Origin of the sequence: Rhodoplanes tepidamans, assembly GCF_030813915.1 — a bacterium.
Taxonomy (GTDB): Bacteria; Pseudomonadota; Alphaproteobacteria; order Rhizobiales; family Xanthobacteraceae; genus Rhodoplanes; species Rhodoplanes tepidamans.
In genome coordinates this window covers 1-114065 of record NZ_JAUSUJ010000016.1, presented here as the reverse complement: position 1 = coordinate 114065, position 114065 = coordinate 1, and the positions used below count along the sequence as shown (strand labels likewise).

The following is a 114065-nucleotide window of genomic DNA, read 5'->3' as shown; positions in this document are numbered from 1 at the left end:
GCCGACGAGGCCGGCGTCGGTCGTCACCCGGATCAGCACCGTGTCGAGCGTCTCGCGCGGCCGGCCGGCGAACTGCGGCTTCGGCGCCCAGTGGTCGAACGGGATGCGCAGCGGGACCGCCTCGATGCCCGTGATGGTCGGACCGGTCATGCTGTCCTTGCTCTCGGCAGGCCCGCGAAACGGGGGCGGTCGGACGAGCCCGCCGGGCGCGATATCGGCGGGGAAGAGAATGGTGCGCCCGACGGACCCGACCGCATTGTGGTCCCGTGTCTCATGTGCTCCAAATGCCGTTTGGTGCAGCAATCATGTTCTGGGGTTATGATGTTGTCGCTCCGCGAGCTCGACGTCTTTCGCCGGATCATGGCGCACGGCACCATCACGGCGGCGGCCGAGGCGTTGCACATCTCCCAGCCGGCGGTGAGCCGCATGCTGCAGCAGGCGGAGCAGCGGCTCGGCTTTCCGCTGTTCCTGCGGCACCGCAAGCGGCTGATCGCGACCTCCGAGGCGCAGGCGCTGTTTCCCGACACGGTCGCCGCCTTCGCGGCCCTCGACACGGTGCAGCGCCGTGCCGCCGACCTGAAGGCCGGCACGGCCGGCGTGCTGGAGATCGCGGCGATCTCCGCCTTCGCCAACGCGCTGCTGCCCGCCGCCATCGCGCGCTTCCGGGCGCCGCGGCCGGACGTCGTGGTCACGCTGCGGGCGACGAGCGCGCTCGATGTGGCGACCCGGGTGGCGAACCATCAGGCCGACATCGGCTTCATCATCGATTCGACCACGGTGCCGGGCGTCTCGGTCGGCGACCTGTGCGCCACCGCGTTCGGCGCCGTGCTGCCGGCCGGTCACCGGCTCGCCGGCGCGCCCTGGGTGGCGCCGGCCGATCTCGCCGAAGAGCCGCTGATCTGCCTCGGCCGCCACCTGCCGCTCGGGCTGCTCGCCATGCGGGCCTTCGCCGAGGCCGACGTGCCGTTCCGGGTCGCCATCGAGGTGACGCAGTCGACCGTGGCCTGCGCCATGGTGCGGGCCGGGGCCGGCGTCGCCCTCCTGGACGGCCTCGGCCTGATGGGGGCGCCGGGCGGCGACCTGGTGCTGCGGCCGTTCCGGCCCGCCGTCCAGGTGGCCGGCCGGCTGGTGCGGCCGCGTCACCGGCCGCCGTCGCGCCTCGCCGAGGACTTCGTCGCCGTCGTCCGCGCGGTCGTCGCGGCGAGCGATCCGGGCCTGGGCGTCCCCCGGCGTCCGGCCGGCGGCACCCGGAACGGCGGCTCGCGGCCGCCGCCGCAGGCGCCGGTTGATCCGCTCGCTTGACCGCGGCGGCGCGAGGCCGCTAGCTCGTCGGGCTCAACTTGCGAGGGAGGCAGCCGTGGCCGAGCAGACCCAGGCCGTTCAGGACGGCGACATCATCGCGCCGGGGGCCGCAGGCGCCGCAGCCGGCACCGTCGTCGCCAGCGCGCAGCTGCCGAACCTGCAGATCGAGGTCGTCCACAGCGCGGCGCCGGACGGCAGCAGCGAGCGCATCTCCATCAATCTCCAGGCGACGCCGTCCTTCGAGGCGTTCGGGCAGGTGCTCGAGGCGTCGAACCCGTTCGCCCTGTGGGCGCAGGCCGTCCAGCTGGCGTGGGCGCCGCTCCTCGCCGCCAACCCGTTCCTGGCGGCGAGCCCGCTGCTGCCGTTCGGCGCCTTCGGGGCGCTCGGCGGCATGCCGGTCTGCGGCTTCCCGCCCCGCAGGGGCCTGAAGGGCCCGGAGCAGGGCAACCAGGGCTGAACCGGCGGGCCGGAGCCGGCACGGGCTTACACGCCGCGGCCGGCTGCCTTGCCTTGGCCGAAAAAGCAGCACACAAGCCGTCGTCCGGCGTTGCTCCGGACGAGGCCGTGCCGCTGTCCGGCGTGGCACCCCCGGATCGAGCCGACGAGGCGTTCCCATGAGTCTCCGTTCCGACGCGATCGCCACCCCCGAGGCCGAGCGGGCCGAAGACCGCCGCTGGCCGGTCGTCGCGATCGCGGCCGCGCTGATCGCCGTCGGCTCGGCCGGGATTCTGCTCGGCGCCGCCTTCTTCCAGCACGTCGTCGGCATCCCGCCCTGTCCGCTGTGCCTCGAGCAGCGCATGCCGCACTACGTCGCGGCGCCGATCGCGCTGATAGTCGCGGTTCTGGCATGGCGGCAGGCGCCACGCGCCGTGGTGGCGGCGGGCTTCGTCGCGCTCGTGCTGGCGCTGCTGACGACCGTTGGAATCGGGGCCTATCACGCCGGGGTCGAGTGGGGATTCTGGGTCGGGCCCAGCGACTGCTCGGGCGAGATCCAGGGCTTCGGCCATGCCGGCAGCCTGCTGCAGCAGATGCAGAGCACCTCGGTGATTCGCTGCGACGAGGTGCAGTTCCGCGCGCTGGGCCTGTCGCTCGCCGGCTGGAACGTGGTGATGTCCGCGGCGCTGGCCGCTCTCGCCGCGTGGGGGCTCGCCAGGACGCTCCGCCGGCCGGCCTGAGCGGGCCGGCACGGATCATGTCCTTGCCTTGCTGAGAGAAATCAGCCGCGCGGAGCGTCGTCGCGGCCGCGGCCGCGGCCGCGCAGCAGGGTGCGGCGCCAGCGCTGGCGCAGCGCGAAGCGGCAGCGCTCGCTGTCCTCCGCCGTGAACTGGGCGGCGCGGTCGAGGCCGCGCAGCGCATCGACGATCTCCTCCACCGGCACGGGCCGCACCGGGCCGGCGCCGCCCGGCGCCTCGGCGGCGTCGGAGGCCCAGGCGATCAGGATCGCCCGCTTCTCGGCCAGGCTGAGATCCGGGTCGTCGACCACGGCGTCCGGATGCACGAACGCATGGGCCGGGTGCAGCATGGCGTCGAAATCGAAATCGGAGGCGGCCCGCCGCAGCGGTGCCGAAGGGATCGTCCTCATCGCGCGTTCTCCCAGGACCTCGTCGGTGTCGTGGCCGTCCGGGTGGCGCCCGCCACGCACCCCTGGCAGGGGCACGGGCTTGCAATACACTGGCTTGCGAAAGCGGGGCTCTGCACGCGAGCCCGGTCGACGAGCCGATTTAGAATCGATCTCGTCAGAGTCAATCCTTATTCTACATCGTGCCGAATTTATCGGCGGTAAAAGAAAGTTGCACTCGGTTTGCGCCGGCGTATACTTTGCGGCGCAAAGTCCGGGAGGGGGCGGATGACCGATCTCGAGAAGGCGCTCGCCGACATCGATGCGATCAAGGCGCAGCTCGCCCGCGACACCGAGTTCCGTGGCTGGGGCCCGGCGACCGTGGCGCTCACCGGCCTGATGGCCGGGGCGGCGGCCGCCGCCCAGGCCGCCTTCATGCCGGATCCGGTCGACGTGCCCAACTGGCTGGCCATCTGGGTGATCACCGCGGTGCTCGGAATCGTGCTGGTGGTGGCCGAGGCGATGACGCGGTCGCGCCGGCTGCACTCGCATCTGGCCGACGAGATGATCCATGCCGCCGCCGTGCAGTTCGTCCCCGCCGCCGTCGTCGGCGCGGCGCTGCCCGTCGTCGTCCTCGCCGTCGCCCCCGACGCCGCCTGGATGCTGCCCGGCCTGTGGCAGATCGTGTTCGGGCTCGGCATCTTCGCGGCGAGCCGGGCGCTGCCCCAGGCGATGGCGGTGACCGGGGCCTGGTACCTGGCCTGCGGCCTGGTGGTGCTGGCCGTCGCGGCCGGCGACCGCGGCCTGTCGCCCTGGGCAATGGGGCTGCCGTTCGGCATCGGCCAGCTGATGTTCGCCGCCGTCCTGCATCGTGCGCTGGGAGGCCGTCATGGCGTCTGACCCGACCCGTGCCGATCCGACCGTCGGCCGCTTCGCCTACGAGGGGCTCGACCGGGTGATGCACGAGAAGGCCCGGCTCGGGGTGCTGACCTCGCTGATCGCCCACCCCAGGGGGCTCGCCTTCGCCGACCTCAAGCGCCTGTGCGGCCTGACCGACGGCAACCTGTCGCGCCACCTGCAGGTGCTGGCCGAGGCCGGGCTGGTCGAGATCCTGAAGGGCTACGACCACAACCGCCCGCAGACCGTCTGCCGCATCACGGCCGACGGGCGCCGCCGCTTCCTCGACTATCTGGCGGTGCTGGAGCAGGTGGTCCGCGACGCCGCCGGCGCGGCCGGGCGCGCGCCCGCCACCCCGGCCGCCCCCACGGCCCGCAGCGGCCTCGCCGACGGCCCCGCGCCGGCCTGACGGATCGTCCGAGCTTCGCCCTTTTTCCGACCCCCTGATCTTCGCGAGCCGAGAGCCTCATGTCCAAGCCCTTTGCGATGCAGAGCGACGCCCCCCGCAACCCGCCGCGCCACGTCGCGATCGTCATGGACGGCAACGGCCGCTGGGCGACGGCGCGCGGCTTGCCGCGGCCGGCCGGCCACCAGGCCGGGGTCGAGACGGTGCGCCGCATCGTCGAGGCGGCACCGGGCCTCGGCGTCGAGACGCTCACGCTCTACGCGTTCTCGTCCGACAACTGGCGGCGGCCGACCGCCGAGGTCGCCGCCCTGATGCTGCTGCTGCGCCGCTTCGTCCGCGCCGAGACCGGGCGGCTCGCCGAGGCGGGCGCCCGCCTGACCATGCTGGGCCGGCGCGACCGGCTGCCCGGCGGCCTCGCCGAGGCGATCGCCGCCGCCGAGCAGGCGACCGCCCACGGCACCCGGCTGCATCTGCGGGTCGCCCTCGACTACTCGGCCCGCGACGCGATCCTCGATGCCGCGCGGCGCGCCGCCGCGCTGCCGGCCCTCACCCGCGACGTCTTCGCCCGCCTGCTGTCCGGCGGCGATCACGCGGCCGAGCCGGCGCCCGACGTCGACCTCCTGATCCGCACCGGCGGCGAGCAGCGCCTCTCCGACTTCCTGCTTTGGGAATGTGCCTATGCGGAGCTGCTGTTCGTGCCGCGCCTGTGGCCCGACTTCTCGGCCGCCGATCTGTCCGACGCGGTCGCCTGGTACGCGGCCCGCGAGCGCCGCTTCGGTGGGGTCGGCGCCGGCGCGCCGCAGCCGGCGCCGCCGCCCGCGACCCCGGTCCCCAGCGCCGCCTGACCGTTTCCGCCGCGTCGGCGGTTGCGGCCGGCCGGCACTCGCGCGATCCTCCCGGAATCGGCGGCCGGCGCGGCCGCGGGGGGCGAGGCATGCGATACACGCCGGTGCTGGTGGAGATGATCGCGGCGGGTGTCGTGATCGTGGCGACGCTGGTCTGGCATGTCGGCGCCGGCCGCCGGCGCGACGCGGAGCGCCTCGCCGCGCTGCGGGCCGCCCGTGCGGCCGGTCCGGCGCCGGCATCGTCGACTCCCCCGGCGCCTCCGGCGTCGGCGCCGCCGCGGGCGCGGCCGTCGCGGCATCGCTTCTGACCAACAGACAACAACGTGGCGGCGCGCGTCGTCGCCCATGGAGGAACGACATGGCCCTGAAGAACCTTCTCGTCCATCTCGACACCGGCCCGCGCACCGCCGAGCGGCTGGCGCTGGCGGTGCGGATCGCCGAGCGCAACCAGGCGCGGCTCACCGGCGTGTTCGGCCAGCTGGCCGAGGCGCATCGTGTCGGCGTCGTCGCCGAGTGGCCGCCCGCCGCCTACGCGGCCGCCGCGGTGGAGAGCCGCGAGAGCTTCTCGTCGGCCGCCGGCAGCCTGCGCGACGCCGAATGGATCGACCTCAACCGCGGCGGCGAGGACGAGATCCTGCACCGGCTCGGCCTGCTCGCCTGCTATTTCGATCTCACCGTGCTGGGCCAGCACGAGGAGGGCGGGCGCCGGCTGGTGCCGCCCGATCTCGCCGGCCATGTCTGCAGCGCCAGCGGCCGGCCCGTGCTGGTCGTCCCCTATGCGGGCCATTTCCCGGACGTCGGCCGGCGGCCGATGTTCGCCTGGAGCGAGACGCCCGGCGCGGCCCGCGCGCTGGCCGACGGGCTCGCGCTGACCAGCCCGGACGCCGAGGCGCTGGTGCTCTACGCGCACGAGCGCAACCAGCGCAGCGCCTTCGCCGAGCGCGCCGTGGCGCAGCTGGCGAGCCACGGCATCGCGGCGCAGTTCGAGCCGTTCGCGCTGGAGGACGAGACCATGATGGACGTGCTGCTCAACTTCGCGTCCGACCACGGCGCCGACCTGATGACGCTCGGCCTGAGCGGCCATGCCGGCCTTTCGCTGTTCGACCGCGGCCGGCCCAAGCCCACCCTGCGCGAGCTCACGGTGCCGGTGCTGTGCGCGTGCTAGATCGCGGGGCCGGCAAGATCCCGGAACGGATCGTGCATCGCGGTTCGCACCGGGAGCCGGGGGCGCGATCCGGGACGGGAGTGCCGATGGCGGGTGACGACGAGGGCGCGAAGACGGAGCCGGCGCACGACCGCTCGCTGCACCAGCGCATCCGCGCCGATCTCGAGGAGCGGATCCTGTCGGGCGCCTGGAGCCCGGGGCACCGCATTCCGTTCGAGCACGAGCTGATGGCGCAGTACGGCTGCGCCCGCATGACCGTGAACCGGGTGCTGTCGGGCCTGGTCGAGGCCGGCCTGATCGAGCGGCGGCGCCGCGCCGGCAGCTTCGTGCGGCGGCCGGCCGGCCAGTCGGCGGTGCTGCGCATCCCCGACGTCAAGGCCGAGGTCCTGTCGCGGGGCGAGACCTACGGATACGAGCTGATCTCCGGCACCCGCCGCAAGGCGACGCGCGACGACCGCGCCCGCATCGCGGTCGCGGCGGGGGCGCCCCTGCTGGCCCTCCTGTGCCGCCACGTCGCCGACGGGCGCCCCTACGCGCTCGAGGACCGGCTGATCGCGCTGGACAGCGTGCCGGAGGCGGCCGACGCCGACTTCGCGACCGAGCTGCCCGGCACCTGGCTGCTCGGCCACGTGCCGTGGCACGAGGCCGAGCACAACATCTCCGCCGCGCCGGCCGACGCCCGCACCGCGGCCCGGCTCGACGTCCCGGTCGGCACCGCCTGCCTGGTGATGGAGCGGCGCACCTGGCGCAGCGGCCAGCCGATCACGGCGGTGCGGCTGTGGTACCCGGGCGACCGCCAGAAGCTCGTCGCCCGCTTCACGCCGTCGACCGCGGCGGGGCGGTGACGGTGAGCGCGGCTTGACGGCAGGCACGTCGTGGCGCGCCCCCCACCCCCGACCCCTCCCCGCCACTCGCTTCGCGAGCGGGGGGAGGGGAGTCGCAGCGCTTCGGCTCCCCTCCTCCCACGCCCGCAGGGCGTGGCGGGGAGGGGTCGGGGGTGGGGGGAGCAGCGTCTGCCCGGCTTCGCAGCGCCGGCCGTCCTGATCTGATCACGTCGCTGCCGATCAGTTCGTAGGGTGGGCAAAGCGAAGCGGGCCCACCGGGATCTGATCACGACATCCGCGTGGGCGCGGCGCGCCTGCGGCGCACCTTCGCCCACCCTACCGGGGTGTCTCCAGCCCCGGCAGCATCACCGGGAGCACGGCCGAGGCGACGGCGCCGCTCCGCACCAGGTCGGCGGCGGCGAGGAGGTCGGGATGCAGGTGGCGGTCGTCGTCGAGCGGCGGCACCTTTTCACGCAGCGCCCGTCGTACCGCCTCGAGCGGTGCGCTCGAGGTGAGCGGCGCGTGGAAGCCGCAGCCCTGCGCGGCGGCGAGAAGCTCGATGGCGATCACGTTGACGGCGTTCTCGACCATGCCGAGAAGGCGGCGCGCGCCGTGCGCCGCCATCGAGACGTGATCCTCCTGGTTGGCCGAGGTCGGGATGGTGTCGACGCTCGCCGGATAGGCGCGTTGCTTGTTCTCGGAGACGAGGGCGGCCGCCGTCACCTGCGGGATCATGAAGCCCGAGTTCAGCCCCGGCTTCGGCGTGAGGAACGCCGGCATGCCGGACAGCGCCGGATCGACCAGCATGGCGATGCGGCGCTCGGCGAGCGAGCCGATCTCGCACACCGCGAGCGCGATCATGTCGGCCGCGAAGGCGACCGGCTCGGCGTGGAAGTTGCCGCCCGACAGCGCCTCGCCGGTGTCGGCGAAGATCAGCGGATTGTCGGAGACGCCGTTGGCCTCGGTCGCGAGCGTCGCGGCGGCCTGGCGCAGCACGTCGAGCGCCGCCCCCATCACCTGCGGCTGGCAGCGCAGGCAGTAGGGATCCTGGACGCGCGGGTCGTCGAGACGATGCGAGGCCCGGATGGCGCTGCCCTCCATCAGGGCCCGCAGCGCCGCCGCCGTCTCGATCTGGCCGCGATGGCCGCGCAGCGCATGGATGCGCGGATCGAACGGCGTGTCGGAGCCGCGCGCCGCGTCGGTCGCGAGCGCGCCGGTGACGAGCGCCGAGTGGAACAGCCGCTCCGCCTCGAACAGGCCGGCGAGCGCCTGCGCGGTGGAGAACTGGGTGCCGTTGAGCAGCGCCAGCCCCTCCTTGGCGTGCAGCGTCAGCGGCGCGAGGCCGGCGCGGGCGAGGGCGTCCGCGGCCGGCAGGCGGGCGTCGCCGACGAGAATCTCGCCGACCCCGATCATCGCCGCGGTCATGTGGGCGAGCGGCGCGAGATCGCCCGAGGCGCCGACCGAGCCCTGCGACGGCACCACCGGGATCAGGTCCCGCGCCACCATGGCGGCGAGGAGGTCGACGGTCTCGGGCCGCACGCCCGACGCGCCCTGGGCGAGGCTCGCGAGCTTGAGCACCATCATCAGCCGGGCGACCGGCTTCTCCATCGGGGCGCCGACGCCGGCGGCGTGGCTGAGCACGATGTTGCGCTGGAGCGTCTCCAGGTCGGCGTCGCCGATGCGCACGCTGGCGAGCTTTCCGAAGCCGGTGTTGATGCCGTAGACGGGCTCGCCCCGGGCCAGGATGCGGGCGACCGCCGCGGCGCCGGCAGCGATCGCCGGCCGGGTCGCAGGATCGAGCGCGATCGCGGCGCCGCGATAGATCGCCCGCCACTCGGACAGAAGGACCGCACTGGGCCTGATCAGGATGGTCATGGGTATTCCCGAAGATCAGCTCGCCGTCATTCCGGAGCGCGCCGCAGGCGCGAACCCGGAATCCAGCGGCAGACACGGTGCTCTGGGCTGGATTCCGGGTTCGGCGCTTCGCGCCGCCCCGGAATGACCATCCCTTCGATCATCGTCGGGCCAATCACCGCCCGTCTGACGCCGTCGATAAAATGTATAGACATATCGCCGCGCCGGACAAGCCGGCCTCTGCTGATGCCGGGCGTCGCGTCATGCCTAGAAACGCGCCACTCTGAATTATGTCTATACATTTGACACCTTTACGCCCTTCTGTTCAAATCCGCCGGAATTTTCAACGCGGGGAGATCCCATGCGGTTTTTCAAGCTATCCGCGATCGCTTGCGTCGCGGCGTTCGGCGTCGCGACGGCGGCGGAGGCGCAGGCCACCAAGGTCGGCATCGGCATCTCGGGCTGGACCGGCTTCGCGCCGCTGACGCTGGCGGCCAAGGCCGGCATCTTCGAGAAGAACGGCCTCGACGTCACCATCAAGAAGATCCCGCAGAAGGACCGGCATCTCGCCATCGCGGCGGGCGACATCCAGTGCGCGGCGACGACGGTCGAGACCTGGATCGTGTGGAACGCCGCCGGCATCGCCACCAAGCAGATCTTCCAGCTCGACAAGTCCTACGGCGCCGACGGCCTGGTGGTGCGCAACGACGTCAAGGCGATCGCCGACCTGAAGGGCAAGACCGTGGCGGCCTCGGCGCCCGGCACCGCGCCCTATTTCACGCTCGCCTGGTTCCTCAAGAAGAACGGCCTGACGCTCAAGGACGTGAAGATCGTCAACATGGAGCCGGGCCCGGCCGCGCAGGCCTTCCTGGCCGGCCAGAACGACGCCGCCGTGACCTACGAGCCGTATCTCTCCGCCGTGCGCGAGAAGCCGGAGGCCGGCAAGATCATCGCGACGACGCTCGACTATCCCATGATCCTCGACACCTTCGGCTGCACCCCGAAGTTCCTGGAGGAGAACCCGAAGGCCGCCAAGGCGCTCGCCGACAGCTACTTCCAGGCGCTGGAGATGATCGAGAAGGACAAGGACAAGTCCTTCGAGATCATGGGCGCCGACGTGAAGCAGTCGGGCGAGGCGTTCGGCAAGTCGGCCGCCTACATCCGCTGGCAGGACAAGGCGGCGAACCAGAAGTTCCTCTCCGACGAGATCTTCAGGTTCTCCGACGAGGCCGCCGCCATCCTGCTCGAGGCCGGCATCATCAAGCAGAAGCCCGACATCAAGGCGATCGTCGACGACCGCTTCGTGAAGTGAGCCTGGGGCCCGTCTCCGGATTCGCCTGAACTCCGCTCATCCCCGCGCAAGCGGGGATCCAGGGCCTCTTGCCGTGTCGCCCCGGGTCCCCGCCTTCGCGGGGACGAACGGCTCCCCGGGCCGAATCGTCGCCGCTCGGAATCGCGCCGCCCTGGCGAGCATCGCGAGCGTCGCCTCGGCCGCGAGCGACCGTCCGGGTTGCGTTTCGGGCCGTTGACTCCGCGCGTGGTGCGGGTTTTTTACCCGGGCCCCCGCGATCTCCTTTTCTTCGACCCGGTCCGATTCCAACGAGACGCGCCCATGAAACCGCTCGAGCCGGTCGGGAACACCGCCAAGATCGTCCTCGGCATCCTGTTCTTCGTGCTCCTGTTCGCCGGGTGGTCGTTCGCCACCTTCGGCGGCTTCGTCTCGAAGACCTTCCTGGCCGATCCGCTCACCATGCTGCACGACGGCTGGGAGCTGTTCGTCCGCTACGACTTCCTGCACGACATCGGCATGACGATCTGGCGCGTGGTCGGCGGCTTCGTGCTCGCCGCCCTGGTCGCGGTGCCGCTCGGCATCGCCATGGGCGCCTACAAGCCGATCGAGGCGTTCTTCGAGCCCTTCGTCTCCTTCGCGCGCTACCTGCCGGCCTCCGCCTTCATCCCGCTGCTGATCCTGTGGGCCGGCACCGGCGAGGTGCAGAAGCTGCTCGTCATCTTCATCGGCTCGGTGTTCCAGATCGTCCTGATGGTCGCGGTGTCGATCGGCGCGACGCGGCGCGACCTGGTCGAGGCCGCCTACACGCTCGGGGCCGGCGACCGCGGCATCGTCGCCCGGGTGATGCTGCCGGCCAACGCCCCGGAGATCGCCGAGATCCTGCGTCTCGTGCTCGGCTGGGCCTGGACCTACGTGATCGTCGCCGAGCTGATCGGCGCCTCGTCCGGCATCGGCCACATGATCGTCGACAGCCAGGCGCTGCTGGCGACCGGCCAGATCATCTTCGGCATCATCGTCATCGGTGTCATCGGGCTGGTCTCCGACTTCCTGTTCAAGGCCGCGAACCACCGCCTCTTTCCGTGGAAGTTCGCATGACCCAGCTCCTCGTCGACGGCGTCTCGCGCCAGTTCCCGGGCCGCCGCGGCGCCGGCCCGACCCGCGCCCTCGAGCCGACCACCATCGCGGTGGAGAAGAACGACTTCATCACGGTGCTCGGCCCGTCCGGCTGCGGGAAGTCGACGCTGCTGCGCATCGTCGCCGGCCTCGACCGGCCGACCACCGGACGGGTGATGCTGGACGGCCGCGAGGTGAAGGGCCCGGGCGCCGACCGCGGCATGGTGTTCCAGTCCTACACGCTGTTCCCGTGGCTCACCGTCGCCGAGAACATCGCCTTCGGGCTCGCCGAGCGCGGCATGCCGGAGAAGGAGCGGGCCGAGATCGTCGCCGACTACGTCCAGAAGGTCGGGCTGAAGGGCTTCGAGCACCACTGGCCGAAGCAGCTGTCGGGCGGCATGCAGCAGCGCACCGCGATCGCGCGCGCGCTCGCCAACGATCCCGAGATTCTGCTGCTCGACGAGCCGTTCGGCGCCCTCGACACCCAGACCCGCGGCCTGATGCAGGAGATGCTGCTCGCCATCTGGGAGCGCGAGAAGAAGACCGTGATGTTCGTCACCCACGACATCGAGGAGGCGATCTTCCTGGCCTCGCGCGTCGTGGTGATGACGGCGCGGCCGGGCCGGATCAAGACCGAGATCGCCGTGGACCTGCCGCATCCGCGCGACTATCACATGAAGACCACGGCGGCGTTCTCCGAGCTGAAGGCCCGCCTCACCGAGGAGATCCGCGCCGAGGCCGTGCTGGCCGCGACGGAGCATTAGGGCTCTCAGTTCGTCATGCCCGCGCTTGTCGCGGGCATCCACGATCTTGCGGCGTCGCAGACGAGGGAAGACGTGGATGGCCGGGACGAGCCCGGCCATGACGAGGGCGGGCGACAACGGCTGCGAGCCCGCGCGGGCTGGACGAACTGCAATGACCATCGTCAACATCGACGACATGCGCGAGGCCGCGAGACGGCGGCTGCCGAAGATCTTCTTCGACTACATCGACGGCGGCAGCTTCTCGGAAACGACGCTGCGGGCCAACCGGCGCGGCTTCGACGCCTGGGTGATCGAGCAGCGCGTGCTGGCGAGCGGCCGCGTGCCGGACCTCGCGACGACCTATCTGGGCCGGCGCCACGCGCTGCCCTTCATGCTGGGGCCGGTCGGCTTCCTCGGCCTCTACCGCGGCCGCGGCGAGCTGCTGGCGGCGCGCGCCGCGCGGGCGGCGGCGATTCCGTTCTGCCTGTCGACCTTCTCGATCGCCTCGATCGAGACGCTGGCCCGTGACGGCGCGGGCGCCGCGCCCGGCGACCTCCAGTTCCAGCTCTACATGCTGGACGACGAGGGCCTGAACCAGGAGCTGCTCGCGGCGGCGACGGCGGCCGGGGTCTCGACCCTTCATCTCACGGTCGACTGCACCGTCACGGCGATCCGCGAGCGCGACGTGCGCAACGCCTTCCGCTCGGCGCGGCGGCCGACGCCGGCCATGCTGGCCAGCATGCTGTCGCGCCCGGCGTGGCTGATCGATCTCCTGCGGCACGGCATGCCGGCCGTCGAGGCGCTCGAACGGCATCCCGAGTTCGGGCAGGGCGCGCTGGAGCAGGCCGTCAACCTGTCGCGCCGCATGGACCGCACGCTCAGCTGGGCCGAGGTCGACTGGCTGCGGACGCGCTGGCCGGGCCGGCTGGTGATCAAGGGCGTGCTGTCGACGGACGACGCGCTGCGGGCCCGCGACGCCGGCGCCGACGCGATCGTGATCTCCAACCACGGCGGCCGCCAGCTCGACGGGGTCGCCTCCACGATCTCGGTGCTGCCCCGCATCGTCGAGGCGGTCGGCGAGACCTTCGAGGTGCTGCTCGACGGCGGCATCCGGCGCGGCGCCGATATCGTCAAGGCGCTGGCGCTCGGCGCCTCCGGCGTGCTGCTCGGCCGCGCCTATGCATTCGCGCTCGCCGCCGGCGGCGAGGCCGGCGTCACGCGGGCGATCGACATCCTGCGGACCGAGCTGTCCGTCACCCTCGCCCTGATGGGCCTCGACTCGATCGACGCGCTGAAGGCGGCCGGCGGCGGCGTGGTGCGGCGGGCGGACGATCCCGGGACCGGCGGATGAGCGGTGGCGCCGCGGGTCGCACGGTCCTGATCGTCGAGCCCCACCTCGAAGGCCGGTTCGGCCACCCGTGGCGCTACACGCACGCGCTGACCAAGCGGTTCGCGGCCGCGGGCTGGCCGGTGCGGATCCTCGCCCATGCGATCTACGACGGCCCGGCCCGGATCGCGGGGGCCCCGGTCGAGCCGGTGTTTCCGCGCTCCTACTACGAGCGCGAGGACCGCGACGCCAAGGGCCTGCGCTGGCGGCTGAGGCGGTGGCGCAGCGAGCGGACGCAGAGCACGCTGTCGCCGTTCGCGGCGATCGTGCGGGACGCGATCGTCCGCGCGCGCCGCGGCGGCGGCGACGTCCGCCTGGTGGTGCCGACCGCGACGCCGGCGATCCTGTCCGAGCTCCTGTCGCTTTCGGTGCTGATCGACGGCGCGCTGCCGCCCGCCGCGCTGCTGTTCCACGAGGAGCCCGACCTCTACACCGACTGGTACCGGCCGCTGCGGCTCGAGGTGCTGCGCGAGCGCCTCGCCGGCTCCGGCTGGGGCGACGGGCTGCGCTGCTTCGCCACCAACGCGCCGCTCGCCCGGCACCTGGCCGACCTGCTCGGCGTGCCGGTCGAGGCGGCCGGCGACCTCGCCGACGAGGTCGAGATCGCGGTCCTGCGCGCCGCCGCGGCGCAGCCGCCGCGTCTCGCGCGGCCGGAGCCGGCCGCGGACGTGGTCGACCACCTGCTGCGCCTGAAGGCCGACGGCCGGCGCATCGCCTGGTGCCCCGGGCAGATGCGGCCGGACAAGGGCAGCGACCGGCTGCCCCTCCTGGTCGCCGCGATGGAGGCGCAGGCCGCGACGCCGGGCGCTCCGGCCTTCCACCTCGTCGTGCAGGTGCCGACCGCGCCGGACCGGCGGCTGCCCGCCGTCGAGGCGCTCGGCCGGCATCCCCGCGTCACGGTGATCCGCGGCGAGATCTCGGACGCCGCCTATTACGCGCTGCTCGGCCTCGCCGACGTCGTCGTGCTGCCCTACGACGCGCGGCTCTATGCCCGGCGGATCAGCCGGGTGCTGGTCGAGGCGTCGCATGCCGGCCGGCCGCTCCTCGCCTCCGCCGGCATGGCGGCCGAGGACGAAGAGGCCGGGCGCCGCTGCGTTGCGTTTCTGGACGACTGGGCCGCGTGGCCGGCGCATGCCGCGGCGCTGCTGGATCGGGCCGGCGCGGCCGCGGATCGTGCGGAGGCGCCGGACCGTGCCGCGGGCGCGCCGCTGTGCTGGCACGGGCTGGCGGACTGGATCGTCGCCGCGCGGCGGCCCGGCGTCGCGCCCCGTCCGGCCCTCTATGTCAGGCCGGCCGCGCTCGACGCGGACGCCGCGGCCCTCGCCGAGGCGCATCTCGCCCATCTCGCGGCGCGCGGCGTTCCGGTCGTCGAGCTGCTCGTCGCGGCGACGCGCGGACGCCGCCGCACGCTGCAGCGGACCATGCTCGCGGGCCGCGCCGGCAGCCCGGCGCAGCTGACCGCCTGGGCCGCGTCGCCGTCCGGCGGACTCGCCGGTCTCGTCCAGCGGCTGGCTGCGCTGGCAGCGCGCCTCCGGCGCGGCATCGCGGTGCGGCAGGGCCGCTCGCGGACGCCGCGTCTCGTCGGCCCGGTCGTGCACGAGATCGCGGCGCGACGCGGCTTCGCCTTCGTCGTGGTGCTCGCCGCCGGTGCCGGCGACGCGATCGAGGTCCGCTGGCGCGGCGCTCCCGTCTGGACCGAAACGGCGGGCGACCGCTCCGCCGACGAGTCGTTCGCCGCCCGCGTCGACGCCGCCCGCGCCGGGCTGATACGACCGGCCTAGAACGCGCGCCGGCGCCATGTCCCGATCGATGTCCCGATCCATGTCCTGATCGATGTCCTGATCGATGTCCGGGATGCTCCGGCCCGTGCGGCGGCGTTCGCGCTTCGCTTTCCGAAGATCAGCTCGGCGGGACCGACATGCCTCCGAGGGGGTCCGCGGCGATCAGATCTCGCCCGCCGTTTCGAGGTCGACCGCTCGGCGTCGCGCGAGCGTAGCCCGGCCGTGGTGACTACGGTCCGGACGCCGATCGTTGTCTGTCAGATCACGCAGCGTTCGGCGGAGCGGATCGTCTTCGGGCAACCTGATCGTCCTCGCGCCATCGCATCACGATATTCATGGACGGAGTCTTCGCTCTACTGGAGCGCGGACGGGGATCTTCCACGGCGCTGCACTGCACACGGACCTCGGCGTGGCCGGGCGGCGTCGCGCCGTCGCGCTGGCATGCTCGTCGATTACGCATATGATGAATTGTTTCGCGAAGCGCAGCTGTTCGAGCCTGCTCCCGGCGGACCGCCCGGTCCAACGCCGCATCACGTCCATCACGCCCGTTCGGCCGACCCGGGAGCCCTCCCGGTGCCGACAACAGGGGGACGATCGCATGACCTTCATGAAACGCTTCCACGTCACAGTCGCCGCCGCGGCCGCCCTGTCGGCCCTGGCTCTCGCGTCGTCGGCCGGCGTCGATCAGGCGCGCGCCGAGTTTCCCGACAAGAACCTCACGCTCATCGTGCCCTACGGGGCCGGCGGCGGCACCGACATCGGCGCCCGCCTGCTCGCCAAGGATCTCGATCCGCTGATCAAGCAGCCGGTGATCGTCCAGAACATCACCGGCGGCGGCGGCTGGACCGGCTGGGGCACGCTGGCGACCGCCAAGCCCGACGGCTACACGCTCGGCCTGCTCAACGCGCCGAGCTTCTACATGGGCTATCTGGATCCCAAGCTCGGCCGCAAGGAGCGGCTGGAGAGCTTCACGCCGCTGATCAACCACGTGATCGACTACGTCGTCGTCACCGTCGTTCCGGGCAGCCCGTACAAGTCGGTGAAGGATCTGGTCGAGGCCGCCAAGGCGAAGCCCGGCAGCATCAGCATCACGGCGCACGGGGTGGGCGGCGACGAGCATCTCGCCATCATGCAGCTGGAGCGCATGACGGGGGCGAAGTTCAAGGTCGTCCACAACAAGGCGACGCCCGAATCGAAGTCCCAGGTGCTGGGCAATCACGTCCAGGTGCTGGCCTGCAATCTGAGCGAGATCGTCACCGAGGTGAAGGACAATCAGCTCCGCGTGCTCGGCGTGATGTCGCCGGCGAAGTCGCGCTTCCTGCCGACCAGCCCGACCTTCAAGGAGCAGGGCTACGACATCGAGGCCTCGGTGTCGCGCGGCATCGCCGGCCCGGCCGGGCTGCCCAAGGACGTCGAGGCGAAGCTCGTCGCGTGGCTCGACAAGGTGGTCACCTCCAAGGAGCACCAGGACAAGGCCGACAGCCTGTTCCTCGAGCTGCGCTCGATCAAGGGCGACGCCTACCGCAAGTTCCTCAAGGACAACGAGCAGACCGTCAAGGATCTGATGGGCTGGTAGCCCGCGCTCCGCGGCGGGAGGGTCCCGCCCTCCCGCCGGCACTCCGTCCCGCCTCCCCACCCCCCGTCGAGGCCCGCCGTGCTCTGGGTCAACCGCATCGTCGGCGTCGCGCTGATTCTCGTCTGCGCCGCGCTCTGGCAGATCTCCGCCGACTATCCCGAGATGGCGCGCCTGTTCCCGCGCGTGATCTTCGCGATCATCGTCTTCTTCTCGGCCCTGATGGTCGGCCGCACCTTCCTTCCGGCGGCGGCGGCCGGCGGCTCCGGCGAGGGCGGGACGTCCGCCTCGGTGATGGTCCGCCCGGTCCTGGCGTTCGTGGCGACGTCGCTGGCGCTCGCCGTCTCGACCTATGTCGGGTTCTTCCTGGCCATGGTGGTGCTGGCGGCGGCGCTGGTCCCGATTCTCGGGGTCCGGCAGCGCGGCTGGTACGCGTTCGCCACCGTGGTGCTGCTGGTGGTCGTCTACGTGGTCTTCGTCATCGTCCTCAACGTGCCGCTGACGCTGCGGCCTCCGGTCCTGTGAGCGCGCCATGGACACCCTCCTGTCGGTCGTCGTGAACGCCTTCACCCCCGTTCATCTCGGGATGGTGCTGGCCGGCGTGGTGATCGGCCTGATCATCGGCTCGATGCCGGGGCTGAGCTCCAATCTCGGCATCGCCCTGATGCTGCCGCTGACCTTCGGCATGGATCCGGTCTCGGCGCTGATCCTGCTGGTGAGCCTCTACACGGCGGCGATCTACGGCGGCTCGTTCTCGGCGATCCTGCTGCACACGCCCGGCACCTCGGCCTCGGCGGCGACCGCGATCGACGGCTTCGCCCTCACCCGCAAGGGCGAGTTCAACAAGGCGATCCGCATCTCCACCTTCGCCTCGGTGTTCGGCGGCCTGTTGAGCGCGATCGCGCTGCTCGCCATCGCGCCGCCGCTGTCGCTGCTGTCGCTGAAGTTCGGGCCGGCCGAGTATTTCTGGCTCGCCGTGTTCGGCATCTCGGTGATCGGCACGCTGGCCAGCGGCAACATGATCAAGGGGCTGGTGTCGGGCGCCGTCGGCGTCGCCATCAGCACGGTCGGGCTCGACCTCGATTCGGGCTATCCGCGCTTCGCCTTCGGCTTCTACGACCTGCAGGGCGGCATCGGTTTCGTGCCGGCCGTGATCGGCCTGTTCTCGCTGTCGCAGGCGCTGCTGATGTGCGAGAAGCCGCACAACACCATCCAGGAGGCCGACCCGACCGGCGGCGGCAAGTGGCGGCTGCTGCCGACCTGGGCCGAGTTCAAGTTCATCCATCCGACGCTGTGGCGCTCGTCGATCATCGGCATCGTCATCGGCATCCTGCCCGGCGCCGGCGGCGACATCGGCTCGTGGACCGCCTACAACGAGGCCAAGCGGTTCGCCAAGAACGACCCCGACTTCGGCAAGGGCTCGATCCGCGGCGTGGCCGCGTCGGAGAGCGCCAACAACGCGACGACGGGCGGCGCCATCATCCCGCTGCTCACGCTCGGCATCCCGGGCAGCCCCTCGGCCGCGATCCTGCTCGGCGCCCTGGTGCTGCACGGCATGCAGCCGGGCCGCACCCTGTTCACCGAGCACGCCCACTTCACCTACACGGTCTGCGTCGGCTTCCTGATCGCCAACCTGGTGATGGGCTTCGTCGGCATGGCGATGTGCCGCTACATGGGCGTCGTCGCCCGGCTGCCCAACACCATCCTGATCATCGCCGTGATCGTGCTGTCGATCGTCGGGTCCTACTCGCTCGGCAACAACATCTACGACGTCTACACCATGATGGCGTTCGGCATCCTCGGCTATCTGATGCGCAAGTCCGGCTTCTCGGCGGCCCCGATGGTGCTCGGCATGATCCTCGGCCCGCTCGCCGAGCAGGGCTTCCGGCAGGCCGTGCAGCTCGCCGACGGCCCGGTGCTGCTGCACATGGTGGCGAACCCGATCTCCTGGGTGCTGGTGGCGCTGATCGTGCTGTCGATCGGCAGCGCCGCCTATCTGGAGTTCAGCCGCTCCAAGCTCACCGACGTGATGGCGGAGCGATAGGGCGGGCAGCGGCCGCCGCCGGCGGCTCCGCGAAGGCGTGCCGGCGGGCCTGCCGCCGGTAGGCCAGGGCGAGCCGCTCGGCGCGGGGCGCGAACAAGTCCTCGCCGGAACGGCCGGCGAGGGCGAGCAGCGCGTCCTCGATCTGCGACTGCGTCAGGACGCCGTCGTCGACCAGGTGCCGCACCCCGACGCCGCGCTCCGTCAGGGCGCGGCCGACCAGCAGGCAGCGGTGACAGGTCGTCGGGTCGCGCTCGGCGCACATCAGCGCGATCCGGTATGTCCGCGCGCCGGCGACGACCCGGTCGAGGCCGTCCCGGAACTCCGGCGCCTGCGCCATCCGCTCGTAGTCGGCGACCCCGTCGCAGTAGAAGCCGCGGTCGCGCGGCCGTCCGCCGAGCATGTCGCCGAGATGCACATAGGCGATGCCGGCCGCCTGCAGGGTCCTCTGCAGCGTCTCCCGATCGAACTGCGGGTTGCGGCGCGAATAGGGCGTGCTGCGCACGTCGGCGACCGCGGTCGCGCCGGCCTGCCGCAGCCGCGCCAGAAACGCGTCGACGGTCTGCGATCCGTGGCCGATGGTGAGGACGGCGATGCGCGCCGCGTGGCGGGACGACCCGCCGGCGGTCTGCGTCTCGGTGGCCTGCGGTTCGTCGCCGGACATCATGGTGCCGTGCAGATGAGCCCGTCTCGCCGGAAATGTCACGCCCGGCGCGGCGACGCCCGTCGGCCGGCACGCGGCGGAGGCGGAGACGCGCCGGCAATCCCGGGCCGGTCGTCTATCGACCGGGCGGCCGGCCGGTCGAGCGGCACGGAAACGCCTTCTGGAGCGACGTCAGCACGGCGACCGCCGCGTTCGACCGCGGATCGCTGCGATGGGTCCGGGCATGGGCCAGGAACACCCGGATCAGCTCGCCCAGCGTCGTGTCCTCGGGCGGGCAGGCGCCGAACAGGCGCTCGCCCTGCTCGTCGGCGAGCACCACGATCGACTGCATGGCCTGCATGTAGCCGAGGCACAGGATCGAGTCGGCCGAGCTGCGGGAGTCCCTCCGGCGCGACGTCTCGGCCCCGAGCGCGACGCCCCGGCAGGACGCTTCGAGGCTGCGGCCGTCGTCGATCAGTCCCGGGTGCGCGGACGCGGCCTCCGGCCGGAGCAGAACGAGCGCGAGGACGAGAAGGGCGGTCCGGGTGGTTCGCATGTGCAGGCTCCCTGCCTCGCGTCGCGCGTCCCGATGCGGCGATCGGCCCGGGGGGTCGGCTATCCGCGCCCCGCACGCCCGTCGGCGCGGGGAGACCGCGAGCCCCGTCCGGCCGCCGGACGCACGGGCTCGAGCCCCACCGCGAGCGTCGCCGGCTCGACCCGGAGGCCCGGCCCGGTCCCCGGCAAGGAGAATCCGCTGTCCGGCGCCGACACGCGCACCGGCACGGTCTGCGTCACGTGCCCCTCCCGCGAGACCTCGACCGAGAACTCGCCGGGCTTGTCGAAGGTCAGCGCGCAGGGAGTCCGGCAGCTGCTGGTCGGCGACAGCCTCGCCTCCGCACCCGGCGGATCGCTGGTCACCGCCAGCGTCGCCGCCTTGGGGGCGAAGACCGAACCGAGACCCGGCAGATCCGACGTCCCCGAGGACGAGCTGCAGCCGGCCAGGCCGGACAGTGCGAGAGAACCGAACACCACGACGGAAAGCACACGACTCATCGTTTCACCTGGGTCGCGATGCTGCGCCCCTGCCGGCTCGGCAACTGCTCTGCCTCGCGCCCCGGAGGGGCGGCGCGGACCGGAAAGACCGTGTCGCGTGCACACCAACCTGCTGTTACGGGACGCGAACGCAAGACTGCATCAGCGAACTCGCTTGCGCGATCTGATCATCTGCGGGGAATAGAACCCTTCACGCCATGCCCTTTCACACCTGCGCTCCGCTACATCAGTACATATATTTACCGATGTACACACAACCCGAGAACGAGAAGAATAGAGAAGAGCCGTTTGTCTCACGAAACAGATTGGCAGCATACGATGCTCCAGAATTCAAGTCCAATCGGGTTAATTCCGCGTCCAGAGCTTTATAGACCAGTTGAGCAATGGATAGAAAACGGAACGCGACCCGCCATACTCTTGTATCGAGCCGACGGAGGCTACGGAAAGACGACGCTAAATCGCCAGTTGATCAAAGTTGTCTGCCCGAAATATCCAGACTTATTTTACTCTTGCTTCGACCTGCAGGCATTCAGAACGCCCGAAGAGTTTCTTTGGCGCCTGCGAGATCAATTCACATTTCGAAGCGCGGCTGCCCAGCTTCGGAAATTAAATTTCGCGTTCGACAGGTTTGACTTTTGCATTGATTTAATATGGCGAAAGATCGACCCACTCACCACGCGCGTCGACAAAGCCATACAACGACGCGTCGCGAAAATGGTTGAGGAAGGAATTGACACTCTCGGATCAGACGGGGCCCTTGATACAGCACGCGAATATATCGGAGATGATTTTTCCGAACGAGTTGCCGATTACAAGTGGGTAAAGCGCTTTGCCCGACCCGCCTTTGATTCCGTGCGGCGCACCACCACACTGTTAAGATACCCCGATCTGAAGGCCTTAGAGGCGGAGACCGTTGACGATCTGAGGGAGCACCTAATTACCTTCTTTTGGCAAGATATAGAACTTGAGTTGAGATTGAGGCCAAGCGCCAAGGTTGCATTCTTTATCGATAATTACCATTCATTGCAGGCATCTGAAGATGGTCGGTTCAACGTTGCTCATTCGGATATCATTGAGCAAGTGTTTCAGCGACCATGCATGTCCCTGTTGGTAATGTTTTCTCGTGTCCGCCCTCTTTGGTGGAGAGACTACGAATTATCTTCGCAAAGGCGCTCCGACGACCGATTCGTCGGCGAGATCAAAGAAGTTTCTATCCGCGAATTCTCGGACACTGAGACCCAACAATATTTGACCCAATTCCCTGATCTAACGCCAGAAGTACGTCGACTAATCGCCAAAGATTCGTCCATACCATATTTGATTACGCAGAGAACGAGTCTTGCCCGTATCCGCGTCTTAGAAAAAATGCCCGTACGTTCTGGGGACCTCGCCGGAGCGCGTGATGAGTTAAACGAGCGGCTTCTTGATTGTTGGACCAATGACGAGCAGGCGTGCCTCGGAGTGCTAAATAGAATTGGCGAGTTCAACAGCGAGGACTTTCGTTCTATCGTTGAAGGGCTGCGAGTAAACGTTTCATTGTCGTCCTATAGGCGTGTGTTCAATGCATCTTCAATTGTAGAAAGTCCGGATCAACCAGGAATGTGTAGAATGCATGCCTTCTTTTCGGAATCTGTCGAAAAGCGCATGCAGTGGCTTGAGGACAAGCATGACTGGCTCAAGAAAGAGGCCGGCTGGTTAGTGTACACAAGACTTTCTGAAAGAGTGCCCAACGACCCAATCGACCTGGCTGGCGCCGATCTTTTGATAGGAGCCATAGATCATCTTTTACATTCGACATTGGACGATCGACGTTGGGACATAGTCGAAGTCTCTATACGCAGAATAACAAGAGCATTAGACATTGCCGAGACAAGTGGCGATCCTAGCGCAGCAAGGGTATCATTTAAGTTTGTACATGCCCTTTTTACAATCCTCAAAAATGCCGGTAATCGAAGGAACGTCAAAAAGTCAGCCTCTGCATGGTTCACCCGAGCGATCGACCAATTGTCAAGACTTGCCGTTCGTCGGCGACAGCACCTTAATAATGATTCTATAGAGCGAGTCGCCAAAATCGCCGAAAACTGGTGCTTGATGCTGGATCAAGCTGTACGCGAGGTCCTCGTTGAGGACAGTTCTAGAATAGAAATTGACGCACTTTGGCGGGAAAAGATTCGACTGAATGTGGAGGCGCTCCGAGGCGAAAAGCTTAGAAAATCGTCCTTGCATATTGCCAGGCGCGTAGCGACTCTGTTTGAACGCCTAACCTCCCTCCCTGAGGACGCAATTTCTTTGGGAGTGTTTGCAGCGAACACCCTAAGTCGTCGCGCAAAAAACGATAAAGTGACTGCAATAGAGCAAAGACTCCAACTCTATCAAAGCGCGACTGCGCTTTACAAGCGAATTTGTGATCATTCCTCTGAGGCAAGTTCGATTCTTGGCCGGGCAGTCGTGGCGCTTAACCCGCCGGATGGAGCCATAATACCCCGCCCGTTACTTGATAGGCTCTTAATCGATCTAGAGCTTTTGGAGAAGCGCTTTGGATCGACAGACCAGATCCTTGCTCTGAAAGTACGTGCTATCGTTCGGCTTGCCTATCACGACCGCGATGATGACAAATGTAGTGCCGGACTTGCACGACTTGAAACTGCCGAGCACTTCTTACATGAGGCGGTGCGTGGGCGAGAGGGCGTTGAGAAATTTTGGCCTGCACGACTGCTATTGCGGGTATTTCGTAAGCGGGCCGTGTTAGGTGGGAACCCCTTTAACATAGACTCCGACGGCTCGATTTTTCAGGTGACCGTCGACTACATGGCGCTAGTAGGGACGAACGCGATAGTTGCAATCCTTGGATCTTGGGGTAAGAATCGGGCTGGGGAGGCAGATGCAATTTCTGACCACTCCATGGAACATTTTTGTTTCGTCACCTCAACGCTCCTGGGTGCACTAGCAAAGAATCCCGAGTTATCCACGGCGAGAGAAACCGCTTTTTGGGTTGAAAAGCGCGTCTTTATGGAACTCGATAAATACAAGGATGCGCGGGGTCGACTTAACGCGTCTACACATATCTTCAAGCGAGCCTTCAATTTGAACAATAGTGGAGGATCGGAGTTTTGGAAAAGTTTTGCCCCACCAACGGAGGTGCGAGAGCTTATTGCCCGACTGACGGTAGAGGATTCTTGGAATCGAATGATGTTAGGAGAAGATGTTGGCCATCAAGAAATTGCGGACGTATATGAAAAATGGATAAATATCGCGCGCACTGGAGATCGATTGAAGCTTAAACGCATTCTGATGGAAGTACTCGATCGAGTTCAGGCGCTGGATAAACGTGAGATTAAGCTGCAATTTGCGCTATGGTCGTTAGCTCACGGTGTAAGCAGACGATATTTGTCTGATGACTTGACTGTGTACAAGACAATCGTTGAATGGGGACTTGATGTTTTGGGGGACTACATCCCCGAGTCACGCGCCTCTGAATTGAGGAGTGAACTGAGAGACATCAAGCGCGGCTTGCGCAGCGATATCACTGTTGGCAGCCTTACGATTTCTGCTCGGCATTGGTATTCTGAAGAGGATCGCGACCACAAAAATGCAAGCAGACGATTGTTGTTTGAGGCTGTTGCTCAGGGAGACAAGCGGCTGTCGACCGACGATACGGCGCGCCGGAATGCAAGGAGGCTCTTTGCCATATCTGTATGGAACGAAGTTTGGGCAGGTCAGTTCGCTCAAGCAAGAGGGGCGCCCCGGTTACAAGCGCCCCGCATAAATGAAGCCGACCTTCAACAGTTTATGGGTGGACTGAACAGCAACATTGAGGCCGATCTTTTATTATTGCTGTCGCGAATTCCGCTTCGCGAGCTTTTGCCTGGAATGAGGTGCGTAGGGATATTCAAGGGGGTTAACTGTCCGGGAAGAGACGCCGAACTCCTCTTCGATGTTGATGGAAAGGAGGTTCGAGTCAGGTCCAGTCTAGTAAGCGTGCCTTTGCATCACAGTCTCTGGGCCGGCTCAAAGATCGCCGAGAGCGCCGCTGCGCCACTTGGCGATGATTTATTTATGCGCAATGTTGTTGGCATGAATGGCAGGCCGGTTTACTTGAATATTTTGAAAGACAAAGATGGAGTAACTCAAGGCACGTGCAGAGGGGAACGGTACGTCACGGATTTGTTCGAACTCGTGTTCCCTGGTGGAGTAGTCCGCCGAAAATCGAATGGCATTCTTGAATCGCAAATGTGGATGGGCGCCTCGAATTCTTGGGCGGTAGTTCAGATGTGGCCAATGCAGATGACTTCTTTTCTCGCTGGCGGCGGATGGACAACAGGTTGGATTGCTAGTATGGCGGGGCTTCGCCGCATAACAATAACTCAAGGCTATAGTACTGCCGGGCCATATCGGTTCTGGAGAGAACTGCGAGAATTTGTGAACAATTCTTGGTCCGGGCTGGACATAGAAGGAAAGGTCGGCAATATAATTATTGTTAGAACATCTGAGCGGGACTTGGCAGATTTGCGAAAAAAGAGAACTTTTGAGTCGATGTTCAGTAAGGTGTTTGAAGGTTATCGAGTCTGTGTTATGCCGAAGCAAGTTGAAAGCATAAATACTGTCCTCTCCTGACGGGTATTGTCGAGTTCCTAACAGGCTGTTGAAAATCCCTCCTCGTCATTCCGGCAGCCGCGAAGCGTCTGTCCGGAATCCATAACCCCGGTCGGAATTGTTGCGGCAAGACCGGGAACATGGGTTCCGGGCTCCGGCCTTCGGCCGGCCCCGGAACGACCGAAGTCCGAATTTCAACATCCTGCTAGACCAAGCAGTCGTTGGTATTGAGGATTTCGCGAAGCTCGATGCGTCGATGCCGACCGTCCGCCCCGGCTTCGGAAGCAGCGGTGTGACCCGCGACCACTCTTCGTCCGTCAGGTCCGTCGGATTACGCTGCGTTTTCTTCTCGATTTCCGCCATCCGGCCGCGATTAGCTCCTGCCGACATGGACAGCTTGAATCACGGTCGCGATCACTCCGCCGCTTCAATTTCCAAACGGGCTCTCACGGATCCAGCTCGGTGTCCCAGTAGAGGTAGTCGAGCCAGGAGTCGTGCAGGTAGTTGGGCGGGAACAGCCGGCCGTTGCGGTGCAGGTGGTTGACGCTCGGCTGGTACGGCAACTGACCCGGCTTCATGCCGGCCTCGTGGGGGGTCTTGTTGCCCTTGCGCAGGTTGCAGGCCGCGCAGGCGGTGACGACGTTGTCCCAGGTGGTCTGGCCGCCGCGCGAGCGCGGGATCACGTGGTCGAAGGTCAGGTCGTCGTGGCTGCCGCAGTACTGGCAGGAGAATCGGTCGCGCAGGAAGACGTTGAACCGGGTGAAGGCCGGGTTCGTCGTCGGCTTCACGAAGGTCTTCAGCGAGACGACGCTGGGGAGGCGCAGCTCCAGGGTGGGGCTGTGCACGGCCTTGTCGTAATGAGCGACGATGTTCACCCGGTCGAGGAACACCGCCTTGATCGCGTCCTGCCACGACCACAGGGACAGCGGATAGTAACTCAGCGGACGGAAGTCCGCGTTCAGTACCAGGACCGGCCATCCGCTCGGTGACGTGTGAGCGTTCAACGCCCCTCCATCTCGTTGTCGGAGCGCCGCAGCGCGGGACCGCTGCAGCGCAGCAAACCAGCACCCGTATCTTATAGGCAGCCGTGACAGCCTTGTGAAGACTGGCGGAAGTGCACGGAAAATTCGTGATCGCGAATGGTCGGCGGACACCGCCGTGGCGGCTCGATGCGGCCGAATCGGTGCGGTTTCGGACGGCCGGCCTCACCGGCCGGCGAAGCGGCGCGCCAGGAAGTCGCCGCCGAGCCGCAGGCCGTCCTCGTCGATGCCGTGGCCGATCCCGTAGGAGATGTGCCACTCGGCGGGAATCTCCAGCGCGGCGAGGCCGTTCGCGGCCATCAGCAGCGCCTGCACCGGGATGAGGTCGTCCTCGGACCCGTGCACCAGCAGCACGGGCGGGCGGGCCCGGACCTCCGGCGCCACCGCCGCGGCCGCCTCGGCGCCGCCGTCGTCCGGCAGCACGAGGATGCCCGAATAGCCGACAATCGCGGCCGGCCCCACGGCCCGCCGCAGCCCGACATGCAGGGCCATCATGGTGCCCTGGCTGAAGCCGACCAGCGCCAGCGCCGAGTCCGGCAACTGGTGCCGGGCGAGCTCCTGGTCGAGGAAGGCGTCGAGCCCCGGGGCGGCGGCCTTCACGCCGCGCCAGCGCTCGCCCGGCTCCCGGAAGGTGAGCGGGAACCACTCGCGGCCGACCGGTGCCTGGCCGCAGGGGCGCGGCGCGTGCGGCGACACGAAGGCGGCGTCCGGCAGCGCCGCCTGCCACATCCGGCCGATGTCGATCAGGTCGTTGCCGTCCGCCCCGTAGCCGTGCAGGAACACGACGAGCTGGCGCGCCGGCTTGCGGGACCGCGGCTCCAGGCGGGGGCCGTCGAGCGCTGGTGCCACGGGCAGTCTCCTCAATCCGCCGGAACGGGCGGGGCCGGCAGCACGGGATCGCGCTGCTTGACGGTGCGATAATAGGTCCACAGCAGGAAGGCCGCCACTCCGCGCCACGGCCGCCACGGCTCGGCCAGCGCGACCATCTGCCGGGCGGTCGGCCGGGCGTCGAGCGCGAAGGCGAGCCGCAGTGCCTCCTGCAGCGCCAGGTCGCCGGCCGGCCAAGCGTCGGCGTGCCCCAGGCAGAACAGCAGGTAGCTGTCGGCCGTCCACGGGCCGATGCCGTGCACGGCGACGAGCGCGACATGCGCCTCGTCGGCCGTCATGGTCGCGACGGCGTCGAGGTCGAGCACGCCGTCCCGCAGCGCCCGGGCGATCTCCTTCATGGCCTTGATCTTCGGCGTCGACAGCCCGATTCGCGCGAGCCGGTCCGGCCGCGCCTTCAGCACCGCCTCGGGCTCGAACGGGTCGATCGCCGCGAACAGCCGCGCCCCGATGGCGGCGGCGCTCGCGGTGGAGAGCTGCTGGCCCAGCACGGTCGCGGCGAGGCCGGCGAAGCCGCCGGGCCGGCGCCGCAGCGGCGGGCGGCCGCCGGCCGCCAGCACGGCGGCGAGCCGTGGATCGGCGGCGAGCAGGTGGGCGAGGCCGGCATCGATGTCGGCCTCGGTGTCGATGCGCAGCAGGGCGGGATCGGGCGGCGAAGGCGGGTCCGACACGGGCATGGACGACAGATAAGGCGTGGCGCCCGCGCCTCAAACCCGTTTTCGCGCCGGGAACCGGGACTCGCGGCCGGCGATTGATCCGGCATGGGCTCCGATCCGACGATCACCACCCTCGCCGCGCTGCGCGACGCGGAGGCCGCCTGCACGCGCTGCCCGCTGTATGCGAACGCGACCCATGTGGTGCCGGGCGAGGGGCCGGCGCGGGCCCGGCTGATGCTGGTCGGCGAGCAGCCGGGCGACCAGGAGGATCTCGCCGGCCGTCCGTTCGTCGGGCCGGCCGGCAAGGTGCTGGACCGCGCCATCCTGGACGCTGGCATCGACCGCCGGACCGTGTTCGTCACCAACGCGGTCAAGCACTTCAAGTGGGAGCCGCGCGGCAAGCGCCGGCTGCACAAGAAGCCCAACGCCCACGAGATCGAGCGCTGCCGCTGGTGGAACGACATCGAGCGCGCCCTGGTGCGGCCGCAACTCGTGGTCGCGCTCGGGGCGACGGCGGCCGCGAGCCTGCTCGGCCGCAGCGTCACCATCGGCCGGGTCCGGGGCGAGCGCCTGACCGGCCGCGACGGCGAGCCCGTGGTGGTGACGGTCCATCCGTCGTACCTCCTGCGCCTGCGCGACAAGGCCGACAAGGAACGCGAATACGCCCGCTTCGTCGCCGACCTGAAGGCCTGCGCGACGCTGGTCCGGACGGCGGCGTAGACGGGCAGCCCGGACGGGATCCCGTGTCCCGGACGCGGTGCGGCGCGCAGCGCCGGACGCGAGCCGGGACCCGGGGGAAGTCCGACGCGCCGAAGCCGGGCCCAGGTTCTGCGGCGCGTCGAGCCTTCGGCCTGTCGCGCCTTGTCCGGGGCACGCACGATGGACGGATGCCCCCCGCGTGCCAAGCGCCACGACATCGCCTATAAGATCGGCCAGAGGGAACGACCGGCCGAGGCGCGCCGGGCCCGCGACGAGACCCGATGGATTCGCTCGACCGATACGTCTTCAAGACCGGCTTCAACATGTTTCTGCTGGTCCTGTTCAGCCTGACCGCGGTGATCTGGGTGACCCAGATCCTGCGCCAGATCGACCTGATCACGGGCCAGGGCCAGACGGTGCTGACCTTCATCGGCATCACCAGCCTGATCGTGCCGACCCTGATGCTGATCCTGGCGCCGATCGCGATGCTGATCGCGGTCGTCTACACGCTCACCAAGCTCAACGGCGATTCCGAGCTGGTGGTGATGAGCGCCGCCGGCGTGTCGCCCGGGCGGCTGTTCCGGCCTTTCGTCATGCTGGCCCTGGTGGTCTCCGCGCTGGTGGCGGTGATCGCCGTGTGGCTGTCGCCGTTCCTGCAGCGCGAGATGAACGATCGGCTCAGCAAGGTGCGGGCCGACGTGGTCGCCAACATCGTGCGGCCCGGCACCTTCACGTCGATCGAGCGCGGCCTCACCTTCCATATCCGCGAGAAGAAGAGCGACAGCCAGTTCGGCGGCATCCTGATCGACGACTTCCGCGATCCGAAGGAGCGCGCCACCATCCTGGCCGACCAGGGCAACATCGTGCAGACCAGCCGCGGCACCTATCTGGTGATGACCGACGGCTGGGTGCAGCGCCGCCGCATGGCCGACCGCGATCCGACCATGGTGAAGTTCGAGCGCTACGCCTTCGACCTGTCGCCCTACACGGTGGCGACGCGGGTGTCGTTCGGGCTGCGCGAGCGCTACCTGTGGGAGCTCCTGTTCCCCGATCCCGACGACAAGCTCCTCAAGACCTCGCCGAACCAGTTCCGGGTCGAGCTGCACGACCGCCTCGTCGCACCGATCTATCCGTTCGCCTTCGTGGTGATCGCCTACATGCTGCTGTGCACGCCGCGCTCGACCCGCCAGGGCCGCATGATGTCGACCGCGGTGGTGGTCGCCGGCGTGTTCGGCCTGCGCATCCTCGGCTTCGCCTGCATGGCGATCGGGCAGAGCTCCCCGATCGCGCTCTACCTCCTCTATCCGGTGCTGCTCGGGGCGATCGGGCTCGGCCTGTTCGCCATCTACACCGGGCGCGGCCTCGATCGCGAGATCAGCCTCGATCTCGGAGCGCTGCGCGACCGGCTGCTCGCCAAGCTGCCGCGTCCGGCATGGCGGTGAGCGCCGATACGGTCGTCGCCGCGGCCGATGCCGGCGGCGCCCGGATCGCCTTCGCCATCGTCAGGCTGTTTCCGGGCGGCGGCCTGCAGCGCGACTGCCTGAGCCTCGCCCGCCTGGTGCGCGATCGTGGCGCCACGGTCGAGATCCTCGCGACCGAGCGGGCCGCGGGCGACTTCGCCGACGATCTCGCGGTGCGCCTGCTGCCGGCGCCGGGGCGCACCAATCACGGCGTCCAGGCGGCCTTCGCCGACCGAGTCGCCGCGGTGGCGGGCGGCTTCGACGCCGTGGTCGGCTTCAACAAGATGCCGGGCCTCGACCTCCTCTACTGCGCCGACCCGTCGATCGCGGCCCGCATCGCGCGGAGCCCCTGGCTCGCTCTCCTGCCGCGCTACCGCGCGTTCCGCGCCCTGGAGGCGGGCGCCTTCGCGCCCGGCCGGCGAACCCGCCTCGTGCTGCTCGCACGGCCGCAGGCGGAGGCCTACCGGGCCGCCTGGGGCACCGAGCCGGCGCGCATCTCGGTGCTGCCGCCGACCGTGGCGGCGGCGCGCCGCCGGCCGGAGCTGCGCCGCGACGGCACCCGCGAGCGCCTGCGGGCCTCCCTCGGCCTCGGCACCGAGACGGCGTGGCTGACCATCGGCGTGCAGCCGTCGACCAAGGGGCTCGATCGCACCGTCGCGGCGCTGGCGGGTCGGCCCGAGGCGCGGCTGCTGGTCGCCGGGCTCGCGGCGACCGACAGGGCGGCGCGCGACGTGATCGGCCTCGCCCGCCGGCACGGCGTCGCCGAGCGGATCCTCTGGCTCGGCCATCGCGAGGACGTGCCGGCCGTGATGGCGGCGGCGGATCTCCTGGTGCATCCGGCCCGGCTCGACACCACCGGCACCGTGATCCTGGAGGCCGTGGTCAACGGCCTGCCGGTGATCGCCTCCGGGGTCTGCGGCTATGCCGAGCATGTCACGGCGGCCGGCGCCGGGCTCGTCCTGCCGGAGCCGTTCGCCGCCGACGCCTTCGCGGCCGCTCTGGCGACCGCGGCCGACCCGGCCCGCCGGGCCGTCTGGTCCGACGGCGGCGGCGCCTACGGCGTCCGGCCGGAGCTCTACACCGGGCGCGAGGTGGCGGCGGACCTGATCCTGCGCACCGCCGCCGCGCGGGCCGCCGCGCCGGCGGACGCCGCCTGAGGGGCCGCCGCCGGATTCGGCATCAGCCGGTCCGGCCGGCCAGCGCCCGCCAGGCGAGCGCCGCGGCGCGGGCCGGATGCAGGCGCGCGGCGAGCCACAGCAGCCGGGCCTTGCCGATGCCGCCGGCGATCGCCGGGCGGGTCAGCAGGGCGGCGAGCGCCTTCTGGGCGAGCTTGCGCTCGCGATGCGTCAGCGGCGGCGACGGGCGCAGCAGCGGCGCGAGGTCGAGCGGGCCGCTCGGCGGCGGCACCTGCGGGTCGGCCAGCACCAGCACCCGGTAGAGCCGCGCGTCGTCGGCGAAGAAGGTCGCCTCGCAGCCGGGGGCGCAGAAGTCGGGCGGTTCCGTCAGGGCGGCGGCCGGGTCGGCCCCGCCGGCCCGCCGGGCGGCAGCGGCGCACTGCGCCAGCCGCACCGAGAAGCACTGGCGCACCTCCTTGCGGCTGGTCACGTTGCCGCCGTGCCAGCGATAGCGGATCAGCGGCTCGGGGAGGTTCGCGACCTCCGCGACCTCGGCGATGCGCAGCCACAGGTCGTAGTCCTCGGCCGCCTCGAAGGCGGCCCGGTAGCCGCCGAGCCGGCGGACCAGATCGGTGCGCAGAATCAGCGAGGAATGGATGAACGGGTTGGTTCGCTGCAGCAGCGCGGCGAGCCGCTGCGGGTCGGTCTCGGGCGTCAGCCGGCCGATCGGGCGGCCGGCCGCGTCGATCGTCTCGGCCCAGGAGCCGAGCAGGCCGAGGCCGGGCCGCGCCTCCATCACGGCGAGCTGGCGGGCGAGCCGGTCCGGCATCGCCACGTCGTCGGCGTCGAGCCGGGCCAGGCAGTCGCCGCGTGCCGCCGCGACGGCCATCTCGAGCGCCGCCACCAGGCCGCGGCCGCCGGTCGACAGCACCCGCACCCGCGAGTCGCGCCGCGCCGCCTCGGCCAGGATCGCCGGGGTGTCGTCGGTCGACCCGTCGTCCACGGCGATCAGCTCGAGATCGCCGCGCGTCTGCCCGAGCACGCTGTCCAGCGCCTCGCGCAGAAAGGGTCCGCCGTCGCGGACCGGCATCGCCACCGAAACTCTCACCGTCATGCCGGGTTACTATAAACGCCCCATGCGGCGGCGACGACCCTGCCCGGCGGGCAGCCGCGCATCGTGCGATGCAGCCGAGGCTGGCGCAATCGGGCCCGATTCCGTATGAGGAAGCATGCCGCGGGCGATGTTCGATTATTCCTGGCGTGAGTGGGCCCGGTTGCGGCCCCTCATGCATTCCCTCAAGACGGCGCGCTATCGCGCCGTGGACACCGGCTATCGCCGCAGGCCGGCGGCCGCCGGCGACCTCGCCGCGATCGCCCGCGCCATCGCCGGCCGCAACGTGCTGGTGACGATCGCCTTCGCCGACGTCAACGCGGCGCGCTGGCAGATCGCGCTGGTCCGCCATTACGTCCCCGGCGTCGTCCATGTCGTCGTCGACAACTCGCCGAACGACGAGACGGCGGCGCGGATCCGCCACGTCGCCGAGGCCGAGGGGGCCTTCTACCTGCAGCTTCCGCGCAATCCGTGGACCGGCAAGGCGCCGAGCCGCTCGCACGGCCTCGCCCTCAACTGGACCTGGCACAACCTGATCCGGCCGGCGGCGCCGGCGGCCTTCGGCTTCATCGACGACGACCTGTTCCCGACCGCGGCCGACGATCCGTTCGCGCCGCTCGCCACCCAGGACTGCTACGGTCAGGTCCGCCGGATCGGCAGCCGCTGGTTCCTGTGGGCGGGCTTCTGCATGTTCCGCTTCGACAAGGTCGCCGACCTGCCGCTCGACTTCGGGCAGGACTGGTTTCTCGGTCTCGACACCGGCGGCGGCAACTGGGAGCCGCTCTACAGCCGCATCGACCTCGCCGCCATCGCCGAGGCGGAGACCCGCTTCGTCCCGTTCCGCCCCGACCTCGCCGTGGAGGAGGGGCCGCTGCAGTGGGTCGGCACCTGGCTGCACGAGGTCGGGCTGATGGGCCGGCCGGAGCTCGCCGAGGAGAAGCGCAACACGGTCGAGAGCCTCATCGCGCCGCATCTCGCGGCCGCCATGCGGCCCTTCGTCGAGAAGGAGCCGGCGTCGTCCTGACGCCGCGCCGGCGCATGTCCGAACAGGTCCAGGCGAGCCCGGCGGCGCCCCGCGCGAGCGCCCCGCGCATCCTCGAGATCGGTCCGACCGGCTACATGCACGCGGCGTTTCCGGAGACGACCGAGTTCCACTCGACCTGGCCGGACGAGACGAGCGCGGATCCGGCGCGCGGGCGCCATCTCGTCACGCTCGGCACGCTGCGCGAGCTCGCGGCACGGCTGGCCGACCCGGGCTTCGACCTCGTCGTCGTCCACGCTCCGGCCTGCGCGCCGTGGACGCCGCGCGCGCTCGGCCGGACGATCTTCCGCCGCAGCGTGCTGCACGGCTCGCTGCCGCTGGCCCGCAGCGTCGCGCCGCAGCTGCTGCGCGGCCGCGTCGCCGCGCCCGTCGCGGTGCTCGATTTCGACGATCCGGCCGTCGTCGACCGCGGCAATGCCTTCCTGCTCGACCGCGCCGTGGCCTACTTCAAGCGCGAGCTGCCGGCCGACCACTGGCAGGCCTTCACCGGGACGCTGCACTGGCGGGTGCCGACCGCCCGCTTCCGGCGCATCGCGCGGAATCGCCGCCGCATGGAAACGCTGCGGCCCTTGTCGCTCGGCGTGCCGCTCGAGGTGTTCGCACGGCCGCTGCCGGGGCCCGTGCCGGAGGCGGAGAAGACCGCCGACGTGTTCTTCGCCGGCCGTGTGAAGGATTCCTCCACGGTGCGCGAGACCGGTCTCGACGAGCTCCTGGCGTTGCGCGCCGAGGGAGTCGTCGTCGACATCCCGGACGCGCCGCTGCCGCTCGACGCCTATCTGGCGCGGCTCGCCCGCGCCCGGCTGGTGTGGACGCCGGAGGGCTACGGCTGGCAGTGCTTCCGCCTGTACGAATCGGCGCTGTGCGGCTCGGTGCCGCTCGCCAACCGGCCGTCGATCGAGCGCCATGCGCCGCTGCTCGATGGCGAGCACGCGCTCTACTACGACGTCGAGCCCGGCGGCCTCGCCCGCGCGGTGCGGGCCGCGCTCGCCGACCGGCCGCGGCTCGCCCGCATCGCCGAGGCCGGTCGCGCCCAGGTGCTGGCCCACCACACGCCGCCGGCGATCGCCCGGCACGTCGTCGACACCGCGCTGCGGCTCGCAGCCGCTCGCTGATTCGCCGCCGCCCGGCCATGCGCCGCTCCGACCGGCCGGGGACCGCTCCCGCGCCCACGGGGGGAGGGTGTCGGCCTGCGCCACTCTGACGCGTGCACGCGACCCGATGTGGCTGGCGGACGTACCAGCAAGGCGTGAGATCGATCAGGCTAATCGCAATATAGGATAAATTGTACTAATCGCGGGGCGGAGCCCTTCCGAAATCGTAGTGCGGGATTTCCCCCGCCGAATTCGGTTTGCCGCGCGGAGTGCTGGTCTGGCGCTTGCGATCCCGATCGCCCCGGCTGTATTGTCCGAACCAGAGGGGAGTCTGAGAACGACTTGGGAGTTGTTCGGCGAATTGGGGCCGATTCGTCGAGATTTGCACATCCGTTGACCGCTCGGAATCGTGTTTCGTCGGGTGCGAACGGAACGGGTGCACGGGCATTTTTCCCGCAGAGCGTTTCGGGCGATGTGGGACCGGCCAGCGGACGCGTCGCGGCCTGTCGACATTACGCGCGACCGGTCGCCGGTCGTCCGACCGGCGCCACGCCGATCGTGTCTGGAAGAAACGAGATGCTTGAAAGTTCATTCTGTTCGCGTTGCTGCAGCCGTCCGTCCCGGACGATCGATCCGGCCGGCCGGTCTGCGACATGAACCTCCACACAGCGATGCTCGAGCGGCCGCCCATGGTCTCCTACGCCCAGAACAACGAGGACGTGCTGCTCGAGCGCTGCTTCGTCGGGCAGCCGCGCGGCTTCTACATCGATGTCGGGGCATGGGATCCGGATGCCGATTCCGTCACCAAGCACTTCTATCTGAAGGGCTGGTCCGGCATCAATGTCGAGCCGAACGAGGTCTATTTCGACCGGCTCGTCGCGGCCCGGCCGCGCGACATCAATCTCAAGGTCGCGGTCGGGACCGAGGACGGCGCGACGGCGCGCTTTCTCGAGGTGCACGACACCGGCCTGTCCGGCCTGAAGGACACCATGGAGGTCGATGTAATCGCGTCGACCGGCTACACGGTCACCGAGCGCGACGTCGAGGTGCGGTCGCTCGCGGCGATCACCGATGTCCATGTGTCGGGCGAGGTCGACTTCCTGAAGATCGACGTCGAGGGGGCCGAGCGCGCCGTGATCGAGAGCGCCGAGTGGCGCGCCTGCCGCCCCCGCGTGGTGATCGTCGAGGCAGTCCGGCCGGTGACCTGCGAGCCGACCTGGTTCGCCTGGGAGGGCCTGCTGTTCGACGCCGGCTACCGCTTCGCGCTGTTCGACGGGCTGAACCGGTTCTACTTCCGGGCCGAGGAGCCCGAGCTGCGCGAGCGGCTCGAGGTGCCCGTGAACGTGCTCGACAATTTCGTCCCCGCCCGGTTCCTGCCCAACCTCCACCCGCCGGTGCCGCGATGACGGTGTGGTACGACGTCTCCGATCTCGTCGACTGGCCGCTGCAGCATCTGACCGGCATCCAGCGGACGGTCGTCGGCATCCTCTCCGAGCTGCGTCACGTCCGTCCGGACGTCCGCCTGTTCCGCTACGATCCGGCGTCGCGGACGATCGCCGAGGTCGGCCTCGAACAGCTTCCCGAGGTGGTGAGGGTCTGTCTGCTGCCGGTCGCCAACGATCGGGCCGGGCCGGGTCCGGCGCGCCGCCCGGTGCCGCTCGGCCTCGTCGCGCCGGCCGCCGCGGCGGCGCCGAAGCGGCGTCTGAACTGGTGGCAGCGGACCGTCGTCGCCGCCACGCCGGACGACATCCGCACCGCCTGGCGCCACGTGCGGCTGAGCGTCCGCGGCCTGGTCCGGACGCTGCGCACGCGCCGCTGGCGCGGGGCCGCCGCGTCCGCTCCGCAGGAGCCGACCCTCGCGCGGGCCGGGCCGCCCGTGGTGGCGGATCTGTTCCGGCGCGACGACGTGGTGCTGTCCGGCACCGCGGGATGGGGGCTCGACGGCTACGGCGAGACCATCGCGGCGAGCAAGCGCGTGCACGGCTTCCGCTGCGTCAGCATCGTCTACGATCTGATCCCGACGCTGTTCCCGCAGTGGACCCCGAACCACGCGATGGCGGCGCTGATCACCCGCTGGGTGCGCCGGCAGATCCGCAACGCCGACCTGCTGCTGACCATCTCCGAGTTCCAGCGGCGCGAGATCACCCGCTACATCCGGCGCGAGAACCTGCCGGCGCGCCCCGTCGAGGTGATCCGGCTCGGCGACGATCCGCTCCGGCCCAAGGTCGCCACGCCCGCCGCCACGCCCGCCGCCACGTCGACGGCGGCCAGCTCGCCGCTGCCGCGCGTCGTTCCGAAGCGTCCCTTCGTGCTGTGCGTGTCGACGCTCGAGATCCGGAAGAACCACGTCTGCCTGTATCACGTCTGGCGGCGGCTCGCGGAGGCGCGCGGCGACGAGTGCCCCGAGCTCCTGCTGATCGGCACGCGCTACGTGCTGATGGACGACCTCCTGCATCAGATGCGCCACGACACCACCGTGAACACCAGGATCACGATGCTGACCAGCGTGCCCGACGAGGAGCTCGCCTGGTACTACGCGAACTGCCTGTTCACCATCTACCCGTCGCTCTACGAAGGCTGGGGCCTGCCGGTGTCGGAGAGCCTGCGGCTCGGCAAGTACTGCATCGCCTCCGGGGCGAGCTCGATTCCCGAGGCGGGCGGCGATCTCGTCGACTACTTCGATCCGGTCGACGTCGCCGAATGCCACCGGCTGGTCGTCCGCGCGCTCGACGATCGCGGCTATGTCGCGGCCCGCGAGGCCGCCATCCGGGCCGGCTACGTCCCGTGGTCGTGGCGGCGGACCGCCGAGCAGGTCGACCGCGCCATCCGGTCGCTGGACGAGGGCCAGCCGCTGGTCCGCAGCGCCTGACCGGACGCCGCGGCGCAGTCGCGCGTCCCCCCGTCGCCCCGCCGTCTCCCCGTGACCATCGCCGGTCCTGCCGCGCCACCGGCCGGCGCCGGCGCCGCGGCCGGCCGGGTTGGACGCGGGGGCGACGATCGACTACAGTCCGCCCGGCCACCGGTCCCGCCCTCAGCGAGTCGTCAATGATGAGTATCTTCAAAAAGTTAGCGGAGCTGGTGAAGCCCCGGGCCGGGTCCGATCCGAGCGGCACGCTGACCATCGTCTATCGCCTGCTCAGCGAGTTCGGCCGCGGCCATGCGCGCAGCTACGGACTCGCCTTCGCCTTCATGGGTGCCGGTGCGGCGTGCACGGCGGCGACCGCCTACCTGATCGGCTCGGCCGTCAACCAGGTCTACGTCAACAAGAGCTTCTACGGCGTCGCCGCGGTGTCGCTCGCCGCCATCGTGATCTTCGCCGTCAAGGGCGTCGCGACCTACGGCCAGGCCGTCACGCTGGCGCGGATCTCGAACCGCATCATCGCCGGCAACCAGAAGCGGATGTTCGACCGGCTGGTGCGGCAGAACCTCTCCTTCTTCACCGACAAGCACTCCTCGGAGTTCGTGGCGCGGGTCAACTACGGCGCCGGCGCCGCCTCGGGCGTGCTGAACGCTCTGATCACGGCGCTCGGCCGCGACCTGCTGACCCTGATCGGCCTGGTCGCCGTGATGGTCTACCAGCAGCCGCTGCTCTCCATCGTCGGCCTCCTGATCATGCCGCCGGCCGTGCTGGTGCTGCGCACGCTGATCAAGCGCGTGCGCCAGATCACCATGACGCAGTTCGGCGGCACCGTGATGATCCTGCAGGCCCTGCAGGAGACCGTGCAGGGCTTCAAGATCATCAAGGCGTTCAACCTCGAAGGCGTCATGCAGGAGCGGGTCTACCGCCATGTCGACGCCATCGAGCAGGCCTCCAACAAGCTCGCCCGGGTGCAGAACCGTTCGACCCCGCTGATGGAGTCGCTCGGCGGCACGGCGATCGCCGCGGTGCTGATGATCGGCGGCTACAGCGTGCTGGTACTGGACGCGACGCCGGGCGGGTTCATCTCGTTCATCACCGCCTTCATCCTCGCCTACGAGCCGGCCAAGCGCATCGCGCGGCTCAATCTCGAGCTGCAGTCCGGCCTCGTCGGCGTGCGGATCCTGTTCGAGCTGCTCGACCTGCCGACGCCGCCGGCCGACACCCGCACCGCCCGCCTCTCGGTGAGCGAGGGCCGTGTCCGGTTCGAGGCGGTCGAGTTCGCCTACCGGCCCGGCGAGCCGGTGCTGAAGGCCGTCTCGTTCGAGGCGGCGCCCCACAAGGTGACGGCCTTCGTCGGCGCCTCGGGCGGCGGCAAGTCGACCATCTTCAACCTGCTGCTCGGCCTCTACCGGCCGCAGGCCGGCCGCATCCTCATCGACGGCCAGGACGTCGCCGAGGTGTCGCCGGAATCGCTGCGCGAGGCCTTCGCCTATGTTGGCCAGGACGTCTTCCTGTTCCACGGCACCATCCGCGAGAACATCGCGCTCGGCCGGCGCGGGGCGAGCGACGACGCGATCGTCGCGGCCGCCAAGGCGGCCTATGCGCACGACTTCATCATGGCCTTCCCGGACGGCTACGACACCAAGGTGGGCGAGCAGGGCGCCCAGCTCTCCGGCGGCCAGCGCCAGCGCATCGCCATCGCCCGCGCGCTGGTGCGCGACGCGCCCATCATCCTGCTCGACGAGCCGACCGCCGCGCTCGATTCCGAGGCGGAGTCCTACGTGCAGGCCGCCATGGGCGAGCTGACCAAGGGCCGCACCACCCTGGTGATCGCGCACCGGCTCTACACCATCGCGCATGCCGACCGCATCCACGTGGTCGAGAACGGCGAGATCGTCGAGGCGGGCCGCCACGAGGAGCTGCTGAAGAAGGGCCAGCGCTACGCCACCTTCTACCAGCTCCGCCTGTCCGAGCCCGGCGCCGCGGAACCGGCGGGCGACGCCGCGGACGGCGTCATGCGGGCGGCGGTCTGAGTCTGGTCCGGCGCAGCGATCATCGGGCAGCCACAGCATGCGGATCAGGGCCAACGGCATCGATTTCAACTGCACCGTCGAAGGGCCCGAGGGGGCGCCGTGGGTGGTGTTCAGCAACTCGCTCGCCACCAGCCTCGCCATGTGGGACGGTCAGGCGGCGCTGCTGCGTGATCGCTTCCGCGTGCTGCGCTACGATCAGCGCGGCCACGGCGGCACGGAGGCGCCGGACGGCCGCTACGATTTCGATCTGCTGATCGCCGATCTCGCGGCGCTGCTCGATGCGCTCGGCATCGCCCGCTGCAGCCTCGTCGGTCTGTCGATGGGCGGCACCACCGTTCTGGGCCTCGCCGCCCGCCAGCCGGAGCGTGTCGAACGCGTCGTCGCCTGCGACACCTCGGCGGCGTCGTCGCCGGAATCGGCCCGCGCCTGGGAGGAGCGCATCGCGCTGGCCCGTGCGCAGGGCATGGAGGCTCTGGTGGAGCCGACGGTTCGACGCTGGTGCCCGCCCGCGATCGTCGCCGCGAACCCGCCGCATGTCGACCGTCTGCGCGAGATGATCCGCACCACGCCGGTGAACGGCTTCGCCGGCTGCGCCGCCGCGCTCGCCGATCACGACATGCGGCCGGCCGCCGCGACGATCGTGCGACCCGCCCTGTTCGTCGTCGGCGAGCAGGACGGTGCCACCCCGACGGCGATGCGGCGCCTCGCCGATGCGCTGCCGGGCTCGCGCTGCGAGGTGATCGCCGGCGCCGGCCACATCTCGAACATGGACCAGCCCGAGGCCTTCGACCGCGTGCTGCTCGGTTTCCTCGCCGGAGCGCCGGCGTGACCGACCATGTGCTCTTCGAGCACGACGCCCGCGGCGTCGCCACGCTGACGCTCGACCGTCCCGACAAGGGCAACGCCTATGACGGCCGCATGCTGGAGCGGCTCCTCGCCTGCATCGCGGCGGTCGCCCGGGATGCGGGCGTGCGGGCGCTGGTGCTGCGCGGCAACGGGCGCCATTTCGGCGTCGGCGGCGACGTTCTGGGCGATCCCGAGGCGCATGCGGGACCCAGCAATGGCGGCGGTGTGTCGATGCCGAGCGTCTGCCTCGCCCTCGACGCCTGCCCGAAGCCGACGGTCGCGCTCGTCCACGGCGCCTGCATGGGCGGCGCCTTCGCGCTCGCCGCCTGCTGCGACGTGCTGATCGCCGCCGAGGATGCGAGCTTTGCCGTGCCGGAACTGCGGCTCGGCTTCCCGGTCGCGCCCTACGTGCCGCTGTTCGAGCGGGCGCTCGGCCCACGGGCCCTGCGGCGCCTGCTGATCACGGGCGAGCGCATCGGCGCCGAGGAGGCGCTGCGGCTCGGCGTGGCGCACCAGCTGTGTGCGGTCGCCGACATGGAGGCTGTGCTCGCCGGGACGCTCGAGGCGATCATGCTCTGCGCCCCCGATGCCACCGCCGAGGCGAAACGGGATCTGCGCGTCCTGCGGGGCGTGGCGCCGACGCCGGAGCTGATGGAATCGCTGCGCGAAACCTTCCACCGCGGCTTCTGGTCGCCCGAAGGCGTCGAGGGTCGCGCCGCGTTCCGCGACCGCCGGCCGCCGGCCTGGGCGCCCCCGACGAAGCGCCCCTGACTCGCGGCTCTAGTCGAGCCGTCGCGGCCGTCCGGCGAGGCCGGTCAGCGCCAGATGGGTCAGCCGATCGGCGAGGCGTTCCACCATGGCCTGGTCGTAGCGCAACCCGAACGGCGCCGCCCGATACGCGTCACGGCTGCGCACGAACGGCATTGCCTGGTTCATCAGCCAGGCGGTGGCGATGGCGATCTCCTCGTTGCTGGCATCCCGTGGCAGCAGCTTCCGGGCGATGGCGTTGGCCGCGGTCAGTCCCGGCGACCGGCCCGACGCGAGGAACTGCTTGTAGGGCCGCGACGGCGCCATGTCCTCCCAGGCGAACACCTTGAGATAGCGGCCGATGGTGTTCCGCCGCAGCACCGGCCGGAGCTGGTGGCGGATGAGGTCGCGCAGCATCTCCTCGGGCGGCCGCTCGTCGGGCTCGCCGAAGCCGTCGGTGTCGCCCGCGAAGGCCGTCGCGGCGGCGTGCAGGACCTCCTGATAGAGACCTTCCTTGTTGCCGAAATAGTGCTTCACGGCGGCCGGATTGGCGCGGGCCCGCTGGCAGATGCGCCGGACCGAGGCGCCGGCGTAGCCGTGGTCCGCGAAGACCGCGAGGGCGGCACGCAGCAGCCGCTCGCGGGTCAGGGCAGGACGTCGAGCAGTGATCCGATCGAACTCGTGACGCGGTGTTTCCATTCGAGCACCTTGCTGGTCGCCGACTCGGCGGCGGACCGCGCGAGCCGGAGCGATGAACCGAAGGTCCAGTGACGTTCGACAGCGGTGTCCTCGACCGGACCCTCGAGGGTTCGAGCGAGGGCTGGGCGGTCGAGCGCCGGCGAGACAGTCGGGGGCTCGATGGAGGCCGCGGCGCGAGGCGCCGCGGTGATGGCGACGGGCGTCGTGCGCGGCCCCGTCGCGATGTCACGGGTGCGGACCGGCCCCGGTGGGGGCCGCGTCCCGTGTGATTCAGCGCCGGGACCGGGCCGCGGTACGGCCGCGACGGCCCTCCGCTCCGCCACCGTGACGGTGGCGGGAGGCTCGATCCGTGTGATGGCGCTGCGAAGCTCGGCGGGCGGCCGAGGCGGCCCGTCGGGTGGCGACGCGTCCTGAATGACCGAAAGCACCAGTGTCGCCGCGGTCGTCGCCGTCCCCGCGATCGTCACACCCTTCGAATATCGTCTGACGAGCAAACGCGCCGTCTCGCTCCGAAGGAGCCTCGGCCAGCCCACGATTTGACTACTCCCCATTCCCCCGCCGCAAATTAGGCCAGCGTTTCATGGCGGAGATGGGGCTTTCGCGTGTCGGTCCTGGTGCCGGATTGGGGCGCGTGTCGGCCGCTGCGATGTGCTACGAAAGCGTTCATCCCACTGAATCGGGATGATTTTCGACAATCGCCCGTGAGAGGAAACACCGTGTCCGGCGTCCGCCGTCTGGAGGTCACCTATCTGATCCGGGCGGCGCCCGCCGACATCGAGTCGCGGGCGCAGGCCCTGGCGATCGAGCAATCGGTGGAAATGCCGCTGTCGGCGATCACCGAGCCGGCCGTGATCGACACGATCGTCGGCCGGGTCGAGGCGATCGTGCCGGCCGATGCCGGCCGCTTCGCCGTGACGATCGGCCTCGCCGAAGCGACCGTCGGGGCCGATGCCGGCCAGCTTCTGTCGATGCTGTTCGGCAACTCGTCGCTGCACGACGACGTCGAGCTCCTCGACGTGGCGCTGCCGGCGGCGACGGCCGCGGCCTTCGGTGGCCCGCATCACGGCATCGCCGGCCTCCGCGCGCGGCTCGGCGTTCACGGCCGGGCGCTGACCGCGACGGCGCTGAAGCCGCAGGGCCTGCCGGCCGCGGCGCTCGCCGGGCTCGCACGACACTTCGCCGAGGGCGGCATCGACCTGATCAAGGACGATCACGGCATTGCCGACCAGCCGGCCGCGCCGTTCGCCGAGCGGGTGCCGCGCATCGCCGCGGCGGTGCGCGACGCCGGCGCGCGGACCGGCCACACGCCGCTCTACGTGCCGAACCTCTCGGGCGACCTCGACCGCATGCGCACCCAGGTCGCCTGCGCGCGCGCGGCCGGGGTGCGGGCCGTGATGGTGGCGCCCATGGTGGCGGGCTTCGCCAATGTCCACACGCTGATCGCCGAGAACCCCGATCTCCTCGTCGTCACGCATCCGGCGCTGGGCGGGGCGAGCCGCATCGCGCCGCCGCTGCTGTTCGGCAGGCTGTTCCGCCTGATCGGCGCCGACGCGGTGGTCTATCCGAACTACGGCGGCCGCTTCGGCTACACGACCGTGACCTGCCGGGCGCTGGCCGACGCGGCGCGGGCGCCGTGGCACGGGCTCGCCGCGAGCCTGCCGGTGCCGGCCGGCGGGATGACGCGCGAGCGCGTGCCGGAGCTTCTGGACTTCTACGGGGCCGACGTGATGCTGCTGATCGGCGGCGCCCTCCTGGAGGCGCGCGAGACCCTCGCCGCCGCCACGGCGGATTTCGTGGCCGCCGTGCACGGGCATGACTATATGGGGTGAGACCGCTCCATGGCCCCAAGACCGACCGGATCGGAGCCACGGCCTATCGATCGTCGTCGTCCGCGCACGCGGACGACCCAGTATCCGCTGAACTCCGTCGTTTCAGTCGAATGGCTGCGGCGTACTGGGTGCTCCGCCTTCGCGGAGCACGACGGGGGAGAGGCTTCGGATGCGAAGCGGCACCTGTAGGGCGCCGCCCGGAACGACCTGGACGGCCGAGATCGAGACTGCACCATGACCACCGACGCGAACGACACGATCCGCAAGGCCGAGGACGACTTCCGCTGGGAGGGCGTCGAGGCGCGGCCCTACAAGGAGGACGAGCGGGCGCTGTTCCGGTCGGTGTCGCGGCAGATCCTGTTCTCGGATCCGCGGCTCGCCGGGGAGCTGCGCTACTTCGAGGTGGCGCCGGACGGCTTCTCGACGCTGGAGCGCCACGAGCACGTGCATGCCGTGATGATCTTTCGCGGGCGCGGCCACTGCCTCGTGGGCGACGCGGTGCGCGAGGTCGGCGAGCGCGACCTCGTCTTCATTCCGCCGATGACCTGGCACCAGTTCCGCGCCACCGGAGGCGAGCCGCTCGGCTTCCTGTGTCTTGTGAACGCCGAGCGCGACCGCCCGCAGCTTCCGACCGCCGACGATCTCGCGGCGCTGTCGGAGAAGCCAGAGATCGCCGCGTTCCTGCGCGGCGAGCCGGGACGCTGAGCTGCGGTCGGGTCGGGCGGCGCGCGCCGTGAGACGCGCGCCGCCGTGACGGCGGTCAGTCGATGCTCACGCCCGCAGCGGCGACCACCGGCTTGAAGCGCGCGCGCTCCCGCTCGATGAAGGCGCGGGCCGCTGCGGGCGAGGATTCCGTGACCGGATCGATCCCGAGCTTGCGCAGCTGGGCCTGGACGTCCGGGTCGGCCATGACGCGCGCCGTCGCGGCCTGCAGCCTGGTCAGCACGGGCTGCGGCGTCCCCGCGGGCGCCGCCACCAGGTTCCACAGGCCCGCCTCGAAGCCCTTGATCTTCAGGGCCTCGTCGACGGTGGGGATGTCGGGCGCCAGCTCGGAGCGCTTCGCCGATGCGACCGCGAGGATGCGCGCCTTGCCGCCGCGATGCTGCGGGAGCGAGGTGCCGAGCGTGTCGATCACCATGCCGACCTGATTGCCGATCAGATCGTTCATGGCCGGCGCCGAGCCCTTGTAGGGGATGTGCGGGATGTCGAGGCCGCCGGCCTCGGTCTTGAACATCTCGCCGGCGAGATGCAGGAACGTGCCGGTGCCGGGCGAGCCGTATTGCAGCTTCCCCGGATTGGCCTTCACGGCCGCCACCAGGGCCGCGAGGTCGGCCGGCCCGGAGGGATGCACGACCACCACGGCGGGCGCCGAGCCGACGATAGCGACCGGCGAAAAATCATCGAGGGAGTCGTATTTCGGGCTCTTCGACAGCAGATTGTACAGCCCGTGCGTCGAGGCCGTCGCGAACAGCAGCGTGTAGCCGTCCGCGGGCGCGCGGGCGACCTCGGTCGAGCCGATCGCGCCGGCCGCACCGGCCTTGTTCTCGACGATCATCTGCTGCCCGAGAACCGCCGACATCCGCGCCGCGTATTGCCGCGCGAAGACGTCGGTCGGTCCGCCGGCCGGAAACGGCACGACCAGACGGACCGTCCGGCTCGGATAGGCGTCCTGGGCCCATGCGGGCGACGCCAGGGACCCGAGGCACAAGGCCACGGTCGCAAGGAGCTTCATCACGTTCGTTTCCTCCTGGTGAGTTGTTGGTCTGTTTCGTTTCGCCGCGCAATCGAACCGACCCCTCTCCGTCCTCACCCCGACGAGCGCCCGCGAGGGTGCGTCTCGAAGGGGGGGCCGCCGAAGTCGAGCCTGCTCGACTTCGGGCTCATGGTGCGCAGATCGACCGAGCTCGATCTGCGTGTTCGAGACGCGGCCTGCGGCCGCTCCGCGCCATGAGGGATGAGTCGATCCAGTCGCGTGTCGGTCTCAGAGGCCGGCGTCGCGCCAGTTCTCGGCCGGCTTGTCGGGGTGCGGCGTCAGCCCGGCGCGCTGCACGGCCGTGATGGCCGCATACTCGTCCTTGTCGGACGCGTCGCCGCTGATGCCGACGGCGCCGATCACCTCCTTCGCCGCGTTCATCACCAGCACGCCGCCCGGCACCGGGATGAAGCGTCCGTCGGACGCGGCGGCGAGCGCGCTCTGGAAGGCCGGGCGCTCGCGCAGGCGATCCCGGATGGTGCGGCTGGAGATTCCCATGCCGAGCGCGCCCCAGGCCTTGCCGATGGCGATGTCGCCCCGCAGCACGCCGGATCCGTCCTCGCGCTTGAGCACGACCAGCGTGCCGCCGGCGTCGAGCACCGCCACGGTCAGCGGCAGCAGGCCGACCTCGCGCCCGGCCGCGATGGCGTCGTCGGCGATCGCGTCGGCCGTGGCGAGCGGCATCGACACCTGCAGCCGGTGGACATAGTAGTCGCTCACGATCGTTCCCCCGTTCCTGTGGTCGTCACGGACGTCGCTCCGGCGCGGCGCCGAAGGCGGCTTCCATGTCTCGGCGCGTCCTGACGGCGATGTCGGTCGTGTCGATCGCGACGTCGCTCCAGCGCAGCGCGGCGCCTTCCGGGACGTCGCGGGTGAGCGTGACGCCGTGGGCGAGGCCGAGCGGCAGCAGTCCCTGCGCGAGCGATCGTGGGGCCGGCGTCTGCCGGCCCCAGACACAGAAGCCGCCTTCGCCGTCGAGGATCTCGCCCTGCTTCAGCGCTCGCTTCGCGGTGGCGACGACGTCGGAGCGGAAGCCGGTCGGTGCGCCGGTCGGCTCGCCGCGCAACGCCGCGCTCGCCACCGAGACGCCGAGCTCGAGGCCGATCATGTGGATCGGCCGATAGAGCGCGGCGTAGCGCCCGCTCGCATCCGGCAGCATGGCGTATTCCCGGAAGCAGCGCCGCGCATAGTCGGTCTCGCCCTCGACCACCACATAGGTGCCGAGCGCCAGATGATGCGGCACGTCGCGGCCCTGCCGGTCGACCGAGGAGACCACCTCGGTGACGCCGGCCTGTTCCAGCGTGCCGCCGTCGGCGATCGGGCGGCACACGCCGGCGAGTTCGAACCGGCTCGCCGGCGGGAAGCGCAGCCCGTCCGACTGCGGCACCAGGCCGGTGGCGTTGCACACCGCCGTCATCTCGATCGCCGACTTGGTCCCGTCGACGAAGGAGTTGAACATCTTCGGATTGATCGAGCCGCGGTCGGAGATCGACAGATACTTGTCGAGGATGTCCCACACCGTGTCGGGCGTCGAGGCGTGATAGTGCGGCTCGTACCGGGTGCCCTTGCCGGCGGCCACGACCTTGAAGCCGCAGGTGCGGGCCCAGTCGACATGCTCGCAGATCAGCGCCGGCTGGTCGCCCCAGGCGAGGCTGTAGACGACGCCGGCCGCCTTCGCCCGCGCGGCGAGCAGCGGGCCGGCGAGCGCATCGGCCTCGACATTGACCATCACGACGTGCTTGCGCTGGGCGATCGCCGCGAGCGCGTGGCCGATGCCGGCGGCGGGCACGCCGGTCGCCTCGATGATCACCTCGATGCCGCCCCGCGCGATCAGGGCGGCGGCGTCCGGGCCGACATGGGTCTTTCGCGACTTCAGCGCGTCGTCGAGAGAGTCCGCGGTGGAGCGTTCCGGCTCCCAGCCGGCGGCCGCGAGCTGGCGCCGCGCGCGGTCGACGTCGAGATCCGCGATGCCGGCGACATGCAGGCCGCGCGTCAGCCGCGCCTGCGCCAGGAACATGGCCCCGAACTTTCCGGCGCCGATCAGCCCGACCGTCACGGGCCGCCCGGCCGCCTCGCGTGCGCGAAGCTTCTGCGAGAGGTTCATGTGTGCATCCGGTGAACTATCGACGATGCAGGACGACGTGCCGGACACGGGGCGGCGGACCTTCGGCCCGCGGCCCCGTCGATCCGCGCGCAGTCTAGCAGCGCGCGGCCGTGCGGATCCCGCGTCCCGGGCCGGCCGCGACGCAATTCGTCGTGACGGGCCTCGTGTCCCGGGCGCGGCGCACCGCGCCGCGATCCGGGACCGGGGGGCGGACGCGGCGGGCCGAGGATCGTTGCCGGGGCACGCCGCCGAGAGACGGGGATGCCGTGTCGTGCCTCTGAGCGTGCCGGCCACGAATGCCGTCTCACATCCCGGCGATCGCCTTCTGATAGTACGACAGGTCGACATAGTCGGCGGCCGGCCGGGTCGGCTTGCCGGTGTGGCGGGTGCGCAGCGCCAGCACGTTCTCGAAGCCCTTCATGTCGAGGGCGGCGTCCTTCGGCATGCCGGTCATCAGCAGGTCGTAGCCGGCCGCCGCGACCTCCTCGGGAAGCTTGAGTTTGTCGGCGACGAGCTTGATGGCCGCGGCCTTGTTCTTCGGGTCGGACGACCAGCGCACGCCCTCGACATAGGCGGAGAGGTACTTCACCAGCGTGTCGGAGTTCTCGCGGGCCCACTTGGCGAGCACGAAGCCGGCGGAGGCCTGGTACGGGCCGATCTTGGCGGTCGCCTCGCCCATGTCCTTCAGGCCGCCCTTGGCGGCGCGCAGCGAGAAGGGCGGGTTGAGCATGGTGGCGGCCAGCGTCTTGTCGGCCATGAGGGCGTCGACCCGCTTCATCGTCGCGCCGACCACCTGCACCTTGTAGTCCTTCTCGCGCTCGAGCCCGGCGAGGCGGAGGATCTCGTAGAGCTGGAACGCATAGGCGGTGTTGGGCGCGTCGACCGCGACGGTCCTGCCGCGCAGGTCCTCGAGTCGGGCGATGTCGGGCTGGACGAACAGCCGGTTCATGCCGTTGTCGCCGCCGACCACGATCTTGGCGTCGGCGCCCGCCATCTCGACCATGGCGACCGAGTTGTCGGAGGCGGCGTGGACGACCTGGAAGCGGCCCTGGGCGAGGCCGTTGCGCAGCTCGTCGGAGTTCGGGGCGATCTTCATGTCGACCTCGAGGCCGCGCTTGGCGAAGAGGCCCTGCGACTGCGCCGCGAACAGCGGCAGGTTCTGCATGCCGGCGAAGACCATGATGGTCAGCCTGGTCTGCGCCACGGCCGGGGCCGAGCCGGCGATCAGGGCGGCGGTGGCGGCCGCGAGGGTGAGGCTTCGGACGCGCGTCATGGGTGCTCCTTGTCGTTCCGCTGCGTGTTGTTCGGCGTCGGGAAGGGGAGGGGGGCCGGCGCCCCGGGGGAGCCGGGCACGCGCCGCCGCCGCCGCGGGAGCGCGGCGGGACAGCCGTCAGGCGGGATCAGGATGCAAGTCGGACCTCCCGGTGGCGGATCTTGATCGTCCGCCTGACGGGCACTCTAGAGCGAAAACGGGGCGGCTGGGAACCGGCCGCGCGCGCATGCGCCCGGGCGTCGCGGCCCGGTTCGCGCATGGCGCCATCCGAAAGGACGCCGGCCCGGGGGCCGGCCCGGATCACATGACGTAGAGGGCCGCGACGATGCCGCCGATCAGCACGATCAGGAAGATCGTGAACCAGAAGCCGAGCCGCTTCTCGATGTGCTCGCGGGCGACCGGGCCGTAGCGGTTCAGCAGGAAGGCGGAGAGGAAGAAGCGGGCGCCGCGGGTGATCACCGAGAACACCACGAACAGCGCGAAGTTGTAGCCGGCGAAGCCCGACGTGATGGTGACGATCTTGTAGGGGATCGGGGTGACGCCCTTGATCAGGATGATCAGCGAGCCCCATTGCGCATAGGCCTCGCGGAACGCCTCCACCTTGTCGCCGTAGCCGTAGAGCGAGATCAGCCAGAGGCCGACCGAATCGTACAGGAACGCCCCGATCGCGTAGCCGAGCACCCCGCCGGCCACCGAAGCGAGGGTGCAGACGAGCGCGTAGTAATACGCCTTGTCCGGGCGCGCGAGCGCCATCGGGATCAGCATGGTGTCGGGCGGGATCGGAAAGAACGAGCTTTCCGCGAACGACACGGCCCCGAGCGCCCAGGCGGCGCGCGGCTTGCCCGCGGCGCCGATGCACCAGTTGTAGAGCTTCCTCAACATGGCCGCCTGCTTAGCCGGGGCGGCGCGGAAAGTCCATGCGGCGCCGAGGCCCCTCGCGGCCGATGGCGGCCGGCGGCGGCGATCCGCTCACCCGCGCTTGCGCAGGCCCTCTGGCGGGACGCGCTTGCGGCGGGCCTTGGGGGGGCGCTTGGCGAGCTTCTCGGCGATGCCGTAGAGCTGCTCGCGCCGGTGCATCTCCTTCCACACCTCGCCCGGCGTGACGCCGACGGCGGCCCACAGGACGGTCAGGTTGTAGACGAGGTCGGCGCTCTCCCGCACGACGTTGTCGTGGTGGTCGTCCATCGCCTCGATGATCACCTCGGTCGCCTCCTCGGCGACCTTCTTGGCGATCTTGGCGCGGTCCGAATGGACGAGCCGGGCCGTTCGCGAGCTCGACGGCTTCGCGCCCTGGGCGGCCTGCACGGCCCGGAACAGGCGATCGATCGAATCAGCCATGCACGAACGATAGCGGACGAATGCGCCGCGGCCATCGTGCACAGCCGCACTGCACATAAAAAATGGCGCTGCGTTGCAGCGCCATCGCAGTCCCGGCCGTCACGGACCCGCCCGGCCGTCGGCCGGGCGGGTCGCGGCGACTCACCAGCGGTCGTAATAGCCGTAGGGTGCGTATCCCGGGCCGTAATACCCGTAGGCCGGCGGCGGCGCGTAGTAGCCGTACGGCGCCGGTGCGTAATAATAGTTGCGCCGGGCCGCGTTGGCGGCCGCGATGGTGGCCGCCGTCGCGGCGAAGGTGCCGAGCGCCCACGGCACGGCGGGCGGCACGCCGCGATAGCCCCGGCCGCGGTAGTAGCGCCGCTGGGCGCCGGCGTCGACCGTGCCGCTGCTCAGATCCGGCACGGACTTGCGGGCCGGCGCGGCCTGGGCCGGCGCGAAGCCGAAGCCCGCGATGGTGACGGCAGCCGCCGTGAGGACGGCCACGGCCGTGGTGGATGACTTGCCCATCTGATCCTCTCGCTGTCGGCGTGGATGGAGACAACGCACGAGCCGATGCTTTGTTCCGGTGCTCTGGTCCGGTGCCGCGGCTGCGGCCCGCGGCCGCGCCGGTGACGGCGGCCGCTCACGCCTGCTCGCCGGCCTCCTCGGCGGCGAGGCGGGCCCGCCAGTCGCGCCGCCTGCGCAGGAGCGAGGCGGCCGACAGAGCGAGCAGGACGGCGCAGAGGGCGAGCAGCACGGCGGCGATCGGCCGTTGCACGAAGATCGTCCAGTGCCCGTTCGACATGACGAGCGACTGGCGCAGGCTCATCTCCAGGATCGGGGCGATGACGAGGCCGAGCACGAGCGGGGCGGGGTCGAAGTCGAACTTGCGCAGCAGCCAGCCGACGACGCCCATCGCCAGCATGATCCACACGTCGACGATCGAGTGGTTCACCTCGTAGACGCCGACGATGCAGAACATGACGATCAGCGGATAGAGATAGGCGTAGGGGATGCGCAGCACGCTGACGAACAGGCCGACCAGCGGCAGGTTGAGGGCGAGCAGCATCAGGTTGCCGACATACATCGAGGCGACGAAGCCCCAGAACACGTTCGGGTGCTCGGTGACGAGCTGCGGCCCCGGCGGGATGCCGTGGATCAGCAGCGCCGCCATCAGCACGGCGGTCACCGGCCCGGTCGGCAGGCCGAGCGCCAGCATCGGCACGAAGGCGCCGGTCGACGCCGCGTTGTTGGCCGATTCCGGCCCGGCGACGCCGGCGACGGCGCCGTGGCCGAACGCTTCGGGCGTCTTCGAGAGCCGCCGCTCCAGCGCGTAGGACAGGAAGCTCGAGATGATGTGGGCCGAGCCCGGGATGATCCCGACCAGGAAGCCGAGCACGCTGCCGCGGCCGATCGGCGCCGCCGCCTCGCGCCACTCGGCGCGGCTCGGCAGCAGCTCGCGGAACCGCGGCGCCACCACGGCGGTCGTGACGGTGCGGCTCGGGGTCGACAGGATCTCGCCGAGCCCGAACAGGCCGACCGCCACCGGCACGATGCCGATGCCGTCGCCGAGCTCGGGGATGTCGAAGGCCCAGCGGAAATGCCCGGTCATCACGTCGATGCCGATCATGCCGAGCATCAGGCCGACGCTCGCCATCAGCAGCGTACGCACCAGCGAGGTCGCCGACATGTAGGCGAGGAAGACGAGGCCGAGCACCAGCAGCGCCGTGAACTCGGGCGGGCCGAAGCGCAGCGCGAAGGCGCCGAGCGGCGGTGCGACGAGGGTCAGCATGATCACGCCGAAGGTGCCGGCGACGAACGAGCCGACCGCGGCGATGCACAGCGCGGCGCCGCCGCGGCCTCGCCGGGTCATGGCGTAGCCGTCGATGCAGGTCATCACCGAGGCGGCCTCGCCCGGGATGCGCATCAGGATCGAGGTGGTCGAGCCGCCGTACTGCGAGCCGTAATAAATGCCGGCCAGCATGACGATCGCCTTGGTGGCGTCGAGCCCGAAGGTGACCGGAAGCAGGATCGAGATGCCGGCGAGCGGGCCGATGCCGGGCAGCATGCCGACCAGCGTGCCGACCAGGCAGCCGACGAAGGCGTAGAGCAGCACGTCCGGCCGCAGCGCGACCGAGAACCCGAGCAGCAGGCTGTCGATTGTGGCTTCCACGTCAGGTCCAGAACGATCCGGAGGGGAGGGGCGCCTTCAGCAGCGTGCCGAACACGAACCAGGTCACCGCCGCGACGCCGAGGCCGAACAGCGCGGCGGCGACGAGGCGCCGGCGCTCGACCAGGCCGACGAGGCCGAACAGCAGCAGCGTCATGGTGATCAGGACGCCGAGCCGGGTGTAGAGGAAGGCCGCCAGCGCGGTGGCCACGATCACCCGCAGCGCGTGGTCGGCGTCGCTCCAGTGCCCGGCCGTGATCGGCGGGCTCGCCGCGCCGCGGAACAGCAGCACGAGGCCGAACAGCGCGATGAGGCCGATGGCGATCATCGGCATCATGCCGGCGCCCGGCATGGCGAGCGAGCCGACCGGCAGGTCGTCGCTCAGCCACCACAGGAGACCGGCGATCGCCACGAACACGGCGCCCGCCACGGTGTCGCGGCGGAGCGTCATCGCGGGCCACCGGCTGGACGAGAGCGGACCTCCTCCGCGCCGTCGTGCCGGCGCGCGTCGCGGGCATCCACGTCCTTCCGGTCGCACGGTGAAGAAGAGCCTGGATGGCCGGGACGAGCCCGGCCATGACGACTGCCGGAGCGGATCGCAGGCGCAGGTAGGCTCGTGCGTCCTCTCATCCCTCCACCTTGCCGATGCTGCGCACGGCGTCCTCGATGCGGCGGGCGTCGGCGTCCCAGAAGGTCTTGAACTCGGCCTGGTCCAGATAGGCGACGTCCTGGCCGATGTTCTTCATGGCCTTCTCGAAGGCGTCGGTCCTCACCGTCTCGCGGGTGACGTCGCGCAGCTTCGTCACCACCGCGTCGGGCGTGCCCTTGGGCGCGAACAGGCCGACCCACAGATAGTACTCGATGTCGAAGCCGAGCTCCTTCATGGTCGGCACGTCGGGCAGCGACGCGGCCCGCGTCGCCCCGAAGCAGGCGAGCGGGCGCACCCGGCCGGCCTTCATCTGGCCGCTGGCCGCCGCGATCGACGACACCAGCGCCTGCGAGTTGTTGCCGATCAGCGCCGTCACGGCGGGGCCGCCGCCGGCGGTCGGCAGGTGGCGCACCTGCAGGCCGGCGGCCTTGAGGAACAGCGCCATCGGCAGATGCAGCGCGCCGTACAGGCCGGACGACGAGAAGATCAGTGCGTTCGGCCGCTTCCTCGCGTCGTCCATGAACTCCTGCAGCGTCTTGTAGGGCTGCTGGTCGTTGACGACGAGCACGCAGGGATCGGCGATCAGCCGGGCGATCGGAATGAAATCGTCGCGGGTGAACTTCGGCTTGCGGCCGAACAGCCGGTCGACCTCGGCGAAGCCGGAGATCGAGACGATGTGCATCAGGAGCGTGTAGCCGTCCGGCCTGGCATTGGCAGCGAACTGGGCGCCGACCGCGCCCGCCGCGCCCGCCTTGGTCTCGATCACCATCGGCTGCTTGACGATGGTCTCGACCACCGAGGCGAACGGCCGTGCCACCACGTCGGCGGCGCCGCCGGGCGGGAACGGGTTGATCACCGTGATGGCGCGGGTCGGATAGTCGTCGGCGAGGGCCGGACCCGAGGCCGGTCCGAGGCTCATCGCGGTAGCCGAAACGGCGGCGCCGATCATCAGGCCCCGCCGGTCGATGTGACCGGTGTTGCTCACGTGGCATTCCTCCCTGAATCGGCGTTGACCGCCGTTGTCCTCTCCGGCTCTTCGGCCGTCCGGTCGGTGCGGCGCAGCATCGAGGCGAGCCGCGACGATCGTCCCGTCATGGTAGCGGTCGCGGCCGCGCGGTCAACACGCGGCGCGGCCGACACGGCGGAGACCGGACGGTTTGCATGCCAAGCGGCCGGGCGGCGCGATGCATTTCTGCACGCGCCCCATGCGGGCGAGGCTTTTGACAGCGGCGGCCGTGGTGCCCGACGCTGCAGGCGCCCGATCCCCATGACGGAGACCGCGATGCCGGCCTACTGGGTTGCCCGTGCGAAGATCAACGATCCGGTCGAGTACAAGAAGTACACCGACCAGGTGCCCGGCATCGTCAGCAAGTACGGCGGCAAGGTGCTGGCGCGCGGCGGCCGCTACGAGATCATGGAAGGGCCGGACAAGTTCCACCGCTTCGTCGTGATCGAGTTCCCGACCTTCGAGCAGGGCGTCGCCTGCTTCCGCTCGCCCGAATACGACGCCGCGGCTGCCTTTCGCCGCTCGGGCGCCGGCGAGGTGGAGACGATCGTGGTCGACGCCGGCGACGCGACGCGGTGAGAGATGCGACACGCGTCCCGCGTCCCGCCGGCGGCGAGCGGGGACCTGTTGCGCCTCAGCCCCGGTCCGGCGGCTTTCCGGTTCGCGCCGTGAAGCGCGCCATGGCGGCGAGCGTCTCTTCGGAGACGTGGTGCTCGATGCCCTCGGAGTCGCGGCGCGCCGTCTCCGGGCTGACCCCGAGCGCGCACAGGAAGGATTCGACCACCCGGTGGCGGGCCCGGGCGCGCTCCGCCATCGCCTCGCCGGCGGCGGTGAGGAACACGCCGCGATAGGGGCGCTGCTGCACCAGCCCGTCCTCGGCGAGCCGCTTGAGCATCTTGGCGACGGTCGGCTGCGCCACCCCGAGCCGGGCCGCGATGTCGACCTGCCGGGCCTCGCCGCCGGCCCGGATCAGGTCGGCGACCAGCTCGACATAATCCTCGGCGAGCTCGACCCGGCGGGCGTGCCGGGCCTGCCGGAACCCCTCCGCCCGCGTCTCGGCCGTGACGCCCGGCGCCGCCGTCGCGGCCGGCGCCGGTGCAGCCGGACGGGTCCGTGGTCGTCTGCTCGTCATCGGGTCGTCATCCGAGCGTCGCCGCTTGCCGGTGCCCTGTCATATCCGCCGCGCCGGGCGGGCCTCCACCTGTCCGATCCCGGTCTACGCCCCTCGCCGGTGAAAAAACACCCGCCGCTGCCCCGGCAAAGCCGGATGGGACCCTTGACGAATTAGCAACTCACCCAATTTATAGCAACGGCTATAGTAACCGGATGGAGATCCGGGCTGCATGGTGATCGATACCGCCAGAGACGCGGGCGAGCAGGGCTCCGACCGCACCACCGAGGCCATCCGCGACGTGCTGGCCGGCCGCCGCCACGGCGGCTTTTCGTTCCTGCTGTTCGCCGGACCGGCCGTGATCTCGTCGATCGCCTACATGGATCCCGGCAACTTCGCGACCAACATCCAGGCCGGCGCCAAGTACGGCTACACGCTGCTGTGGGTGGTGCTCGGCGCCAACCTGGTCGCCATGATGTTCCAGGGCCTGTCGGCCAAGCTCGGCATCGTCACCAACCAGAACCTCGCCGAGATGTCGCGCGACCACTTCCCGCGGCCCGTGGTGTGGGGCATGTGGGGGGTCGGCGAGATCGCCGCGATGGCGACCGACCTGGCCGAGTTCCTCGGCGGCGCCATCGGCCTGTCGCTCCTGTTCGGCATCCCGCTGATGGCCGGCATGGCGATCACGGCGGTGATCACCTACGGCATCCTGCTGTTCGAGCGCGGCGGCTTCCGCGTCATGGAGCTGATCATCGGCGCCATGGTGGCGATCATCGGCGTCTGCTACCTGATCGAGGTGTTCATCGCGCCGATCGACTGGGGCGGGGCGCTGAAGGGCATGGTGACGCCGAGCATCCCGTCGGCGGAGGCGCTCACCATCTCGGTCGGCATCATCGGCGCCACCGTGATGCCGCACGCCATCTATCTCCACTCCGGCCTGACCCAGGCGCGCGCGCCGGCCCGCAACGAGCGCGAGCGCCGCGCCCTGCTGCGCTGGTCGAACCGCGAGGTGGTGATCGCGTTGGCCATCGCCGGCCTCGTCAACATGGCGATGGTGATGATGGCCTCGGCCGCCTTCCATCTCGGCCACAGCGACGTCGGCGAGATCGAGACCGCCTACAAGACCCTCACGCCGCTGCTCGGCGCCGGCGCCGCCGCCGTGTTCCTGGTGTCGCTGATCGCCTCCGGCGTTTCGTCCTCGGTGGTCGGCACCATGGCGGGGCAGCTGATCATGCAGGGCTTCGTCGGCTTCAACATTCCGCTGCTGGTGCGCCGGCTCGTCACCATGATCCCGGCCTTCGTGGTCGTCGCGCTCGGCGTCGACGCCACCAACGCCCTGGTGCTGAGCCAGGTGGTGCTGAGCTTCGCACTGCCGGTGCCGATGATCGCCCTGGTCTGGTTCACGGGCCGCAAGGACATCATGGGCCGCTACGCCAACGGCCCGCTGCTCCAGGGCGCCGCCGTGATCGGCGCCGTCGTGGTGTCGCTGCTCAACGTCGTGCTGCTGATGCAGACCTTCGGGCTGCTCGACGGCTGGCTGCCGGGCTGACGCGCACCCGGCGCCGCCGCCGCGGGCTACGCCGCCCTCACGCCGCCGCGGCCCGTCGCCGCGCGCTCGCCGGGATCGGCAGCGGCGGATTGCTGCTCTGCAGCGTCTCGACGGTCAGGAACACCATCTCGCCGTCGCCGATGTTCTCCAGGTCGTGCACCTTGAACTCGCCCGGGCCGTAGGTCTCGTGCCGCGTCTCGCCGGGCTGGTAGGTGTACTCCACCGTGGTGCCGTCCATCAGATGCTGGCGGCCGCGGCTCGCCGTCACGGCGGTCCAGAAGTAGTCGAGGACGTGGCGGTGGAAGCCGATGCGTTCGCCGGGGGCGAGCCGGATCATCCACACCCGCACCCTGTCGGTCTCCGACACGAGCTCGTGGCCGACGCAGCCGTTCGGCGCCGCCGCCTCGCGCTCGAACTCCCGGCGGATCTCCGCCGGCCAGGCGGAGGTGTCGACGGCGGCGGCGGCCTTGTCCAGCATGGTCAGGGCGCTTGTCGTTGCATTCATGGGGGTCCTCCGGGTTATACGACAAGATATAACAACGAGACCGGGAGGAGGGAATGAGCGGTCCATCGGGACGAGGCAGGCGCGCCCTGATCGTCGGCGGCTCGATGAGCGGGCTGCTCACCGGCCTGCTGCTGCGCCGGCGCGGCTGGGACGTGGAGGTCTGCGAGCGGGTCGCCACCGCGCTGTCCGGCCGCGGTGCCGGTATCGTGGCCCAGGACGACCTGATCGCACGGCTGCGCGGGCTCGGCCTCGACACCCGGGCGCTCGGGGTCGCGATCACGACGCGGCAGATCGTCGAGCCGGACGGCAGCGTCTCCGACCGGATGAGCCGCCCGCAGACCTTGACCGCCTGGGAGCGCCTGTGGCGGCTCCTGCGCGACGCGTTTCCGGCCGCGCATTACCATGCCGGCCGCGGTCTCGCCGCGGTGGAGCAGTCGGACACCGGCGTCGTCGCGCGCTTCCTCGACGGCGGCAGCGAGGCGGCCGATCTCCTGGTCGGCGCCGACGGCATCCGCTCGACGGTGCGGTACGCCTGCGATCCCGCCGTGGTGCCGGAGTATGCCGGCTACGTCGCCTGGCGCAGCCTTCTGGCGGAGACCGACTTCCCGCCCGCCGCCCATGCGGCGCTGTTCGAGCGGATGACGTTCTGCCTGCCGCCCGGTGAGCAGTTCCTGGGGTATCCCGTGGCCGGCCCGGACGACGACCTGCGGTCCGGGCACCGGCGCTACAACATCGTCTGGTACCGCCCCGCCGACGAGGCGGGCCGGCTCAGGGACCTGCTCACCGACGCGACCGGCACCACGCATGCGATCTCGATCCCGCCGCCGCTGATCCGCCGGACCGCGATCGCCGAGCTGATGGCCGATGCGCGGCGCCTGCTGGCGCCGCAGCTCGCCGGCCTGGTCGCCCTGATGGAGGAGCCGATCCTGCAGCCGATCTACGACCTCGAGGCGAAGCGGCTCGCCTTCGGGCGGATCGCGATCGTCGGCGACGCCGCCTGCGTGGCGCGGCCGCACGTGGCGGCCGGCGTCGCCAAGGCGGCCGACGACGCGGCGGCCCTGGTCGATGCGGTGGCCGAGAGCGACGACGTGCCGGCGGCGCTGCGCGCCTTCGAGGCGGCGCGGCTGCCGGTCAACCGCCGCATCGTCGAGCGCGCCCGCCATCTCGGCGCCTATCTGCAGGCGACCCAGACCGCCGAGGAGCAGGCCCGCTCGCGCGAGCACGGCATCCCGCATGCCGTGATGGCCGAGACCGCGGTGCTCGATTTTCTGCACGAGGCGTGAGGAGACGAACGGCCCTCTCTTCACCTCTCCCCGCTGGGGCTAGGTCAGGCGCACATTTTTCACGCGGGTTTCCCGGGCGTGCACAAGGCCGCGGTGCGGTCGTTCTCTGACCTCGCCGCATGCATGGCGGGGCTCCCTCTCCCCGGCGGGGAGAGGGTTGGGGTGAGGGGGAACCGGCGCCGATGAGTCCATCGTGAGGTGAGCACCCCCTCACCCGGAGCTCGCGCTGGCGCGCGAGCCCCGACCTCTCCCCGCTGGGGAGAGGTGAAGCGAGGATGGCGCAGACTCCTCGTTCCACACCACGATTGTGCGCCCAACCTAGCCCCGCTGGGGAGAGGTGAAACAAGACCTGATCAGATCCCCAGCAGCCGCTTCGCGGTGCCGCCGCAGATCTTCGCCACCGTGTCGGCGTCGAGGCCGGCGGAGACGACGTGCTCGACGGGCTCGTACTCGGCCATGTCGTAGGGATAGTCGGTGCCGAGGATCACGTGGTCCGGACCGAACACCTCGACCAGAGCGCGGAGCTGGTGCGGCGTGAACACCACCGAATCCACGTAGATCTTCTTCAGGTAGCTGGTCGGCGGGTTCGGCAGCGTGCCGTGGGTGTCGGCGCGGGCGCCCCAGGCATGGTCGATGCGGCCCGAATAGGCGGCCAGATAGCCGCCGCCGTGCACGGCGACGATCTTCAGGTCCGGGTGGCGCTCCAGCACGCCGTCGAAGATCAGGTAGTGCAGCGCCATCGTGGTCTCGAACGGGTTTCCGATGACGTTGTTGAAATAGTAGCGGGTGAGGCGCTGCCCTTCGGTGAAGCCGTTGGGATGCAGCAGCACCACGGCGCCGAGCTGCTCGGCCTTCGTCCAGAACGGCGCGAAGGCCGGATCCGAGAGCTCGCGGCCGGCGACGTTGGTGAGGATCTGCACGCCCTTGTGCCCGAGCGTCGTCATGCAGTGCTCGAGCTCCTTGGCCGCCTCCTCGCCGTCCGACAGCGGCACGGTGCCGAACACCAGGTAACGGTCTGGATTCTTGGCGGCGTATTCGGAGAGCCCCTCGTTGACCATGCGGCTCGCCGGCACGGCGACGTCGAGCGGCACCGTGTAGTAGCACTGGGGCGGCGGGCACATGATGACCTGCAGGTCGAGCCCCATGGCGTCGAGATCGGCGAGCCGCTCGGAGACGCCGGTCATCTGCGGCGTGCGCTCGGCGTCCTGCCGCTGGTTGAGGGCCTTGGTCTCGGGCGTCGAGAAGTGGGCGAGCGGGATGGTCGACCAGTCGAGATGCGGCCTGGCGAACTCGGCGGCGCGCGGCACCGCCACGTGGGAGTGGATGTCGATGGTCACGCTCCGCGGGCGGACCTCGCGGCCCGGCCGGCCCTGCGGGCGCGCGGCGCTGGGGCCGTAACGGTTCCAGTCGTTCGCCATGCGGCGACTCCTTCTCGTGCTGACTGCGTCTCGGTTTGGGGTCGGAAGCAGACAGGGCGGGGCGGAAGCTGCCCGATGCGGAGATGGAGCCGGGGACCGGGCTCGCCGAACCGCCTGCCGGGGCCGTCCGGTGCCGGCGCGGTCCGGACGATGCGCCCGGATGCGCCAGAGGGCGACCCGCAGTCTGTATAGAAGGCTTTCCGGCGCGTCACAACGGACGCCGAGCGTCGCCTGCGAGCGCCGCCTATTCCACGCCCAGCAGATCCACCTCGAACACCAGCGTGGCGTTCGGCGGGATCTTGGGCGGGGCGCCGGCTGGGCCGTAGCCGAGCTCGGGCGGGATGACGAGCCGGCGCTTGCCGCCGACCTTCATGCCGGCGACGCCCTGGTCCCAGCCCTTGATCACCTGGCCGGCCCCGAGCGCGAAGGTGAACGGCGCGCGCCCGATCGAGGTGTCGAAGGTCGTGCCGTCGGTCAGCTTGCCGGTGTAGTTCACCCGCGCGCGCCGGCCGGGGCGCGCCTCGGCGCCGGTGCCGACCTTGAGGTCCTGGATCTCGAGCCCGGCGCCGGCCGCGGTGGGCGGCGGCGCGGCGGCCGCCTCGGGCGACGGCCCGTCGGAGCCGCTGGCGCAGGCGGCGAGCGCGAGCAGGGCGCCGAGCGCGACGGCGTTCCGGATCCGGTGCATGCGCGATACTCCTCCCCGCCGCACGGTGCGGCGTGCGGCGGCACGCTACACCGGAAGCGGGGAGGGGGGAACGGGAGAGGCGGCGTGTCCTACCGTCCCTTCACGCCCGACGGACGGCCGCTGACGCCCTGCACCGGGCTGGTCACGCCGGTCACGGCCGGCTCGACCCTGCGGGCCTCGCCGGCGGGCGCCGGGACGAACGGCACCAGCAGCCACGACTGCCTGGTCGCGGTGGCGTGCAGCGTCGTCGTGCCGCCGAACACGTCGGCCGGGCGGTCGTCCGGGTCGTCGTGCAGGAACGGTCCGCAGCCGGTGAGCTCGTTCTTGAAGTTGGAGAGCTTGCCGCCGCTGCCGCCCGGCCAGACATAGTCCTTGCCGCGCACTGTGAGACCGAGCCGGTACCCGGCCGGCACCACGATCGAGGTCGGCCAGATCTCGACGTCGAGCTCGGCGATCTCGCCGGGCACCAGCGGCTGCTCCTCGTCATGGGCGTGATAGGGCCGCCACGGCGTCGAGAGGGTCCGGTCGAGCTTGCGGTGCGAGGCGCGCAGCCAGCCCTGCGCCACCGGCGCGTGCGGATCGATGGCGCCCTGGAACGTCACCTCCTTCATGTCGGGCGAGAACACCCGCACCACCAGGAACAGGTCGGCGTCGGTGGTCGTCGACGAGACGAACAGCTTCGCCGCCATCGGGCCGGTGATCTCCGTCTCGTGGGGGAACGGCGCCGACAGGAACGTCACGCCGTCGCCCGCCGCCGCGAAGCTCGTGCGCGCCTCGCGGCCGGAGGGCTCGCGGCCGAGCGTCAGGGTCGCCGGATCGAGATGCAGGCGGGTCCACTGGGTGCGGGCGAGCGGCCATTCGGCCTCGGCCCGCGGCTCGAACCGGTCGACGTGCCGGACCTGCAGGAAGACGCGCGGCTGCTCGCGCCAGCCGTTGTCCTTGCCGTGCAGGAAGTGGTCGAAGAACTTCAGCTGCAGCTCGCGGCCGTAGTCGGTGTAGAAATGCGTCCAGTGCTCGATGCCGTGCACCTCGAGCCACTTGTCCGGCGAGGCCGCGCGCATGAAGCCCTCGAAATTGCCGCGCGGGTGCAGCGGCTGGCCGCCCCAGTTGGCGGCCGAGAGGAACGGCACCGTCACCTTGTCCCAGGCGGCGGAGCGGCCCTTGTGCCAGTCGTCGTCGAGCGGGTGAGCGGCGATGTCGCCGCCGAAGTCGCGGCGGTTGCCCGCCAGCTCCTCCTCGCTCAGCGCCTTCCCCCCGCACACCGGCTCGCCGGTGACGCGGCTCCTCGCGCCGCGCTCGCCGAGGCCGTACTGCACGGTCTTCACCTGCATGTCGTACCAGTTCTTGGCGAAGGTGCAGAGGATGCCGCCGTGGTAGCAGAGGTCGCGGTAGAAATCGGCGAAGCCCTCCCAGATGCACATCGCGGCGAGATGCGGCGGCTGCAGGCCGGCGACCTGCCACTGGTTGGTGCCGTAGTAGGAGATGCCGTTCAGCCCGACCTTGCCGTTCGACCAGTCCTGCGCGGCCGCCCATTCGATGCAGTCGTGAAAGTCCCTGGCCTCGCGCGGCGACCACGGGTCGACGACGCCCTCCGAGCAGCCGCAGCCGCGCGAGTCGACCCGGACACAGACATAGTCGTGCGGCACCCACTTCTCCGGGTCGACCACCTCCCAGCTCTGGTAGAGGTTCGACGAGCCCGCCGTCACGTCGGGATGCTGCTCGGCCATCCGGGTCCAGGCGCTGGGATAGCCGTCCTGGAAGGCGAGGCCCTTGGCGTAGGGCCCGTAGCTCATGATGACCGGGTAGCGGCCGGGCTTCACCGGGCCGAAGACGTCGGCGCGCAGCACCACGCCGTCGTCCATGGTGATCGGCACGTTCCAGTCGATCCGCATGCCGTCGCGCGTTTCCGAGCGCGACACGATCGCCGCGTCTGATCTGGTGTCCATGGCGTCTCTCCCTGATGTGTCGGTCGCGGACTCTTTCTTCACGAGGTCCGTCGACGGGTCGTTGACGAGGTCGATCTCTTCTCCGTCTCTCTCCTCGCGGCGAGCGGCGCTCCGCGGGAGTGCGCCTTTCTCTCCTCATGGCGAGGAGCGCTCCGCAGGAGCGCGCCTCGAACCATGCGGCCGTCCGGGTCGGCCCGGTGGCCGTCCTCGCCCGTCGCGACGGCTGCCGCGCAGCTATGCGCGCGTCAGCGGGCGCGCCGCGGCTTGCCGGCGGCCTTGCTCGTCCCTTTGCCTCTGCCGGCGCCCTTGCTCCGCTTCACTCCGGCGAGCGTCTCCAGCACCGTGCACACCGCGCCGGTATCGAGCATGCCGAGGCCCATCGAGCGGGCCGCCGCGTAGACCGGCATGGTGGCGTTGAAGGTCGGGGTCGGCACGCCGAGGCTGTCGGCGAACGCGCCGATCACGTCCATGTCCTTCTGCCACACCTTGATCTTCATGGTGGGCGGATCGTACTTGTCGGCCACCATCATCGGGGCGCGCGCCTCGAACATGCGCGACGTGCCGGCGCCGGCCTTGATCACCTCGAGCACCATCCTGGGGTCGAGCCCGGCCTTCATGCCGAGCACCATGGCCTCGGCGCTCGCCACGTTGTGGATCGCCACCAGCAGGTTGGCGACGTACTTCATCCGGCTGCCGTTGCCGAACACGCCGAGATCGTAGACGACGCGCGAGAACGCCTCCAGGGCGGGCCGCATCGTCCGGATCGCCTTGCTGTCGCCGGAGGCGAGCACGACCAGGTCCTTGACGGCGGCCTGGGCGCCGGTGCCGCTCATCGGCGTGTCGAGCAGCGTGTGGCCGGCCTTGCCCAGGGCCTTCTCGGCCGCGATCTTGTCCTCCAGCGTGAAGGTCGACGCCTCGGCAATGATCCGGGGCGGCAGCTTCGCCGCGACGATCGCGTCGACGACGTCGCGCAGCGCCTGCGGGCTCGGCAGGCTGGTGATCACGAACGGCGCCGCCGCGGCCGCGGCCGCGATGTCCGGCGCGATCGTCACGCCGGCCCGCGCCATCGCGCGCCGTCGCGCCGGATCGATGTCGAAGCCGGTGACGCGCCATCCGGCCGCGACCAGGTTCCTGGCGAACGCGCCGCCCATGATGCCGAGGCCGACGATGCCGACCGCGCCCTTCGACCGAGCCGCCATTGTGTTCGTCTCCCGTTCCGTGCCGACGCCGCCGGCGTCACGCCTTGTCTGGTGGTCTTGTGGTTGAGAGTCGTGAAGGCGAGAGGGATCGACGCTAGCCGGTCGGGGCGCCGGCTTTCAAGGGACCTTTCTATGCGTGCAGCGATCGCCTATCGTGCCCGGCGCACAAGGCGGACGGCCCGACGGCGCGTCTCGATACTCTGTATGCAGGCTCCCGGCCTGCGGGCTCTCGGGCGCCGGCCCGAGGCCGGCTCGGCCGTCCGGTCGCCGCCACGACAGGGGAAGAACCATGACATCGGTCGGTTTGTCGCAGGCGAGCGCGATCGTCGACGCGGCGCTCGCCAAGGGGCGCGAGACGGCGTGCGATCCGCTCACCGTCGTCGTGCTCGACGCCGGCGGCCATCTGGTCGCCGCCAAGCGCGAGGACGGCTCCGGCATCATGCGGTTCGAGGTGGCGTTCGGGAAGGCCTGGGGGGCGCTCGGCATGGGCTTCGGCTCGCGCGACTATGTCGAACGGGCGAAGGTCAATCCGGCCTTCGTCAACGCCCTGATGGCGGCGTCGGGCGGCCGGGTCGTGCCGGTCCCCTCGGGCGTGCTGATCCGCGACGACCGCGGTGCGGTGATCGGCGCCGTCGGCATCTCGGGCGACACCTCCGACCGCGACGAGGTCTGCGCCGTCGCCGGGATCGAGGCGGTCGGCCTTTCGCCCGACACCGGCGGCCCGAAGGGGTAGCTCGGTCCCGGCCGGTCGATGATGACGGTTCGGGCCGACGAGAGGTGCAGGCCACTCAGGGAGGATGTCGTGACGACGCTCTATTCCTTTTGGCGGTCGCTCGCGACCTATCGGGTGCGGGTCGCGCTGGCGCTCAAGGGCGTCGTGCCGGACGAGATCGTCACGGTCGACCTGACCCGGGGCGACCAGCACGGCGACGCCTTCGACGCCGTCAATCCGATGCACGCGCTGCCCGCCTTCGTCGACGACGGCGGCGGCGCGCCGCTCGTCCAGTCGCTCGCCATCATCGAGTATCTCGACGAGACGCGGCCGGAGCCGCCGCTGCTGCCGCCCGATCCGCGCGGCCGCGCCCGGGTGCGCAGCCTCGCCCTGATGATCGCGGCCGACAGCCATCCGCTGATGGTGCCGCGGGTGCGCGAGTATCTGGAGCGGGAGCTCGGCCTGCCGGAGCCGGCCCGCACCGAATGGTGCCGGCACTGGATTCGCACGGCCCTCGCCGCGCTGGAGCGGCGGCTCGCCGGCGAGCCGGAGACCGGGCGCTTCTGTCACGGCGACACGGTGTCGCTCGCCGACATCTGCCTGGTCAGCCAGGTGGCCGGTGCCGGCTTCTTCGAGGTCGACACCGTGGCCTTCCCGACGGTCCGGCGGATCGCCGAAACGTGCAGCGCGATCGAGGCTTTCGCATCCGCACACCCGCTCCGTCAGCCGGGCGCCCCGACCGCCGCGTGAGTTGCGTTTCCGAGGGGGAGCGTATGCCGGAACGGGGGCTTCTAAACGCGGAATCGCCTGTCTAGACTCGCGTCACGTCGTTCGGAACGGGCTGGCGCGTCGCGCCCGGCGCCGTCCGGGCGCGCCCTCTTCGGTCGCCCGCCGCGACCCGTCGCACCGTCACCGTCCCCTTTTCCGAGGTCGCGCCGCGGCCTCCGGCCCTGCCGCAACGGATGCACGCATGCGCCCCAGGATCTTCGTCACCCAGCCGATCGCTCCCGCCGCCGTCGAGATGATGCGCGAGGTCGCCGACGTCGAGGTCCATCCCGACGCCACCGCGCCGATCGCCAAGGCGACCATGATCGAGGGGGTGAAGCGCGCCGACGTGCTGTTCTGCCTGCTGCACGACAAGGTCGACGCCGACGTGGTCGCCGCCAACCCGAACCTCAAGGGCATCGCCTGGATGGGCATCCATCCGCAGCTCATCGACATCAAGGAGATGGAGCGGCGCGGCATCCCGCTCACCAACATTCCGCCGATGGTGAGCGAGGCGACCGCCGACATGGCGATGGCGCTGATCCTCGCCTGCGCCCGCCGGGTGCTGGAGGGCGACCGGCTGGTGCGCGCCGGCATCTATCCGGGCGGCCAGTCCAACTACATGCTCGGCCTCGGCGTGACCGGCAAGACCATCGGCCTGATCGGCGGCGGCGGCCGCATCGGCAAGCTGGTCGCCCGCCGCTGCAGCGGCTTCGACATGCGCGTGCTCTATTCGACGCCGCGGCGCAAGCCGGAGGCGGAGGAGCGCGAATGGGGCCTCACCTGGGCCCCGCTCGACGACCTGCTGCGGCAGTCCGACTTCGTCTCGATGCACTCGCCGCTGCGCGAGGACACCTACCACTCGATCGGCGAACGCGAGTTCGCGCTGATGAAGCCGACCGCCTATTTCGTCAACACGTCGCGCGGCCCGATCGTCGACGAGGCGGCGCTGGTCCGCGCCCTGCAGACCGGCACCATCGCGGGCGCCGGGCTCGACGTGTTCGAGCACGAGCCGCAGGTGCCGGCCGAGCTCCTGTCGATGAGCAACGTGGTGCTGACCCCGCATCTCGGCAGCGCCGTCGCCGACCTGCGCGCCGAGATGGCCCGCATCGTCGCGGTCAACGCCATCGCGCTGGTGCAGGGGAAGGCGCCGCCGAACCTGTTCGACTTCGCCGGGCCGACCACCTGAGGCCGGCCCGGCCGCCCGACACCCGGTCCCCGATCCCGTATCCGACTGCCCGCCACGCCCCGGAGCGATCCATGAGCAAGTTCAAGATCGTCGTCACCGACAGCCCGTTCCCGTCGCTCGATCCCGCCAAGGAGGCGCTGGCCCGCATCGATCCCGAGGTGATCCAGGCGAAGAGCCCCTCGGCCGAGGACATCCTGGCGGCGGCGCGGGACGCCGACGGCATCCTGGTCACCTACGCCAAGCTGCCGGGCGAGCTCCTGCGCGAGTGCAAGAAGCTGAAGGTGATCGGCCGCTTCGGCCTCGGCGTCGACAACATCGACATCCCGGCCGCGAAGGAGCTCGGCATCGTCGTCACCTACGTGCCGGACTACTGCCTGCACGAGGTGTCCGACCACGCGATGGCGCTGCTGCTCTCGATCGCCCGGAAGATTCCGCTGGCCAACACCTCGGTGCAGAGCGGCGAGTGGAAGATGCCGGTGGTGGTGCCGCTGCGGCGCTTCAACACCCTGACGCTCGGCCTGATCGGCTTCGGCGGCATCCCGCGCAACCTCGCCCCGAAGGCGCAGTCCTTCGGCTTCAAGGTGATCGCCTCCGATCCCTACCTCCCGAAGGAGATGTTCGAGCAGGCCAATGTCGAGAGCGTCACGCTCGACGAGCTCTACGCCCGCTCCGACCTGATCTCGGTGCACGCGCCGCTGCTGCCGTCGACGCGCGGCCTCGTGAACGACGACGCCTTCGCCAAGATGAAGCCGGGCGTGATGATCGTGAACACGGCGCGCGGGCCGCTGATCGACGAGGCGGCGCTGGTCCGGGCGCTCGATTCCGGCAAGGTCGCGGCCGCCGGCCTCGACGTCGTCACCAACGAGCCGCTGCCGAAGGATTCGGCCCTGCTCGGGCGCGACAACGTGGTGATCACGCCGCACACCGGCTTCTACTCCATCGAGGCGCTGCTCGAGCTGGAGACCAAGTGCGCCAGCGACGTCGCCCGCGTGCTGTCCGGCGAGAAGCCGGTCTATCCGGTGAAGATGTAGGCGTCCTCCGGCCTTCCCCGCATTCCGCGGCGCTCGTGCGGAGCGCCGCTCCATGCAGGCGACGCCGCTACGTCGCTAAGTCCGGTCGCCGCGCAGGCCGCCGGAGACCTCGGCGCGGACGTGCTCGACCGTGGTGATCGGCCACATCTGGCCGGCGCGCCGGGCGGCGTCGGCCACCAGCCGCGCCGCGGCGGGCAGCGCGTCGCGCTCCATGCGGCCGGTCGGCGCCGCCAAGCTGATCACGCCGACGCACCGGGTCCGGCGATCGAGGTCGACGATCGTGATCGGCGCCGCGACGGCGCTGACGCCGGGCTCGCTCTCCTCGATCGCGGTCGCCCAGCCGCGCCGCCGCACTTCTGCGAGGTCGGCGAGGATCCGGCCCATGTCGGTCATCGTGTTCGGGGTCCAGGTGGCGAGCTTGCGCCGGGTCAGGATCGCCCGCACCCGCGCGTCCGGCAGGGTCGACAGCCACGCCTTGCCGGTCGCGGTGCCGTGCAGCTTGATGCCCGGCGTGTAGAGCGGATTGATCTGCAGCATGCGCTTCTGGCTCGCCGCCGCCAGCACCCAGAACAGGTTCTCCTGCTCGACCACGGCGAGGCGCGCCAGCTCGCCGGTCTGGTCGGCGAGCCTGCGCAGCACGGCGCTGCACTGCTCCAGCAGCCCGGCGCTGTGCAGCATCCGCTCGCCGATGTTGCAGACCCGGTAGCTGAGGAACAGCAGGTCCGACGCCGGCTGCCGGAAGATGAAACCGGCGCCCTCCAGGCTTTCGGTGATGCGGGTCGCGACCTGCTTGTTGACGTCGAGCCGGCGGGCGAGCTCGGACAGCGACAGGCCGCCGCTCGCCTCGGCGAGGATCTCGATCACCTGCAGGGCCCGCGCGATGGCGAGAACGCCGCCACCATTGGCGTCGGTCTCGACGGCGGGCTTCCTGGCCGGACTCATGTCGCTCTCCGCTCGACTGCGTGCCGCCGCGGTCTATCGCGACCCGCCGGGCCGTGTCACGGGCTGTCCCGGATTGACTCCGGTACCTTGGAAGCATAGTAACGTAGTTACCGTAACGGCGTTACTCCACCTTGCCGTGAACGGTTCGACAAGTCAACGGCAAGCCGTCAGGCGCGACGGCGCGACCCCCTTTGCCGCGGACACCGGTGGAGCGTCGGCGACGCCGAAGGACGCTCGACACGCGAAGGGGCCGGCATCGTGATTGCCGGGTGTTGACATGCTCAGCCGACACGGCCGCGACCTGCGGGTCGACGCGAAGATTCCCGGCGAAGACACCGGGATCGCGATCAGGAAGACCCTGTGCTCCATCTGCGAGTACAAGTGCCTGGTCGACGCCTATGTGAAGGACGGCCGCCTGATCAAGGTCGAGGGCTCGCCCGGCAATCCGGTGAACGACGGGACCCTGTGCTCGAAGGGCGCGGCGAGCCGCCAGTGGGTCTACAATCCGGATCGTCTGCAGACGCCGCTGCTCCGCATCGGCGAGCGCGGCGAGGGCCGCTGGGCGCCGATCTCCTGGGACGAGGCGCTCGACCGCATCGCGGCGCGCCTCGGCGCGCTCAAGATCGAATCCGGTCCCGAATCCGTCGTCTTCTTCGCCGGGTATCCGAAGGTCATGCGGCCGTTCCTCAAGCGGCTGGCGCACACCTTCGGCTCGCCGAACTACTGCACCGAGTCGAGCACGTGCTTCGCCGGGACCACGATCGCCGGCCTCCTGACCTACGGCTACGGCCTGGGCCAGCAGGGCGGCGCCGAGATCGACCAGACGCGCTGCATCCTCAACTGGAGCACCAACCTGTTCTACTCCCAGGCGCCCCTGGGAAACCGCATCCTCGACGCCCTCGACCGGGGCGCCAAGCTGATCGACGTCGGCCCGCTCCGGTCGCTGCCGGCCGAGCGCGCCGACATCCATCTGCGGCTGCGCCCGGGAACCTGCGGGGCGCTGGCGATGGGCATGGCCCACGTGATCATCGAGGAGGGGCTCCACGACCGCGCGTTCGTCGAGGCCTGGACCCAGGGATTCGAGCAGTACCGCGACTACGCCCGGCAGTTCACGCCCGACGTGACGGAGCGGATCACCGGCGTTCCGCGCGAGACGATCGTCGCGGCGGCCCGGCTCTACGCGACGACCAAGCCGGCGGCGCTGGTCACCAGCGCCTGCACGACGATCCACCACACCAACGGCGTGCAGAACCACCGCGCCGTCACGGCGCTGATCGGCCTGACCGGCAATTTCGATCGTCCCGGCGGCAACCACATCGTTCCGTCGAGCTACTACCGCCCGACCGGCCTGGCGCATCGCGAGCACGCCTTCGAGCAGACCCGGCCCTGGGCCGAGATGGCGCCGCGGGTCGGCCAGGACCGGTTCCCGGTCTGGTGCAGGACCGTGCCGCAGGGACAGGCGATGGCCCTGCCGGAGCAGATCCTCGGCGGCGCGCCCTATCCGATCCGGGCGATCGTCGGCTTCGGCCTGAATCACCGGATGTGGCCGGCGCCCGACCACATGCGCGAGGCCCTGCGGGCGCTCGACTTCTTCGTCGACGTGGAGCTGTTCATGACGGAGTCGGCGAAGCTGGCCGACATCGTCCTGCCGGCCTGCAGCACGTTCGAGCGGAACGAGTTCTCGATCAGCCCGAACCGCTACGCCATCTGGACCGAGCAGGCGATCGCCCCGGTCGGCCAGTCGCGCCCCGACGTCGACATCATCATCGATCTGGCGAAGCGGCTCACGCCCGAGGACGAGCTGATGGCCCAGGGACACGCGGCCTGCCTGGAGTGGATCTTCGCGCCGGCCGGCCTGTCGATCGCCGAGCTCGAGAACCATCCCGGCGGCATGTTTCTCGCCGGCCGTCCCGAGACGCCCTACGAGAAGTACCGCAAGACTGGGTTCCCGACTCCGTCGAAGAAGATGGAGTTCACCTCCACGGTCCTGGCCGAGCACGGCCTCGACGCCCTGCCGGTCTATCGCGAGCCGATGCAGAGCCCCGTCTCGACGCCCGAGCTCGCCAGGGACTTCCCGCTGATCCTCACGACCGGGTCGCGCCTGCCGATGTACATCCACGGCCGCACCTTCCGGGTCCCGTGGCTGCGCAGGCTGCATCCCGACCCGACCCTCGACATCAACCCCGCCGATGCCGACGCGCGCGGTATCGCGCATCTCCAGTGGGTGGAGATCGCCACGCCGCGGCGCGCCCTGCAGGTGCGCGCCAACGTGACCGAGTATGTCGCGCCCGGCGTCGTCAACATGATCCACGGCTATCCCGGGGCCGACGCCAACGAGCTGATCGATCCGGACTACCTCGATCCCGTCTCGGGGCATCCGGGCTACCGGTCGCTGATGTGCGAGGTGCGGCCCCGTCCCGCCGCGAACGGAGGCTCCCGGTGACCCAGTACGCCTTCTCCCTGGACCCCAGCCGCTGCTCGGGCTGCCGCGCCTGCATCGTCGCCTGCCAGGACCAGAACGACCTCGAGGCGGTCGCCTTCCGCCACGTGACCGATCACGAGGCGGGGGCGTATCCCGACGTACGCGTCTCGCATTTCTCGATCGCCTGCCAGCACTGCGGCGACGCTCCCTGCGTTCTCGTCTGTCCGACGCGGGCCATCTCGCGCCGGGACTCCGACGGCGCCGTGCTGGTCGCGCGTGACCTCTGCATCGGCTGCCACAGCTGCGAGCTGGCGTGTCCCTTCGGGGCGCCGCAGTTCGCGTCCGACGGCCGGATGGACAAGTGCGATCTGTGTCATGGCCGGCTCGACCACGGCCTGACGCCGGCCTGCGTGCGGGTCTGCCCGACCCGCGCCCTCCAGTGCGGCCCCGTCGAGGAGCTCAGCGCCAGGAAGGCCGAGGCTGCTTCCGTCCGGCTGCTCGAATCGCTCGGCCGCGGCACCGTCCCGGACGGAGCGTAGGCCGTGCGAAACGGACGGTTCGTCATCCTCGGAAACGGCGGCGCCGCGGTGTCCGCGGCCGAGGCGGCGCGGCTGTCCGGATACCGCGGCGAGATCCTGCTGGTCTCCGACGTGGCGGAGCCGGCCTTCAATCCGATGCTGTCCCCCTATTATTTCAAGGGGAAGATCCCCTGGGCGGGATGCTATCCCCTCGCGGCCGGCTTCTACCGCGATCACGATGTCGCGTGTCGGCTGGGCGAGCCGGTCGTCGCGCTCGATCCGGACCGCCGGCGGATCACGCTCGGCGACGGCCGCACGGTCGCCTACGACGCCTGCCTGATCGCCACCGGCGCCGCTCCCGCCGTTCCCCCCATCCCCGGACTGCGCGAGTCCGCGCACGCCTTCACGCTGCGGAACGCGGCCTCGGCCCGGAGGCTGGACGAGCAGATGCTCACCGCCCGCCGGGCGATCGTGTTCGGCGTGTCGCTGGTCGGCATGAAGATGGCGGAGATCCTCGCCCGGCGCGGCATCGCCGTCGTGCTCCTGGGGCGCGGACGCCAGGTGCTGTCGCGCGGCACCCATCCGGCCGTGGCGGCGGTGCTCAGGCGCTACATCGAAGCCCGCGGCGTCGACGTCCGGCTCGGCTGCACCATCGCGGGCGTGGAGGACACCGGCAACGGGGTTCTGTGCCGGCTGTCCGATGGCACCACCGAGCCGGCCGACATCCTCCTGGTGTGCACCGGCATCCGCCCGAACCTCGCCTTCCTCGACTGCGGCCAGGTGACGATCGATCAGGCCGTCCTGACCGACGAGCGCATGCGGACCAGCGCGGACGGCCTCTATGCGGCCGGCGACGCCTGCCAGGCCCTGAACCCGATCACCGGGCGGCACGACTGGCTCGGGACCTGGGGCAACGCCTGCGCGCAGGGGAGGGTCGCCGGCCGGCAGGTCGCGGGCGTCGACGCCGCGTTGCCCGGCGCCCTGCCGCAGCACGTCAGCCCGTTCTTCGACTGGACCTACGCCCATGTCGGCGACATCCAGCCCGGCGACGGCGACGTCCGCCATGTGGCGTTCGGCGACGCCGAGGACGGAGGCTACGCCCTGTTCTCCTTCCGGGACGGGATCGTCACCGGGGCCAACATGATCAACTGCGCGCATCTCGCGGGTCCGCTCAAGAGCGCGATCCTCCGGGGCGCGCGCGGCGACGAGCGGCTGCTCCGCGGTGGCGACGGACATCCCCTGGCGGCGGCCGAGAGCATTCTCGATGGATGCCGGCTCGGACGGCTCGATCATCGACAGCACGACGGCGGCGCCGGAGGCCGCCGCGCGAGGCCGGCCGTCACCGCGGCCGGTGCTTTCTCACCCCCATAGGACCAGGCAAGATGAACGCAGATCGGTGGGATATCGGGCGAGCCGAAACAGCGCGGTCGCCGGCGTCGGTCGAGGGGGGCCTCGGCGAGATCCGGCCGCACGGGTGCGCGGCACGAGAACAGGGGATTCTGCTCGACCGGCGAAGCCTGCTCGCCGGTGCCGCGGGCGCGGTCGCCCTGCTGGCCTCGTCGCGTGGCGCGCGGGCCCAGGCGTACCCGAGCCGCCCGGTGCGCGTGATCGTCGCCGGCTCCGCCGGCAGCCCGCCCGACACCATCACGCGCATCGTGATGCAGCATCTGTCCGAGCGGCTCGGCCAGCAGTTCTACGTCGACGACATCCCGACCGGGGCCGGCAATGTCGGCGCCGCGATGGCCGCCAAGGCGCCGCCGGACGGCTACACGGTGCTCGCGCCGACCAGCAGCTTCATGATCAATCCGAGCCTCTACGCCAAGCTCGCCTACGATCCGATGCGCGACTTCGTGCCGGTCACGCTGGTGGCGGTGGCGCCGCAGCTGGTGGCCGTGCATCCGGACTTCCCGGCCACCACGCTGGCGGAGTTCATCGCCGTGGTGAAGGCGAATCCCGGCCGCTACACCTATGCCTCGCCCGGCACCGGGACGACCGGCGACCTCGCCGCCGAGATGCTCCGATCCGCCTTCAAGCTCGATCTCGTCCGGGTGCCCTTCAACGGCGGCGCTCCGGCCACCACCTCGACGCTCGCCGGGCACACGCCGATCGCGTTCCTGTCGGTTCCGATGTCGGTCTCGCACATCAAGAACGGCAAGCTGCGGGCGCTCGCCGTGACGGGCACCAAGCGCTCGCCCGAGCTGCCCGACGTGCCGACCCTGGCGGAAGCCGGAGCGCCCGGGCAGGAGTCGTACTTCTGGCAGTGCATCATGCTTCCCGCCGGCGCGCCGAAGGAGATCGTCGACCTGCTCTACCGGGAGATCGCCGCGATCCTGGCGCGGCCCGACGTCAAGGAACGCCTCGCCGCCATCGGCTTCGAGCCGGTCGGGACACCGCCGGACGCGTTCGGCCGCCAGCTCCAGGCCGAGATCGACCGCTGGGCCAAGGTCATCCAGGACGCCGGCATCAAGCGCATCGAGTGACGGCGCGGCCGCGGCTCAGTCCGCGGTCCAGCCGCCGTCGAGCATCAGGGCCGAGCCGGTCATCAGCGAGGAGGCGTCGGAGGCGAGGAACAGGATCGCCCCCGTCACCTCGTCCAGCCGGCCGATGCGGCCGAGCTTGATCTTCGCCGTCACCGCGTCGCGGAACGCCTTGTTCTCGAAGAACGGCTTCGTCATGGGGGTTTCCAGGAAGGTCGGCCCGATCGAGTTGACGCGCACGTCGTGCGGCGCCAGCTCGATCGCCATCGCCTTGGTGAAGCCTTCCATGGCGTGCTTCGAGGCGCAGTAGACGGTGCGGCGCGCCGCGCCGACATGCCCCATCTGCGACGAGATGTTGATGATCGAGCCGGATCGCCGCTCGGCGACGAGGCGCAGGCCGACGGCGCGCGCCATGAAGAAGGCGGCGCGGACGTTCAGACTGAAAATGGCGTCGAAGTCCGTCACGGTCACGTCGGCCAGCAGGGCCGGGCGGTTGATGCCGGCATTGTTGACCAGCACCTCGTAGGCGGGCCGCGCCGCCAGCGCGGCCTCGACGGCGTCGAGATCCGTCACGTCCAGCACCAGCGCGTCGGCCGAGAATCCCTTGGCGCGGATCGCCGCCGCGGCGGCCTCGATCTCGGCCGCGGTGCGGGCCGCGAGCGTCACATGGGCGCCGCCCTCGGCCAGCACCGACGCGGCGGCGAGCCCGATGCCGCGGCCCGCGCCGGTGACGAGCGCCCGCTTGCGGTCGACGCGGAAGGAGGGGGCGGAGGCGAGGTCGATATGGGTCATGGTCTTGTCGCTCGCGGGAGGGCACGGGCTTCTCCCTCCCCCGCTTGCGGGGGAGGGTCGGGGAGGGGGAGCGTCAAGCTCGGAGGTCGCGGCTTTCCCCCTCCCTGTCCCTCCCCCGCAAGCGGGGCAGGGAACGCTCGAGGCGCAAAGTCCGCAGCATCGACATCGGAGAGCCGGCCTTGCTCTACTCCGCCGCCTCGCCGTAGGGGACGTTGCGGTGGCCGAAGCGGCGGACCCTCACATTGGCCTGCTCGGCGTGGGCGACGAAGCCCTCCAGCATGCACAGGCGGGAGGCGTATTCGCCGACCAGCGCCGAGGCCTGGTCGGTGAGCACCTTCTGGTACGTGCAGGTCTTGATGAACTTGCCGACCCACAGGCCGCCGGTGTAGCGGGCCGCCTTCCTGGTCGGCAGCGTGTGGTTGGTGCCGATCACCTTGTCGCCATAGGCGACGTTGGTCCGCTCGCCGAGGAACAGCGAGCCGTAGTTGCGCATGCTGTTCAGGAAGAAGTCGGGATCGCGGGTCATCACCTGGACGTGCTCGGAGGCGACGCGGTCGGCCTCCGTCACCATCTCCTCGTCGGAGTCGCAGACGATCACCTCGCCGTAGTCGGCCCAGGCCTTGCCGGCGAGCTCGGCGGTCGGCAGGATCGTCAGCAGGCGCTCGACCTCGGCCATCGTGTCGCGCGCGAGCTTCTCGGAATTGGTGATCAGCACGGCGGGCGAGTTCGGGCCGTGCTCGGCCTGACCGAGCAGGTCGGTCGCGCAGATCTCGCCGTCGACCGTCTCGTCGGCGATGATCAGGGTCTCGGTCGGCCCGGCCAGGAGGTCGATGCCGACGCGGCCGAACAGCTGGCGCTTGGCCTCCGCCACATAGGCGTTGCCGGGGCCGACGATCATGTCGACGGGCGCGATCGTCTCGGTGCCGAGCGCCATGGCGGCGACCGCCTGAACGCCGCCCAGCACGTAGATCTCGTCGGCGCCGCCGAAATGCATCGCCGCGACGATGGCCGGATGCGGCCCGCCCTTGAACGGCGGCGCACAGGCGATGATGCGCTTCACCCCGGCGACCTTGGCGGTCACGATCGACATGTGGGCCGAGGCGACCATCGGGTAGCGGCCCCCCGGCACGTAGCAGCCGATGCTCTCCACCGGGATGTGGCGGTGGCCGAGGACGACGCCGGGCAGCGTCTCCACCTCGAGATCGTGCAGGGTGTCGCGCTGCTTCTGGGCGAAGTTGCGCACCTGTGCCTGGGCGAACCGGATGTCGTCGAGGTCGCGCTTCGGCACCTCGCCGATCGCGCGCTCGATCTCCTTCGGGCTCAGCCGGAAGCTTTCGGGCGCCCACCTGTCGAACTTGTCCGAGAGGTCGCGCACCGCGGCGTTGCGGCGGGCTTCGACGTCGGCCAGGATGCTCTCCACGGTCTTGCGGACCTGGTCGTCCGCCGCCCTGATCGCGCTCGCGTCCATGCCGCGCTTGAGATGACGGGCCATGATGTTTCCTCCTCGTCGTGTTGTCGTTGCACCAGAGGGGCCCTCGGTCCGACCCTCTCCCTTCGCGGACCGCGCTCTCGCGCGACAAGAGGGTGCCCGAGCGAAGCTCGGGCGGGTGAGGGGGCGTGCCACACGCTCCGAGCAAGAGGAGAGCCCCCTCACCCGTCTCGCCGCTGCGCGGCGAGCCCCCCTCTCCCACGAGGGGAGAGGGGAAGCACGAGGAGCCTACTTGATCGCCTGCGGATTGATCGGCGAGCCGGTGCCGCCCGTGATGATCAGGGGCGGGCCGCAGAAGAAGAACTCGTAGACGCCGTCGTCGGCGCAGTCGGCGGCGAGCTCCTTCAGATAGAAGATCTCGCCCATGCACAGGCCCATGGCCGGGATCACCACCCAGTGCCACGGCTGGTTCGCCTCGTCGGTCTCGTTCGGCCGCACCTCGACGCCCCAGGTGTCGGAGCAGATCGCGGCGATCTGGTGCTCCTGGCACCAGTAGCAGTTCTCGAACTTGACCCCGGGGGCGTCGCCGCCGGCGTAGCCGCCCCACTCGCCCTCGGCCAGGCAGCGCTCCATCTGGCCGGTGCGGATGATGACGAAGTCGCCCTTGCGGATCTCGACGTTCTGGGCGCGGGCACACTTGTTCAGCTCGTCGTTGGAGATGCCCTCGCCGTCCTTCAGCCAGTCCACGCCGCGGAAGCGGGCGATGTCGAGCAGCACGCCGCGGCCCGCCATCTTGTTCTTCGAGTGCTCGATGCCGAGCACGCCGAGGCCGCGCGAGTCGATCCGCTTCGCGTCGTGGCCGTTGTAGGCCTTGTCCTCGTAGAAGATGTGGCCGAGCGCGTCCCAGTGGGTCGCGCCCTGGACGCACAGGTTCAGGGTGTCGTCGGCGTAACGGATCTTGTTCCAGTCCTGCTGGCCCGCCACCGCGTCCGTGCCGGTCGCCAGCATCTGGTGGATCGGGTTGAAGCGACCGCCGAACAGGCCGGTCTGCGGGCCGTTGCGGTCGAGCGGGATGCCGAGCGCGAACACCTTTCCGCTGCGGATCAGCGACGCGGCGGCGACGACGTCCTGCGGCGTCACGTGATTGAGGGTGCCGATCTGGTCGTCCGCGCCCCAGCGTCCCCAGTTGCTCAGCTTCTGCGACGCTTCGGCGATCGCCTGCTTTCCGACCTTGATGTCCATGGTGCTCCGTCCTTGGTGTCCTCCCGACGGCGGCATCGACTCGTTGCGTGGATGGTGATTTGGCCGCCGTCTCGCCCGTGCGGGCACTCCCTGGAAGGACCCGGAGTGTGGCGCGTCCGGGCGCCGGCGTCTACGGAGGGGCGCGGCCGGGTTGCGCGGCTGCCCGGTCAGCCATGCACCGGTCGAGGGGGCCGGTCATACAAAGTGAGCGAAGCCAACCGAATGCCCGGCCGTTGCCGCGGCTCCGGACCCGTCATCCCGAGGTGCCCGGCAAAGCCGGGCCTCGAAGGATGCGGCCCGAGAATCGAACACGAGCACCCGGGCCGTCGCCCTTCGAGGCTCGCCTTCGGCGAGCACCTCAGGTGACGGACCCTTTCGCGCGGCGCAAAGAAAAAACGCCCTAATCCCGGGTCCGGTTGGTGAAGCGGGCGTTGCCGAGCCCGGTGCCGATCGTGAACACGCCCCAGCGGTCGACGTCCTGCATGTGGGGCGTCTGGCTCAGGCCCTGCACCACGGCGTCGTTGTGCATCAGGATCGCGGCCTCGTGGCCGCCGATCCTGGGGATCGCCTTGTGCAGTGCGGCGGGGAGATTGAAGCGCGGGCTCTCCCAGTTGCCCGGCAGGTTCTGGGCGCCGCGATCGATCGCGCCGTCCGGCTCGATCATCCCGGGGCAGCCGATGCCGACGAAGGGGGCGAGCCGCAGCCCGTCCTTCTCGGCCCGGTTGATCAGCCGCTTGAGCATGTCGGTCAGCCGGTCCACCGCCTCGTTGCGGCCGAGCTTCTCGTCGCCGTGGCGCCACAGCTCGAAGCGTTCCACCGCGGCCCTGGAGAGGTCCGGCGCCTTCTTCAGGTTGGGCCGCACCACGCCGGCCCGGATGTTGGTGCCGCCGATGTCGACCGCCAGCACCGCGTCGTGACCCTCGAAGATCCAGGCGGGGGCGAGATGCAGGGCGCCGATCAGCCCGGCCTCGTCGGGATCGTGGCGGATCATGTCGAAGTCGATCTTGATCTTCTCGGCCTTGAGCAGAACGGCGGCGCGGCCGATGGCGAGCTCGCCGACCCGGCTCGCCCGGAAGCCGCCGCCGACCACGATGCGCTCGGTGTCGCGCCACGCCTTCAGCTTGAGGAAGCGGCGGGTGACGGTCGCGAGCTCCTGGGCGAACTCCTCGATGGCGGAGTGGACGACGCCGGCGGCTTCCGCGTCCCCGGCGGCCAGCAGATCGTCGAGAGACTTCTTGCTGAGCTTGTCGCTCGGCGCGTCGCCGAACGGATCCTCGCCGAGCGCGCGCAGCGGCTTGCGCCACCGCTCGACGATCGCCCGGAAGGCGCGCCGGCTGGCGCGGTCGCCGACGAACCCGTCGTCGTCGGTGATCTCGACATTGTAGCTGTCGAGGACGACGCTCGGGAGCTGGTCGGCGCCGTGCGGCGCGATGCGGTGCGGCTCGGCCGCCGGGCGGGGCCTCGTCGTGGTGTCGGGCATGGGTCCCCCGCGCGTCCCCCCGGCGGACGGGATCGTGCGCTGCGGCGGAGAGCGTTCCGACAACCGGGATTGCGGCAAAAGGTTTCACGGCCGCGCGGCGGAGCACAGGGGCGGCGTCTTCACTCCTTTCCCCACGCGGGGAGAAGGTTTGGCGGCAGCGGCCTTTCCCGTAGCCCCGCTCGCTTCGCGATCCCTTCCCGCTCACCCGGTGATTGTGCGCACGATGTCGATCGCGCGGCGGAGCAGCGTCTCCGAGGCTTCGGCGGTGCGGAAGGCGGCGTGTGCCGTGAGGGTGACGTTGTCGAGCCCGGCCAGCGGGTGGTCGGCCTTCAGCGGCTCGGCATGGAACACGTCGAGGCCGGCGTGGCGGATGCGACGGCTCGCCAGCGCGTCGATCAGGGCCGCCTCGTCGACCAGGGCGCCGCGTGCCGTGTTGACCAGGATGGCGCCCGGCTTCATCAGGGCGAGCCTCCTCGCGTCGATGAGGCCGCGGGTCTCGTCGTTCAGCACGAGGTTGAGCGACACGACGTCCGAGGTCGCCAGGAGCTCGTCGAGCCCGACCTGCCGCACGCCGGCCTGCGGCCGCGGCGTCCGGTTCCAGGCGACCACCGTCATGCCGATGCCCGCGGCGATGCGGGCGACCTCGCTGCCGATGCCGCCGAGTCCGACGACGCCGAGCGTCTTCCCGAGGAGCTGCATCCCCTCCAGCGGCTTCCAGGTGCCGGCCCGCACGGTGCGGTCCATCAGGGCGACGTCGCGGGCGCAGGCGAACATCAGCGCGACGGTGTGCTCCGCCACCGCGGTGTCGCCGTAGCCCTTGATGGTGTGGACCGTGACGCCGAGGTCGTTCAGCTCGGCGACGTTCATGTAGCTGGCCGCGCCGGTGCCGAGGAACACGATGTGGCGCAGGTCCTTGCACTGCGCGATCTGCTCGGTCGGCATGTAGGAGTGGTCGTCGAGGACGATGGCGCAGCCGGCGAGCAGCCGGGGCAGGTCGGCGGCCGTGAACGGCGCCGTGTTGACCGCGATCGGCGGGTCGTCGGGGCGGTGGACGCGGGCGAAGACGGGCTCGAGCTGTTGGTTGCAGTCGATGAAGAGGGCTTTCATGCGGTCCGGGTCGGGCTCGGGGTGGCGTGGGATCGGGATCTCGTCATAGCGCGATCCGCTCTATTTCCGAAGAGGTTGAGGCGAACCAGCCGATTCCGTCGCGCGTCCCGTGCAAGGCTGGCCGGGGATATCCCGGGGGGTGCGGGGCCGGGCCGCCTTGCGCCGGAGCGGCGACAGGTGTTGTGTGCGGCGAAGGATTCGGGGGACGGGGCCATGCGCTTGGCGAGCTACATCACCCACGGCCGTTCCGGGTTCGGGGCGGTCGTCGGGACCGGGGTGGTCGACATGCGGCTCCGCATGGGGCCGCGCTTCCCGACCCTGCTCGACGTGCTGCGCGAGGGGGCCCTGGACGAGCTGCGCACCGTCGCGGCCGGGGTACGCCCGGACTACCCGCTGAGCGAGGTCCGGTTCCTGCCGCCGGTCGTCGGGCCGGAGAAGATCCTCTGCGTCGGCGTCAACTATGCGGGGCGTTCGGACGAGTACCAGGACCCGGCGCACGAGTCGAAGTACCCCAACCTGTTCTTCCGCACGCCGGGATCGCTCACCGGCCACCTGCAGCCGCTGGTGCGGCCGCGCGAATCCGAGCAGCTCGACTACGAGGGCGAGATCGCGCTCGTCATCGGCAAGACGGGCCGCCGCATCCCGCGCGAGGAGGCGCTCGACCACGTCGCCGGCTACACGCTGTGCAACGAGGGCACGGTGCGCGACTGGCTGCGGCACGGCTCGCGCAACGTCACGCCGGGCAAGAACTTCGACGGCTCCGGCAGCATCGGCCCGTGGATCGTCACGGCCGACGAGATCGACCCGAAGGAGCCGATGCGGCTCACCACCCGGGTCAACGGCGAGCTGCGGCAGGATGCCACCACGGCCGCCATGATCTTCGGCTTCGCCGACCTGATCGCCTATGCCAGCGTGTTCACCACGCTGGTCCCGGGCGACATCATCGTCACCGGCACGCCGGTGGGAGCGGGCGCTCGCTTCGAGCCCCCGCGCTGGCTCGAGCCGGGCGACGTCGTCGAGGTCGCGGTGCCCGAGATCGGCGTTCTTCGCAACGAGGTCATCGACGAACCATGACGGATTCCACGTCCGGCATGCGGGCCGCCTGCGTCATCGGCTGGCCCGCGGCGCATTCGCGCTCGCCCCTCATCCACCGCCACTGGCTCGAGACCTACGGGATCGCCGGCGACTACCGGGTCGAGGAGGTCCCGCCCGAGGCGTTCGCCGCCTTCGTCAAGGACCTCGCCGGCCACGGCTATGTCGGGGCGAACGTCACGCTGCCCCACAAGGAGGCGGCGCTGGCGCTCGCCGTCCCGGACGAGCGGGCGAAGAAGATCGGCGCCGCCAACACGCTGTGGCTGGACGGGGCGAAGCTGCGCGCCACCAACACGGACGCCGAGGGCTTCATCGCCAATCTCGACGCCTCGGCGCCGAAATGGGACCGCGGCCTGGAGACCGCGCTGGTGCTCGGCGCCGGCGGCTCGGCCCGGGCCGTCGTCTACGGCCTGCTCGATCGCGGCGTCTCGCGCATCTACGTGGCCAACCGGACGCTGGCGCGCGGCGAGGAGCTGGCGCGGCGCTTCGGCGCCGCCGTCCACGCGATCCAGTGGGACGAGGCGCGCGGCCTGTTCGGGGCGACCCAGCTCCTGGTCAACACCACGACGCTCGGCATGGTCGGCCATCCGACGCTGGACATCGGCCTCGGCCGGCTGCCCGCCAATGCGGTGGTCGCCGACCTCGTCTACGCACCGCTGGAGACGGCGCTGCTCGCCGCCGCGCGCGAGCGCGGCCTGCGCCGGGCCGACGGGCTCGGCATGCTGCTGCACCAGGCGGTGCGCGGCTTCGCGCTGTGGTTCGGCACGACCCCGGAGGTGACGCCCGAACTGCGCAGGCTCGTCGAGGCCGATCTGCTCGGCGCCGCCGTGCCCGCCGCCAAGAGCGCCGCCGGCGGGGCGGGCTGACCGCGCCGCCCCGGGGTAGGCTGACGCCCGGGCCGCCGTCCGGCCGGGGCGGGTCGCCTCAGGGCGCGACCAGCGAGGACGACTGGCCGCTCGCCGCCAGTGCCTGGGCGACGAAGCCGTTCTGCTTCATCTCGGCGATGAAGCCCGCCAGGAACGTCAGTGCGGCGGTGCGGCCCTTGGGCACCGCGATCGCCTGCTCGATGCCGACGAAACGGCCCGGCATGACCCGGTAGCCGGGATGCGACTCGGCGAAGGCGACCAGCTCCTGGCGCACGCCGGCGACCGCCTCCAGCCCCTGGTCGGCGAACAGGGCCCGCGCCTCCGGCCCGCTCGGCGTCAGCACCAGCTCGGCGTTCTTCAGGGTGCGGGTGAGGTGCAGCTCGTAGGCGCTGCCGCGCGCCCCGGCGATGCGCACGCCGGGCCGGTCGACGTCGCCGATGTCCTGCAGGGGCGAGCCCTCCGGCACCAGGCAGGCCGCCTCGATCAGCACGTAGGGCGGCGTGAAGTCGAGTTCGGCGGCCCGCACCGGGTCGACCGCCATGAAGGCGACGTCCCACTCGTCGCGGGAGAGCGCCTCGAACACCTTTCCGGCCGCCTTGTAGGTGACGTACTCGACCGGAACCGCGAGCCGGGCCGCCAGCTCGCGCGCCAGCGCGGCCTGGGTGCCGCGCGGCTCGCCCGTCGCCGGGTCCTGCTGGGCCAGCACCGAGTTGCCGAAATTGATCGCGGCCCGCACCCGCCCCTTCGGCGCGAGCTCCTTCACGACGTCCTGCATGGGGGTCCCTCCAGAGGTCCGCGGCCGAACGCCGGCGCGAGCCCGAAGGCAGTCGTTACTATGGTTCAGGCGGGGACGATACGTCCGCCGTGCCTGTGCGGGTGCGTTGGATACACGTAAAAAGTGCGTGACCGGCATTTACACCTCATGCAGGTGAATCCACTATCGCGCAGCCATACGACGCGGAGCGGGCTTGCCGATGCCGGCGCTTCAGATCGACGTGCCCTGGCGCCGGGAGCGCGTGGCGAACTGGATCGCATTTCAGACCACGATCGCCCCCTATCTCGACGGCGAATGGCTGTTCCGCGGCGTTCCCTCGGTGCGGCACACGCTGGTTCCCTCGGTCGGGCGCCGGCGCGAGGGCTGCAGCTATTCGATCGGGCTGGAGGAGGCGCTGCTCGATCAGTTCAAGCGTGAGGCGCTGCCCTTTCTCGATCATCGGCCGACCACGGAGTGGGAGTGGCTCGCGCTCGCCCAGCACCACGGCGTGCCGACGCGGCTGCTCGACTAATCGGAATCGCCGTCGGTGTTGCTGTTCTTCGCGGTGTGGGGCAACGACCACGAGGATGCCGGGCTCTACATCGTCCGCCGGCCTCGCGCGGTCGACGCGCTCGACTGCCATCCTTTTCGGGTCCGCAAGGTGTCGTTCTTCTATCCGGGCTACATCACGCCGCGCCTGGTGTCGCAACGCGGCCTGTTCACGGTCCATCCGAAGCCCGACGAGCCCTACCGGTGCAGGGAGATGAGGCAGATCGTCATCGACCGGAGCTGCAAGCCGGATTTCCGCCGCAAGCTCGACTCGAGCGGCATCCATCACGCGGCGATCTTCATGGATCTCGACAGCCTGTCCCGCCGGCTGGTGGCGTTGCGGATGGGCTGGGGGGCCAACGGCGCCGAGGCGCCGCGCACCGCAACCGGGCAGGGTCGCCGGGCCGCCGCCGAGCCGGTGCGGCGCTTCGATCCGCGCGACCCCAACCGGGGCCGGTTCGGCGGCTCCCCCGCCCGGAACGGCTGGGTCCTGTCGGCCCGGGTCGAGGAGATCGAGACCGACTGGTACCGCATCGTGCTGGCGGTGGCAGCCGCGCCGCGCGTGAAGACGCCGCTGACCGGCACGGTGACGTTCCACCTGCACGACACGTTCGCCAAGCCGGAACGCCACATCCGGGCCCGGGCAGGCCGCGCGACCCTGGAGGTCTGCGCCTACGGCGCTTTCACGGTCGGAGCGATCGTCGGGCGCGACAGGACCCGGCTCGAGCTCGACCTCGCCGAGATCCCGACCGCACCGCTGCGGTTTCGCGAGCGCTGACGCGGCCCGACCGGCTTGCGCGGGCCGCCGCGGTGGGGCAAGACACCGTCACCCCCGCGTCCTGGATCGTCATCTCGTCGGAGGCGTCATGCCGCTCTACGGGTTCGCGTGCAAAAGCTGCGGCCACATGTTCCAGACCCTGGTGCGCTCGTCGGACGTGCCGGAATGCCCGGCCTGCGGCAGCGGGCAGCTCGAGCAGCAGCTCTCGCTGATCGCCTCGCCCGCCAAGGGCGGTGCCGACTCCGAGCCGGTGTGCGCCGGCGGAGGCGGCGGCTGCGGCCAGTGCTGCGGCATGGGAATGGGCGTGGGCGGCTGCGGCTGACCGCCGCGCCGGCCCCGTGCGGGCCGGCGGACCGCGCGGCCGTGCCGGGGCTCCGCAGCCGGCGTCCTGCGACGGCCGGAGTTCTGCGACAGACGTGGCCCTGCGACAGACGTGGCCCTGCGACGGACGTGGCCCTGCGACGGACCGAGACCGACCGTCGGTGCGGCGGGGAACGCCACCGGCGGGTCGCCGGTGGCGCGGGTCTGACGTGGCCGGCGCGGTTCAGCCGGCGCGGCGCAGCGGCACCGGCGGCTCCGGCCGGTCGCCGAGCAGCGAGTCGATGATCTCGTCCAGGTCGGTCGGCGTGTCGGCGACGGCGGCCTCCCGCGTGCGCAGGCCGAGCGAGATCCGCAGCAGGGCCGGCCGGTGGTCGGAGACGCGCTTCACGAACTCGTCGATGGTGCGCTCCTTGGCGACGATGAAGAAATCGTCGCTGTCCACGGTCCGGGTCAGGTTCGACGACAGGAAGATGTTGTCGATCAGCGATTTCGGCGATTTCAGATAGGTGAAGCCGCCGTTCTGCTCGTCTTCCGCCGCCATCGCCACGAAGTCGTCGCGCAGGGCGTCGAGATCGCCCGAGGCGAGCGGCGCGTTCATGTCGCCGCCGAGGATCAGGTCGGTGTCGCCGGTCTCCTCGATCAGCGCCTTGCTGGCCCGGGCCAGGATGCGCGAGGCGAGGCGCCGCCGCAGGCTCCCCTCGGCCATCGCCTTGAGGTGCAGCGGCACCAGGTGGAAGTCGAAGCCGGGCTCGGCGTCGCCGCCGCCGCGCCGGTCGCTGCGCGTCTCGAACCGGAACAGGCCCGGATAGCGGTCGAAGATGCGGCCGTGCACGGCCTCCTCGCGGGCCTGCGGATCGCGGCTGTCGAGCCGGAACAGCGGCTCCACGGCGGAGGGCCACGCCACCCGCTCGCCCCGCAGCGTCGCCCGCTTCCAGATCACCGCCGTGGTCTGGCGCCCTTCCGGCGCGTCGGGCTCCGAGAAGGCGCAGTCGTAGGTCTCGCGGAACCGCTCCTTGATCTCGGCGACCAGCGCCCGGACGGCGGCGGGCGACACCTCGGACAGGCCCCAGACGTCGAGATTGAGGTCGGCGATGACGCGCGCCGCGCCCTGCAGCTTGGCCTTGTCGCGCCAGCGGTTGGCGAGCCACTCGATGTTCCAGAAGCCGATGTCGACGTCCTGGTCGGTGCCGCGATAGGTGTCGACCACCCGCTCGACCCCGGAGCCGCTGCCGACGCTGCGGCCGAGGCCGCCGAAATAGCCGGTGAGCGAGTCCGAGCCACGGACCACGCCCAGCACCTCGGCCGCCATCTGGGCGTCGGCACTGCCCTGCTTCTGCCGGTTCTCCAGGTCGATCGCGATGGCGCCGATCTTGATGCCCTCGTTGACGATCGTCGTGGTGCCGCCGTCCGGCAGGTCCAGCCGGCGCTGGTCGCGGGCGTGGTGCAGGGCGATCAGCCGGCCGCGGCGGTCGAGCACCGGAGCGCCCGACGAGCCGTAGTCGGTGTCCGAGGCGTAGTGGATCACGGTGGACTGGACGTTGAGGACGTCGGTGTCGTCGAGCGACACCTGCTTCGGCTCGCCGCGCGGATGATGGATCACATAGGCCTGCTCGCCGCGGCCGACCGAGAACGAGGCGCGCTCCAGCGGGATGGCGCCGAACTCCTCGGCGGCGGCGCGCTCGATCCACACGAAGGTGAAGTCGAGCCCGCCGTCGACCGGGCTGGTGACGAACAGGCGCGCCGGATCCAGCGGGAAGCGCTTCTTGGCGAGAGCCCCGTCGGCCCCGGCCAGGAGATCGTCGGCCGTCACCTCGTAGTCGAACTCGGCCCGCGCCGTCGTGGCCACGGCGATCGAGTTCAGCACATGGTGGTTGGTGAGCAGCAGGTTGGGGGCGACCAGGAATCCGGTCCCGGTCCACCGTCCGTCGCGGCCCTGGTAGTCGACGCCCTCGGCCGTGATCCGGGCGACGGCGCGCCGCCGTCGCGCGAGCACGTCGAGCAGGGCCGCATTGGCGAGGATCTCGCGGCCCACCGCCACCTCGAGCGCGCGGAAGCCGCGGATCATGGCGGCCGGGTCGTTGACCGGCAGCTCGGCGCCGAGGTCGGCGAACAGCCGCCCCTCGGTGGTGACCTCGGCGACGAACGGCACGTCCGGCCCGCCGGCGTCGGCGCCGAGGTCGCGCGGACCGGCCGGCTCGGTGGCGGCCCGGATCGATGCGCGCCCGCCCTCGGGACGCGAGTCGCCGGCCCGGCCGCGCCCGCCCGCCGCTGGGGTGCGCTCCTCACGGATGGCGCCGGCGGTCTCGCCGGCGCTCGGCCCGGCCGCATGGCGCTGGAGGGTCCGCGCGCTCGCGGTGTCGCCGGCGCCCGGCGGGGGCAGGCGGTCGATCAACGGCTGCAGCGCCGCCGCCACGGCGTCCGCCACCCGGCTCGCGACGATGTCGCCGAGCAGGGTGGCGTTGATCGCCGAGCCGGCGGCCCGCTCCGTCCGGACCGCTTCGGACTTTCGACCCGCACTTCGCTCCCCGTTTGCCATGGTGGCCTCCTCGCGGTTGATCAGATGCGCCAGCACCCTGTCGAAGCGCCGGGCGGCGCGGGCGAAGCCGGCGTCGGTCGGGTGCAGCTCGTCGGCCCAGTCGGCGACCCGCGGCAGGGTGCCGCGCACGTCGACGTGCCACGCATGGGCGAAGGTGCCGCCCGCCGCGCCGCCGCCGCACAGGCGGCGCTGCAGCTCGTTGAGGTGGTCGATCATGGTGCGCACGATCGCCCGGCGCAGCGCCGGATCCATGATCCCGCGCCGGGTCAGCGGCGCGCCGATCCAGGCGTCGTTCGCGGCCCACAGCGGCCGGCGCGGATCGCCGGGGCCGCCCGGGATGGCGTGGTCGTAGCCGTGCAGAACCACGGCGACACGGCCTCCGAACGCCTGCCCGACCGTGCCGAGAAGCGTCCGGTAGGCGCGCTCGATGAACGCGAGGCGCTCGGCGAAGGCGTCCGTGTCGACGTACCAGGCCGCCGGCCGGCCCGGCTCGAAGTCGCGCAGCACGCCGAACAGCACCGAGGTGCCGTCCGTGTCCTCGCCGACCAGGTCGTTGCCGGCGCCGGAGAACAGCAGCACGTTCGGCAGCTCGGCCTGGCCGGCCAGCGCCTCGACGTATTCGGGCGCCGCCTCGATCATGCCGGCGAGCGTGTCGCCCGCCGCGCTGACGCACCAGACGTGATAGTTCGCGTCGAGCTGGTCGACGATGTCGTCGAGCAGGAACGGGAACTGGAACCAGGAGTCGCCCTCGGCGACCAGCACGGGCCGGCGCTCGCCGCGGGCGCGGCGGCGGGCGAAGCGCTCCTGCCGGCGGCGCCGGGCGATGCGGTTGGCCCAGTCCATGGCGAAGGCGCCTTCGACCCGGAAGCGCGCCGTGCGGTCGAGGACCACCGTGGCCGGGTCGATCTGGACGACCGGCGCGAAGGGCTGCGAGGCCGCCGGGTCACCGGTGAAATAGGGCCGCAGCGCGCGGTCCGGGATGTCGATGTCCTCGAGCCGCCGTTCCAGCTCGGCGTAGCTGATCGGCTCGGCCGGGATGCCGGCCGGGGCACCCTCGGGTGCCGGGGCGCCGGATCGGCGGATGTCCGGCCGGGACAAGTCCGAGCCGGCCGGCCCGCCGGGCGGATCGCGTCTCGACACCACGTGCATGGGGGCGCGTCCGCCGCGCCTGTCGCGAACGTCCATAGCCATCGTCTCCTCCCGCTGCCGGCAGCGCCGGGACGAAAAGAGTTGAATGGTCGGGCCGTGTTTTTGCGGAACGTGTTGTGAAGCCTGCCGACGCGCGATCGAAATCCGGCGGCCGCCCTCGCGGCGCGAACCTTAGGAGGGGCGACCGTGGCACACGAATCACAATACTGAGATCGTGGCCTGCAGCCGTCGCGTGCGCGGCTGCGAGACCGGTGCCGGTCGCGGCAGAGAAGGGCCTCTCCGGCCGCGCCGCTCCGGCGTCACGAGCGACCGTCGCCGCGGCCCGGCCGGCCGCGGCGACGGTCGTGATCAGAAGCCGTGCACGACCTCGATCACGTGCTCGACCTCGGGCGGGCCGGCGAAGGTGTGGCCGACGCAGTCGCGCCACGCCTGGAAGTCGGGCGAGCCGCGGAAGTCGACCGTGTGGTTCTCCAGCGTCTCCCATTTGACGAACAGGCGATAGCGGGTCGGCTTCTCGACGCTTCGCTGCAGGGTCACGCCGGAGCAGCCCTTGGCGCGGCGGAACAGCGGCACGGCCTTGCTCACGCCGGCCTCGAAGTCGGCCTCCATGCCGGGCTTCACCTCGATCTGCGCGATTTCCAGAACCATCGATGCCTCTTTGCGGAACAGGAGCGGGGGCGGGGCGGCATGATGCGGCGGGCGGCCCGAGCCCGCAACGGCGCGGCCTGCATGCCTCCGTCGCGTCTCTGCCCCGATCCATGCACCGGCGTCGCGCGCCGGCCCGCGTCGCGACGGCGCGTCGCACCGGGGACGGCGGCGACGGAAAACGGCTCGGATCGCGGGAAGGAATGCTTAGACTTTTCCTCGTGATGTTTCGAAAAAATCGATGCGGATTCCGCGGTCCTCGAAAGTACCGGATTGCCTTTGGAGGCAAGGCTGCCTTTGCTTCGGGGCTCGCGAATCACCAGACGGAGGTCGCGGCGGCGGGGGCCACATAGTTTCCGGCCGTCGGCCGATTCGGCCGCCGAGTTGCGGTGCGCGGAACTCCGAACGCGCCTGGAGACGTCACAAGAGGCCGGAAACAGGCGGGAATCCCGCCCTCCGGTATTTCGTTCGACGAGGTTTCAGAATTGTTTCTCGCACGTTTTCTCTTGCGTGCAGGGCTAATTCTAATACAATCGGGGCAGTTCTGCGGCGAATTCGGGCTGGCTTCGATGCCGCCCGAGGCGAAAATCGTCGGAGTCGAACCCGATGCGCCAACTATAAGTAATCGCGGTCTGGTTCTGCAATTTTCCCGTGGAATATAGATTAAAGTTTTTCGCTTGCTGTTCGGTCCGGCCCATGAGAAGAGCCTTATTCGTATCATGTGCCGACGGTTTCTGTGCCGGCCGGACAGTGATCGATCGGACGTAATAGGAAGCGTGCATTCCTTTCAGGAGAGCCCGAGAATGGCTGCCGTTAATCTCAAGGCTATGGATGTCGACGCCCTGCTGGCCTTGCGCGGCGAGATCGACGACACCCTCGAGGAGCGAAGCCGCGAGCTGAAGAAGCAGCTCAGCGCGCTGGAGACGGCGCGCGGTCGTCCTGCCCGCGGTGCCGCCGCCGGCAGCCGGTCGAGCGCCCTCAAGGGCGTCAAGGTCGCGCCGAAATACCGTGGCCCGAACGGCGAGACCTGGGCCGGCCGCGGCGCGCATCCAAAGTGGCTGTCGGCCCTGCTCGACGAGGGGCATTCGCTCGAGGAGTTCGCCATCGAAGGCGCGGGCGAGGTCGAAGAGGTCGAGGAGAAGCCGGCGCGCAAGAGCGGCCGCGGCCGCCGCAAGCGCGGCTGATCCGCGCTCCGGCCAGCACGACGGCGTCCGGTCCGGCGGAGCGATCCGCCGCGTGCGCGGAGGCAGCGTCGTGTCGCCGCCGGGCGCGGCGGGCGTCTTCGCCGGGCGGACGGTTCAGCAGGCGGTGCGGATCACGGCGTGCTGGGCCCAGCCCCGGTAGGGGCGCTCGACCGTCAGCACGGCTCCGAGCGCCTGTGCCCGCGCCGCGAGGCGCGCCTCCAGGTGATCGCGCGGCGTGACGTCGAACAGCGACAGCCACGCCCGCAGCGCCGCCCGCAAGGTGCCCGGCAGTCCGTCCTGGCCGCCGAAATCGACGATCCGCAGCTCGCCGCCCGGCGCCACCAGGCCGAGGGCGCGGTCGAGCGCCGCCTGCCACTCCGGGATCATCGACAGCGTGTAGGAGAAGTAGACGCGCTCGAAGGCCGGCTCGCCGAACACGGCGGCCGGATCGAACCCGATCGCGTCCGCGTGGGCGATCCGCACCCGCCGCATCAGGCGGGCGCGGGCGATCGATTCCATGGCGGTGCCGAGCATCTCGGTCGAGACGTCGATGCCGTAGAAGCGCGCCTGCGGCCAGCGCCGCGCCGCGCGAACGAGATTGCGGCCGGTGCCGCAGCCGATCTCCAGCACGCGGTCGCCCGGCCGCGGCGCCAGCTGCTCGATCAGGTCGTCGCGGCCGAGCAGATAGTATTTCCGGGTCGCGTCGTAGACGTGGCGCTGCCGCCGGTACATCCGGTTCATCCGCGCGGTCGCGTCGTGCGCCTCCTCGCGTCGCCCGCCGTCCGCCGCTCCACGCGCGCGATGGACCATCGTCAGTCTCCGTCGTCCAGCACGTAGAGATGAAAGCCGCCGTAGATGGCGGAGCGGTCGCGCGCCGTGAAGGCGCGCGAGGCGGCCGCCTCGTAGCGCCAGCGCGCCAGGATGGCGTCGTCGAGCCGGCCGGGCAGCAGGCTCGGCTCGGCGGCGGTGCGGAAGATCACCCGGGCGCCGGGCTTCGCGGTGCGGGTAATCTCCGTCCACAGCGCGTCGAGCTGCGCGTCGGTCATCCAGTCCTGGGCGTCGAGCAGCACGTAGCGGTCGACCGACCGGGCCGGCTGCGCGGCGAGGTGCTCGGTCATCGAGGCGTTGACCACGGCGACGCGGCTCGCGCGCGCGCTGACCGCGGCGAAGTTGTCGCGCTCCAGATAGGGCGGCAGCGGGTCGTGCTCGCCGTCGCCGTAGCGGCGGCCGAAGGCCTGCCAGGCGAAATAGTTCTCGTCGAGGCTGAAGGCGCAGCTGAGCCGCTCGACGCGGCCGCGCAGCACCGCCGCCATGTCGCCGCCGCCCGCCGCCGCCAGCGCCGCATACTGGGCCGGCGGGATGCCGAGCCCGTACAGCGCGACCGGCCGGCCCGCCGCCCAGCGCACGAAGCGCTTCTCGAACAGCGGCGCCAGCAGGGTCTGGAACAGCTCGAGCTGCTCCTCGCGCGAGCGTGCGGCGAGAAGCCGGCGCAGATCGACGCCGTACATCCGCGCCACCGCGTGGCCGAGCCCGATGAAGTGGCCGAGCAGCCCGTGCTTGTACACGTTGCGGGCGAACAGCGAGATGCGCCGCCGGCCGAGCCCGAGGGCGCCGCGGCCCTCCCAGTAGGCCCGCGTCGACGCGTCGAGCCGCGGCGCGAGATGGTTCCAGTAGGCCTCGACATTGGCGGCCTCGTCGGCGGTGCCGAAGAAGCGGTGGAAGGCGCGCCACGACGGCAGGTGCCGGGCGGCGGCGAGCTTGAGCCGCACCAGCGCGACATGCGCCGTGTTGACGTCGACGGCGGTGATGCGGGCCGGATCGCCGATCAGATAGGAGAGGACGTTGCAGCCCCCCGAGGCGATCGCCACGACGTGATGGTCGCGGCCGATCTGCAGCGCCTCCATGTCGACCGCCGGATCCTCCCAGATCTGCGGGTAGACGAGCCCGCGGAACATCCAGGCGAAGACGAGCTCGGCCATGCCCTGGCGCGACAGCGCGGGGGTGCGGCGGACGGCGGCGGCGACGCCGCACCGGACCTTCGACGGCGAGGAGATCAAACCGGGCCTCGATGACTGTGATGAATGGATGCGACCCAACCGCCGCGGCGCGACGCGGCGCCGGCGAACGAGCGTGTGTATCGAGCGCCCGGTGACGCCTTCATGACAGCGTGCGACGCGGCGGGGGACGGAATCCGCGCGAAGTCGTGATCGGGTCCGATTGCATTCTAAGGTTGCATCAAGAAAAATACTCTCCCTATAGTGGTGGCGTCGCGACCGGGCCGACTCGTCGTGGTGCGGGGCCCGTCCGGGAGGCGGCACGTGGAAGCCGAGGGTCGTTCCATCACGGTCGAAGCAGCCAGCCGGCGCGCGGTGAGGCGCCCGGGGGCGCGCGGCCGCGCCGATGCGGCCGGGCGGCGCTACAGCAGGGGAGGGTGCCGATGCGGCAGAACTTCACGCAGACCATCACGCTCGCCGGCACGGTCCGGACGATCGACGAGGCGAACGCCTGCTTCAGCCTGCAGGCCCGCAGCGGCGACACGTTCGAGGTGGTGACCGGGGTCACCACCAGCTGGCAGGTGATGACCAATCTCGACCAGATCTCGCGCGACCGCGTGCCCGATCCGCCCGGCCTGAGGCGGGACGACGATCCGGTGCGGTTCGACCTGAAGAAATACGTCGCCGTCGGACGGCCCGTGTTCGTCGCCGGCCTCTACCAGGAGGACGGCGACCGCGCCCGCTTCGAGGCCCGCACCGTGTATCTCCTGCATTCGCGCGCGGACCGCTGGCTGTTCGAGGAGACGCACTGGTGGCTCGTGCAGGTCACCCAGATGGCGGACCGCATCCTCGACCACCTGTTCGACCAGCGCCGCAACTACACGATCGACGACTTCGCCAAGTTCTATCGCACCAACCTCAACATCCTCGGGCAGCCGGTGGACGACAACGTGCAGGAATGCGCGGTGCTGTCGCGGCTGCTCTACGATCTCGCGACCGCGTTCCTGATCACCGGCGCCGAGCGCTACTTCCTCGCCGCGCAGGCCGCCATGAAGTACCTGCGCGAGGCGTTCCGCTCGTCGAGCCACGACGGCGAGTACTGCTTCTGGGCCTACGGTCGGCGCCGGAACAGCGAGGGCGAGAAGGGCGAGAGCCTGTACTTCGCCTCGCAGGGTCCGGACGACGTCGGCACCATCCCGCTCTACGAGCAGATCTACGCGCTCGCCGGCCTCACCCAGTACTACAGGATCACCCTGGACACCGAGGTGCTGGAGGACATCCGGCGCACCATCAACACGTTCCAGGCCTTCTACTGGGATCCGCCGAGCGCCACCGCGAAGGGCTTCGCCGGGACCGGCGGCTACTATTCGCATCTCGATCCGGTGACGATGCGGCCCGACACCCCGGCGCTCGGCGAGAACTGCCGGCGCAAGAACTGGAACTCGGTCGGCGATCACATCCCGGCCTATCTGGTGAACCTCATCCTTACGCTGGAGCCCCTGCCGGCCGGCAGCGCGCGGTCCTATCTGGGCGACCTGCTCAAGGTGGCGATCGGCATCCTCGAGGAGACGACCACGCTGATCGCCGAGAAGTTTCCGGACCCGACCTCCAAATACGTCAACGAGCGCTTCCACGACGACTGGACGCCGGACCACGCCTATCGCTGGCAGCAGGACCGCGCCGTGGTCGGCCACAATCTCAAGATCGCCTGGAACCTGACGCGCTGCGCCAACTACTTCCACATGCGCGCCGCCCGCCGCCGCGCCATGGGGCATCCGCAGGACGCGGCCGCCGACGACAGCCACGCCAAGCGGCTCCTGCAGGTCGCCCGCCGGCTCGGCGACGACATGGCGACGGCCGGGCTCGACGCCGTGCGGGGCGGCATCTTCGACTGCGTCGAGCGCCATCCCACCGGCGGTATGCCGATCCAGTTCGCCTGGGGCGCCACCAAGGACTTCTGGCAGCAGGAGCAGGGCATCCTCGCCTATCTGATCCTGCACGGCGCCACGGTCGGCGACACCAGCTATCTCGCTCTCGCCCGCGAGAGCGCCGCCTTCTGGAATCTGTTCTTCCTCGACCGCGAGCGGCAGGGCTACTATTTCCGCACCACCGAGAACGGGCTGCCGATCCTGGACGGCCAGTACGGCATGAAGAGCAGCCACGCGATCGGCTACCACGCCTTCGAGCTCGCCTATCTGGCGCACGTCTACATCCGCACCTTCGTCGACGCCGGCAACGGCGCGGACAACGGCTTCTGCCTGTATTTCCGCATCCGTCCGTCGCCCAACCAGACGACCATCAACGTGCTGCCGGACTTCATGTCCCCGGGCCGGCTGACGATCGACCGCGTGGTCGTCAACGGCATCGACATGACGGCGCAGCTCAAGCCCGCCAATCCCGACGACTTCCAGCTCTCGCTCGCCGGCCTTCCCGGATCCCAGGACGGCGGCGCCATCGCGCTGGTCGTCCAGTTCGCCGCACTCGCGGTCTGAGGCCGCGGCCGATCGCGTCCGCAAGGAGCTTCTCGATGTCGAACGCCCCGCTCGCCGGCCGGAAGATCGCCGTCATCGTCGAATCCCAGTACATCCCGAAGGAGATCGCCACCTATCGCGAGCGTTTCGCGGCCCATGGCGCCACCGTCGAGCTGGTGTCGCGCCTGTGGGGCCAGCCGAGCCAGCGCTTCTACTCGACCGTCGAGCCCGGCTCCTTCGACGAGGTGGAGTGGATCGAGGTCGACAAGGACGTCGATCAGGTGGCGCCGGAGGACTACGCCGCCGTGATCGTCTCGGCCAACTACACGAGCGTCCGGCTGCGCTGGAGCGAGCGCGACGACGTCACCGCCGCGAACGCCGCCGAGGTCGCCCGCAACGTGCCGGCTGCGCGCTTCTTCCGCCGCGCCATGGAGAACAGGCGCATCGTCAAGGGCGCCGCCTGCCACGGGCTGTGGCTGCTCGCCACCGCCCCCGACCTGCTCGCCGGCCGCAAGGTGATCTGCAACAAGGTGGTGCTGGCGGACGTGGTGAATGCCGGCGGCCTCTACACGCCCTGCGTCCCCGGCACGCCGCCCGAGAAGCAGGTGGTGGTCGACGGCGACCTCGTCACCAGCAATTCCTACCACGCGACCGAGGCCTTCGTGGACGCGATCAGGGACGCGATCCTGGCCGGCCCCGGCACCGCGGTCGACCCGCTTCCTCCGCTGCCCGACCCGCGCGGAAAGCGCCATGTGCTGGTCGTGCTGTCGGAGTGGGGCTACTGGGGCGAGGAGCTGGTCGGCCCGATCGAGGAGTTCGATGCCGCCGGCTGGACGGTCGACTTCTGCACCCCCAACGGCCGCCGGCCGAACGCCATCCCGGTCAGCATGGACCCGGACTTCTTCGACCCGCCGCTGCAGCGCCCGGTGACCAGCCCCGAGATGGCCGCCAAGGTCCGCCGCTTCGACGATCCCGGCACGCCGGAGGGCGCCCGGCTGCAGACCCCGATCTCGCTCGCCGCCTGGTTCCCGGAACGCCCCTACTATTCGGCGCCGGCCTTCGTGCGGCTGCTGGAGGCCTACAACCGCGCGCTCGAGCAGGCGCGCGCGAGCATCGCCCGCTACGACTCGGTGCTGCTGGTCGGCGGCTCCGGGCCGGTCGTCGACATGGTCAACAACCAGCGCGTCCACGACCTGATCCTCGCCTTCCTCGATGCCGGCAAGCCGATCGCCGCCGAGTGCTACGCCGTCGCCTGCCTCGCCTTCGCGCGCGACATGAACATCCGCAAGAGCATCATCTGGGGCAAGCACGTCACCGGGCACTGCCTCGAATACGACTACAAGGACGGCACCGCCTTCGTGAGGGCGCGCAACACCTTCCTCGACTTCAACATGGGCCCGCCGCCCTATCCGCTGGAGTTCATCCTGCGCGACGCCACCGGTCCGGACGGCGGCTTCCACGGCAATTTCGGACACCCGACCAGCGTGCTGGTCGACTGGCCGTTCGTCACCGGCCGCTCGACCCCCGACAGCGCGCTGACCGGCCGCAAGCTGATCGAGGTCCTGGACGGCGACCCGCCGCTGCGCCGCTGGGGATGGTGAGTCCCAGGTCATTCCGGGGCGCGCCGCCGGCGCGAACCCGGAATCCAGAGGCGAACTCCGGTCGTGGGGTTGGATTCAGGGGCCGGCGCGGAGCCTGTGCTCGGGCGGCGCATAGCGCCGACCCGAGTGCGCCGTCCCGGAATGACGGGGCAAGTCGCTCATGATCCACCAGTTCATCTTCGCCCGTCCGAAGCCCGGCATGAGCGAGGCCGAGTTCCAGCGCTACTGGGTCGAGGTGCACGCGGTGCGCTATGCGAGCCGCATCCCGCAGATCCGCAAGTACAAGGTCGACACCCGGATCCCGCGGCCGGGCGACCCCGCCGATCCCCTGTGGAGCGGCGCCGCCGAGATCTGGCTCGCCAACGAGGAAGAGCAGGTCGCCTCGCTGCAGTCGCCCGAGCTGATCGACGGCGCGCGCGCCGACGAGCCGCGCTGGGCGGCGTTCTGGCGCACCGTGGTGCTCGACACCACGGCGCATCTGCTGCTGCCCGGTCCGCCGGAGGCGCGCGACGCGCCCGGCGTGCTGCTGCTGGTGCTCACGAAACGTCGCGAGGGCCTGCCGCTCGGCGATTTCCGCGCCCATATGCTCGGGCCGCACGCCGAGACGGTGCGGGCGCTGACCGGCCTGCGCCGCTATCAGCAGGGCCATGTGCGCGACGGCGCCTATGCGGCCGGCGAGGCGCTGCTCGACTGCGTCGAGCAGCTCTGGTTCGACGATCCCGCCGCGGTCGCCGCGGCCGAGGCCTCGATTGAGGGCGCTCTGCTCGCCGCCGACCGGCGCCGCGTCGCCGAGCCGCGCTGGCAGCACCGCATGCTGGTCCGCGAGCACTGGATCATCGGCCCCGCTCCGCGGCCCTACACTCCCTGACCGGTCCCGGAGGCCATCATGCCGATCCCCGTCCATTTCGAGTACCGCACCGGGCTTCGCCACATCGCGCTCGCCGACGTGCGGCTCGCCGGAAGCTGGGACGACGCCGGGCGCCCGTCGGCCCAGTGGTCGACCCGTCCGATGGAGCCGTTCGACGCCGAGGACGGCTGTCCGGCCTTCCGGGCGACCGTGCAGCTCGACGAGGCGGCGGTCGGGCAGACGCTGCGCTGGAGCGTGACGACGGAGACCGCCGCCGGCACGATCTCGGCGATGCCGACCGAGGTGAACGACGCCGGGGCGTCGGACCAGCACCGCGAGTTCCTGCTGCGAGAGGCCGACCAGGTCGAGCGCTACTTCCTCACCCACTGCCGGCGGCTCGGGGCCAACCGGCTGATCCGCGACGGCCGCGATCTGGTGCAGTTCTCGGTCTGGGCGCCGAACGCCCGAAGCGTCGAGCTGGCGCGCGCCAGCCTCTCCGGCGCCGAGAACGAGAAGGGCGGCTACATCTTCGACGACGGCCGCGGCGTCGACAGCGTGACGCCGATGCACCGCGACGGCGACGGGATCTGGAGCACCGCCCCCGCGGAGCTTCCCGAGGGCGGCGCCTTCGAGGCCTACGACCACACCCTCTACATGTTCCGCGTCACCAAGGACGACGGCGACGTCGCCTGGCGCACCGACCTGTTCTCGCGCTGCCAGATCGGCAGCGGTAATGTCGACCCGGCGCACGGGCCGACGTGGTGCGGCTGCCGGACGAGTCTCGACGGCACCAAGAGCTGTTCGGTCGTCGTCGATCCGTCCCGGGTCACGGCGGCCTTCGAGTCCTGCGACTTCCCCGAGACCAACTGGGTCTACGAGGAGGACTTCTGGCGCGACGAGTTCGATCCCGCCCGGCCGGTGCCGCGCCGGCTCGAGGACCTCGTGCTCTACGAGCTCCATGTCGACGGCCTCGCCGCCGGGCGCAGCCCGCGCGGCACCCTGAAGGACGCGATGGCGCTGCTGCCTTATCTGCGCCGGCTCGGCGTCAACGCGGTCGAGCTGATGCCGCTCGCCGAATACGAGGGCTGGGCGAGCTGGGGCTACGGCTCCTCGCACTATCTGGCCATCGAATATGCCGGGGGCGGCCGCGACCAGTTCAAGTGGTTCGTGCGCGAGTGCCACCGTCACGGCATCGCCGTGATCATGGACGTGGTCTACAATCACTACATCGCCGACGCCGAGCGGGCCGAGTGGGCCTACGACTCGAACGCGCCCGAGACCAACATCTGGTACTGGTACGAGGGGCGGGCCTCCGACTACGGGCGGCCGGACGGCGGCTACGTCGACAACAATTCGACCGGCTGGGCGCCGCGCTTCTGGGAGGAGAACGTCCGCAAGCTGTTCGTCTCCAGCGCCGCCATGCTGGTCGACGAGTTCCACGTCGACGGCTTCCGGGTCGACCAGACGACCTCGCTGCACGCCTATGCGGTGATCCATGCCGACGGGCGGCCGGCCGACCGGGCCCGCGCGTTCGGCGCCAAGTTCCTGCGCGAATGGACCCGCACCATGCGCCTGGTGCGGCCCGACGTGGTCCTGATCGCCGAGGATCATTCCGGCTGGCCGGCCGTCACCCAGCCGACCGCGGCGGGCGGGCTCGGCTTCGACGCCGCCTGGTACGCCGAGTTCTATCATCAGCTGATCGGCGACGCGACCAACGACACTGCGCGCGCGAGATTGCTGAAATTCGCCGGCTACGGTGACGACCGGCCACTCGCCATGAGCTGGTTCGCCGGCACCCTGGCGGCGAGCGCGCAGGGGCACGTCGTGTATCACGAGTCGCACGACGAGGCCGGCAACTCGAGCTACGAGGAGAACGGCCGCGAGGTGTACTCGGCCCGCACCATCGTCACCGCCGTGAACGGCGCGCCGCTGATCGGCACCACCCGCGACTTCGCCGAGGCCCGCACCCGCGTGGTGGCGGCGCTCGCGCTGCTCGGGCCGGGAACCCCGATGTTCTTCATGGGCGAGGAGGTGGGCGCGCACGAGCCGTATCGCTACAACGATTTCATCGCGCATCGCGAGGACTTCGAGGCGCTGGCGGAGAGCGACGGCGCGCGCCTGTTCCGCTTCTATCAGGCCGTCATCGCGCTGCGCCTCGGCGCGCCGGCGCTGCGCTCGCACGCCCTCGACGTCCTGCACGTCCACGATGCCAACCGGGTGCTCGCCTTCCGCCGCGCCGCGGCGGGGCAGGACTTCGTCGTGCTCGCCAGCCTCGCCAACCACGCCTTCGCGGCCGGCTACCGCATCCAGCACCCGGCGCTTGCCGACGGCTCCTGGCGCGAGGCGCTGAACAGCGACGCCGCCGTGTTCGGCGGCGGCGGCCTGGTCAACGCCGAGCCGGTGACGAGCGCCCACGGCGCCCTCACGGCCTTGCTCGCCGCCAATGCGGTCGTGGTGCTGGAGCGGATCTGAGCGCTCCGGTCCGGACTGCGAAACGACCGGCGGCTCCGGACCGGCATGGCTCGCCGCCCGGCTCCGTTTTGAAGACCGTCCCGGAGACCGGACATGCTCCCGCACCCGGGTCGAAGCCGCCGCCCGCCCGTCGGGGGCAAGCGGCCGCACGCGCCTGAAAGATGAGCGACAGACAGAACAAAAAATAGGCACGAACGACCAATCTGAAAGATGATTGACCGGGAACAAGGATCGTTCCCTGGAATCTGCCTAATCAAGCACCAGCTCACGTCCCCCGCGTGTGTCCCGCCCAGCCTTCCGCCCGGTCGAGGCCGCACCGCATGCCCGACGCTCCGTCAACCGACGCCGCTGCGCTCGATCGCCGCCGTTTCCTCGGCGGTGCCTGGCGGGCCGGCCCGGCCGAGCCGCCGCCGTCCTGTTACACGGAACATTTCCCCGCCCGGGTGCTGGTGCAGGCCGCGCCCGCCCGCCTCGACGCCGTCGCGGCCGCCGTGGCGGCGATCGAGGGCGTCCGTCTCGTCGACACCCGGTCGCCCGGCCGGCTGACCGTCGCGGTCCCGCCCGGCACGGTGGGCGCGGCCCTGGCGGCGCTCGCCGCCGTGCCCGGCGTGCTGACCGCGAGCGCCGTTCCCGCCGAACCCGAGGTGCTCTCATGACCGACCGCGGCACGAATGTCTGCGGCGTGCTGGTCCACGCGGTGCCGGCCCGCGCCGGCGAGGTGGCGCAGGCGTTGCGCGGCATCCCGGGCAGCGAGCTGCACGCGACGCTCGACGGCGGCCGGCTCGTCGTCACGCTCGAGGACACGCCCCAGGCGACCGCCTTCTCGGGGCTGGAGACCATCCATCGCACGCCCGGCGTGGTCGCCGCGGCGCTCGTCTATCACGGATTCGATCCGGACCGCGGCCCTGCCGCTCCGCACGTCATGGAGGCTTGAACATGTCCGAGCAGACGCGACGCGACACCATGAAGCTGGCCGCCGTGGCGGCCGCCGCGGCCGCCGCCGGCGTGACGCTGCCCGAGGCGGCGGAGGCACAGGTCGCCCGCGGCGACGGCATCCGCTGGGACAAGGGCGTGTGCCGCTTCTGCGGCACCGGCTGCGGCGTGCTGGTCGGCGTCAAGGGCGGCAGGGTGGTGGCGACGCAGGGCGACCCCGACGCCCCGGTCAATCGCGGCCTCAACTGCATCAAGGGCTACTTCCTGTCGAAGATCATGTACGGCGAGGACCGCCTGACCCGGCCGCTGCTGCGCATGAAGAACGGCAGGTACGACAAGGCCGGCGAGTTCACCCCGATCTCGTGGGACCAGGCCTTCTCTATCATGGCCGAGAAGTGGAAGGCGGCGCTGAAGAAGAGCGGCCCCTCGGCGGTCGGCATGTTCGGCTCCGGCCAGTGGACGGTGTGGGAGGGCTACGCCGCCGCCAAGCTCTACAAGGCCGGCTTCCGCTCCAACAATCTCGATCCCAACGCGCGCCACTGCATGGCGTCCGCCGTCGCCGGCTTCATGCGGACCTTCGGCATCGACGAGCCGATGGGCTGCTACGACGACCTCGAGCACGCCGACGGCTTCGTGCTGTGGGGCGCCAACATGGCGGAGATGCACCCGATCCTGTGGTCGCGGCTGACCGACCGGCGCCTCACCCACGACGGCTGCGAGGTGCACGTGCTCTCCACCTTCGAGCACCGCAGCTTCGAGCTCGCCGACAACGGCATGATCTTCGTGCCGCAGACCGATCTCGCGATCCTCAACTACATCGCGAACTACATCATCCAGAACGGGGCCGTGAACCGGGACTTCGTGTCGAAGCACGTGGCCTTCGCCCACACCGTGGAGGACATCGGCTACGGCCTGCGGCCGGGCCATCCGCTCGAGGTGGCGGCGAAGAACGCCTCGCACAAGGCCGGCAAGGACGGCGCCGTCGACCCGGCCGGCATGCGCGACATCACGTTCGAGCAGTACAAGGAGCAGGTCGCCAAGTACACGCTGGACTACACGGCCAAGCTCTCCGGCGTCGAGCCCGACAAGCTCCTGAAGCTGGCGAAGCTCTATGCCGATCCCAGGAAGAAGGTCGTCTCCTACTGGACGATGGGCTTCAACCAGCACGCCCGCGGCACCTGGGTGAACAATCTCGTCTACAACATCCACCTGCTCACTGGAAAAATCTCCGAGCCCGGCAACGGCCCGTTCTCGCTCACCGGCCAGCCCAGCGCCTGCGGCACGGCCCGCGAGGTCGGCACCTTCTCGCATCGCCTGCCGGCCGACATGGTGGTGACCAGCCCGGCCCACCGCGCCGTCGCCGAGAAGATCTGGCAGCTGCCGGAGGGCACGATTCCGGGCACCATCGGCTACCACGCCGTGCTGCAGAACCGGATGCTCAAGGACGGCAAGCTCAACGCCTACTGGGTCCAGTGCACCAACAACATGCAGACCGCGCCGAACATGAACGGCGAGGGCTTTCCGGGCTATCGCAACCCCGACAACTTCATCGTGGTGTCCGATCCCTACCCGACCGTCACGGCGCTCTCGGCCGACCTGATCCTGCCGACCGCCATGTGGATGGAGAAGGAGGGCGCCTACGGCAATGCCGAGCGGCGCGGCCAGTTCTGGCGCCAGCAGGTGAAGGCGCCGGGCGAGGCGCGCTCCGATCTCTGGCAGACCATCGAGTTCTCCAAGTACTTCAAGGTCGAGGAGGTGTGGCCCGAGGAGCTGATCGCCAAGAAGCCGGAGGTTCGCGGCAAGACGCTCTACGACGTCCTCTACGCCAACGGCACCGTGAACAGATTCCCGCTGGACGACCTGCAGCAGGGCTTCGACAACGACGAGTCCCGGGCGTTCGGCTTCTACGTCCAGAAGGGCCTGTTCGAGGAATACGCCGCCTTCGGCCGCGGCAAGGCGCACGACCTCGCGCCCTTCGATCTCTATCACAAGGCGCGCGGCCTGCGCTGGCCCGTGGTCGACGGCAAGGAGACGCTGTGGCGCTTCCGCGAGGGCTACGATCCCTACGTCAAGGCCGGCGAGGGCGTGAAGTTCTACGGCAAGCCGGACGGACGGGCGCGCGTCATCTTCTGCCCCTACGAGCCGGCCGCCGAGAGCCCGGACAAGGAGTACGACATGTGGCTGTGCACCGGCCGCGTGCTGGAGCACTGGCACTCCGGCTCGATGACGCGCCGCGTGCCCGAGCTGCACCGCTCCTATCCGACCGCCCAGCTGTTCATGCATCCGGACGACGCGATGCAGCGTGGCCTGCGGCGCGGCCAGTCCGTCAAGGTGATCACGCGCCGCGGCGAGGTGATCACGCGGGTGGAGACGCGCGGCCGCAACAAGATGCCGCCGGGCCTCGTCTTCATCCCGTTCTTCGACGAGGGCCAGCTGGTCAACAAGCTGACGCTGGACGCCACCTGCCCGATCTCCAAGGAAACCGACTTCAAGAAGGCCGCCTGCAAGGTGGTGCCGATCTGATCGGCCGCCCGCACCGTCGCCCCTGAGCAACCGAGCATGGTCATGTCGACCGAGACCGACCGCAAGACGCCGACCCGCCGCCGCTTCGTGCAGGCCACCCTGCGCACCGCGGCCGGGGCAGGGGCGTGCGGGCTCGGCCTCGCGCTCTTCGCGGCGCAGTCGCGCTCGCTGCCGGCCGACGCGCTGCGGCCGCCCGGCGCGCTGCCGGAGCCGCAGTTCCTGTCCGCCTGCGTGCGCTGCGGGCTGTGCGTGCGCGCCTGCCCCTACGACACGCTGACGCTCGCCGATCTGGCGGCCGGTCCGGCCGCCGGCACGCCGTTCTTCCGGGCGCGACAGATCCCGTGCGAGATGTGCGAGGACATCCCGTGCGTGAAGACGTGTCCGACCGGCGCGCTCGACAAGAGCCTGACCGACATCGGCGCGGCCCGCATGGGCGTCGCCGTGATCGTGTCGCGCGACACCTGCCTCAATCTGCAGGGCCTGCGCTGCGACGTCTGCTATCGCGTGTGCCCCGTCATCGACCAGGCGATCACGCTCGAGCAGACCCACAATCGCCGCACCGGCAAGCACGCCGTGTTCGAGCCGGTCGTCCATCCGGACGCCTGCACGGGCTGCGGCAAGTGCGAGAAGTCGTGCGTGCTCACCGATGCGGCCATCAAGGTGCTGCCGCTCGGGCTCGCCGCCGGCCGGCAGGACGAGCACTATCGCCGCGGCTGGGAGGAGAAGCGCAAGGCCGGCCGCGAGCTGGTGCCGGGCCTCATCGACCTGCCGGACCGCCTGCCGGAGGCGAAGCCATGACGGCACGGATCCAAGCCAGAATTGCGGGTCGCGAGGCGTGGGCGCTGCACGGCTGGTGGACCGCGCACAAGTACCTGATCCTGCGCCGCCTGACTCAGCTCGGCGTGCTGGCGCTGTTCCTCTCGGGGCCGCTCGCCGGCGTGTGGATCGCCAAGGGCACGCTCGCCGCGAGCCTCACCTTCGACGCGCTGCCGCTCACCGACCCGTTCGTCGTCCTGCAGTCGCTCGCCGCCCGCCACTGGCCGGAGACGACGGCGCTGACCGGCGTCGCCATCGTGGCCGGCTTCTATCTGGTCTTCGGCGGCCGCACGTTCTGCGCGTGGGTCTGTCCGGTGAATCCGGTCACCGACCTGGCGGCCTGGATGCGGCGGCGCCTCGGCGTGGAGAAGGGCTTCTCCATGCGCCGCGAGACGCGCTGGCTGGTCGCGCTCGCCGTTCTCGCCGCGGCGGCCGCCACCGGCACGGTCGCCTGGGAGATGATCAATCCTGTCACGCTGATCTATCGGGCCGCGCTGTTCGGCACGCTCGCCGGCCTCGCCGTGGTCGTCGCGGTGTTCGTCTTCGACCTGGTCGTCGCCCGCGACGGGTGGTGCGGCCATGTCTGTCCGATCGGCACCGCCTACGCCCTGATCGGCAAGGCGACGCTGCTGCGCGTCTCGGCCCGCGGCCGGGCCCGCTGCGACGACTGCCTCGACTGCTTCGCGGTCTGCCCCGAGAGCCACGTGATCGCACCGGCCCTGCGCGGCCGCGACGGCGCCGGTCCGGTGATCGCGTCGGGCGACTGCACGGCGTGCGGACGCTGCGTCGACGTCTGTCCCGAGCGCGTCTTCGCGTTCACCCACCGCTTCGACACCCGCGTGGACGCGGCCGTGCCGCCTCCGCCGCCCGCCGCCGGACGCTCCGCGCCGGCCGCGCTGGAAAAGGCCTGAACCGATGACACCGCACCGATGGAGGGCAACGATGGCCGCACCGCGAACCGGAGCCACGCTCGCCGCACTTGTCGCGACGCTCGTCGCCGTCGTCGTCGCGACGGGCGGCATCGGGCTCGCGCAGGACCGCACCACGCTCAAGAGCCTGCGCGGCGACGTCGGGCTCGAGGAGATCGGGGCGGCGCCCCCGGTGGTCAAGCAGGACACGCCGTCCGACGGAATGTTCGGTCGCGCCTACCGCCAGCAGCCGCCGCTGATCCCGCACCGGATCGAGACCTATCAGGTCACCAAGGACTTCAACCAGTGCATGACCTGTCACGACTGGCCGGCCAACATCAAGGCCGGGGCGCCGAAGGTCTCGGAGACGCACTACAACGACCGCGAGGGCAACCGGCTCGACAAGATCTCCGGCACGCGCTTCTTCTGCACCCAGTGCCACGTGCCGCAGCTCGACGCCAAGCCGCTGGTCTCGAGCACCTTCCAGAACGCCACCGAAGTGAAGTGACGGTGCGCCACCGCCGGCGCGCGGGACCGCGCGGCCGCGGCGGCGCAGGACGAGGATCGGACCGATGACCGACAACACCGCGACTCCGGCCCCCGCGGCGCCCGAGACGGCGCCCGAGAAGGCCCCGGGCCGCCTGCGCCGGCTGTGGCGCTGGTTCTGGAGCCCGTCCGGCACGCTCTCGCTCGGCGCCCTGCTGATCGTCGGGTTCTTCGGCGGCATCGCCTTCTGGGGCGGCTTCCACACCGTGATCGAGGCGACCAACACCGAGGCGTTCTGCGTCTCCTGCCACGAGATGGAGGCGAACGTCTTCCGCGAGTATCGCCAGACCGTGCACTACACCAACCGCACCGGCGTGCGCGCCGTGTGCACCGACTGCCACGTGCCGAAGGACTGGACCCACAAGATGATCCGCAAGGTCCAGGCCTCCAACGATCTCCTCCAGCACATCCTCGGCACCATCGACACGCCCGAGAAGTTCAACGCGCGGCGGCTGCATCTCGCCACCAATGTCTGGCGCGCCATGAAGACGACCGACAGCCGCGAGTGCCGCAACTGCCACGACTTCATCCACATGGACTGGTCCGTGCAGGAGAAGCGATCGGCCGAGAAGCACCAGGAGGCGGTGAAAAACGCCGACACCTGCATCGACTGCCACCGCGGCATCGCCCACCGGCTGCCCGCCGGCGCCCAGGAGGCGGCCGACAAGCTGTGGCGCGAGCTGTCGAACGGCAAGGGCGCGCCGGTCACCACCGCGCCGTCGAGCGGCGGGGTCGCGGCGCGCTGACCGGCCGCACCGAGGGGAACATCGAGAGGGCACCTCGATCGGGGCCGTCCCGGCCGCACGGCCGGGGCGGCCCGCGATCGTTCCGAGTCGGCCGGGGCCCGACTTCGAGGCCGCCCGAGGCGCCGTCGTCGTGCCGTGGCCGGAGCGCCGGCGGCCGCGCGGCCGAAAGCCGCACGCGGTCTTCGGGCGCCGCCGGGGGCCGGCGCAAGTCCCTCGATCCCAAGTAATTTCACGTACAGCTGCGGGTCCTGCTGCGCCGCCGAAGGCATGGTGCGGCGCTACTGCGACCACCTGACCGGTTGCGAGCTGGATTGTCTATCTGTAGCTCTGACGGAGCGATGCTTCCGATCTGCAATGTAAAGCGTCATGACGATGAAATTGTAGTCAACTTCAGGTTCGTATTCTTGAAAACGACTGGGGAACTATACAAAGCGGTACGATATTGTTCAAGATGTCATCTGTCGTGGTGCAGCGCACCAGAAGCAAATTTCTGCCTTATTCATGAGGCGAGGTTGAAAGCTGAACGGCTGTTAAGAAAGCCGTAACGCTGCGCGGGGAGACTGACGCAGCAGAAAAAGCCGGGACGGCCGATCGGTCGAAGCCTGGTGGCGGGGAGTTCCAAGGCTGCCGGAGTGCCCGGCGCCGCGTGCGGACCGTATCCGCGCCGGCGCCGCAGAGATGCGTGAGGAGAGCGGACGGTCGCGGCCGTCCGGGGGCGGAGCCGTGACCGGTCCGCCCGTTTCGACCTGGACGCTGGACGTTTGAACTGGAGGTGACGACATGACGGTTCGGGCTTTTGTGAACCGAAGCTCTGCGCTGCTGCTGCTGGCCGGTCTCGGCCTGGCGGCCTGCTCCGAGGCCCAGACCACGGTCGCCACCCAGGAGAAGGGGGCGACGCCGCCCCCCAAGGTGTCGGTCGTCACGCTGCAGCCGGCGCCACGCCCCTATGTGCGCGAACTGCCCGGCCGCATCGCGCCCGTGCGCATCGCCGAGGTGCGGGCGCGGGTGCCCGGAATCGTGGTCGAGCGGCCCTTCCGGCAGGGCGCCGACGTGAAGGCCGGCGACGTGCTCTACCGGCTCGACCCCAAGCCCTACGAGGTCGAGCTGGAAGCCGCCAAGGCGGCGCTCGCCAAGGCCGAGGCGGTGCTCGAGCAGTCCGAGAAGCAGGCCAAGCGCATCCAGGAGCTGCTGGTCGGCCGCGCCGCCTCGCAGGTCCAGCACGAGACCGCGGTGGCGACCTTCCGGCAGGCGCAGGCCGATGTCGCGGCCAAGCAGGCCGAGGTCGCCCGCGCCGAGCTCAATCTCGGCTATGCCAGCATCCGCTCGCCGATCGACGGCCGGGTCGGCCGTGCCCTCGTCACCGAGGGGGCGCTGGTCGGGCAGGGCGAGGCGACCCACCTCGCCACCGTGCAGCAGCTCGACCGCGTCTATGCCGACTTCACGCAGTCGGTGGAGGAGCTGCAGCAGCTCCGCCGCGACTTCGAATCCGGCGCGCTCGAGCAGGTCGCACCGGACGCCGCCAAGGTGCGGCTCGAGCTCGGCGACGGCACCCTCTATCCGCATCCCGGCAAGCTCCTGTTCTCCGACGCCAGCGTCGATCCGTCGACCGGGCAGGTTACGCTGCGCGGCGAGTTCCCGAATCCGAAGGGCGAGCTGCTGCCCGGCATGTATGTCCGGGTGCAGATCGAGCAGGGCATCGACGGCGATTCGCTCGCCGTGCCCCAGCAGGCCGTGCAGCGCGACGACGCCGGCGAGAGCCGTCTCTATCTGGTGCGCGACGACAACCGGGCGCACGCCAAGCCGGTGCGGGTGGGCCGCGTCGTCGACGACCAATGGCTGGTGCTCGAGGGCGCTCAGCCCGGCGACAAGGTGGTGGTCGAGGGCTTCCAGAAGTTCGTGCCCGGCGACGTCGTCGATCCGGTGCCGTGGCGGCCCGGCCATCATCGCCGCGCCGACGCCGACGCGGCCGCCGGCGAGCGGACCGGCTCCGTCGTGCGCTGACGCCGGAGCCGAGGATGCCGTCCTTCTTCATCGATCGGCCGATCTTCGCGGTCGTGGTGGCGCTGTTCGTCAGCCTGTTCGGGCTGCTGGCGCTGCCCTTCCTGCCGGTCGCGCAGTATCCGATCATCGCGCCGCCCTCGATCTCGATCTCGACCAGCTATCCGGGCGCCTCGCCCGAGAACCTGTACAACAGCGTCACCCGGCTGATCGAGGAGGAGCTCAACGGCGCGAGCGGCATCCTCAACTTCGAATCGACCTCCGACTCGCTCGGCCAGGTCGAGATCATCGCCAACTTCGTCCCCGGCACCGATTCGAACCTCGCCTCGGTCGAGGTGCAGAACCGCATCAAGCGGGTCGAGGCGCGCCTGCCGCGCGCCGTGATCCAGCAGGGCATCCTCATCGAGGAGGCCTCGAGTGCGGTGCTGCAGATCATCACGCTGTCGTCGACCGACGGCAGCCTCGACGAGGTCGGGCTCGGCGACTTCATGATCCGCAACGTGCTGGGCGAGATCAGGCGCATTCCGGGCGTCGGCCGCGCCACGCTGTTCTCGACCGAGCGCTCGCTGCGCGTTTGGCTCGATCCGGCCCGGCTGGTCGGCTACAACCTCACCGCCGACGACGTCACCAAGGCGATCGAGGCGCAGAACGCCCAGGTCGCCTCCGGCAGCATCGGCGCCGAGCCGAGCCGCCCCGGCCACCCGGTCGCCGCGATGGTGCTGGTGAAGGGCCAGCTCTCCTCGCCCGACGAGTTCGGCTCGATCGTGCTGCGCGCCAACGCCGACGGCTCCACGGTGCGGCTGCGCGACGTCGCCCGCATCGAGGTGGGCGGCATGGGCTATCAGTTCACCACGCGGCTCGACGGCAAGCCGGTCGCCGGCCTCTCGGTGCTGCTGGCGCCGACCGGCAACGCGCTCGCCACCGCCAAGGCCGTCCACGCCAAGATGGCGGAGCTCGCCACCTACTTCCCGCAGAACATCAAGTACGAGATCCCCTACGACATCACGCCGGTGGTCCAGGCGTCGATCACCAAGGTGCTGACGACGCTGGGCGAGGCCGTGGTGCTGGTCTTCCTGGTGATGTTCCTGTTCCTGCAGAACATCCGCTACACCATCATCCCGACGCTCGTGGTGCCGGTAGCGCTGCTCGGCACCTGCGCGGTGCTGTTGATCGGCGGCTTCTCGATCAACATGCTGACCCTGTTCGCCATGGTGCTGGCGATCGGCATCCTGGTCGACGACGCCATCGTGGTGGTGGAGAACGTCGAGCGCATCATGGCGGAGGAGCATCTCGGCCCGCGCGAGGCGACCCGCAAGGCGATGAGCCAGATCTCCGGCGCGATCGTCGGCATCACCCTGGTGCTGATGGCCGTGTTCGTGCCGATGGCGTTCTTCCCCGGCTCGGTCGGCATCGTCTACCAGCAGTTCTCCGTCACCATGGTGGCGGCGATCGGCTTCTCGGCCCTGATGGCGCTGTCGCTCACGCCGGCGCTGTGCGCGACGCTCCTGAAGCCCGTGACCCATCACGGTCCCGGGCGCGGCGTGTTCGGCCTGTTCAACCGCTTCCTCGACCGCACCAAGGAGCGCTACGGCGGCTTCGTCGCCTGGTCGCTCGGCCGCGCCGGGCGGATGCTGGTGGTGTTCGCCGTCATCGTGGCGGCGATGGCCTGGATGTTCTCGCGGCTGCCCGCCGGCTTTCTCCCGGTGGACGACCAGGGCTTCATCACCACCGACGTGCAGACGCCGCCCGACGCCTCGTTCAACCGCACCCTCGCGGTGGTCGAGGAGGTCGAGAAGTTCCTGATCAACCGGGCCGGCGTCGACAACGTCACGTTCCTCACCGGCTTCAGCTTCCTCGGCCAGGGCACCAACACGGCGCAGGCCTTCGTGACGCTGGAGGACTGGTCGAAGCGCGGGCCGAACGATTCCGCCGCGGCGATCGTCGACGACGTCAACAAGAGTCTCGCCGGCATCAAGGACGCCCGGATCTCGGCCCTGCAGCCGCCGCCGATCGACAATCTCGGCAATTCCTCCGGCTTCAGCTTCCGCCTGCAGGACCGCGGGCAGAAGGGCTATGCCGAGCTGATGCGGGCCAAGGACCAGCTCCTCGCCGCGGCGGCGCGCAGCCCGGTGCTGCAGGACGTCTTCGTCGAGGGCCTGCCGCCCGCCCCCCAGGTCGAGCTGATGGTCGACCGCGAGAAGGCGGCGGCGCTCGGCATCGCGTTCCAGGACATCAACGCGACGATCTCGACCAATCTCGGCTCCGCCTACATCAACGACTTCCCCAATCGCGGCCGCATGCAGCGCGTGATCGTGCAGGCCGACGACGGCGCCCGCATGCAGGCCGACGACATCCTCGGCTTCAACGTGCGCAACGCCAAGGGCCAGCTGGTCCCGTTCTCGTCCTTCGCCACGGTGAAATGGTCGGTCGGGCCGAGCCAGGTGGTCGGCTTCAACTACTATCCGTCGGTGCGCATCAGCGGCGCGGCGAAGCCGGGCTTCACCTCCGGCGACGCCATCGCCGAGATGGAGCGGATCGCCGCGACGCTGCCGCGCGGCTTCGGCTTCGAGTGGACCGGCCAGTCGCTGCAGGAGAAGGCGGCGGGCTCGCAGGCGCCGCTGCTGCTGGGCCTGTCGGCCCTGGTCGTGTTCCTGGTGCTGGCGGCGTTCTACGAGAGCTGGACCGTGCCGATCGCGGTGCTGCTCGTGGTGCCGCTCGGCATGCTCGGCGCGGTCGCCGCCGTGACGCTGCGCGGCATGCCGAACGACGTCTACTTCACCATCGGGCTGATCACCATCATCGGGCTCGCCGCGAAGGACGCGATCCTGATCATCGGCTTCGCCCGCGACCTCAATCTCGCCGGCATGCCGCTCGCCCAGGCGGCCGTCGAGGCGGCGCGCCTGCGCTTCCGGCCGATCCTGATGACCGGCTTCGCCTTCGCATCGGGCGTCGCGCCGATGGTGATCGCCCACGGTGCCAGCGCCAAGAGCCAGCAGGCGCTCGGCACCGGCGTCATGGGCGGCATGATCGCGGTGGTGGTGCTGGCGCTCGTCATGGTGCCGGTGCTGTTCGTCACGGTGCAGCGGCTGCTCGGCAGCGAGGGCGCACGCGGCCGCGGCCTGCGCCTGCAGGCGCGGCGCCGTCTGATGCGGCACCGGCGACGCAAGCTGCGCCGGCTCGGCGCGGTCGCATCCGCCGAAGTGTGAGCGGAGGTGGCGTCTCAGCCGGTCGGCGTGGCGCGGCGCCACCGCCGTCCGGCGCGGCGGTGCCGGGCGCAGGCGCGTGCGACCCGCCGCGTCACGACGGAGAGGCGGTCCAGCGCGCAGTCGACGCGCACCGCCTCCAGCCGGTAGCGCCCGCCCATGCGCTCGAGCAGATCGCGCGGCGTCGCCACCGGCGTCGCTCCGGCCGAGGAGGCGATCTCGCAGCGGCCGATCGGCGTCCCGGTCTCGCCGTCCCACGCCGTCACCAGCCAGCCGGGTCGGGACGGCGGGGCCGCCGGCCGCACCGAATAGGCGTATCCCGGATCGTCCCGATCCGACGGGGGCGACGCCGACACCGACATTCGGCTCACGACTGTTCTCCTCGCGCTCGATCGTCGGCGCGAGCATGCCGGCCCGACTCTCTCGGCCCGGGTAAGAAGGCCGGCGTCGCCGCCGCGTTTTCGCCGGGATGGTCGAGGAGCGGTGTGGCGGATCGTTAAACTTGTCGGCGTCGCCGGGCGACCCGCAGGGACGGTGAACCACACGCGCTGATTGGTCCTCCCGTGGCCGTATCGGGGTGCCGGCCACACCGCTAAGATGCAGCCTCCGTCGTCGAGGATTCGTCGTGCGTATCGATTTCCTGGGGCTCGAAGCCTTTCTCAGCATCGCCGAGCGCGGCAGCTTTCACCGCGCCGCCGCCAATCTCAATCTCTCGCAGACGGCGCTGAGCCACCGCATGCGCAAGCTCGAGGACGACCTCGGGGTGAAGCTCCTGGTGCGCACCACCCGCCATGTCGCCCTCACGCCGGCCGGGCTCGACCTCCTGCCGAAGGCGCGCCGCATCCTCGACGAGGCGGTGCGCTCGTTCGAGGATCTGCGCCGGCAGGGCCGCGCCCAGCAGGAGCGGCTGGCGATCGGCTGCCTGCCCACCATCTCGATCCGCTACATCCCGCGGGTGCTGGCCGAGTTCACCCAGCTCTATCCCGGTCTCGACGTGCAGGTGTTCGACAACTCGGCGAGCGAGATCGCCGATCACGTCCAGTCGGGCCGCGCCGAGTTCGGCATCACGATCGTCTCGGTCAACCGCTGGGATCTGGAGATCACCGAGCTCCTCAAGGAGCCGTTCGTGCTGGTCTGCCCGGCCGAGCATCCCTTCGCGGCCAGCAAGGGCGTCACCTGGGCGGATCTCGAAGGCCAGCCGCTGGTCCGGGTCAGCCCGCAGACCGGCAACCGCGTGCTCATCGACGACGCGCTGGGGCCGCGGCGCGAGACGCTGTCCTGGCGGTTCGAGGTGCAGCATCTCGCCACCGCGGTGAGCCTGGTCGGCGCCGGTCTCGGCCTCGCCGTGGTGCCGCGCCTCGCCGTCGAGGCGAGCGGCCGGACCGGCATCACCACCGTCCCGCTGCGCAATCCGAGCGTCTCCCGCGCGCTCGGCGTGGTGGTGAAGCGCGGCCTGCCGCTGTCGCCCGCCGCCGAGGATCTGCTCCGCCTGATCAGCCGCACCCTGCGCAGCCGCGGCTGAGCGGCGCGGACCCGAGGGGGCCTCCGGGCCCTTGCGCCAGGGCCCGGCAGGGCCGGCGGGGAACGGCCGCATGGCTGCTCCGACCAATGAACTCGATTCATCAATGCCCGCAATAATGTCATTTGATTGCGCAGCCGGCCCGCGGCAATGTCCCGCCCGCGGCACGGGTCGCTCCTCCTGATCGGTGGCCCGTCCGCGTCAACTGCCCCGGACCGGGCCGGTCGCCCGGTCCGGCCGGCAGGCCCGCGAGAGGCCGGTCATGAGCGCCATTCCCACCATTCCGCCCCCCCATCCCGATCCGCGCAAGCCGGCCTTCCAGCTGCCGCCGCTCGCCTGCGACACCCACTGCCACGTGTTCGGCCCGGACGCGAAATACCCCTATGTCGCCGACCGGCCCTACACGCCGCCCGATGCGCCCCTCGCCAAGCTGCAGTGGCTGCAGGAGCGCATGGGCATCGCGCGTGCCGTTCTGGTCAACGCAACGCCGCACGGTCGCGACAATCTGGTGGTGACCGACGCGATCGCGGCGAGCGGCGGCCGCTACAAGGGCGTCGCCAATGTCGATTCGAGCTTCTCGGACGGCGAGATCGCGCGGCTCTCGGCGGCCGGCATCGTCGGCTGCCGCTTCACCTTCCTGGCCCGGCTCGGAGGCCGCCCGGATCTCGGCACTTTCGAGACCGTGGTGAAGCGCATCGCGCCGCACGGCTGGCACGTCGATCTCTACCTGCCGGCCAAGGATCTCGACAGCTTCGCCCCCGTCCTCGACGCCCTGCCGATCACCTACGTGATCGACCATCTCGGCGTCGTCGACGCCCGGCTCGGCCCCGAGCAGGCCGCCTTCCGCGCTCTTGTCGCGCGCTACGAGCGCGACAAGAAGTGCTGGATCAAGCTCACCGGCGCCGAGCGCGTCTCGTCCGCCGGCGCGCCCTATCATGACGTCGTTCCGCTCGCCAAGCGCCTGATCGAGGTCGATCCGGACCGCCTGCTGTGGGGCACCGACTGGCCGCATCCCAACGTGCCGGCGATGCCCGACGACGGCGACCTCGTCGATCTCATTCCTCTCTACGCTCCCGATCCAGCCGTGCGGCAGAAGCTGCTGGTCGACAATCCGGCCCGCCTGTTCGGCTTCTCCGCCTGACCGTCCCGCGACGGAAAGGACCTGCCATGACCAACGAACTCACCCGCACCCCCAGCCGTCGCACGCTGCTGCGCGGCGCTGCGGGCGGCCTCGTCGGCGGCCTCGCCGCGCCGTTCGTCGTTTCCGCCTCGGCCTGGGCGCAGGCCAAGTATCCGAACCGCCCGATCAAGGTGGTGGTGCCGTTCGGTGCCGGCGGCGTCGCCGACATCACGGTCCGCATCGTCACCGAGCGGCTCGGCGACAAGGTCGGCGCCCGCTTCGTTGTCGAGAACGCGCCCGGCGCCGGCGGGTCGCTCGCCGCCACCCGGGTCGCCTCGTCGGCCCCCGACGGCTACACGCTGGCGCTGTTCTCCAACGGCACGGCGGTCAGCGTCGGCCTGTTCAAGCAGCTCCCCTTCGACCCGGTGAACGGTTTCGTGCCGATCTCCACCCTCGGCCTCTTCGACTTCGTTCTCGCGACCAACAAGCAGACCGGCTACACCAAGCTCGCCGACCTGATCGCCGACGCCAAGAAGCGGCCCGGCGCCCTCAACATCGCGACCGTGATCGCCGGCTCGACCCAGAACCTGTCGGCCGTGCTGTTCAACGGCGAGGCCGACATCAAGACCGAGATCGTCGTCTACCGCACCACGCCGGACGCGCTGGTCTCGGTGCTGCGCAACGACGCGCAGCTCGTCATCGACTCCTACGCCTCGTTGAAGGGCTCGATCGAGGACAAGAACCTGGTCGCCCTCGCGACCTCGGGCGCCAGGCAGTCGCCGGTGCTGCCCGACGTGCCGCCGGTCGCCGCCACGGTGCCGGGCTTCGACGCCACCTCGTGGAACGCGCTGTTCGTCAAGAGCGGCACGCCCGAGGAGGTGGTCCGCATCCTCAATGCCGGCCTGCAGGAGGTGCTGGTCGAGCCGGAGGTGAAGCGAAAGCTGCTCGAGCTCGGCATCGTCGCCTCGGCGTCGACCCCGGGCGAGCTGTCCGACCGCCTGACGACGGACATCAAGCGCTGGACCGCCGTGATCGACAAGGCCGGCATTCCGAAGCAGTAGAGTCGAAGGCACGGCCGGTGTCGGTGGCAGTCCGAGCCGACGGTCCCATCAGAAAGAGGTCCCCATGAGCAAGACAGGTCTGGTCGTCACCGCCCATCCGGGCGATTTCGTGTGGCGCGCCGGCGGCGCGATCGCGCTGCACGCCAAGAAGGGCTACAAGGTGAAGATCGTCTGCCT

The 114065-nt window shown here is 70.5% G+C and carries 102 protein-coding genes and 1 pseudogene (1 of these 103 running past the window's edge); 64 read left to right on the top strand and 39 right to left on the bottom strand.

What is annotated here, in order from left to right; genetic code table 11:
* Positions 1-150: the 5' portion of a mandelate racemase/muconate lactonizing enzyme family protein gene (locus tag J2S22_RS19300; protein ID WP_272775298.1), read on the bottom strand. It extends 948 nt beyond the left edge of the window; the window shows 150 of its 1098 coding nt (coding positions 1-150); it begins with the start codon at positions 148-150; the stop codon falls past the left edge of the window.
* 171 nt (positions 151-321) lie between these two features.
* Between J2S22_RS19300 and J2S22_RS19295 the strand changes: the two genes are divergently transcribed.
* The 3 genes from J2S22_RS19295 (at position 322) to J2S22_RS19285 (ending at position 2477) form a co-directional block, all read left to right on the top strand.
* A complete protein-coding gene (locus J2S22_RS19295) occupies positions 322-1302 on the top strand; it encodes a LysR substrate-binding domain-containing protein (RefSeq protein ID WP_272775297.1) in 981 nt (326 codons plus the stop codon).
* Between the two features lie 55 nt (positions 1303-1357).
* Positions 1358-1759 carry a hypothetical protein gene (locus J2S22_RS19290; protein WP_272775296.1) on the top strand — a complete coding sequence of 134 codons (402 nt, stop codon included), beginning with the start codon at positions 1358-1360 and terminating at the stop codon, positions 1757-1759.
* Between the two features lie 157 nt (positions 1760-1916).
* Positions 1917-2477, top strand: coding sequence for a disulfide bond formation protein B (locus tag J2S22_RS19285; RefSeq protein WP_272775295.1), 561 nt, complete (start codon positions 1917-1919; stop codon positions 2475-2477).
* A 41-nt stretch (positions 2478-2518) separates the two neighbouring features.
* On the opposite strand, the gene J2S22_RS19280 is transcribed toward J2S22_RS19285, so the two are convergent.
* Positions 2519-2884, bottom strand: coding sequence for a hypothetical protein (locus tag J2S22_RS19280; RefSeq protein ID WP_272775294.1), 366 nt, complete (start codon positions 2882-2884; stop codon positions 2519-2521).
* Positions 2885-3148: 264 nt separating this feature from the next.
* On the opposite strand from J2S22_RS19280, the gene J2S22_RS19275 reads away from it, so the two are divergent.
* The 6 genes from J2S22_RS19275 (at position 3149) to hutC (ending at position 7018) form a co-directional block, all read left to right on the top strand.
* A complete protein-coding gene (locus tag J2S22_RS19275; RefSeq protein ID WP_272775293.1) occupies positions 3149-3760 on the top strand; it encodes a hypothetical protein in 612 nt (203 codons plus the stop codon).
* The gene (locus J2S22_RS19270; protein ID WP_272775292.1) at positions 3750-4166 is read left to right on the top strand and encodes a transcriptional regulator; all 417 of its coding nucleotides are present in this window, start codon (positions 3750-3752) and stop codon (positions 4164-4166) included. The genes J2S22_RS19275 and J2S22_RS19270 overlap by 11 nt, the downstream gene beginning before the upstream one ends.
* Before the next feature lie 77 nt (positions 4167-4243).
* Positions 4244-5008, top strand: a complete 765-nt coding sequence (locus tag J2S22_RS19265; protein WP_272775481.1) for a di-trans,poly-cis-decaprenylcistransferase — start codon at positions 4244-4246, stop codon at positions 5006-5008.
* Positions 5009-5097: 89 nt separating this feature from the next.
* Positions 5098-5316, top strand: coding sequence for a hypothetical protein (locus tag J2S22_RS19260; protein WP_272775291.1), 219 nt, complete (start codon positions 5098-5100; stop codon positions 5314-5316).
* A gap of 50 nt (positions 5317-5366) precedes the next feature.
* Positions 5367-6173, top strand: a complete 807-nt coding sequence (locus J2S22_RS19255; protein WP_272775290.1) for a universal stress protein — start codon at positions 5367-5369, stop codon at positions 6171-6173.
* A gap of 86 nt (positions 6174-6259) precedes the next feature.
* Positions 6260-7018: a histidine utilization transcriptional repressor HutC gene (gene hutC / locus J2S22_RS19250; RefSeq protein ID WP_272775289.1), complete on the top strand. Its 759-nt coding sequence runs from the start codon at positions 6260-6262 to the stop codon at positions 7016-7018.
* A gap of 315 nt (positions 7019-7333) precedes the next feature.
* Here hutC and hutH read toward each other — a convergent pair whose 3' ends face one another.
* Positions 7334-8872, bottom strand: a complete 1539-nt coding sequence (gene hutH, locus J2S22_RS19245; RefSeq protein ID WP_272775288.1) for a histidine ammonia-lyase — start codon at positions 8870-8872, stop codon at positions 7334-7336.
* Positions 8873-9212: 340 nt separating this feature from the next.
* Here hutH and J2S22_RS19240 point away from each other — a divergent pair, with 340 nt between their 5' ends.
* The 8 genes from J2S22_RS19240 to J2S22_RS19205 all read left to right on the top strand — a co-directional run bounded on the left by J2S22_RS19240 (position 9213) and on the right by J2S22_RS19205 (position 18783).
* Positions 9213-10163: an ABC transporter substrate-binding protein gene (locus tag J2S22_RS19240; protein WP_272775287.1), complete on the top strand. Its 951-nt coding sequence runs from the start codon at positions 9213-9215 to the stop codon at positions 10161-10163.
* Between the two features lie 300 nt (positions 10164-10463).
* Positions 10464-11237, top strand: coding sequence for an ABC transporter permease (locus J2S22_RS19235; RefSeq protein WP_272775286.1), 774 nt, complete (start codon positions 10464-10466; stop codon positions 11235-11237).
* Positions 11234-12019, top strand: a complete 786-nt coding sequence (locus J2S22_RS19230; RefSeq protein WP_272775285.1) for an ABC transporter ATP-binding protein — start codon at positions 11234-11236, stop codon at positions 12017-12019. Before J2S22_RS19235 ends, J2S22_RS19230 begins: the two co-directional genes overlap by 4 nt.
* Before the next feature lie 151 nt (positions 12020-12170).
* The gene (locus J2S22_RS19225; RefSeq protein ID WP_272775284.1) at positions 12171-13349 is read left to right on the top strand and encodes an alpha-hydroxy acid oxidase; all 1179 of its coding nucleotides are present in this window, start codon (positions 12171-12173) and stop codon (positions 13347-13349) included.
* Positions 13346-15166: a glycosyltransferase family protein gene (locus tag J2S22_RS19220; RefSeq protein ID WP_272775283.1), complete on the top strand. Its 1821-nt coding sequence runs from the start codon at positions 13346-13348 to the stop codon at positions 15164-15166. Before J2S22_RS19225 ends, J2S22_RS19220 begins: the two co-directional genes overlap by 4 nt.
* 598 nt (positions 15167-15764) lie before the next feature.
* Positions 15765-16742 (top strand): tripartite tricarboxylate transporter substrate binding protein, encoded by a 978-nt coding sequence (locus J2S22_RS19215; RefSeq protein ID WP_272775282.1) that lies wholly within the window; start codon positions 15765-15767, stop codon positions 16740-16742.
* Between the two features lie 78 nt (positions 16743-16820).
* Positions 16821-17264, top strand: coding sequence for a tripartite tricarboxylate transporter TctB family protein (locus tag J2S22_RS19210; RefSeq protein WP_272775281.1), 444 nt, complete (start codon positions 16821-16823; stop codon positions 17262-17264).
* Between the two features lie 7 nt (positions 17265-17271).
* Entirely contained in the window at positions 17272-18783 is a 1512-nt protein-coding gene (locus tag J2S22_RS19205) for a tripartite tricarboxylate transporter permease (protein WP_272775280.1), read from the top strand.
* Here J2S22_RS19205 and J2S22_RS19200 read toward each other — a convergent pair.
* From J2S22_RS19200 to J2S22_RS19190, 3 genes are all read right to left on the bottom strand, one after another.
* The gene (locus tag J2S22_RS19200; protein WP_272775279.1) at positions 18758-19444 is read right to left on the bottom strand and encodes a DUF488 domain-containing protein; all 687 of its coding nucleotides are present in this window, start codon (positions 19442-19444) and stop codon (positions 18758-18760) included. The genes J2S22_RS19205 and J2S22_RS19200 overlap by 26 nt on opposite strands.
* A gap of 115 nt (positions 19445-19559) precedes the next feature.
* Entirely contained in the window at positions 19560-19979 is a 420-nt protein-coding gene (locus tag J2S22_RS19195; protein ID WP_272775278.1) for a Rap1a/Tai family immunity protein, read from the bottom strand.
* A 59-nt stretch (positions 19980-20038) separates the two neighbouring features.
* Positions 20039-20476 (bottom strand): PEGA domain-containing protein, encoded by a 438-nt coding sequence (locus J2S22_RS19190; RefSeq protein WP_272775277.1) that lies wholly within the window; start codon positions 20474-20476, stop codon positions 20039-20041.
* Between the two features lie 318 nt (positions 20477-20794).
* On the opposite strand from J2S22_RS19190, the gene J2S22_RS19185 reads away from it, so the two are divergent.
* The gene (locus J2S22_RS19185) at positions 20795-25090 is read left to right on the top strand and encodes a hypothetical protein (protein ID WP_272775276.1); all 4296 of its coding nucleotides are present in this window, start codon (positions 20795-20797) and stop codon (positions 25088-25090) included.
* A gap of 425 nt (positions 25091-25515) precedes the next feature.
* Here J2S22_RS19185 and J2S22_RS19175 read toward each other — a convergent pair whose 3' ends face one another.
* The 3 genes from J2S22_RS19175 to J2S22_RS19165 all read right to left on the bottom strand — a co-directional run bounded on the left by J2S22_RS19175 (position 25516) and on the right by J2S22_RS19165 (position 27665).
* Complete coding sequence (locus tag J2S22_RS19175; protein ID WP_272775275.1) at positions 25516-26073, bottom strand: HNH endonuclease; 558 nt, start codon at positions 26071-26073, stop codon at positions 25516-25518.
* Positions 26074-26274: 201 nt separating this feature from the next.
* Complete coding sequence (locus tag J2S22_RS19170) at positions 26275-26958, bottom strand: alpha/beta hydrolase (protein WP_272775274.1); 684 nt, start codon at positions 26956-26958, stop codon at positions 26275-26277.
* Between the two features lie 11 nt (positions 26959-26969).
* Entirely contained in the window at positions 26970-27665 is a 696-nt protein-coding gene (locus J2S22_RS19165; RefSeq protein ID WP_272775273.1) for a DNA-3-methyladenine glycosylase family protein, read from the bottom strand.
* Between the two features lie 90 nt (positions 27666-27755).
* Here J2S22_RS19165 and J2S22_RS19160 point away from each other — a divergent pair, with 90 nt between their 5' ends.
* The 3 genes from J2S22_RS19160 to J2S22_RS19150 all read left to right on the top strand — a co-directional run bounded on the left by J2S22_RS19160 (position 27756) and on the right by J2S22_RS19150 (position 30966).
* The gene (locus J2S22_RS19160; protein ID WP_272775272.1) at positions 27756-28370 is read left to right on the top strand and encodes a UdgX family uracil-DNA binding protein; all 615 of its coding nucleotides are present in this window, start codon (positions 27756-27758) and stop codon (positions 28368-28370) included.
* A 260-nt stretch (positions 28371-28630) separates the two neighbouring features.
* Positions 28631-29791, top strand: coding sequence for an LPS export ABC transporter permease LptF (gene lptF / locus J2S22_RS19155; protein ID WP_272775271.1), 1161 nt, complete (start codon positions 28631-28633; stop codon positions 29789-29791).
* Positions 29782-30966 carry a glycosyltransferase family 4 protein gene (locus J2S22_RS19150; protein ID WP_272775270.1) on the top strand — a complete coding sequence of 395 codons (1185 nt, stop codon included), beginning with the start codon at positions 29782-29784 and terminating at the stop codon, positions 30964-30966. The genes lptF and J2S22_RS19150 overlap by 10 nt, the downstream gene beginning before the upstream one ends.
* A gap of 22 nt (positions 30967-30988) precedes the next feature.
* Here J2S22_RS19150 and J2S22_RS19145 read toward each other — a convergent pair whose 3' ends face one another.
* Positions 30989-32038, bottom strand: a complete 1050-nt coding sequence (locus tag J2S22_RS19145) for a glycosyltransferase (RefSeq protein ID WP_272775269.1) — start codon at positions 32036-32038, stop codon at positions 30989-30991.
* Positions 32039-32210: 172 nt separating this feature from the next.
* Here J2S22_RS19145 and J2S22_RS19140 point away from each other — a divergent pair, with 172 nt between their 5' ends.
* The 7 genes from J2S22_RS19140 to J2S22_RS19110 all read left to right on the top strand — a co-directional run bounded on the left by J2S22_RS19140 (position 32211) and on the right by J2S22_RS19110 (position 40678).
* Positions 32211-33059, top strand: coding sequence for a hypothetical protein (locus J2S22_RS19140; RefSeq protein ID WP_272775268.1), 849 nt, complete (start codon positions 32211-32213; stop codon positions 33057-33059).
* Positions 33060-33073: 14 nt separating this feature from the next.
* Positions 33074-34189: a glycosyltransferase gene (locus J2S22_RS19135; protein WP_272775267.1), complete on the top strand. Its 1116-nt coding sequence runs from the start codon at positions 33074-33076 to the stop codon at positions 34187-34189.
* Positions 34190-34821: 632 nt separating this feature from the next.
* Positions 34822-35574 carry an FkbM family methyltransferase gene (locus tag J2S22_RS19130; RefSeq protein ID WP_272775266.1) on the top strand — a complete coding sequence of 251 codons (753 nt, stop codon included), beginning with the start codon at positions 34822-34824 and terminating at the stop codon, positions 35572-35574.
* Positions 35571-37037 carry a glycosyltransferase family 4 protein gene (locus tag J2S22_RS19125; RefSeq protein WP_272775265.1) on the top strand — a complete coding sequence of 489 codons (1467 nt, stop codon included), beginning with the start codon at positions 35571-35573 and terminating at the stop codon, positions 37035-37037. The genes J2S22_RS19130 and J2S22_RS19125 overlap by 4 nt, the downstream gene beginning before the upstream one ends.
* A 179-nt stretch (positions 37038-37216) precedes the next feature.
* A complete protein-coding gene (locus J2S22_RS19120; protein ID WP_272775264.1) occupies positions 37217-39061 on the top strand; it encodes an ABC transporter ATP-binding protein in 1845 nt (614 codons plus the stop codon).
* A 37-nt stretch (positions 39062-39098) separates the two neighbouring features.
* The gene (locus J2S22_RS19115; protein ID WP_272775263.1) at positions 39099-39890 is read left to right on the top strand and encodes an alpha/beta fold hydrolase; all 792 of its coding nucleotides are present in this window, start codon (positions 39099-39101) and stop codon (positions 39888-39890) included.
* Entirely contained in the window at positions 39887-40678 is a 792-nt protein-coding gene (locus tag J2S22_RS19110) for an enoyl-CoA hydratase/isomerase family protein (RefSeq protein WP_272775262.1), read from the top strand. The genes J2S22_RS19115 and J2S22_RS19110 overlap by 4 nt, the downstream gene beginning before the upstream one ends.
* A gap of 9 nt (positions 40679-40687) precedes the next feature.
* Here the strand turns inward: J2S22_RS19110 and J2S22_RS19105 are convergent, their stop codons facing one another.
* Entirely contained in the window at positions 40688-41353 is a 666-nt protein-coding gene (locus tag J2S22_RS19105; protein WP_272775261.1) for a TetR/AcrR family transcriptional regulator, read from the bottom strand.
* A gap of 716 nt (positions 41354-42069) precedes the next feature.
* Between J2S22_RS19105 and J2S22_RS19100 the strand changes: the two genes are divergently transcribed.
* Positions 42070-43182, top strand: coding sequence for a RuBisCO large subunit C-terminal-like domain-containing protein (locus J2S22_RS19100; protein WP_272775260.1), 1113 nt, complete (start codon positions 42070-42072; stop codon positions 43180-43182).
* A 234-nt stretch (positions 43183-43416) separates the two neighbouring features.
* Positions 43417-43887: a cupin domain-containing protein gene (locus tag J2S22_RS19095; protein WP_272779606.1), complete on the top strand. Its 471-nt coding sequence runs from the start codon at positions 43417-43419 to the stop codon at positions 43885-43887.
* A gap of 55 nt (positions 43888-43942) precedes the next feature.
* On the opposite strand, the gene J2S22_RS19090 is transcribed toward J2S22_RS19095, so the two are convergent.
* The 10 genes from J2S22_RS19090 to J2S22_RS19045 form a co-directional block, all read right to left on the bottom strand.
* Positions 43943-44914 carry a Bug family tripartite tricarboxylate transporter substrate binding protein gene (locus tag J2S22_RS19090; protein WP_272779647.1) on the bottom strand — a complete coding sequence of 324 codons (972 nt, stop codon included), beginning with the start codon at positions 44912-44914 and terminating at the stop codon, positions 43943-43945.
* Positions 44915-45163: 249 nt separating this feature from the next.
* On the bottom strand, positions 45164-45655 hold the full coding sequence (locus J2S22_RS19085) for a GlcG/HbpS family heme-binding protein (protein WP_272779607.1): 492 nt from the start codon (positions 45653-45655) through the stop codon (positions 45164-45166).
* 25 nt (positions 45656-45680) lie between these two features.
* A complete protein-coding gene (locus tag J2S22_RS19080) occupies positions 45681-47039 on the bottom strand; it encodes an NAD(P)H-dependent oxidoreductase (RefSeq protein WP_272779608.1) in 1359 nt (452 codons plus the stop codon).
* A gap of 304 nt (positions 47040-47343) precedes the next feature.
* Positions 47344-48312, bottom strand: coding sequence for an ABC transporter substrate-binding protein (locus J2S22_RS19075; protein ID WP_272779609.1), 969 nt, complete (start codon positions 48310-48312; stop codon positions 47344-47346).
* Between the two features lie 300 nt (positions 48313-48612).
* A complete protein-coding gene (locus J2S22_RS19070; RefSeq protein ID WP_272779610.1) occupies positions 48613-49194 on the bottom strand; it encodes a YqaA family protein in 582 nt (193 codons plus the stop codon).
* 87 nt (positions 49195-49281) lie between these two features.
* Positions 49282-49650 (bottom strand): phosphoribosyl-ATP diphosphatase, encoded by a 369-nt coding sequence (gene hisE, locus J2S22_RS19065; RefSeq protein ID WP_272779611.1) that lies wholly within the window; start codon positions 49648-49650, stop codon positions 49282-49284.
* Positions 49651-49791: 141 nt separating this feature from the next.
* The gene (locus tag J2S22_RS19060) at positions 49792-50157 is read right to left on the bottom strand and encodes a hypothetical protein (RefSeq protein ID WP_272779612.1); all 366 of its coding nucleotides are present in this window, start codon (positions 50155-50157) and stop codon (positions 49792-49794) included.
* A 115-nt stretch (positions 50158-50272) separates the two neighbouring features.
* The gene (locus J2S22_RS19055) at positions 50273-51802 is read right to left on the bottom strand and encodes a tripartite tricarboxylate transporter permease (RefSeq protein ID WP_272779613.1); all 1530 of its coding nucleotides are present in this window, start codon (positions 51800-51802) and stop codon (positions 50273-50275) included.
* A 1-nt stretch (position 51803) separates the two neighbouring features.
* Positions 51804-52250 (bottom strand): tripartite tricarboxylate transporter TctB family protein, encoded by a 447-nt coding sequence (locus J2S22_RS19050; RefSeq protein WP_272779614.1) that lies wholly within the window; start codon positions 52248-52250, stop codon positions 51804-51806.
* A 175-nt stretch (positions 52251-52425) separates the two neighbouring features.
* The gene (locus J2S22_RS19045) at positions 52426-53433 is read right to left on the bottom strand and encodes a Bug family tripartite tricarboxylate transporter substrate binding protein (protein ID WP_272779615.1); all 1008 of its coding nucleotides are present in this window, start codon (positions 53431-53433) and stop codon (positions 52426-52428) included.
* 282 nt (positions 53434-53715) lie between these two features.
* Here J2S22_RS19045 and J2S22_RS19040 point away from each other — a divergent pair, with 282 nt between their 5' ends.
* Positions 53716-54033 (top strand): DUF1330 domain-containing protein, encoded by a 318-nt coding sequence (locus J2S22_RS19040; RefSeq protein ID WP_272779616.1) that lies wholly within the window; start codon positions 53716-53718, stop codon positions 54031-54033.
* 55 nt (positions 54034-54088) lie between these two features.
* Here the strand turns inward: J2S22_RS19040 and mntR are convergent, their stop codons facing one another.
* Positions 54089-54586, bottom strand: a complete 498-nt coding sequence (gene mntR, locus J2S22_RS19035) for a manganese-binding transcriptional regulator MntR (protein WP_272779617.1) — start codon at positions 54584-54586, stop codon at positions 54089-54091.
* Between the two features lie 211 nt (positions 54587-54797).
* Here mntR and J2S22_RS19030 point away from each other — a divergent pair, with 211 nt between their 5' ends.
* A complete protein-coding gene (locus J2S22_RS19030) occupies positions 54798-56114 on the top strand; it encodes an Nramp family divalent metal transporter (RefSeq protein WP_272779618.1) in 1317 nt (438 codons plus the stop codon).
* A gap of 37 nt (positions 56115-56151) precedes the next feature.
* Here J2S22_RS19030 and J2S22_RS19025 read toward each other — a convergent pair whose 3' ends face one another.
* Positions 56152-56619 (bottom strand): cupin domain-containing protein, encoded by a 468-nt coding sequence (locus J2S22_RS19025; RefSeq protein WP_272779619.1) that lies wholly within the window; start codon positions 56617-56619, stop codon positions 56152-56154.
* 53 nt (positions 56620-56672) lie between these two features.
* On the opposite strand from J2S22_RS19025, the gene J2S22_RS19020 reads away from it, so the two are divergent.
* On the top strand, positions 56673-57902 hold the full coding sequence (locus tag J2S22_RS19020) for an FAD binding domain-containing protein (protein WP_272779620.1): 1230 nt from the start codon (positions 56673-56675) through the stop codon (positions 57900-57902).
* 353 nt (positions 57903-58255) lie between these two features.
* Here J2S22_RS19020 and J2S22_RS19015 read toward each other — a convergent pair whose 3' ends face one another.
* From J2S22_RS19015 to J2S22_RS30930, 4 genes and pseudogenes are all read right to left on the bottom strand, one after another.
* Positions 58256-59320 carry an amidohydrolase family protein gene (locus J2S22_RS19015; protein ID WP_272779621.1) on the bottom strand — a complete coding sequence of 355 codons (1065 nt, stop codon included), beginning with the start codon at positions 59318-59320 and terminating at the stop codon, positions 58256-58258.
* A gap of 244 nt (positions 59321-59564) precedes the next feature.
* Positions 59565-60005 (bottom strand): FKBP-type peptidyl-prolyl cis-trans isomerase, encoded by a 441-nt coding sequence (locus J2S22_RS19010; RefSeq protein WP_272779622.1) that lies wholly within the window; start codon positions 60003-60005, stop codon positions 59565-59567.
* An 89-nt stretch (positions 60006-60094) separates the two neighbouring features.
* Positions 60095-61951: a CocE/NonD family hydrolase gene (locus J2S22_RS19005; protein WP_272779623.1), complete on the bottom strand. Its 1857-nt coding sequence runs from the start codon at positions 61949-61951 to the stop codon at positions 60095-60097.
* 245 nt (positions 61952-62196) lie between these two features.
* Positions 62197-63159 (bottom strand): annotated as a pseudogene (locus J2S22_RS30930) (NAD(P)-dependent oxidoreductase); the annotation flags it as partial.
* A gap of 280 nt (positions 63160-63439) precedes the next feature.
* On the opposite strand from J2S22_RS30930, the gene J2S22_RS18990 reads away from it, so the two are divergent.
* The 4 genes from J2S22_RS18990 (at position 63440) to J2S22_RS18975 (ending at position 66847) form a co-directional block, all read left to right on the top strand.
* On the top strand, positions 63440-63883 hold the full coding sequence (locus J2S22_RS18990) for a GlcG/HbpS family heme-binding protein (RefSeq protein WP_272779624.1): 444 nt from the start codon (positions 63440-63442) through the stop codon (positions 63881-63883).
* A gap of 69 nt (positions 63884-63952) precedes the next feature.
* Entirely contained in the window at positions 63953-64612 is a 660-nt protein-coding gene (maiA, locus tag J2S22_RS18985; RefSeq protein WP_272779625.1) for a maleylacetoacetate isomerase, read from the top strand.
* Positions 64613-64832: 220 nt separating this feature from the next.
* Complete coding sequence (locus J2S22_RS18980) at positions 64833-65816, top strand: 2-hydroxyacid dehydrogenase (RefSeq protein ID WP_272779626.1); 984 nt, start codon at positions 64833-64835, stop codon at positions 65814-65816.
* A 71-nt stretch (positions 65817-65887) separates the two neighbouring features.
* A complete protein-coding gene (locus tag J2S22_RS18975) occupies positions 65888-66847 on the top strand; it encodes a C-terminal binding protein (RefSeq protein ID WP_272779627.1) in 960 nt (319 codons plus the stop codon).
* A gap of 75 nt (positions 66848-66922) precedes the next feature.
* Here the strand turns inward: J2S22_RS18975 and J2S22_RS18970 are convergent, their stop codons facing one another.
* A complete protein-coding gene (locus tag J2S22_RS18970; RefSeq protein ID WP_272779628.1) occupies positions 66923-67789 on the bottom strand; it encodes an IclR family transcriptional regulator in 867 nt (288 codons plus the stop codon).
* A 277-nt stretch (positions 67790-68066) separates the two neighbouring features.
* Here J2S22_RS18970 and J2S22_RS18965 point away from each other — a divergent pair, with 277 nt between their 5' ends.
* The 4 genes from J2S22_RS18965 to J2S22_RS18950 are packed head-to-tail and all read left to right on the top strand — an operon-like array spanning position 68067 to position 73209.
* On the top strand, positions 68067-70232 hold the full coding sequence (locus tag J2S22_RS18965; RefSeq protein ID WP_272779629.1) for a molybdopterin-containing oxidoreductase family protein: 2166 nt from the start codon (positions 68067-68069) through the stop codon (positions 70230-70232).
* Positions 70229-70750 (top strand): 4Fe-4S dicluster domain-containing protein, encoded by a 522-nt coding sequence (locus tag J2S22_RS18960; RefSeq protein WP_272779630.1) that lies wholly within the window; start codon positions 70229-70231, stop codon positions 70748-70750. Before J2S22_RS18965 ends, J2S22_RS18960 begins: the two co-directional genes overlap by 4 nt.
* A 3-nt stretch (positions 70751-70753) precedes the next feature.
* Entirely contained in the window at positions 70754-72100 is a 1347-nt protein-coding gene (locus J2S22_RS18955) for an NAD(P)/FAD-dependent oxidoreductase (RefSeq protein ID WP_272779631.1), read from the top strand.
* An 11-nt stretch (positions 72101-72111) separates the two neighbouring features.
* A complete protein-coding gene (locus J2S22_RS18950) occupies positions 72112-73209 on the top strand; it encodes a Bug family tripartite tricarboxylate transporter substrate binding protein (RefSeq protein ID WP_272779632.1) in 1098 nt (365 codons plus the stop codon).
* A 15-nt stretch (positions 73210-73224) separates the two neighbouring features.
* On the opposite strand, the gene J2S22_RS18945 is transcribed toward J2S22_RS18950, so the two are convergent.
* The 5 genes from J2S22_RS18945 to J2S22_RS18925 form a co-directional block, all read right to left on the bottom strand.
* Positions 73225-73998, bottom strand: coding sequence for an SDR family NAD(P)-dependent oxidoreductase (locus tag J2S22_RS18945; RefSeq protein WP_272779633.1), 774 nt, complete (start codon positions 73996-73998; stop codon positions 73225-73227).
* A 184-nt stretch (positions 73999-74182) separates the two neighbouring features.
* Entirely contained in the window at positions 74183-75490 is a 1308-nt protein-coding gene (gene hisD, locus J2S22_RS18940) for a histidinol dehydrogenase (protein WP_272779634.1), read from the bottom strand.
* 225 nt (positions 75491-75715) lie between these two features.
* Positions 75716-76669 (bottom strand): cyclase family protein, encoded by a 954-nt coding sequence (locus J2S22_RS18935; protein ID WP_272779318.1) that lies wholly within the window; start codon positions 76667-76669, stop codon positions 75716-75718.
* 400 nt (positions 76670-77069) lie between these two features.
* The gene (locus J2S22_RS18930) at positions 77070-78149 is read right to left on the bottom strand and encodes an ROK family protein (RefSeq protein ID WP_272779319.1); all 1080 of its coding nucleotides are present in this window, start codon (positions 78147-78149) and stop codon (positions 77070-77072) included.
* A 201-nt stretch (positions 78150-78350) separates the two neighbouring features.
* Positions 78351-79256 (bottom strand): 2-hydroxyacid dehydrogenase, encoded by a 906-nt coding sequence (locus J2S22_RS18925; protein WP_272779320.1) that lies wholly within the window; start codon positions 79254-79256, stop codon positions 78351-78353.
* A 213-nt stretch (positions 79257-79469) separates the two neighbouring features.
* On the opposite strand from J2S22_RS18925, the gene J2S22_RS18920 reads away from it, so the two are divergent.
* A complete protein-coding gene (locus tag J2S22_RS18920) occupies positions 79470-80330 on the top strand; it encodes a fumarylacetoacetate hydrolase family protein (protein WP_272779321.1) in 861 nt (286 codons plus the stop codon).
* Entirely contained in the window at positions 80327-81214 is an 888-nt protein-coding gene (locus tag J2S22_RS18915; protein ID WP_272779322.1) for a shikimate dehydrogenase, read from the top strand. Before J2S22_RS18920 ends, J2S22_RS18915 begins: the two co-directional genes overlap by 4 nt.
* Positions 81215-81272: 58 nt before the next feature.
* Here the strand turns inward: J2S22_RS18915 and J2S22_RS18910 are convergent, their stop codons facing one another.
* Positions 81273-81989 (bottom strand): transporter substrate-binding domain-containing protein, encoded by a 717-nt coding sequence (locus J2S22_RS18910; RefSeq protein WP_272779323.1) that lies wholly within the window; start codon positions 81987-81989, stop codon positions 81273-81275.
* Positions 81990-82188: 199 nt separating this feature from the next.
* On the opposite strand from J2S22_RS18910, the gene J2S22_RS18905 reads away from it, so the two are divergent.
* The 3 genes from J2S22_RS18905 (at position 82189) to J2S22_RS18895 (ending at position 83617) form a co-directional block, all read left to right on the top strand.
* Entirely contained in the window at positions 82189-82500 is a 312-nt protein-coding gene (locus tag J2S22_RS18905; RefSeq protein ID WP_272779324.1) for an FRG domain-containing protein, read from the top strand.
* Positions 82501-82515: 15 nt separating this feature from the next.
* Positions 82516-83295 (top strand): pYEATS domain-containing protein, encoded by a 780-nt coding sequence (locus tag J2S22_RS18900; protein ID WP_272779325.1) that lies wholly within the window; start codon positions 82516-82518, stop codon positions 83293-83295.
* Between the two features lie 88 nt (positions 83296-83383).
* On the top strand, positions 83384-83617 hold the full coding sequence (locus tag J2S22_RS18895) for an FmdB family zinc ribbon protein (protein ID WP_272779326.1): 234 nt from the start codon (positions 83384-83386) through the stop codon (positions 83615-83617).
* A gap of 222 nt (positions 83618-83839) precedes the next feature.
* Here J2S22_RS18895 and J2S22_RS18890 read toward each other — a convergent pair whose 3' ends face one another.
* Together J2S22_RS18890 and J2S22_RS18885 are read right to left on the bottom strand one after the other, a co-directional pair.
* A complete protein-coding gene (locus J2S22_RS18890; RefSeq protein ID WP_272779327.1) occupies positions 83840-87343 on the bottom strand; it encodes a trypsin-like peptidase domain-containing protein in 3504 nt (1167 codons plus the stop codon).
* A gap of 306 nt (positions 87344-87649) precedes the next feature.
* Complete coding sequence (locus J2S22_RS18885; RefSeq protein ID WP_272779328.1) at positions 87650-87949, bottom strand: antibiotic biosynthesis monooxygenase family protein; 300 nt, start codon at positions 87947-87949, stop codon at positions 87650-87652.
* An 800-nt stretch (positions 87950-88749) separates the two neighbouring features.
* Here J2S22_RS18885 and J2S22_RS18880 point away from each other — a divergent pair.
* The gene (locus J2S22_RS18880) at positions 88750-89130 is read left to right on the top strand and encodes an H-NS histone family protein (RefSeq protein WP_272779329.1); all 381 of its coding nucleotides are present in this window, start codon (positions 88750-88752) and stop codon (positions 89128-89130) included.
* Between the two features lie 114 nt (positions 89131-89244).
* Here J2S22_RS18880 and J2S22_RS18875 read toward each other — a convergent pair whose 3' ends face one another.
* Both J2S22_RS18875 and J2S22_RS18870 read right to left on the bottom strand, forming a co-directional pair.
* A complete protein-coding gene (locus J2S22_RS18875) occupies positions 89245-89940 on the bottom strand; it encodes a class I SAM-dependent methyltransferase (RefSeq protein WP_272779330.1) in 696 nt (231 codons plus the stop codon).
* 2 nt (positions 89941-89942) lie between these two features.
* Positions 89943-91184, bottom strand: coding sequence for a BtaA family protein (locus J2S22_RS18870; protein WP_272779348.1), 1242 nt, complete (start codon positions 91182-91184; stop codon positions 89943-89945).
* A gap of 383 nt (positions 91185-91567) precedes the next feature.
* On the opposite strand from J2S22_RS18870, the gene J2S22_RS18865 reads away from it, so the two are divergent.
* From J2S22_RS18865 to J2S22_RS18805, 13 genes are all read left to right on the top strand, one after another.
* On the top strand, positions 91568-93616 hold the full coding sequence (locus tag J2S22_RS18865) for an AGE family epimerase/isomerase (RefSeq protein WP_272779331.1): 2049 nt from the start codon (positions 91568-91570) through the stop codon (positions 93614-93616).
* A 35-nt stretch (positions 93617-93651) separates the two neighbouring features.
* Positions 93652-95196 carry a DJ-1/PfpI family protein gene (locus J2S22_RS18860; protein ID WP_272779332.1) on the top strand — a complete coding sequence of 515 codons (1545 nt, stop codon included), beginning with the start codon at positions 93652-93654 and terminating at the stop codon, positions 95194-95196.
* 160 nt (positions 95197-95356) lie between these two features.
* Complete coding sequence (locus tag J2S22_RS18855) at positions 95357-96064, top strand: EthD domain-containing protein (RefSeq protein ID WP_272779333.1); 708 nt, start codon at positions 95357-95359, stop codon at positions 96062-96064.
* A gap of 18 nt (positions 96065-96082) precedes the next feature.
* Positions 96083-98515: an alpha-amylase family glycosyl hydrolase gene (locus J2S22_RS18850; RefSeq protein WP_272779334.1), complete on the top strand. Its 2433-nt coding sequence runs from the start codon at positions 96083-96085 to the stop codon at positions 98513-98515.
* 320 nt (positions 98516-98835) lie between these two features.
* On the top strand, positions 98836-99171 hold the full coding sequence (locus tag J2S22_RS18845) for a hypothetical protein (RefSeq protein ID WP_272779335.1): 336 nt from the start codon (positions 98836-98838) through the stop codon (positions 99169-99171).
* Positions 99168-99449: a chaperone NapD gene (locus J2S22_RS18840; protein ID WP_272779336.1), complete on the top strand. Its 282-nt coding sequence runs from the start codon at positions 99168-99170 to the stop codon at positions 99447-99449. The genes J2S22_RS18845 and J2S22_RS18840 overlap by 4 nt, the downstream gene beginning before the upstream one ends.
* Positions 99450-99451: 2 nt before the next feature.
* The gene (gene napA, locus J2S22_RS18835; protein WP_272779337.1) at positions 99452-101971 is read left to right on the top strand and encodes a nitrate reductase catalytic subunit NapA; all 2520 of its coding nucleotides are present in this window, start codon (positions 99452-99454) and stop codon (positions 101969-101971) included.
* A 42-nt stretch (positions 101972-102013) separates the two neighbouring features.
* Complete coding sequence (gene napG / locus J2S22_RS18830; protein WP_272779338.1) at positions 102014-102769, top strand: ferredoxin-type protein NapG; 756 nt, start codon at positions 102014-102016, stop codon at positions 102767-102769.
* Entirely contained in the window at positions 102766-103698 is a 933-nt protein-coding gene (napH, locus tag J2S22_RS18825; protein ID WP_272779339.1) for a quinol dehydrogenase ferredoxin subunit NapH, read from the top strand. Before napG ends, napH begins: the two co-directional genes overlap by 4 nt.
* A gap of 31 nt (positions 103699-103729) precedes the next feature.
* The gene (locus tag J2S22_RS18820) at positions 103730-104203 is read left to right on the top strand and encodes a nitrate reductase cytochrome c-type subunit (protein WP_272779340.1); all 474 of its coding nucleotides are present in this window, start codon (positions 103730-103732) and stop codon (positions 104201-104203) included.
* Between the two features lie 64 nt (positions 104204-104267).
* Positions 104268-104987 (top strand): NapC/NirT family cytochrome c, encoded by a 720-nt coding sequence (locus J2S22_RS18815; RefSeq protein ID WP_272779341.1) that lies wholly within the window; start codon positions 104268-104270, stop codon positions 104985-104987.
* Positions 104988-105767: 780 nt separating this feature from the next.
* The gene (locus J2S22_RS18810; RefSeq protein WP_284701151.1) at positions 105768-106988 is read left to right on the top strand and encodes an efflux RND transporter periplasmic adaptor subunit; all 1221 of its coding nucleotides are present in this window, start codon (positions 105768-105770) and stop codon (positions 106986-106988) included.
* 14 nt (positions 106989-107002) lie between these two features.
* A complete protein-coding gene (locus J2S22_RS18805) occupies positions 107003-110191 on the top strand; it encodes a multidrug efflux RND transporter permease subunit (RefSeq protein WP_272779343.1) in 3189 nt (1062 codons plus the stop codon).
* Between the two features lie 14 nt (positions 110192-110205).
* On the opposite strand, the gene J2S22_RS18800 is transcribed toward J2S22_RS18805, so the two are convergent.
* Positions 110206-110559, bottom strand: coding sequence for a hypothetical protein (locus J2S22_RS18800; protein WP_272779344.1), 354 nt, complete (start codon positions 110557-110559; stop codon positions 110206-110208).
* 254 nt (positions 110560-110813) lie between these two features.
* On the opposite strand from J2S22_RS18800, the gene J2S22_RS18795 reads away from it, so the two are divergent.
* The 4 genes from J2S22_RS18795 to J2S22_RS18780 all read left to right on the top strand — a co-directional run.
* Positions 110814-111710: a LysR family transcriptional regulator gene (locus J2S22_RS18795; RefSeq protein ID WP_272779345.1), complete on the top strand. Its 897-nt coding sequence runs from the start codon at positions 110814-110816 to the stop codon at positions 111708-111710.
* Between the two features lie 259 nt (positions 111711-111969).
* Positions 111970-112848: an amidohydrolase family protein gene (locus tag J2S22_RS18790; RefSeq protein WP_272779346.1), complete on the top strand. Its 879-nt coding sequence runs from the start codon at positions 111970-111972 to the stop codon at positions 112846-112848.
* Between the two features lie 26 nt (positions 112849-112874).
* Positions 112875-113888 carry a Bug family tripartite tricarboxylate transporter substrate binding protein gene (locus J2S22_RS18785; protein WP_272779347.1) on the top strand — a complete coding sequence of 338 codons (1014 nt, stop codon included), beginning with the start codon at positions 112875-112877 and terminating at the stop codon, positions 113886-113888.
* 64 nt (positions 113889-113952) lie between these two features.
* Positions 113953-114065: PIG-L deacetylase family protein (locus J2S22_RS18780; protein ID WP_307155860.1), on the top strand; the 113-nt coding region annotated here is incomplete at its 3' end.

Coding starts and splice junctions, on each gene's coding strand:
- J2S22_RS19295 (WP_272775297.1), top strand. CDS start 322: ATGTTGTCGCTCCGCGAGCTCGACGTCTTTCGCCGGATCATGGCGCAC.
- J2S22_RS19285 (WP_272775295.1), top strand. CDS start 1,917: ATGAGTCTCCGTTCCGACGCGATCGCCACCCCCGAGGCCGAGCGGGCC.
- J2S22_RS19280 (WP_272775294.1), bottom strand. CDS start 2,884: ATGAGGACGATCCCTTCGGCACCGCTGCGGCGGGCCGCCTCCGATTTC.
- J2S22_RS19275 (WP_272775293.1), top strand. CDS start 3,149: ATGACCGATCTCGAGAAGGCGCTCGCCGACATCGATGCGATCAAGGCG.
- J2S22_RS19270 (WP_272775292.1), top strand. CDS start 3,750: ATGGCGTCTGACCCGACCCGTGCCGATCCGACCGTCGGCCGCTTCGCC.
- J2S22_RS19265 (WP_272775481.1), top strand. CDS start 4,244: ATGCAGAGCGACGCCCCCCGCAACCCGCCGCGCCACGTCGCGATCGTC.
- J2S22_RS19260 (WP_272775291.1), top strand. CDS start 5,098: ATGCGATACACGCCGGTGCTGGTGGAGATGATCGCGGCGGGTGTCGTG.
- J2S22_RS19255 (WP_272775290.1), top strand. CDS start 5,367: ATGGCCCTGAAGAACCTTCTCGTCCATCTCGACACCGGCCCGCGCACC.
- hutC (WP_272775289.1), top strand. CDS start 6,260: ATGGCGGGTGACGACGAGGGCGCGAAGACGGAGCCGGCGCACGACCGC.
- hutH (WP_272775288.1), bottom strand. CDS start 8,872: ATGACCATCCTGATCAGGCCCAGTGCGGTCCTTCTGTCCGAGTGGCGG.
- J2S22_RS19240 (WP_272775287.1), top strand. CDS start 9,213: ATGCGGTTTTTCAAGCTATCCGCGATCGCTTGCGTCGCGGCGTTCGGC.
- J2S22_RS19235 (WP_272775286.1), top strand. CDS start 10,464: ATGAAACCGCTCGAGCCGGTCGGGAACACCGCCAAGATCGTCCTCGGC.
- J2S22_RS19230 (WP_272775285.1), top strand. CDS start 11,234: ATGACCCAGCTCCTCGTCGACGGCGTCTCGCGCCAGTTCCCGGGCCGC.
- J2S22_RS19225 (WP_272775284.1), top strand. CDS start 12,171: ATGACCATCGTCAACATCGACGACATGCGCGAGGCCGCGAGACGGCGG.
- J2S22_RS19220 (WP_272775283.1), top strand. CDS start 13,346: ATGAGCGGTGGCGCCGCGGGTCGCACGGTCCTGATCGTCGAGCCCCAC.
- J2S22_RS19215 (WP_272775282.1), top strand. CDS start 15,765: ATGACCTTCATGAAACGCTTCCACGTCACAGTCGCCGCCGCGGCCGCC.
- J2S22_RS19205 (WP_272775280.1), top strand. CDS start 17,272: ATGGACACCCTCCTGTCGGTCGTCGTGAACGCCTTCACCCCCGTTCAT.
- J2S22_RS19200 (WP_272775279.1), bottom strand. CDS start 19,444: ATGTCCGGCGACGAACCGCAGGCCACCGAGACGCAGACCGCCGGCGGG.
- J2S22_RS19195 (WP_272775278.1), bottom strand. CDS start 19,979: ATGCGAACCACCCGGACCGCCCTTCTCGTCCTCGCGCTCGTTCTGCTC.
- J2S22_RS19190 (WP_272775277.1), bottom strand. CDS start 20,476: ATGAGTCGTGTGCTTTCCGTCGTGGTGTTCGGTTCTCTCGCACTGTCC.
- J2S22_RS19185 (WP_272775276.1), top strand. CDS start 20,795: ATGCTCCAGAATTCAAGTCCAATCGGGTTAATTCCGCGTCCAGAGCTT.
- J2S22_RS19160 (WP_272775272.1), top strand. CDS start 27,756: ATGGGCTCCGATCCGACGATCACCACCCTCGCCGCGCTGCGCGACGCG.
- lptF (WP_272775271.1), top strand. CDS start 28,631: ATGGATTCGCTCGACCGATACGTCTTCAAGACCGGCTTCAACATGTTT.
- J2S22_RS19150 (WP_272775270.1), top strand. CDS start 29,782: ATGGCGGTGAGCGCCGATACGGTCGTCGCCGCGGCCGATGCCGGCGGC.
- J2S22_RS19145 (WP_272775269.1), bottom strand. CDS start 32,038: ATGACGGTGAGAGTTTCGGTGGCGATGCCGGTCCGCGACGGCGGACCC.
- J2S22_RS19140 (WP_272775268.1), top strand. CDS start 32,211: ATGCATTCCCTCAAGACGGCGCGCTATCGCGCCGTGGACACCGGCTAT.
- J2S22_RS19135 (WP_272775267.1), top strand. CDS start 33,074: ATGTCCGAACAGGTCCAGGCGAGCCCGGCGGCGCCCCGCGCGAGCGCC.
- J2S22_RS19130 (WP_272775266.1), top strand. CDS start 34,822: ATGAACCTCCACACAGCGATGCTCGAGCGGCCGCCCATGGTCTCCTAC.
- J2S22_RS19125 (WP_272775265.1), top strand. CDS start 35,571: ATGACGGTGTGGTACGACGTCTCCGATCTCGTCGACTGGCCGCTGCAG.
- J2S22_RS19120 (WP_272775264.1), top strand. CDS start 37,217: ATGAGTATCTTCAAAAAGTTAGCGGAGCTGGTGAAGCCCCGGGCCGGG.
- J2S22_RS19115 (WP_272775263.1), top strand. CDS start 39,099: ATGCGGATCAGGGCCAACGGCATCGATTTCAACTGCACCGTCGAAGGG.
- J2S22_RS19105 (WP_272775261.1), bottom strand. CDS start 41,353: ATGGAAACACCGCGTCACGAGTTCGATCGGATCACTGCTCGACGTCCT.
- J2S22_RS19095 (WP_272779606.1), top strand. CDS start 43,417: ATGACCACCGACGCGAACGACACGATCCGCAAGGCCGAGGACGACTTC.
- J2S22_RS19090 (WP_272779647.1), bottom strand. CDS start 44,914: ATGAAGCTCCTTGCGACCGTGGCCTTGTGCCTCGGGTCCCTGGCGTCG.
- J2S22_RS19080 (WP_272779608.1), bottom strand. CDS start 47,039: ATGAACCTCTCGCAGAAGCTTCGCGCACGCGAGGCGGCCGGGCGGCCC.
- J2S22_RS19075 (WP_272779609.1), bottom strand. CDS start 48,312: ATGACGCGCGTCCGAAGCCTCACCCTCGCGGCCGCCACCGCCGCCCTG.
- J2S22_RS19070 (WP_272779610.1), bottom strand. CDS start 49,194: ATGTTGAGGAAGCTCTACAACTGGTGCATCGGCGCCGCGGGCAAGCCG.
- hisE (WP_272779611.1), bottom strand. CDS start 49,650: ATGGCTGATTCGATCGATCGCCTGTTCCGGGCCGTGCAGGCCGCCCAG.
- J2S22_RS19060 (WP_272779612.1), bottom strand. CDS start 50,157: ATGGGCAAGTCATCCACCACGGCCGTGGCCGTCCTCACGGCGGCTGCC.
- J2S22_RS19050 (WP_272779614.1), bottom strand. CDS start 52,250: ATGACGCTCCGCCGCGACACCGTGGCGGGCGCCGTGTTCGTGGCGATC.
- J2S22_RS19040 (WP_272779616.1), top strand. CDS start 53,716: ATGACGGAGACCGCGATGCCGGCCTACTGGGTTGCCCGTGCGAAGATC.
- mntR (WP_272779617.1), bottom strand. CDS start 54,586: ATGACGAGCAGACGACCACGGACCCGTCCGGCTGCACCGGCGCCGGCC.
- J2S22_RS19030 (WP_272779618.1), top strand. CDS start 54,798: ATGGTGATCGATACCGCCAGAGACGCGGGCGAGCAGGGCTCCGACCGC.
- J2S22_RS19025 (WP_272779619.1), bottom strand. CDS start 56,619: ATGAATGCAACGACAAGCGCCCTGACCATGCTGGACAAGGCCGCCGCC.
- J2S22_RS19020 (WP_272779620.1), top strand. CDS start 56,673: ATGAGCGGTCCATCGGGACGAGGCAGGCGCGCCCTGATCGTCGGCGGC.
- J2S22_RS19015 (WP_272779621.1), bottom strand. CDS start 59,320: ATGGCGAACGACTGGAACCGTTACGGCCCCAGCGCCGCGCGCCCGCAG.
- J2S22_RS19010 (WP_272779622.1), bottom strand. CDS start 60,005: ATGCACCGGATCCGGAACGCCGTCGCGCTCGGCGCCCTGCTCGCGCTC.
- J2S22_RS19005 (WP_272779623.1), bottom strand. CDS start 61,951: ATGGACACCAGATCAGACGCGGCGATCGTGTCGCGCTCGGAAACGCGC.
- J2S22_RS18990 (WP_272779624.1), top strand. CDS start 63,440: ATGACATCGGTCGGTTTGTCGCAGGCGAGCGCGATCGTCGACGCGGCG.
- J2S22_RS18980 (WP_272779626.1), top strand. CDS start 64,833: ATGCGCCCCAGGATCTTCGTCACCCAGCCGATCGCTCCCGCCGCCGTC.
- J2S22_RS18975 (WP_272779627.1), top strand. CDS start 65,888: ATGAGCAAGTTCAAGATCGTCGTCACCGACAGCCCGTTCCCGTCGCTC.
- J2S22_RS18970 (WP_272779628.1), bottom strand. CDS start 67,789: ATGAGTCCGGCCAGGAAGCCCGCCGTCGAGACCGACGCCAATGGTGGC.
- J2S22_RS18965 (WP_272779629.1), top strand. CDS start 68,067: ATGCTCAGCCGACACGGCCGCGACCTGCGGGTCGACGCGAAGATTCCC.
- J2S22_RS18950 (WP_272779632.1), top strand. CDS start 72,112: ATGAACGCAGATCGGTGGGATATCGGGCGAGCCGAAACAGCGCGGTCG.
- J2S22_RS18945 (WP_272779633.1), bottom strand. CDS start 73,998: ATGACCCATATCGACCTCGCCTCCGCCCCCTCCTTCCGCGTCGACCGC.
- hisD (WP_272779634.1), bottom strand. CDS start 75,490: ATGGCCCGTCATCTCAAGCGCGGCATGGACGCGAGCGCGATCAGGGCG.
- J2S22_RS18935 (WP_272779318.1), bottom strand. CDS start 76,669: ATGGACATCAAGGTCGGAAAGCAGGCGATCGCCGAAGCGTCGCAGAAG.
- J2S22_RS18930 (WP_272779319.1), bottom strand. CDS start 78,149: ATGCCCGACACCACGACGAGGCCCCGCCCGGCGGCCGAGCCGCACCGC.
- J2S22_RS18925 (WP_272779320.1), bottom strand. CDS start 79,256: ATGAAAGCCCTCTTCATCGACTGCAACCAACAGCTCGAGCCCGTCTTC.
- J2S22_RS18920 (WP_272779321.1), top strand. CDS start 79,470: ATGCGCTTGGCGAGCTACATCACCCACGGCCGTTCCGGGTTCGGGGCG.
- J2S22_RS18915 (WP_272779322.1), top strand. CDS start 80,327: ATGACGGATTCCACGTCCGGCATGCGGGCCGCCTGCGTCATCGGCTGG.
- J2S22_RS18910 (WP_272779323.1), bottom strand. CDS start 81,989: ATGCAGGACGTCGTGAAGGAGCTCGCGCCGAAGGGGCGGGTGCGGGCC.
- J2S22_RS18905 (WP_272779324.1), top strand. CDS start 82,189: ATGCCGGCGCTTCAGATCGACGTGCCCTGGCGCCGGGAGCGCGTGGCG.
- J2S22_RS18895 (WP_272779326.1), top strand. CDS start 83,384: ATGCCGCTCTACGGGTTCGCGTGCAAAAGCTGCGGCCACATGTTCCAG.
- J2S22_RS18890 (WP_272779327.1), bottom strand. CDS start 87,343: ATGGCTATGGACGTTCGCGACAGGCGCGGCGGACGCGCCCCCATGCAC.
- J2S22_RS18885 (WP_272779328.1), bottom strand. CDS start 87,949: ATGGTTCTGGAAATCGCGCAGATCGAGGTGAAGCCCGGCATGGAGGCC.
- J2S22_RS18880 (WP_272779329.1), top strand. CDS start 88,750: ATGGCTGCCGTTAATCTCAAGGCTATGGATGTCGACGCCCTGCTGGCC.
- J2S22_RS18875 (WP_272779330.1), bottom strand. CDS start 89,940: ATGGTCCATCGCGCGCGTGGAGCGGCGGACGGCGGGCGACGCGAGGAG.
- J2S22_RS18865 (WP_272779331.1), top strand. CDS start 91,568: ATGCGGCAGAACTTCACGCAGACCATCACGCTCGCCGGCACGGTCCGG.
- J2S22_RS18860 (WP_272779332.1), top strand. CDS start 93,652: ATGTCGAACGCCCCGCTCGCCGGCCGGAAGATCGCCGTCATCGTCGAA.
- J2S22_RS18855 (WP_272779333.1), top strand. CDS start 95,357: ATGATCCACCAGTTCATCTTCGCCCGTCCGAAGCCCGGCATGAGCGAG.
- J2S22_RS18850 (WP_272779334.1), top strand. CDS start 96,083: ATGCCGATCCCCGTCCATTTCGAGTACCGCACCGGGCTTCGCCACATC.
- J2S22_RS18845 (WP_272779335.1), top strand. CDS start 98,836: ATGCCCGACGCTCCGTCAACCGACGCCGCTGCGCTCGATCGCCGCCGT.
- J2S22_RS18840 (WP_272779336.1), top strand. CDS start 99,168: ATGACCGACCGCGGCACGAATGTCTGCGGCGTGCTGGTCCACGCGGTG.
- napA (WP_272779337.1), top strand. CDS start 99,452: ATGTCCGAGCAGACGCGACGCGACACCATGAAGCTGGCCGCCGTGGCG.
- napG (WP_272779338.1), top strand. CDS start 102,014: ATGTCGACCGAGACCGACCGCAAGACGCCGACCCGCCGCCGCTTCGTG.
- napH (WP_272779339.1), top strand. CDS start 102,766: ATGACGGCACGGATCCAAGCCAGAATTGCGGGTCGCGAGGCGTGGGCG.
- J2S22_RS18820 (WP_272779340.1), top strand. CDS start 103,730: ATGGCCGCACCGCGAACCGGAGCCACGCTCGCCGCACTTGTCGCGACG.
- J2S22_RS18815 (WP_272779341.1), top strand. CDS start 104,268: ATGACCGACAACACCGCGACTCCGGCCCCCGCGGCGCCCGAGACGGCG.
- J2S22_RS18810 (WP_284701151.1), top strand. CDS start 105,768: ATGACGGTTCGGGCTTTTGTGAACCGAAGCTCTGCGCTGCTGCTGCTG.
- J2S22_RS18805 (WP_272779343.1), top strand. CDS start 107,003: ATGCCGTCCTTCTTCATCGATCGGCCGATCTTCGCGGTCGTGGTGGCG.
- J2S22_RS18790 (WP_272779346.1), top strand. CDS start 111,970: ATGAGCGCCATTCCCACCATTCCGCCCCCCCATCCCGATCCGCGCAAG.
- J2S22_RS18785 (WP_272779347.1), top strand. CDS start 112,875: ATGACCAACGAACTCACCCGCACCCCCAGCCGTCGCACGCTGCTGCGC.